At 41.4% G+C, this 115343-nt stretch carries 95 protein-coding genes and 5 tRNA genes (1 of these 100 running past the window's edge); 54 read left to right on the forward strand and 46 right to left on the reverse strand.

Annotated elements, in window-relative coordinates; all coding sequences use genetic code 11:
* The 7 genes from WKU26_RS03915 to WKU26_RS03945 all read right to left on the reverse strand — a co-directional run.
* On the reverse strand, window positions 1–2833 hold a 2833-nt coding region (locus WKU26_RS03915), incomplete at its 3' end, for a SusC/RagA family TonB-linked outer membrane protein (protein ID WP_340320971.1).
* 577 nt (window positions 2834–3410) lie between these two features.
* The gene (locus tag WKU26_RS03920; protein ID WP_340320972.1) at window positions 3411–5252 is read right to left on the reverse strand and encodes a 4-hydroxy-3-methylbut-2-en-1-yl diphosphate synthase; all 1842 of its coding nucleotides are present in this window, start codon (window positions 5250–5252) and stop codon (window positions 3411–3413) included.
* The gene (gene purE / locus WKU26_RS03925; protein ID WP_178267049.1) at window positions 5252–5761 is read right to left on the reverse strand and encodes a 5-(carboxyamino)imidazole ribonucleotide mutase; all 510 of its coding nucleotides are present in this window, start codon (window positions 5759–5761) and stop codon (window positions 5252–5254) included. Before purE ends, WKU26_RS03920 begins: the two co-directional genes overlap by 1 nt.
* Window positions 5762–5771: 10 nt before the next feature.
* Window positions 5772–6152 carry a glycine cleavage system protein GcvH gene (gene gcvH / locus WKU26_RS03930; RefSeq protein WP_178267048.1) on the reverse strand — a complete coding sequence of 127 codons (381 nt, stop codon included), beginning with the start codon at window positions 6150–6152 and terminating at the stop codon, window positions 5772–5774.
* Window positions 6153–6284: 132 nt separating this feature from the next.
* Complete coding sequence (locus WKU26_RS03935; RefSeq protein WP_340321054.1) at window positions 6285–6965, reverse strand: hypothetical protein; 681 nt, start codon at window positions 6963–6965, stop codon at window positions 6285–6287.
* A gap of 10 nt (window positions 6966–6975) precedes the next feature.
* Complete coding sequence (gene rpoN / locus WKU26_RS03940) at window positions 6976–8448, reverse strand: RNA polymerase factor sigma-54 (RefSeq protein ID WP_340320973.1); 1473 nt, start codon at window positions 8446–8448, stop codon at window positions 6976–6978.
* 65 nt (window positions 8449–8513) lie between these two features.
* Window positions 8514–10187 carry a nucleoside kinase gene (locus WKU26_RS03945; protein WP_340321055.1) on the reverse strand — a complete coding sequence of 558 codons (1674 nt, stop codon included), beginning with the start codon at window positions 10185–10187 and terminating at the stop codon, window positions 8514–8516.
* Window positions 10188–10268: 81 nt separating this feature from the next.
* On the opposite strand from WKU26_RS03945, the gene WKU26_RS03950 reads away from it, so the two are divergent.
* Window positions 10269–11963: a Na/Pi cotransporter family protein gene (locus tag WKU26_RS03950; protein WP_340320974.1), complete on the forward strand. Its 1695-nt coding sequence runs from the start codon at window positions 10269–10271 to the stop codon at window positions 11961–11963.
* A gap of 210 nt (window positions 11964–12173) precedes the next feature.
* Here WKU26_RS03950 and WKU26_RS03955 read toward each other — a convergent pair whose 3' ends face one another.
* Window positions 12174–13847, reverse strand: a complete 1674-nt coding sequence (locus WKU26_RS03955; RefSeq protein ID WP_445323212.1) for a S41 family peptidase — start codon at window positions 13845–13847, stop codon at window positions 12174–12176.
* A 74-nt stretch (window positions 13848–13921) separates the two neighbouring features.
* Complete coding sequence (locus WKU26_RS03960; RefSeq protein WP_340320976.1) at window positions 13922–14908, reverse strand: adenosine kinase; 987 nt, start codon at window positions 14906–14908, stop codon at window positions 13922–13924.
* Window positions 14909–14986: 78 nt separating this feature from the next.
* On the opposite strand from WKU26_RS03960, the gene WKU26_RS03965 reads away from it, so the two are divergent.
* The 5 genes from WKU26_RS03965 (at window position 14987) to WKU26_RS03985 (ending at window position 16891) form a co-directional block, all read left to right on the forward strand.
* Window positions 14987–15060 (forward strand) — tRNA-Asn (locus WKU26_RS03965).
* Between the two features lie 23 nt (window positions 15061–15083).
* A tRNA-Asn gene (locus WKU26_RS03970) sits at window positions 15084–15157 on the forward strand.
* Window positions 15158–15181: 24 nt separating this feature from the next.
* Window positions 15182–15255 (forward strand) — tRNA-Asn (locus WKU26_RS03975).
* 185 nt (window positions 15256–15440) lie between these two features.
* Window positions 15441–16367 carry a magnesium transporter CorA family protein gene (locus WKU26_RS03980; protein WP_340320977.1) on the forward strand — a complete coding sequence of 309 codons (927 nt, stop codon included), beginning with the start codon at window positions 15441–15443 and terminating at the stop codon, window positions 16365–16367.
* 83 nt (window positions 16368–16450) lie between these two features.
* Window positions 16451–16891, forward strand: a complete 441-nt coding sequence (locus WKU26_RS03985) for a hypothetical protein (protein ID WP_340320978.1) — start codon at window positions 16451–16453, stop codon at window positions 16889–16891.
* 121 nt (window positions 16892–17012) lie between these two features.
* Here WKU26_RS03985 and WKU26_RS03990 read toward each other — a convergent pair whose 3' ends face one another.
* From WKU26_RS03990 to prmC, 9 genes are all read right to left on the reverse strand, one after another.
* Window positions 17013–18005: a metallophosphoesterase family protein gene (locus tag WKU26_RS03990; RefSeq protein ID WP_340320979.1), complete on the reverse strand. Its 993-nt coding sequence runs from the start codon at window positions 18003–18005 to the stop codon at window positions 17013–17015.
* A gap of 84 nt (window positions 18006–18089) precedes the next feature.
* Window positions 18090–18174 (reverse strand) — tRNA-Leu (locus WKU26_RS03995).
* Between the two features lie 10 nt (window positions 18175–18184).
* A tRNA-Gly gene (locus tag WKU26_RS04000) sits at window positions 18185–18257 on the reverse strand.
* Window positions 18258–18332: 75 nt separating this feature from the next.
* The gene (gene argH / locus WKU26_RS04005) at window positions 18333–19673 is read right to left on the reverse strand and encodes an argininosuccinate lyase (protein ID WP_178267040.1); all 1341 of its coding nucleotides are present in this window, start codon (window positions 19671–19673) and stop codon (window positions 18333–18335) included.
* Between the two features lie 10 nt (window positions 19674–19683).
* The gene (locus tag WKU26_RS04010; protein WP_178267039.1) at window positions 19684–20109 is read right to left on the reverse strand and encodes an SRPBCC family protein; all 426 of its coding nucleotides are present in this window, start codon (window positions 20107–20109) and stop codon (window positions 19684–19686) included.
* Between the two features lie 107 nt (window positions 20110–20216).
* Window positions 20217–20852, reverse strand: a complete 636-nt coding sequence (pyrE, locus tag WKU26_RS04015) for an orotate phosphoribosyltransferase (protein ID WP_178267038.1) — start codon at window positions 20850–20852, stop codon at window positions 20217–20219.
* A gap of 101 nt (window positions 20853–20953) precedes the next feature.
* Entirely contained in the window at window positions 20954–21643 is a 690-nt protein-coding gene (locus WKU26_RS04020; RefSeq protein WP_340320980.1) for a ComF family protein, read from the reverse strand.
* On the reverse strand, window positions 21627–22100 hold the full coding sequence (locus WKU26_RS04025; RefSeq protein ID WP_338157986.1) for a regulatory protein RecX: 474 nt from the start codon (window positions 22098–22100) through the stop codon (window positions 21627–21629). The genes WKU26_RS04020 and WKU26_RS04025 overlap by 17 nt, the downstream gene beginning before the upstream one ends.
* A complete protein-coding gene (prmC, locus tag WKU26_RS04030; protein WP_340320981.1) occupies window positions 22097–22942 on the reverse strand; it encodes a peptide chain release factor N(5)-glutamine methyltransferase in 846 nt (281 codons plus the stop codon). The genes WKU26_RS04025 and prmC overlap by 4 nt, the downstream gene beginning before the upstream one ends.
* Before the next feature lie 32 nt (window positions 22943–22974).
* Between prmC and ribD the strand changes: the two genes are divergently transcribed.
* The 9 genes from ribD (at window position 22975) to ahpF (ending at window position 33745) form a co-directional block, all read left to right on the forward strand.
* The gene (gene ribD, locus WKU26_RS04035) at window positions 22975–24024 is read left to right on the forward strand and encodes a bifunctional diaminohydroxyphosphoribosylaminopyrimidine deaminase/5-amino-6-(5-phosphoribosylamino)uracil reductase RibD (protein WP_340321056.1); all 1050 of its coding nucleotides are present in this window, start codon (window positions 22975–22977) and stop codon (window positions 24022–24024) included.
* Between the two features lie 332 nt (window positions 24025–24356).
* A complete protein-coding gene (locus WKU26_RS04040; protein WP_340320982.1) occupies window positions 24357–25826 on the forward strand; it encodes a DUF6242 domain-containing protein in 1470 nt (489 codons plus the stop codon).
* 25 nt (window positions 25827–25851) lie between these two features.
* Window positions 25852–26589: an isoprenyl transferase gene (locus WKU26_RS04045; RefSeq protein WP_269878641.1), complete on the forward strand. Its 738-nt coding sequence runs from the start codon at window positions 25852–25854 to the stop codon at window positions 26587–26589.
* Between the two features lie 2 nt (window positions 26590–26591).
* Entirely contained in the window at window positions 26592–29240 is a 2649-nt protein-coding gene (bamA, locus tag WKU26_RS04050) for an outer membrane protein assembly factor BamA (RefSeq protein WP_340320983.1), read from the forward strand.
* 108 nt (window positions 29241–29348) lie between these two features.
* Window positions 29349–29864, forward strand: coding sequence for an OmpH family outer membrane protein (locus tag WKU26_RS04055; protein ID WP_340320984.1), 516 nt, complete (start codon window positions 29349–29351; stop codon window positions 29862–29864).
* A gap of 62 nt (window positions 29865–29926) precedes the next feature.
* Complete coding sequence (locus WKU26_RS04060; protein ID WP_178267030.1) at window positions 29927–30472, forward strand: OmpH family outer membrane protein; 546 nt, start codon at window positions 29927–29929, stop codon at window positions 30470–30472.
* A 119-nt stretch (window positions 30473–30591) separates the two neighbouring features.
* The gene (gene murI, locus WKU26_RS04065) at window positions 30592–31422 is read left to right on the forward strand and encodes a glutamate racemase (RefSeq protein WP_338157991.1); all 831 of its coding nucleotides are present in this window, start codon (window positions 30592–30594) and stop codon (window positions 31420–31422) included.
* A 191-nt stretch (window positions 31423–31613) separates the two neighbouring features.
* Window positions 31614–32180, forward strand: a complete 567-nt coding sequence (ahpC, locus tag WKU26_RS04070; protein ID WP_178267028.1) for an alkyl hydroperoxide reductase subunit C — start codon at window positions 31614–31616, stop codon at window positions 32178–32180.
* Between the two features lie 17 nt (window positions 32181–32197).
* Window positions 32198–33745: an alkyl hydroperoxide reductase subunit F gene (gene ahpF, locus WKU26_RS04075; protein WP_340320985.1), complete on the forward strand. Its 1548-nt coding sequence runs from the start codon at window positions 32198–32200 to the stop codon at window positions 33743–33745.
* Between the two features lie 141 nt (window positions 33746–33886).
* Here ahpF and WKU26_RS04080 read toward each other — a convergent pair whose 3' ends face one another.
* The 5 genes from WKU26_RS04080 to aroQ all read right to left on the reverse strand — a co-directional run bounded on the left by WKU26_RS04080 (window position 33887) and on the right by aroQ (window position 38153).
* Window positions 33887–35113, reverse strand: a complete 1227-nt coding sequence (locus tag WKU26_RS04080) for an FtsX-like permease family protein (RefSeq protein WP_340320986.1) — start codon at window positions 35111–35113, stop codon at window positions 33887–33889.
* 139 nt (window positions 35114–35252) lie between these two features.
* Entirely contained in the window at window positions 35253–35588 is a 336-nt protein-coding gene (gene rbfA / locus WKU26_RS04085) for a 30S ribosome-binding factor RbfA (protein ID WP_178267025.1), read from the reverse strand.
* 5 nt (window positions 35589–35593) lie between these two features.
* Entirely contained in the window at window positions 35594–36232 is a 639-nt protein-coding gene (locus WKU26_RS04090) for an O-methyltransferase (RefSeq protein WP_269878645.1), read from the reverse strand.
* An 11-nt stretch (window positions 36233–36243) separates the two neighbouring features.
* Window positions 36244–37704, reverse strand: coding sequence for a pyruvate kinase (pyk, locus tag WKU26_RS04095; RefSeq protein ID WP_340320987.1), 1461 nt, complete (start codon window positions 37702–37704; stop codon window positions 36244–36246).
* A gap of 20 nt (window positions 37705–37724) precedes the next feature.
* Window positions 37725–38153, reverse strand: a complete 429-nt coding sequence (gene aroQ, locus WKU26_RS04100; protein ID WP_340320988.1) for a type II 3-dehydroquinate dehydratase — start codon at window positions 38151–38153, stop codon at window positions 37725–37727.
* A 66-nt stretch (window positions 38154–38219) separates the two neighbouring features.
* Between aroQ and xerD the strand changes: the two genes are divergently transcribed.
* From xerD to WKU26_RS04150, 10 genes are all read left to right on the forward strand, one after another.
* The gene (xerD, locus tag WKU26_RS04105) at window positions 38220–39131 is read left to right on the forward strand and encodes a site-specific tyrosine recombinase XerD (RefSeq protein ID WP_340320989.1); all 912 of its coding nucleotides are present in this window, start codon (window positions 38220–38222) and stop codon (window positions 39129–39131) included.
* Between the two features lie 165 nt (window positions 39132–39296).
* The gene (locus WKU26_RS04110) at window positions 39297–40973 is read left to right on the forward strand and encodes a tetratricopeptide repeat protein (protein WP_340320990.1); all 1677 of its coding nucleotides are present in this window, start codon (window positions 39297–39299) and stop codon (window positions 40971–40973) included.
* Between the two features lie 137 nt (window positions 40974–41110).
* Window positions 41111–42148: a thioredoxin-like domain-containing protein gene (locus WKU26_RS04115; protein WP_340320991.1), complete on the forward strand. Its 1038-nt coding sequence runs from the start codon at window positions 41111–41113 to the stop codon at window positions 42146–42148.
* A 9-nt stretch (window positions 42149–42157) separates the two neighbouring features.
* Window positions 42158–43696 carry a YifB family Mg chelatase-like AAA ATPase gene (locus tag WKU26_RS04120; protein ID WP_340320992.1) on the forward strand — a complete coding sequence of 513 codons (1539 nt, stop codon included), beginning with the start codon at window positions 42158–42160 and terminating at the stop codon, window positions 43694–43696.
* 311 nt (window positions 43697–44007) lie between these two features.
* Complete coding sequence (metG, locus tag WKU26_RS04125) at window positions 44008–46050, forward strand: methionine--tRNA ligase (protein ID WP_340320993.1); 2043 nt, start codon at window positions 44008–44010, stop codon at window positions 46048–46050.
* Between the two features lie 55 nt (window positions 46051–46105).
* Window positions 46106–47557, forward strand: a complete 1452-nt coding sequence (locus WKU26_RS04130; protein WP_340320994.1) for a lipopolysaccharide biosynthesis protein — start codon at window positions 46106–46108, stop codon at window positions 47555–47557.
* Window positions 47554–48486: a glycosyltransferase family 2 protein gene (locus WKU26_RS04135; protein WP_340320995.1), complete on the forward strand. Its 933-nt coding sequence runs from the start codon at window positions 47554–47556 to the stop codon at window positions 48484–48486. The genes WKU26_RS04130 and WKU26_RS04135 overlap by 4 nt, the downstream gene beginning before the upstream one ends.
* A gap of 8 nt (window positions 48487–48494) precedes the next feature.
* Window positions 48495–49517 carry a hypothetical protein gene (locus WKU26_RS04140; protein ID WP_340320996.1) on the forward strand — a complete coding sequence of 341 codons (1023 nt, stop codon included), beginning with the start codon at window positions 48495–48497 and terminating at the stop codon, window positions 49515–49517.
* Window positions 49518–49861: 344 nt separating this feature from the next.
* The gene (locus WKU26_RS04145) at window positions 49862–50530 is read left to right on the forward strand and encodes a hypothetical protein (RefSeq protein WP_340320997.1); all 669 of its coding nucleotides are present in this window, start codon (window positions 49862–49864) and stop codon (window positions 50528–50530) included.
* A gap of 10 nt (window positions 50531–50540) precedes the next feature.
* Window positions 50541–51452: a glycosyltransferase gene (locus WKU26_RS04150; RefSeq protein WP_178267013.1), complete on the forward strand. Its 912-nt coding sequence runs from the start codon at window positions 50541–50543 to the stop codon at window positions 51450–51452.
* A 54-nt stretch (window positions 51453–51506) separates the two neighbouring features.
* Here the strand turns inward: WKU26_RS04150 and WKU26_RS04155 are convergent, their stop codons facing one another.
* Window positions 51507–52013, reverse strand: coding sequence for a hypothetical protein (locus tag WKU26_RS04155; RefSeq protein WP_340320998.1), 507 nt, complete (start codon window positions 52011–52013; stop codon window positions 51507–51509).
* A 215-nt stretch (window positions 52014–52228) separates the two neighbouring features.
* On the opposite strand from WKU26_RS04155, the gene WKU26_RS04160 reads away from it, so the two are divergent.
* Both WKU26_RS04160 and WKU26_RS04165 read left to right on the forward strand, forming a co-directional pair.
* The gene (locus tag WKU26_RS04160) at window positions 52229–53491 is read left to right on the forward strand and encodes a glycosyltransferase family 4 protein (RefSeq protein ID WP_178266978.1); all 1263 of its coding nucleotides are present in this window, start codon (window positions 52229–52231) and stop codon (window positions 53489–53491) included.
* Complete coding sequence (locus tag WKU26_RS04165) at window positions 53484–54233, forward strand: glycosyltransferase family 2 protein (RefSeq protein ID WP_269878662.1); 750 nt, start codon at window positions 53484–53486, stop codon at window positions 54231–54233. Before WKU26_RS04160 ends, WKU26_RS04165 begins: the two co-directional genes overlap by 8 nt.
* Window positions 54234–54353: 120 nt before the next feature.
* On the opposite strand, the gene WKU26_RS04170 is transcribed toward WKU26_RS04165, so the two are convergent.
* The gene (locus WKU26_RS04170) at window positions 54354–56858 is read right to left on the reverse strand and encodes a YfhO family protein (RefSeq protein WP_340320999.1); all 2505 of its coding nucleotides are present in this window, start codon (window positions 56856–56858) and stop codon (window positions 54354–54356) included.
* Between the two features lie 96 nt (window positions 56859–56954).
* Here WKU26_RS04170 and WKU26_RS04175 point away from each other — a divergent pair, with 96 nt between their 5' ends.
* Together WKU26_RS04175 and WKU26_RS04180 are read left to right on the forward strand one after the other, a co-directional pair.
* The gene (locus tag WKU26_RS04175; protein WP_340321000.1) at window positions 56955–57650 is read left to right on the forward strand and encodes a 5'-methylthioadenosine/adenosylhomocysteine nucleosidase; all 696 of its coding nucleotides are present in this window, start codon (window positions 56955–56957) and stop codon (window positions 57648–57650) included.
* Between the two features lie 192 nt (window positions 57651–57842).
* The gene (locus WKU26_RS04180; RefSeq protein WP_178267092.1) at window positions 57843–58322 is read left to right on the forward strand and encodes an S-ribosylhomocysteine lyase; all 480 of its coding nucleotides are present in this window, start codon (window positions 57843–57845) and stop codon (window positions 58320–58322) included.
* 350 nt (window positions 58323–58672) lie between these two features.
* On the opposite strand, the gene rpsO is transcribed toward WKU26_RS04180, so the two are convergent.
* Window positions 58673–58942, reverse strand: coding sequence for a 30S ribosomal protein S15 (rpsO, locus tag WKU26_RS04185; RefSeq protein WP_007560687.1), 270 nt, complete (start codon window positions 58940–58942; stop codon window positions 58673–58675).
* Between the two features lie 239 nt (window positions 58943–59181).
* On the opposite strand from rpsO, the gene typA reads away from it, so the two are divergent.
* Window positions 59182–60987 (forward strand): translational GTPase TypA, encoded by a 1806-nt coding sequence (gene typA / locus WKU26_RS04190; protein ID WP_340321001.1) that lies wholly within the window; start codon window positions 59182–59184, stop codon window positions 60985–60987.
* Between the two features lie 87 nt (window positions 60988–61074).
* Here the strand turns inward: typA and WKU26_RS04195 are convergent, their stop codons facing one another.
* On the reverse strand, window positions 61075–63039 hold the full coding sequence (locus WKU26_RS04195) for an LTA synthase family protein (protein WP_340321002.1): 1965 nt from the start codon (window positions 63037–63039) through the stop codon (window positions 61075–61077).
* 110 nt (window positions 63040–63149) lie between these two features.
* On the opposite strand from WKU26_RS04195, the gene WKU26_RS04200 reads away from it, so the two are divergent.
* Complete coding sequence (locus WKU26_RS04200; protein ID WP_340321003.1) at window positions 63150–64511, forward strand: metallophosphoesterase family protein; 1362 nt, start codon at window positions 63150–63152, stop codon at window positions 64509–64511.
* A gap of 62 nt (window positions 64512–64573) precedes the next feature.
* On the opposite strand, the gene WKU26_RS04205 is transcribed toward WKU26_RS04200, so the two are convergent.
* Window positions 64574–65488 carry a lysophospholipid acyltransferase family protein gene (locus WKU26_RS04205; protein ID WP_340321004.1) on the reverse strand — a complete coding sequence of 305 codons (915 nt, stop codon included), beginning with the start codon at window positions 65486–65488 and terminating at the stop codon, window positions 64574–64576.
* A gap of 385 nt (window positions 65489–65873) precedes the next feature.
* On the opposite strand from WKU26_RS04205, the gene rfbA reads away from it, so the two are divergent.
* The 7 genes from rfbA to WKU26_RS04240 all read left to right on the forward strand — a co-directional run bounded on the left by rfbA (window position 65874) and on the right by WKU26_RS04240 (window position 73924).
* Window positions 65874–66779 carry a glucose-1-phosphate thymidylyltransferase RfbA gene (gene rfbA, locus WKU26_RS04210; protein ID WP_340321005.1) on the forward strand — a complete coding sequence of 302 codons (906 nt, stop codon included), beginning with the start codon at window positions 65874–65876 and terminating at the stop codon, window positions 66777–66779.
* Between the two features lies 1 nt (window position 66780).
* Window positions 66781–67353, forward strand: coding sequence for a dTDP-4-dehydrorhamnose 3,5-epimerase (gene rfbC, locus WKU26_RS04215; RefSeq protein WP_269876500.1), 573 nt, complete (start codon window positions 66781–66783; stop codon window positions 67351–67353).
* Window positions 67354–67373: 20 nt separating this feature from the next.
* Window positions 67374–68327, forward strand: a complete 954-nt coding sequence (rfbD, locus tag WKU26_RS04220) for a dTDP-4-dehydrorhamnose reductase (RefSeq protein WP_340321006.1) — start codon at window positions 67374–67376, stop codon at window positions 68325–68327.
* Complete coding sequence (locus WKU26_RS04225) at window positions 68314–69459, forward strand: dTDP-glucose 4,6-dehydratase (protein ID WP_340321007.1); 1146 nt, start codon at window positions 68314–68316, stop codon at window positions 69457–69459. Before rfbD ends, WKU26_RS04225 begins: the two co-directional genes overlap by 14 nt.
* A 206-nt stretch (window positions 69460–69665) precedes the next feature.
* A complete protein-coding gene (locus tag WKU26_RS04230; RefSeq protein WP_340321008.1) occupies window positions 69666–71498 on the forward strand; it encodes an ABC transporter ATP-binding protein in 1833 nt (610 codons plus the stop codon).
* Window positions 71499–71960: 462 nt separating this feature from the next.
* The gene (locus WKU26_RS04235; protein WP_340321009.1) at window positions 71961–72932 is read left to right on the forward strand and encodes a glycosyltransferase family 8 protein; all 972 of its coding nucleotides are present in this window, start codon (window positions 71961–71963) and stop codon (window positions 72930–72932) included.
* A 17-nt stretch (window positions 72933–72949) separates the two neighbouring features.
* A complete protein-coding gene (locus WKU26_RS04240; protein WP_340321010.1) occupies window positions 72950–73924 on the forward strand; it encodes a glycosyltransferase family 2 protein in 975 nt (324 codons plus the stop codon).
* A gap of 3 nt (window positions 73925–73927) precedes the next feature.
* On the opposite strand, the gene WKU26_RS04245 is transcribed toward WKU26_RS04240, so the two are convergent.
* From WKU26_RS04245 to WKU26_RS04275, 7 genes are read right to left on the reverse strand one after another with little or no spacing between them, the layout of a single operon-like run.
* A complete protein-coding gene (locus tag WKU26_RS04245; protein WP_340321011.1) occupies window positions 73928–75880 on the reverse strand; it encodes a hypothetical protein in 1953 nt (650 codons plus the stop codon).
* Window positions 75881–75910: 30 nt separating this feature from the next.
* Window positions 75911–76891 carry a glycosyltransferase family 2 protein gene (locus tag WKU26_RS04250; protein ID WP_340321012.1) on the reverse strand — a complete coding sequence of 327 codons (981 nt, stop codon included), beginning with the start codon at window positions 76889–76891 and terminating at the stop codon, window positions 75911–75913.
* Between the two features lie 24 nt (window positions 76892–76915).
* Entirely contained in the window at window positions 76916–77830 is a 915-nt protein-coding gene (locus WKU26_RS04255) for a glycosyltransferase family 8 protein (protein ID WP_340321013.1), read from the reverse strand.
* Window positions 77831–77839: 9 nt separating this feature from the next.
* Window positions 77840–78748: a glycosyltransferase family 2 protein gene (locus WKU26_RS04260; RefSeq protein WP_340321014.1), complete on the reverse strand. Its 909-nt coding sequence runs from the start codon at window positions 78746–78748 to the stop codon at window positions 77840–77842.
* Window positions 78749–78755: 7 nt separating this feature from the next.
* Window positions 78756–79595 (reverse strand): alpha-1,2-fucosyltransferase, encoded by an 840-nt coding sequence (locus WKU26_RS04265; RefSeq protein ID WP_340321015.1) that lies wholly within the window; start codon window positions 79593–79595, stop codon window positions 78756–78758.
* Window positions 79592–81058 carry a glycosyltransferase gene (locus tag WKU26_RS04270; protein WP_340321016.1) on the reverse strand — a complete coding sequence of 489 codons (1467 nt, stop codon included), beginning with the start codon at window positions 81056–81058 and terminating at the stop codon, window positions 79592–79594. The genes WKU26_RS04265 and WKU26_RS04270 overlap by 4 nt, the downstream gene beginning before the upstream one ends.
* A gap of 12 nt (window positions 81059–81070) precedes the next feature.
* Window positions 81071–81787, reverse strand: coding sequence for a glycosyltransferase family 2 protein (locus tag WKU26_RS04275; protein WP_269878684.1), 717 nt, complete (start codon window positions 81785–81787; stop codon window positions 81071–81073).
* Between the two features lie 177 nt (window positions 81788–81964).
* Here WKU26_RS04275 and pdxB point away from each other — a divergent pair, with 177 nt between their 5' ends.
* Window positions 81965–82975, forward strand: a complete 1011-nt coding sequence (gene pdxB, locus WKU26_RS04280) for a 4-phosphoerythronate dehydrogenase PdxB (RefSeq protein WP_340321017.1) — start codon at window positions 81965–81967, stop codon at window positions 82973–82975.
* Between the two features lie 659 nt (window positions 82976–83634).
* Here the strand turns inward: pdxB and WKU26_RS04285 are convergent.
* A complete protein-coding gene (locus WKU26_RS04285; RefSeq protein WP_340321018.1) occupies window positions 83635–84645 on the reverse strand; it encodes an ATP-dependent 6-phosphofructokinase in 1011 nt (336 codons plus the stop codon).
* 138 nt (window positions 84646–84783) lie between these two features.
* On the opposite strand from WKU26_RS04285, the gene WKU26_RS04290 reads away from it, so the two are divergent.
* Genes WKU26_RS04290 through WKU26_RS04300 form a run of 3 tightly spaced genes read left to right on the forward strand, consistent with a single transcriptional unit; the run spans window position 84784 to window position 89014 of the window.
* Window positions 84784–86289, forward strand: a complete 1506-nt coding sequence (locus WKU26_RS04290; protein ID WP_340321019.1) for a GH3 auxin-responsive promoter family protein — start codon at window positions 84784–84786, stop codon at window positions 86287–86289.
* Complete coding sequence (locus WKU26_RS04295) at window positions 86286–88211, forward strand: Ig-like domain-containing protein (protein WP_340321020.1); 1926 nt, start codon at window positions 86286–86288, stop codon at window positions 88209–88211. The genes WKU26_RS04290 and WKU26_RS04295 overlap by 4 nt, the downstream gene beginning before the upstream one ends.
* Window positions 88211–89014, forward strand: coding sequence for a DUF3108 domain-containing protein (locus WKU26_RS04300; RefSeq protein WP_445323213.1), 804 nt, complete (start codon window positions 88211–88213; stop codon window positions 89012–89014). The genes WKU26_RS04295 and WKU26_RS04300 overlap by 1 nt, the downstream gene beginning before the upstream one ends.
* Window positions 89015–89091: 77 nt before the next feature.
* On the opposite strand, the gene WKU26_RS04305 is transcribed toward WKU26_RS04300, so the two are convergent.
* The 3 genes from WKU26_RS04305 to WKU26_RS04315 form a co-directional block, all read right to left on the reverse strand.
* Complete coding sequence (locus WKU26_RS04305) at window positions 89092–90018, reverse strand: GIN domain-containing protein (protein ID WP_340321022.1); 927 nt, start codon at window positions 90016–90018, stop codon at window positions 89092–89094.
* Window positions 90019–90116: 98 nt separating this feature from the next.
* A complete protein-coding gene (locus WKU26_RS04310; RefSeq protein WP_340321023.1) occupies window positions 90117–91097 on the reverse strand; it encodes a phosphatase PAP2 family protein in 981 nt (326 codons plus the stop codon).
* The gene (locus WKU26_RS04315) at window positions 91088–92098 is read right to left on the reverse strand and encodes an NAD-dependent epimerase/dehydratase family protein (protein ID WP_340321024.1); all 1011 of its coding nucleotides are present in this window, start codon (window positions 92096–92098) and stop codon (window positions 91088–91090) included. The genes WKU26_RS04310 and WKU26_RS04315 overlap by 10 nt, the downstream gene beginning before the upstream one ends.
* A 175-nt stretch (window positions 92099–92273) precedes the next feature.
* On the opposite strand from WKU26_RS04315, the gene rnr reads away from it, so the two are divergent.
* Complete coding sequence (gene rnr / locus WKU26_RS04320) at window positions 92274–94424, forward strand: ribonuclease R (RefSeq protein WP_340321025.1); 2151 nt, start codon at window positions 92274–92276, stop codon at window positions 94422–94424.
* Window positions 94425–94576: 152 nt separating this feature from the next.
* Here the strand turns inward: rnr and WKU26_RS04325 are convergent, their stop codons facing one another.
* Window positions 94577–94708 (reverse strand): hypothetical protein, encoded by a 132-nt coding sequence (locus WKU26_RS04325; RefSeq protein WP_340321026.1) that lies wholly within the window; start codon window positions 94706–94708, stop codon window positions 94577–94579.
* Window positions 94709–94775: 67 nt separating this feature from the next.
* Between WKU26_RS04325 and WKU26_RS04330 the strand changes: the two genes are divergently transcribed.
* Both WKU26_RS04330 and WKU26_RS04335 read left to right on the forward strand, forming a co-directional pair.
* On the forward strand, window positions 94776–95681 hold the full coding sequence (locus tag WKU26_RS04330) for a serine O-acetyltransferase (RefSeq protein ID WP_340321027.1): 906 nt from the start codon (window positions 94776–94778) through the stop codon (window positions 95679–95681).
* A gap of 44 nt (window positions 95682–95725) precedes the next feature.
* The gene (locus tag WKU26_RS04335; RefSeq protein WP_340321028.1) at window positions 95726–96952 is read left to right on the forward strand and encodes an anaerobic sulfatase-maturation protein; all 1227 of its coding nucleotides are present in this window, start codon (window positions 95726–95728) and stop codon (window positions 96950–96952) included.
* Window positions 96953–97070: 118 nt separating this feature from the next.
* On the opposite strand, the gene WKU26_RS04340 is transcribed toward WKU26_RS04335, so the two are convergent.
* The 5 genes from WKU26_RS04340 to WKU26_RS04360 all read right to left on the reverse strand — a co-directional run bounded on the left by WKU26_RS04340 (window position 97071) and on the right by WKU26_RS04360 (window position 104836).
* Window positions 97071–98258: a BT_3987 domain-containing protein gene (locus WKU26_RS04340; protein ID WP_340321029.1), complete on the reverse strand. Its 1188-nt coding sequence runs from the start codon at window positions 98256–98258 to the stop codon at window positions 97071–97073.
* Window positions 98259–98271: 13 nt separating this feature from the next.
* Window positions 98272–99408: an endo-beta-N-acetylglucosaminidase family protein gene (locus tag WKU26_RS04345; protein ID WP_340321030.1), complete on the reverse strand. Its 1137-nt coding sequence runs from the start codon at window positions 99406–99408 to the stop codon at window positions 98272–98274.
* A 28-nt stretch (window positions 99409–99436) separates the two neighbouring features.
* The gene (locus tag WKU26_RS04350; RefSeq protein ID WP_340321031.1) at window positions 99437–101074 is read right to left on the reverse strand and encodes a SusD/RagB family nutrient-binding outer membrane lipoprotein; all 1638 of its coding nucleotides are present in this window, start codon (window positions 101072–101074) and stop codon (window positions 99437–99439) included.
* 19 nt (window positions 101075–101093) lie between these two features.
* Window positions 101094–104180 carry a SusC/RagA family TonB-linked outer membrane protein gene (locus tag WKU26_RS04355; RefSeq protein WP_445323209.1) on the reverse strand — a complete coding sequence of 1029 codons (3087 nt, stop codon included), beginning with the start codon at window positions 104178–104180 and terminating at the stop codon, window positions 101094–101096.
* A gap of 425 nt (window positions 104181–104605) precedes the next feature.
* Window positions 104606–104836: a hypothetical protein gene (locus tag WKU26_RS04360; RefSeq protein WP_340321033.1), complete on the reverse strand. Its 231-nt coding sequence runs from the start codon at window positions 104834–104836 to the stop codon at window positions 104606–104608.
* A 121-nt stretch (window positions 104837–104957) separates the two neighbouring features.
* Between WKU26_RS04360 and WKU26_RS04365 the strand changes: the two genes are divergently transcribed.
* The 9 genes from WKU26_RS04365 to WKU26_RS04405 all read left to right on the forward strand — a co-directional run bounded on the left by WKU26_RS04365 (window position 104958) and on the right by WKU26_RS04405 (window position 114537).
* Entirely contained in the window at window positions 104958–106334 is a 1377-nt protein-coding gene (locus WKU26_RS04365) for a THUMP domain-containing class I SAM-dependent RNA methyltransferase (RefSeq protein ID WP_340321034.1), read from the forward strand.
* A gap of 57 nt (window positions 106335–106391) precedes the next feature.
* Window positions 106392–108617 carry a DPP IV N-terminal domain-containing protein gene (locus tag WKU26_RS04370; protein ID WP_445323210.1) on the forward strand — a complete coding sequence of 742 codons (2226 nt, stop codon included), beginning with the start codon at window positions 106392–106394 and terminating at the stop codon, window positions 108615–108617.
* 19 nt (window positions 108618–108636) lie between these two features.
* Window positions 108637–109911 carry a phosphoribosylamine--glycine ligase gene (purD, locus tag WKU26_RS04375; RefSeq protein WP_340321036.1) on the forward strand — a complete coding sequence of 425 codons (1275 nt, stop codon included), beginning with the start codon at window positions 108637–108639 and terminating at the stop codon, window positions 109909–109911.
* Window positions 109911–110849: a hypothetical protein gene (locus tag WKU26_RS04380; protein ID WP_340321037.1), complete on the forward strand. Its 939-nt coding sequence runs from the start codon at window positions 109911–109913 to the stop codon at window positions 110847–110849. The genes purD and WKU26_RS04380 overlap by 1 nt, the downstream gene beginning before the upstream one ends.
* Entirely contained in the window at window positions 110825–111292 is a 468-nt protein-coding gene (locus WKU26_RS04385) for a YqaA family protein (protein ID WP_340321038.1), read from the forward strand. Before WKU26_RS04380 ends, WKU26_RS04385 begins: the two co-directional genes overlap by 25 nt.
* A gap of 30 nt (window positions 111293–111322) precedes the next feature.
* Window positions 111323–111976 carry a tRNA (5-methylaminomethyl-2-thiouridine)(34)-methyltransferase MnmD gene (mnmD, locus tag WKU26_RS04390; protein ID WP_340321057.1) on the forward strand — a complete coding sequence of 218 codons (654 nt, stop codon included), beginning with the start codon at window positions 111323–111325 and terminating at the stop codon, window positions 111974–111976.
* A 96-nt stretch (window positions 111977–112072) separates the two neighbouring features.
* Window positions 112073–112933, forward strand: a complete 861-nt coding sequence (locus WKU26_RS04395) for a metal ABC transporter solute-binding protein, Zn/Mn family (protein ID WP_445323211.1) — start codon at window positions 112073–112075, stop codon at window positions 112931–112933.
* Window positions 112934–112949: 16 nt separating this feature from the next.
* The gene (locus WKU26_RS04400) at window positions 112950–113726 is read left to right on the forward strand and encodes a metal ABC transporter ATP-binding protein (protein WP_340321039.1); all 777 of its coding nucleotides are present in this window, start codon (window positions 112950–112952) and stop codon (window positions 113724–113726) included.
* Between the two features lie 91 nt (window positions 113727–113817).
* The gene (locus WKU26_RS04405) at window positions 113818–114537 is read left to right on the forward strand and encodes an OmpA family protein (protein ID WP_340321040.1); all 720 of its coding nucleotides are present in this window, start codon (window positions 113818–113820) and stop codon (window positions 114535–114537) included.
* A gap of 71 nt (window positions 114538–114608) precedes the next feature.
* On the opposite strand, the gene WKU26_RS04410 is transcribed toward WKU26_RS04405, so the two are convergent.
* Window positions 114609–115343: the 3' portion of a DUF5074 domain-containing protein gene (locus WKU26_RS04410; RefSeq protein WP_340321041.1), read on the reverse strand. Its footprint extends 525 nt past the window's final position; 735 of the gene's 1260 nt are visible here — the last part of the coding sequence; its start codon lies off the right edge, out of view — the gene reads right to left on this strand; it ends in the stop codon at window positions 114609–114611.

Below are 115343 nucleotides of genomic sequence, written 5' to 3' on the forward strand. Positions count from 1 at the left end.
AAGTAAATACGTTACCCAAACTACCTGTTATAGTAGGATCTGTAGGACCTTCGTAAACCAAATGGTCTTTAATATTTCTTTCCTGGAAATTGATATTACTTGTAGTAATCTGACCATATTCATTGACGAAGGTAGGCAAACCGTTTTCATTCAAGCCTTTGAAATCCATAGAGAACAAAGAGCGTACCGGATAACCTTCCAATGCGAAACCAACCCCAGAAATCATATCAATTACACGAGAATTGGCATCCAGTTCTGTTACCTCATTTTTTGCTTTAGAGAAAATGAAATCGGTATTCCATTTGAAATCTTTTGTTACAATATTACGGGTAGACAACGTAAACTCGAAACCATGCGATTTCATACTTGCCACATTGGCGAATTTGGCAGTCTGTCCACCTGCACCCATTGTATTGATAACACCAATCAAATCGTAGTTATTACGTTTATACCAGTCGGCAGCAAAGTTAATGCGGTTATCCAAGAAACCAATTTCCGCACCGATATTCAACTCATGCTTCTTTTCGTAAGTCAACTCACTGTTTTCAAGTTCATTAATCTGCAATCCCGATTCACCTACGCTGGCAAACGGACGATATGGATTATAACTCTTGATGATTACACGTGAGTTGGAAACCGATGCAGGTCCACGGTCTGCAGTCAACGAGTAAGATGCTTTCAATGTCAGGTTCGACAAAGTTGGACGTAAATTCTCGAACCAGCTTTCTTCGTGCGCATTCCATGCAGCAGAAACGTTCCATGTAGGCAACCAGCGTGCCGCACGACTTTTTCCCAATTTATTGGAACCTTCATAACGTACTGTTCCATTAAAAGTATATTTACCTGCATAAGAATAAGTAGCAGTTCCAAAGAAAGCCACATCGCGAGAACGTGTCATTTCTACCGTATAATAATCTGCATTTTCTTCTCTTCCCTGTTTAAAGTATAAATAGTCATACGACGCAAGCATACCCATGTCATACTGCAAGCCTACACCTTCAAACCATGTTCTGGTACGGTCTGTTGCATTCAATTCCATACCTCCGAAGAAGTTGAATATATGCTTTTCATTGAATACATCATTATAACTTGCTGTAGCACGGAAGTCATAACTTGTCATTCCATATTTCGTTTCACGATAGAAGCCACCGACAGGCAATACAGATACCGGCAATGAGTTTACCTTATCCGGATCGGTATACAACCATGGGTTTGCGTCACGCATAGTAGCATCGTCCATAGCACGATAAGCCCAAGCCTGATTAGAAAAATCAGTAATATTATGTGACTGGGTAGTGGTAGAATACTTATAAGCACCCAATGCAGACAATTCTACCTTACGGAATGGCTTCCATTTCAATTCACCCTGAAATTTCATATCAATCACATTCAAATCCATATAGTTGTTCTCCAACTCATGAAGAATGTTGAATGGCGCATAGTTACGTACATAGTATTCATTCGGATCCAATGTACGGGAAGTGTTCAACGCATACGAATACGGGTTGATGTCAAAGTCACGTCTTACCTCACCACTTACTGGGTCTAAAGAAGAACTCAGTGTACCCGGAGCACGCTGTTTACGGTAAGAAGCATTTCCAATCAAATTCAATGAGAGTTGTTTCGATATATTGTACAATGCATTGATATTGGCTGTATAACGCTGTACTTTACTTTGTTTTGTCCATCCCGGATCGTTCATCACACTCAAAGATGTATAATAAGAAGCCTTCTCTGTACCGCTGGTCATACTTACAGCATGGTTCTGAGAAATACTATTATTAAACAGAATATCGAACCAGTCTGTATTACGATACTCAGCCTGACGCAAATATGCGTTTCGGGCTTCCGGAGTGTTAGGCAATGCAAAACCACCGGTAGAATAATCATTCATCAAGTGATACATCTTACCATACACACCACTTTCCGATGCACGGTATACGTCAGCGAAATTCAGATAACCATTGTTTGCCAACGTTTTATAAACTCCCATCTGCTCCTGCGAGTTCATAATGTTGAAATTGCTATAACTGGGCTTCAAACGCATAGAAAACTCACCGGTATAGCTAATCTTATTTGTTCCCGCTTTACCTTTCTTGGTTGTGACTACAATGACACCGGCCATTGCACGTGCACCATAAATAGAGGTAGCAGAACCGTCTTTCAGAATCTGGAAACTTTCGATATCGTCTGCATTCAAACCTGCAATAGCCGAACTGATCAAAGTAACGGCATCACCTGAAGACAATTCATCTGCACCGACTTCGGTTACATCTTCCATGATTACTCCATCGACTACCCACAACGGTTTAGAACTACCGTAAATAGAAGTGGCTCCACGTACACGGATTTTAGGAGCAGTACCAAAAGTACCGGAAACGTTCTGTACAGACACACCTGCTGCACGTCCTTCCAAAGCACGGCTCACTTCTGGAACACCATCCAGTTTTGCATCTTCTGCAGAAATTTTTGTCGCAGCACCAGTAAACAAACGCTTATCCATACGCTGCATACCGGTTACCACCACTTCCTCGAGGACTTCGGTATCGGACTCGAGCTTTACAGTCATATTATTTTTGGCAGTCAACGTAACGGTCTTCATGCCCAAATAGCTAATCTGTAACTTTCCTCCCTTATTAACCTTTACACTAAACTTACCGTCGATATCGGTAATCGTACCGGTAGTTGTTCCTTGTACCAGGATTGATGCTCCAACGATAGGTTCTCCATCTTCTGCCGAGAGCACCACACCCGAAATCTGCGATGTTTGCGCAATCGCTAATCCTATGCCTATCAGCAGATAGGCATAGAATAACATTAACCTTCTTTTCATACTCTCTCTTTAAAATTATATATTAACGTTTTGCAAACGTATGTATAATTTTTCATAAAAACAACACCAAATATGCATTTTTTATTAAAATATTTGCAAATGATATAATTTTCTTGATACATAACAATTAATATCATTTTATCACAAAACAAAAACATATAAAATGCAATACTGAAACATTTAAGAGATTATCAATATCAAAAAGACACAAAAACACAAAACAGAATACTAAGACATGGAAATTATTTAACAAAAGATAAAAAATAATATCAAAAGATAGACAAAAAGACAAAAAAGCTTCTACCAAAGGGGAAAAGCATAAATAAAACAGCAATTCATAAGAATATAAACCAAAGAGCGTCTCACTTTAAGGAGACAACTGTCTCATTGTAATGAGACGAGTGTACCAGCCTAATGAGACGACCGTCCCACTGCAAGGAGACGACTATTCATCATAATCGAAGTATACATGTAATGCATTATTAATCAAACAAAAGCACACTTCGTATAAAAACAAAAAAGGTTGCCTGCCGGTGTGAAACGACAGACAACCCTCTTCTATAATCAAGTCCGGATTTTATTCGCAATAATCTCCGTTAGCTTTTATCAGTTCAATCAGCTTTTCTACAGCCTGTTCTTCCGGAATATTTTTTTCTATGCATTCCTTTTTCTTATACAGACTGATTTTACCTCGACCGGCACCTACATACCCATAGTCTGCATCGGCCATCTCACCAGGACCGTTCACAATACAGCCCATGATACCAATCTTCAGTCCTTTCAGATGAGAAGTAGCAGCCTTGATACGGGCAATGGTGGATTCCAGATTGTATAAAGTTCGTCCACATCCCGGGCACGAGATATATTCCGTCTTCGAAGTACGTACCCGTCCGGCCTGCAAGATGCCGAATGCAGTTTCATCGACTTTTACATCAGAAATTTTACCACCATGATTGTAAAGCAGGATACCATCACAGAAACCGTCGAAAATCAATGCACCCATATCGGCAGCCGACTTTATTTGCAGGTTTTCCAATTCTTCTTCCTGATAAAGCTGGAAGAAGACAACCGGATTTTCCAGACCGTATGTCATCAGCTGGTGTACAATTCCCCGGAATTCTCCCAATCGGTTGGGGTGATTGCTTTGTGCTACAATGACCACTTCCGGATGAAGACGCAAACAAGCCATTGCCTCTTCTGTCAGTCCCATATAAGGCACAAAAAGGAATTTCATCGAAGCCTCACAATGATGCAGACCAATCAACTGCTGATAATTGAATGCCGGATAAACACCTTCTTCTCCCTTCCAGACATTGGCATCGACAATATAGCCTACCCCCGAAGGTCTTGTTTCGGGCAATTGCTGGCCACAATAGATATAGTCGGGCCTGAACTGCTCACTCACTGCCATGTTACCATCCAAACGGGCAGAAATTACTACCGGAACATGTTCACCTCCAATGTTTCCAACCGCCTTTGTTGTACGACGAACCGGATTTACGTAATCGAATCCCGGCGCTTCTGCTCCTGGGATATAAGGGTGATTTTCACGGGAAACGATATAGTCGACCAATTTACGGGCCACAGGAATTTCTGCTTCGGGAGCTTCACTCAGTGAAACACGGATTGTATCACCCAATCCATCGGCCAGAAGGGCTCCAATACCTAATGCCGACTTAATACGTCCGTCTTCCCCATCACCTGCTTCGGTTACTCCTAAATGTAACGGAAAGTTCATTCCTTCCTTCTCCATCTGTTCGGCCAACAGACGAACGGTCTTCACCATAATTACAGTATTCGAAGCCTTGATGGAAATGACTACATTGGTAAAGTCTTCTTCTACACAGATACGAAGAAACTCCATACACGATTCCACCATACCAGCCGGTGTATCGCCATAGCGCGACATGATACGGTCTGACAAGGAACCGTGATTTACCCCGATACGGATAGCTGTATGGTTTTCCTTACAAATGTTCAGGAAAGGAACAAAACGGTTACGTATCTTCTGTATTTCCTGAGCATATTCCTCGTCGGTATACTCCAGTTTCTTAAAGGTACGGGCAGCATCTACATAGTTTCCCGGGTTGATACGTACCTTCTCAGCATAGAGGGCAGCTACATCGGCCACATTGGGATTAAAATGTACATCGGCTACCAAAGGAGTATCGTAACCCTGCGAGCGCAAACCTACATTTATGTATTTCAGATTTTCTGCTTCGCGTACTCCTTGTGTGGTAAGACGCACATACTCCCCTCCGGCATCAATAATACGTTTGGCCTGTTCCACACAAGCTTCCGTATCCATTGTCACCGTATTGGTCATACTCTGTATACGTATAGGATTAGCGCCACCCATAGGAGTGGCGCCAACATATACCTCATTCGCCTGTCGGCGAGAATAGTTGAAGTAATCCATTAGTTTGTTTTGTAAGCGTATTTAACTTCTTTCAGTTCTTCGTTGGCTTTTACTATCTTGTTCTTCAGGCCTTCTTTGTATGCTGCAAACTTCTGAGCCAATTCAGTATCTGCCAATGAAAGCATCTGAACAGCCAGAATAGCTGCATTCATAGCTCCATTAATCGCTACAGTAGCTACAGGAATACCGGGAGGCATCTGTATAATAGAATACAGTGCGTCTACGCCATCGAGTACAGAACCTTTTACCGGAACACCGATTACAGGCAATGTGGTATTGGCAGCAATAACACCTGGCAAAGCAGCAGCCATACCGGCAGCAGCGATAATCACTTTAATGCCTCTTTCGGCAGCTCCTTTAGCAAAAGCTTCTACTTCTGCCGGCGTACGATGAGCCGAAAGTGCATTCATCTCGAAAGGTACTTGCATCTCGTCGAGCAACTTCGCAGCCTTCTCCATCACAGGAAGGTCGGAAGTGCTACCCATAATAATACTTACAACTGGTTTCATCTTTTTATCTTTATTCATTAATAATCTGTTTGTATGCTTCTGCATCCATCAGATCATCCAGTTCCGAAAGGTCTGTCGGCTTTATCTTGACAATCCAGCCTTCTCCATAAGGAGACTGATTGACCATTTCAGGGTGTTCTTCCAACTCCGGATTTACTTCCAGAATTTCACCTCCTACCGGAAGGAAAAGATCGGATACAGTCTTTACTACTTCAATTGTACCAAATACTTCACCTTTTTCCAAAGTTTCACCTTCTGTAGTTACATCGACAAACACAATATCACCCAACTGGTCTTGTGCATAGTCTGTAATACCTACATAGGCTTCTTCGCCTTCTACACGAATCCATTCATGTTCGTTCGTGTACTTTACATTTGTCGGGAAATTCATAATCTTTTATTTTTAAGGTTAATATTTTGACAAGGGAACAAGGCAACGAGTTGACAAGGTTTCAGATACAAGGTGATAAAGCAAAAAGTCTTGCTTCCTTGCCAACTCGTTATCTCGTTCACTCATTTTTCTTCAAATAAACAAAATTCCAATGACTCCACAAAGCAATCCGACCAAAAAGCCTCCTCCTACTTCACCCAATGTGTGCTGACGGACAATGATTCTTGCAGAACCTAACATTCCTGCCAGCAAGACAAAGATACAAAGCCAGGATATAGGATTGAACTGAAATATAAAACTGTACGATAAAAGTCCGCCTACCATCATGCCGCTACTGGCCATATGGGTACTGATTTTCCATTTCATGTTGATAATTGCACAGATTACCATACAGAGAAGTACAGCCATTACAATACCGCACATATAGCGGGGCAAATGAATGCGAAACATGGTCAGCAGACAACCGATATAGCTGAGTATCGTCAAACCGTAAGGTATGAAACGGCGTTCTCTGTGCCCCAACTCACGAATTCCCCATCCATTGATTTTCTGAAACAGATAAATGGCCAGCATGGGTAACAGAATGGTAAAACAGTAAATCATGGCCAAGATGGTTACTTTATACTGCAACGGCATAATACGCAAGTAGGTAAAGCCAAACAGCAGCACGAAAGCAACAAAAGGAACCATAAAAGGTGTAAAGACAGCCGAAATGATACGGGACACCGTATAGAGCAAGTCTCTGTTTTCCGATTGAGAACGGGGAACAGGCTCGTGAAATGTCAATTGATCGGGGATATTTGTCTCTTCCATCATATTATAATTATCTTCTTAATCGAGCTACAGGTATATTAAGTTGTTGACGATACTTGGCTACTGTACGACGGGCTATGGGATACCCTTTTTCTTTCAGTATATCCGCCAGTTCGTCATCGGTATACGGTTTCTGTTTGTCTTCCTGGTCTACACATTCTTTCAATATGCGCTTGATTTCGCGTACCGAAAGCTCTTCTCCCGACTCTGTCGTATAGCCATCGCTAAAGAAGAACTTAAGCGAATAGATACCAAAGTTGGTCTGTACATACTTACTGTTGCTTACACGCGATACGGTGGAAATATCCAACTGTGCACGTTCTGCCACATCTTTCAAGATCATCGGACGTAGTAATGATTCATCACCCTCCTGAAAGAAAGGACGCTGCAAATCTATAATAGCTTGCATTGTGCTTAATAAAGTCTGCTGACGCTGCTTGACTGCATTAATAAATCCCTGGGCTGCATCTACTTTCTGTTTCAGAAACATCATCGCGTCTTTCGACTCTTTGCTCTGATTGGCTTTATTACGCGTATGTTCGTCGAGCATTTCGGAGAACTCACGGCTCAGCCTCAACTCGGGTACATTACGATTGTTCAAACTGAGAGAGATGGTGCCGTCTTCTTCTGTATCGACAATAAAGTCTGGAATAATCTGCTGCATATTCTTGCCTATCACTTCTCCCAATGAACTTCCAGGGCGTGGATTCAGTTTAGTCAACTCGGCTACAGCTGCCTGATAAGTTTCCTCGGATATGCCTAACTTCTGCATAATCCGTTCTTTATTTTTCTTGGTGAACTCATCACAGCATTTGCTAATTATATCCAGTTCCACCTGCTTTAGAGGTGTGTTTTCTTTTCTCTTTATTTGTAAAAGCAAACATTCCTGCAAATCGCGCGCACCGATACCTGCCGGATCAAAATCCTGAATAATCGACAATACATGCTCCAATTCTTCGGCCGTAGTGTATACTCCCTGATAGATAGCCAGCTCATCGAGCAATGCCTCTGTACTTTTACGCAACATACCATCATCATCGAGCGAACCGATGAGATACTCTCCCAACTGTTTTTCTTCAGGAGTCAAATGCTGCATATCAAGTTGTTCTTTCAGAGTTTCATAAAAGGAGATACTGTCGGAGAAAGGAATTTCTTCTGCTGTTTCTCCTTTGGAACGGTTGTTCTCCTGAAGCTTATAATCTGGAATATCATCTTCTGTACGATAATCTCCCAGTGAAAGGTCTTCCGAGGAATCAGAATCTCGCTCTGCTTCTCCATCCAGATAACCATCCTGTTCTTCTGCTTCTGCGGAAGATTCCTTTCCTTCCTCCAGAGCCGGATTATCGAGCAGTTCGGCATGAATCCGTTCTTCCAGCTCCACAGTTGGAAGTTCCAATAATTTGACAGCCAGTATCTGTTGAGGAGATAAGGTCTGAATTTGTTGTTGAGCCTGAGTCTGTTCCAGACGTGAATGTTGCACCATATTCTATTATTCCACTTACGTTCTACGATTAGCAGCTACAAATGTATGAAAAATCTTCATCAAAATCAGTATCTGAAACTACTTCCTCCTAAAAACTCACGCAACAGTGAAGTAGGAGGTAATTCCTTGTCGCGTACAGAAACGAAATAAGATAAAAACCTCAGCAAACGGTGTGCCTCCGAATATTCCGGAGTATTATTAGGCACTTTGCGCAAAATTGGCTCTACATAATCTTTTAGCACAGCCAATTCAAACAACAGTGCAGAGTTGAACATGGCATCCGCATACTCCTGATAAGGGAAAATCCATTTGTCTTCTCCTGCCCGTACACTTCCCCATCGGGCTATGGTCTCTTCTGCCGAATAGTTCCGGTATTTATAATCGCGTATAATACGGCGCAACAGCCGGTTATCGGTAGTAGGAATGTAATTGTGATAATCAAGTTGAATAGTAGTCAAAGCCGATACATAAATCTTAAACTTATTGGCCGCAGGAATATTGGGAGTAAGTGCAGGATTTAAGGCATGGATTCCTTCCAGTATCAGAATCATATGATCGTCTATACGCAATTTATTTCCGGTCATTTCCCGCTTTCCTGTGGTAAAATTGAAACGAGGAAGTTCTACTTCTTTTCCGGCAAGCAAATCACTTAACTGTGACTCAAAGAAAGGCAAGTCGAGTGCGTATAAAGACTCAAAGTCATGCTTTCCATTTGCGTCTAAAGGAGTTTTTTCCCTGTCTACAAAGTAATCATCCAATGAAATAGGGTAAGGCTTTAAGCCATTTGCCATAAGCTGAATGCTAAGACGCTTACTGAAAGTGGTCTTGCCGGAAGAAGAAGGACCGGAAATTAAAACCAGTTTTACCCGTTCTCCATTCTGATTCCGGTTGGTGATTTCATCGGCAATCCGTGAAATTTTCTTTTCCTGCAGAGCTTCGGATAAATTAATCAAATCCGTTGCATGTCCTTCATTGCAGGCCACATTAAAATCACCGACAGTGCTGATTCCCATAATCCTGTTCCAACGGTGATACTCCTGAAAGACTTCCAACATTTTTTCTTGCTTGATAACTTCTTCCAGTTTACCTGGATTTTCACGGCTGGGGATACGCAAAAGCAAGCCGTCATAATATTTGGCAATATCAAACAAATGGATGTATCCGGTACTGGGCACCAAGCTGCCATAGTAATAATCTACCGTATCGCCCAAACGATAATAACAGGTATACAACTGGCCGGAAGTTTTCAACAGTTTTACCTTATCTGTCATCCCCCGTTGCAAAAACAGATTAATCACCTCATCTGTATGGGCTTCGGTACGTAAGAAAGGAAGATTGGCTTCAATGATTTCATGCATTTTCTGCTTGATACGCTGTACATCATCCAATTCAACGGGACGGCCGATATGCAAATTACAGAAATATCCTTTCGAAACCGGATATTCAAGAGAAACCGTACCGTCCGGATACAATTCTTCGACTGCACGCACCAAAATAAAACACAAAGAACGGACATAGGTACGCATACCTGAAGTAGTGGTTATATCGAGGAATTCTACGTCTTTGTTATAATACACCCGGAAATCCAGACTTTCTACCTTATTATTAACTTTCGCACTCACAGGCCCATAGGGCATTTCCAGATTAAATCCTTCATAAATATCCAAAAGACTGCTTCCTTCGGGAAATTCTTTTGTTAAATTCTTATTTTTGCAATATATTTGTAGCATAATCGTAATAAATATTACTAACACAGTGAATTTGCAGTTAATTTACTCATTAAACCATTAACTGCCTATTTCCAACTTAATTAATTAGAAATGGAATATTCTTTTTATGATTTTTTAAAGCTGCTGGGTTCTTTAGCACTCTTCCTGTATGGAATGAAAATCATGAGTGAAGGACTTCAGAAGTTTGCGGGCGACAGACTCCGTAGTATCTTAACGGCTATGACCACCAACCGAGTCACCGGAGTCTTAACGGGCGTACTGATTACAGCACTTATCCAATCGTCCTCTGCCACCACAGTAATGGTAGTCAGTTTCGTAAATGCCGGACTACTTACCCTCTCGCAATCCATCGGTGTTATTATGGGAGCCAACATTGGTACTACTGTCACAGCCTGGATTATTTCTGCATTGGGCTTTAAGGTCGACATTTCTGCATTTTCACTTCCACTGCTGGCAATCGGTATTCCACTTCTTTTCTCTCAAAAAAGTACACGCAAATCTGTCGGTGAATTTATATTTGGTTTTGCATTCCTTTTTATGGGATTAAATCTTCTAAAAACCAATGCTCCCGATTTAAGTGCTAATCCTGATATGTTAGCCTTTGTACAGAACTATACCGACATGGGCTACTTCTCCATTTTACTTTTTGTCTTTATCGGTACCATACTTACGATGATTGTACAGGCATCTGCCGCCACAATGGCTATCACCCTTATTATGTGTGCCAATGGATGGATCAGCTTCGAACTGGGAGCCGCACTGGTATTAGGAGAGAATATCGGTACAACCATCACGGCAAATTTAGCAGCACTTACTGCCAATACACAAGCCCGAAGAGCTGCAGTGGCACATTTAATGTTCAATGTATTCGGTGTATTGTGGGTTCTGATTCTCTTTGAACCTTTTATACATATGGTAGACTGGCTGATTACTGACTTCATGAAAGTAAGCGAGGCTGACGGTGTAGCTGTTTCATTTAAATTATCTGCTTTCCATACCTGTTTCAACGTATGTAATGTATTAATATTGATATGGTTCGTTCATTTCATTGAGAAGACAGTCTGCAAACTGGTTCCTCAGAAAGAACAGGAAGAAGAATACCGTCTGCAATTCATCACCGGAGGTATGCTTTCTACAGCAGAACTTTCTATCCTTCAGGCACGTAAAGAAATCAATTTGTTCGCTGAACGTATTCAGCGTATGTTCCGTATGGTTAAAGATTTATTGCATACTGAAAACGAAAATGATTTCAATAAATTATTCAGCCGTATCGAAAAATACGAAAACATCAGTGATAGCATGGAGCTGGAAATAGCCAACTATCTGAATCAGGTATCAGAAGGACGTCTAAGTTCAGAAAGTAAATTACAGATTCGGGAAATGCTACGTGAGGTTACAGAAATAGAAAGTATAGGAGACAGTTGTTACAATCTGGCACGTACTATCAATAGAAAACGCAGGGGAGATTCTGATTTCACAGAGAAACAGTATGAGCATATTCATCAGATGTTCTCACTGACGGACAATGCACTGAGTCAGATGATTGCATTGGTAGAGGATACACATCACAGCGTAGATGTCAATCGTTCATTTAACACTGAAAACGAAATCAACAACTACCGAAACCAGCTTAAGACCCAAAACGTAATTGATGTAAATAATAAAGAATACAGTTATCAGATGGGAGTTCACTATATGGATATTATCGCAGAATGTGAGAAACTGGGGGATTATGTTGTAAATGTAGTAGAAGCTCACTCTGATGTAAAAGAGAAGAAAGCTTAACCCTTCATTCATATAAACCATACTAAAATGCCGGTCGTGTACCGGCATTTTTTTGTTTCATGAAAAAGCTTATACGATTATGTATCCGGTTTTCACCTAAATGTCAGAATACAAAAATGGCATGTGAAATGACAAACTTCTGTCGATTCACATGCCATTATATAAAAACTTTATCAGATATGCTTTTTGTAATTTCAGACCTCTTCCTTTTTACTTGGCAGCATCAGCAGAAGCCACTACAGGTGCTGATAATATTTCCTTATATTGCTGTTTGTCCTCCAACACTTCTATAGCCTTGTCCAATACCTCATCATCTTTCAGCAACTGCATCACCGCACCACGCTGATAAAAATAACGGGCAATAACTTCCTGTTCCAGTTCTTTGCGGATAGGTTTGGCAAAGTGATCTAAATCGCGGTCAAGATTGTGATTCAACTTTTGCTCTAATGCCTTAAACTCCTCGGAAGCTCCTTCCATATATCCTTCAAACTCAGCAATCTCCTTTAAAGTCTTCAACATTTTCTCGCTCTGACGGTCGTAAGTAAAATTACGAGATTTGACCAATGCTTTAAAATCAGCATAATCAGAGTCTGTCAAGGCAAACGAATCAACAGAAGCCGGGGCCTCATGAGTAAGACAGTACTGTGTAGCATAATCGAATATCAAATCCTCATTCATCAGATAAAAGAGAATATTAGGAAATTTCTCTCCTTTCACTTCAATATCCGGACGAATACCTCCTCCGTCGCGAACCTCACGCCCTGCCGCTGTATGGAACACATTGGTCAGACTATCAGGTGTACGGGCTACCGAACCATCTGCATTTTTCTTTGCATAGTCAATCGCCTGAATACAACGTCCGCTTGGTATGTAATATTTAGAAGTAGTCACTTTCAAAGTTCCATTATAAGGCAATGGACGAGTAGTCTGGACTAAACCCTTACCATAAGTACGTGCACCAACTACCACTGCTCTGTCTAAATCCTGTAACGATCCACTTAAAATCTCAGAAGCGGAAGCAGAATTTCCATTCACAAGTACAGCCAGTGGGATTTCAGTATCAATCGGCTCGTATTGCGTTTTAAACGAACCCATTGCCTGACGAATCTTTCCTTTTGTGGTGACAATTTCTGTTCCTTTAGGAACAAAGAAATTTACGATATCTACAGCTTCCTGCAAAGAACCTCCTCCATTATCACGTAAATCAATTATCATAGAAGTAGCTCCATGCTGTTTCAATTCAATAAAAGCCTTTTTTACATCCTTCGCACAATTGTCTGTAAACCCTGTAAGCGAAAGATAACCTACACTATCGCGTACAATACCATAATAAGGCACTGGATTTGTCCGGATATTCTTACGGGTAATCTTAAACTCAAGTATTGTACTGTCGTTTTTCAAAGGACGCTGCACTTTCAACACAAAAGAGGTTCCCGGTTCGCCACGCAACGCATCACTCACTCTGCTGGAAAAATCCTGTGGTTTCTGGTCACCACGTACCATTTCTTTTCCTCCGATAGCAAGAATGATATCACCTGCCTTTACACCTGCTTCAGCCGCCGGCATTCCTTCAATCGGCTCTACTATTGCAATCCGGTCTTTCGATTCGTAATAACGGATAGCAGCTCCAATGCCACCGTATTTACCTGTAATCAATTCTTTCAGACTGCTAACTTCCTCTTCGGGATAATATTCGGTATAAGGGTCTGTCAATGACAACATTCCGTTTATTCCATTCTGAATCATCTTTTCTACATTGATCGTATCCACATAAAACAGATCCAATTCCTTAAAAATTGAATTAAATACATCCAAGTTCTTTGAAATCTGGAAATTACGATCATCACCCTTAAAACTTGACAACCCCAGTGCCAATGATACCATCAACACTCCTGCCCATATTGCTCTTCTATTCATATCTATTCAAGTTGTTTATACAAATAAACACAATATTCTATTTACGCATGCAGAACCCTATCAATATTTAACTTTATTTCGTTCCATTTCTCTGGTTTCAACTCAGTTCCTACTATTTGAATAACTTGTCCTGCCAAAATTGAACTAATTTGCGCACATTTCTTCAGCGAACAACCACAAACCAGACCATACAAGAATCCAGCTGCATAAAAATCACCTGCCCCTGTTGTATCTACGACTTTCTCTACAGGAACAGGAGTCACTTGTACAAATTCCGTTCCTTTTTTAATCAACGAGCCTTCTTTTCCTGTTTTGACGATAGCAACGCTACATAAAGAAGATATTTCATCTAAAGCCTCCATAGGGTCCTTGCCTGTATAAGCCCTTGCTTCGCTTTCATTTGCAAATACAATATCCACATAGCGCTCTATCAACATAGCAAAGAATTCACGCTCTTCTTCTACAATATTGTAACTCGCCATATCGAGACAAATCTGTAGTCCTGCCTGTTTAGCCAACTGCATTGCACGTAAAATAAGGTCATGATCCTGCAATAAATATCCCTCTATATAAAAATAGGTATATCCTTCGAACATTTCAGGTGACAAATCCTCTGCTTTTAATGTCGCTGCAGCCCCCAGATAGGTACAAAATGTACGCTCTCCACCCGGAGATATAAAAGTAGAGGCTATCCCTGTAGGCAAACTACCCGACAATAAATTGGTTGTTACCCCATAGTCCTGCAAGGTAGCTGTAAAAAACCGGCCGTTTTCATCCTCACCAACCTTTCCTATCAATCCGGGAGTAGCTCCCAGTTTAGCCAAAGCCGCTATTGTATTACACGCTGCCCCACCGGTTGCACGATGAGTAGGTAATGAGGCAAACTTCCCTCGCACTTTCTGCAATACCTCTTCATTTATCAACTGCATGCTTCCTTTTGGCAAATTCAGCTCTTCAAGTAACAAATCATTGTCTAAAACAGCCAAAATATCCACTAAAGCATTGCCCATTCCAAGAATTTTGTCCATTAGTAATATTTTTTTTGCAAAGATATTGCATATTTCAAAATATCCTACTACCTTTGCCTCGCAATTGAGAAAAAACCTTCTTCAGTAGCTCAGTCGGTTAGAGCATCTGACTGTTAATCAGAGGGTCGTTGGTTCAAGTCCAACCTGAAGAGCTTTCTAAACACAATTGCACCATTCTTCAGTAGCTCAGTCGGTTAGAGCATCTGACTGTTAATCAGAGGGTCGTTGGTTCAAGTCCAACCTGAAGAGCTTTTCTAAACATAATTACATCATTCTTCAGTAGCTCAGTCGGTTAGAGCATCTGACTGTTAATCAGAGGGTCGTTGGTTCAAGTCCAACCTGAAGAGCAAAAGTTCGTCTCCAACAAGACGAACTTTTTTTATAAATCCCCAAAAACTATCATTATGGACGATTCAAACCCGCGAACGTACACTTACAAGTATTTACCTTCTCCGTTGAAGAAGTAAAATAAGGTTTTGATGTCCTTGTGTTACCCTTTCAACGGATACAAAAACAAGAAAGGAATAGCACAATGAGAAAGTATCTTTATTGTGAAGCCGGATTTATTGAAAAACCCAATTGGCTTCCCCACTGCTGGGTAAACGTAGAATGCCCCACCCAAGAAGATTTCGATTTTCTACAAAACACGCTAAAAGTACCTGCTTCTTTCCTACATGATATAGCAGACACCGACGAACGTCCACGAACCGATACAGAAGGAAATTGGTTATTGACTATTCTGCGTATTCCCATACAAACCCCACAAGACAAAGTCGCATACACCACAGTACCCATCGGAATCATTACCAACAATGAAATTGTAGTATCCGTATGCTACCATTCCACCGAAATGATTCCCGACTTTATTGAACATACCCGCAGAAAAGGAATCAATGTTCCTAATAAGTACGAACTCATCTTACGGCTAATCTACTCCTCAGCCGTATGGTTTCTGAAATACTTAAAACAAATAAACAACGAAGTCAGCTGTGCGGAAAAAGAATTGGAAAAAAGCATCCGAAACGAAGACTTGCTCCGTTTGATGAACCTACAGAAAAGTCTGGTTTATTTCAACACCTCCATCCGTGGAAATGAAACCATGATTGGAAAACTCGGCAATATCTTCAATGAAAAGGATTACCAAAATTCAGAACTGACGGAGGATGTGCTTATCGAACTGAAGCAAGCACATAACATGGTCAACATTTACAGCGACATTCTGACAGGTACAATGGATGCGTTTGCCTCCATTATATCCAACAATGTCAACACCATCATGAAACGCATGACCAGCCTTTCCATTGTATTGATGGTTCCCACATTGATAGCCAGTTTTTATGGAATGAATGTAGACATTCATCTGGAACACATACCCCACGCTTTCAGTTTGATTGCACTCATTTCCGTCTGCCTGTCAGTTACAGCACTGATTATTTTCAGAAAAATCAAATGGTTCTAATCCAACCACAGTCTTGCCATTGTTCTCTCCAATTCAAGAACAATGGCAAGACTTCACAAAAAAAAAAGAAAACCATTCACACCATGCGATACGGAGTCTCCAAATACACATTACTCATCACAGCTGGAATAATCTGGCTGATAGCAGGCATTAATATCCTTCAGACTGGTATCACCTACTGGTTTCACACATCCCATTATTGGCTTTTCAAAATCTGTGAGGCCAGCCTCATCTTCCTCCTCTTTTTCGGACTCATCTTTCATAAGGTATATAAAAAGCACACACAACGTATCCTGCAAAAGCAACACAAAAACTGCCCCTTCTCCTTTTTCGATGTGAAAGGATGGATTATGATGGCTGTCATGATGGGAATAGGAGCCGGCATACGCCGCCTGCACCTGCTCCCCGAATCATTTATTGCAGTATTTTACACCGGACTGTCTCTTGCCCTTATAGGCACAGCCATTCGCTTTCTTCTATTTTGGAAGAAAGCCAGAACATCCTCCCCAATCGATCAGGCATAAAAGAATTCCCCACAGACCTTCAACATTCTGTAATAAAAGGCCGGCCTTCACAGATTTCTTCTCTGCAAAGGCCGGATATAAGTAGGGACATTCACTTCGGAACATTCCATCAGCAGCCCGATTATTTCACATAATCAGCAGGAAACGAGGTCCGTTGTTCTATCGAACCATTTGTCAAACGGATATAAGTATCAATTACCCGTTTCCCTTCCGTCAACTCAATCACACGCGCCCCATTAGGAATATGAATATACTCTGTAGGGCCTCCTGTGAAACGGCCATAAGCCAACAAAATATTATACCAGTTTACAGCATAGTCATTATCATGGTCATGACCTACAAATACTCCCATTATATCTCCCTGTTCTTTCATAGCCGCAAATAAACCAGAATTCAATTCAGGAGAACAAGCCTTTTCTCTTCGGATACCATACAATGTAGTATTCTCATTCTGTGCAGCCAGATTATATTCCGGCAGAGGAATATGGAAGAAAGCCAATGCCGGCAGAGGAGTGCCGCCGTTCTGCCTGGTATAAGTACGACTCGTCTTCACATACCAGTTTACCTGATCCAAATGAATATAATCATAACCTCCTACTCCCTGTTCCTCAAGTAAAGAACCACGGTTCGAGTCGATAAAATAAAGAATCATCTTATTTTTATCATCGTTTCCTCCTTTGACTTCCAACGTATAATTACCATCTCCGGTCACTCCTTCCACATCCGAAGCCACACAATAAGGAAACTCACGTGCAATCTTCAACAACTCCGCGTTACTCAACCCCTGTTCCCGGTCGTGATTGCCAAATGCAAGAGCAAAAGGAATCTTATATTGTGAAATAAATTCCATCACATGACGGAAGTTCTTATCAGCCGGAGCACTGTAAATAATATCACCTGTCAATACCACCAAATCCGGTTTTTCAGCCTCCAATGTATTTTTTATACAAGTAAATGCAATATCCGAACGGGTATCCTGCCATTTGATATGCAAATCCGTAAACTGTACAATCTTAAATTTACCGTCTTTATTAAATTTCAATGTATTGGTTTGTGCATTGCTCCCCATAGCCACACACAACAGCAGAATTGCTGTAAATAAAAAGTTCTTCATAAAAGATTTATTTTTAATTATAACCTATGCCATTAAAAAAGGCTTCTATAAATCCTTTTTAGAATTTACAGAAGCCATTTCAAGTACTCGAAGCGGGACTTGAACCCGCACAGCCGCAATGGCCAAGGGATTTTAAGTCCCTCGTGTCTACCGATTCCACCATTCGAGCAGCCTATAAGAGCGGAAAACGAGACTCGAACTCGCGACCCTAACCTTGGCAAGGTTATGCTCTACCAACTGAGCTATTTCCGCGTTACGGGTGCAAATGTAGAAACTTTTACAATACCTTCCAAACATTTCACCCGTTTTTCTTTTATAAATATTACATTATCGTCCTAATAAAGACTTCTCTGCACACATTACCGTATCGAAGCCAAATCCGGACACAACTTCATTCATCAAGGCTTCAATCTTGTCGTTACACAAATTGCCGATACTTCCGGCATGGGTATGATGCACCTGCTTGTTATGTGTAAACTTACCAGCCTCAATATCCAATCCTACCTTCTTATAAGCATCGCGGAAAGGCATTCCTTCGGCAGCCAGACGGTTGACCTCTTCTACACTGAAAATATACAGATACTTGTCATCGTCCAATATGTGTTCGTTCACCTTTATCTTATCCATGATGTAAGTAGCCATTCGCAAGCAGTCGTTCAACTCTTCGAAAGCCGGCAAGAACACTTCCTTGATAATCTGAAGGTCACGGAAGTATCCCGAAGGAAGATTATTCATAATCAGCATAATCTGCTGTGGCAATCCCTGGATTTTATTGCATTTGGCACGAGTCAACTCAAATACATCCGGGTTTTTCTTATGAGGCATGATACTGGAGCCGGTAGTACATTCGTCCGGTAACTTCACAAAACCGAAGTTCTGGCTGCTGAACATGCAGGCATCGAAAGCCAGCTTAGACAATGTGCCGGCAATAGAAGCCAGTGCAAAGGCTACATTTCTTTCCATCTTTCCACGTCCCATCTGCGCATACACTACATTATAGTTCATGGAATCGAATCCCAGCAGACGAGTTGTCATCTCACGGTCGAGCGGGAAAGAAGAACCATATCCGGCTGCCGAACCCAACGGGTTACGGTTACACATCTTATAAGCAGCCTGCAAGAACATCATATCATCTACCAGACTCTCTGCATACGCACCAAACCACAAGCCAAAAGAAGAAGGCATGGCAATCTGCAAATGTGTATATCCCGGCATCAATACATCTTTATAGCGGTTGCTCTGCGCAATCAGCACACGGAACAAATCCTCCACCGCTTCGGCTACCCCTCTCAACTGCTCACGGGTAAACAACTTCAAGTCGAGCAAAACCTGATCGTTGCGCGAACGTCCACTATGGATTTTCTTTCCTACATCTCCCAGTTTACGGGTCAGCATCAATTCCACCTGAGAATGAACATCTTCTATACCATCCTCTATCACAAACTCTCCTCTTTCTGCAGAAGCATAAATCGCTTTCAGTTCTTCCAGCAACACCTTCAGTTCTTCTGCTGTCAACAAGCCTATACTCTCAAGCATGGTAATATGAGCCATCGAGCCCAATACATCATGCTTAGCCAGATAAATATCCAGTTCACGGTCGCGCCCTACTGTAAAGCGGTCGATTTCGGCATTTACCTGCACATTTTTTTCCCAAAGTTTCTGAGCCATAATCAAACTATTAATAAGGTATCATAGCCAGCATGTCTGCCAGTTTATCCACTCCTTCTTTCAGCGGTTTGGATACCATTGCTTTCATAAACATATTCACTTCTGCCCCAATTGTCACTCTCATTTTCGCTTCCACATCGGTAACCGGCAGAATCTGTATCCACAAGTTCAAAGGAATGGGTGTCTTGTCTCCTTCAAATTTAATACACTTCATTGGTTCACGCTCCACGATACGCAACGTCAGACTAATGCCCTGCACCTTCAGTGTAAGCGAATCCTGGTCGAACGACATATCTTCCAGTTTTCCTTCCAACTTGTCTTTCAGCAAATCCAAACGTTCACGTACAGAAGCCAGATTATTCAAATCGGCCAATTTTGTATATACTCGTTCCTGGCTATAAGGAACATGCTTTACTTCACTTTCAAACTTTACCATAACAATTAAAAAAAAGAACACGGATTGCAAGGACAAACACGGTTCATTCTCCAAACCGTGAGCTCCGTGTAATCCGTGCCTCTATTATTTAATAAGAAAAACTTTACTTATTTTCCTGTCCAGTGAGAAGGATCTTCTCTCCAAGCCTGTAATACCGGAATATCTTCTTCGTTGATATAATCAGTTTTCAATGCTGCATCCAATACTGCATTGTAGTTAGTCAGTGTAACCAATTCTACTTTTGCATGTTTAAATGCTTCTACAGAAACATCGAAACCATAAGTAAATGAAGCAACCATACCAATCACTTCGCAACCGTCGCGACGGATAGCTTCAACAGCCTTCAAGCTGCTTCCACCTGTAGAAATCAAGTCTTCTACTACTACAACTTTCATACCCGGACGCAATTCGCCTTCGATTAAGTTTTCCAATCCATGATCCTTTGGACTTGAACGAACGTAAACGAACGGAAGGTTTAATTCTTCGGCAACCAATGCTCCCTGTGCGATAGCTCCTGTAGCTACACCCGCAATGGCATCCACCTCTCCGAATTTTTCAAGAATCACACGACAAATCTCCAACTTAACAAAGTTACGTAGAGCAGGATAAGACAAAGTCTTACGGTTGTCACAGTAAATAGGAGACTTCCAACCTGATGCCCAAGTAAACGGATTTGCTGGCTGAATCTTAACAGCTTTTACCTTCAGTAACTTTTCTGCGAATAATCTTTCCAAAGCTTTCATAATTAGCAATTATCTAATAAACATTTCTGCAAAATTATGGAAATACATTGGTATAAGAAAATAATGAATCATTATTTTTATGAAAAAATTATCAGACGATTCTATTTAGCCCAGGCAAGCGTAACGACACTAATCCGTATCCCCTCTACCTGCGCCAAAGCATCGGCACAGGAAATCAGAGTGGCTCCTGTAGTGAGTACGTCATCAACAATCATTACATGAGTATGACTTAACGATTGTGCAGCACCGGTAGCCCGAAAAAGTTGTGATACATTCTGCCATCGTTCGAACCCGCTCTTGTGTGTCTGGCTTTCATTGTTATGAATACGGCATACCGCTTCTGTACAAAGTGGAATATGAGTATACATGGAAATGCCTTGAGCCAGCAGTTCGCTCTGATTATATCCTCTTCTTTTCTTACGCGACGGATGCAAAGGAACGGGAAGCAGATAATCTACACCGTCGAAGAATCCTGACGGTTTCAGTTCTTCCGCCATCAGCCTCCCCATTTGCAAGCAAAGCTTTTTGCGGCCCTTATATTTCATCCCATACAGAATCTGTGCTACATGACCGTCTTTCTTATAAAAGAACAAAGAGGTAGCCCGTTCTACCGGGAAGCGTCCCCAAAAGCAACGTTCCATTTCATTGCCGGATGTATTCCCCAGTCCTGTATAAGGAAGGCCGGATATACAAGATACACACAAGGCCTTCTCTCCTGCCAGCAACGGTCTGCCGCAAGTTACACAAAAACGAGGAAAGAAAAAGTCTTTCCAGTCAGTCCAGAAACTCATCCGTTTGTCTGATATAACGTAACACTTCGTCCATCGCAAATCCGCGGCTCACCGCAAAACGAATCAGTTTTGAATTCCGTTCATAGTCGCTTCCGGCTTTCAAGCCTCTGGCTTTCTGCGCCAGCAACGATTTCAGCACATTGTTGTACTCTTCTTCGTCAATTTCTTCCAGCCCGGCCTCTATATCCTCAGAAGGAAGTTGCTTCATGCGCAAGGCCTGTACAATCTTCATCCTTCCCCACTGATTGAAGCGATACTTATCGCGCACAAAAGCCCGACAAAAACGGGAGGTATCCAGAAAGCGGTCTTTTGCCAAACCGGAAAGAATCCGTTCCGCCACTTCCGGCTCTGCGCCCCACTGACGCAACTTTTCCCTTACCTCTGCCGGACAATGCTCTGATTTTGAGCAATAGGCTTCGGCCTTATATTTCAGTTCTGCTTCCGTATATTCTTTCATAAAATGGTTTTAACAGCCTTAATCATACGGTCGTTGCCAGACAAATCTTTTCTCAGTTCAATTTGCCCATACCCCATCTTCTGCAGCAATGCCACAGTTTCCGGGCCGTATGCACGGTTTATTTCATAATATAAAGTTCCTCCTTCGCACAATATCTGCTGTCCGATTTCCGCTATCCGCCGGTAAAACAGCAAAGGATCGGTATCGGGCACAAAAAGAGCAAGTTCCGGTTCCCAGTCGAGCACATTACGCTCCATCTCCGCCCGCTCACTCTCCGTAATGTAAGGAGGATTACTGACCAATACATCCACCTGCACCGAAGGAATATCAGCAGACAACACATCGACTCTTTCCAGCAAAACACGGGCTTTATTCTTGTCTGCATTCCGTGCAGCTACCTGCAAAGCCTTTTCCGAAACATCCCACGAAGTAACCTGTACCTCCAGCAGACGGTTTGCCAAAGCAATCGGAATGCATCCGCTTCCTGTTCCGATATCCAAGATACGGACTCCCCCACGGGGATAGTCCGCAGCAATCCAGTCTATCAGTTCCGCAGTTTCAGGACGCGGAATCAGTACATCGGGCGTTACTTCCAGACACAGACCGGCAAACGAAACCTCACCGATGATATACTGCAACGGTTCATAACGTTTCAAGCGCTCCAGAATCTCCTCCAGTTTTCTCCGGTTATCCTCCGGAAAATTCATATCTTTGCCTGTATAAAGTTCTGTCACCGAGAATTGGAATAACTCAGTCAATATCCATTTCGCCAAAGCAGAAGTCTCTGTGTCGGGATAAATTCCAGACAATGTATTTTTTATATATGTGTAAATAGGATGCATAATATGCAAATTTAAAAATAAAATACAAGATGATGACAAAAGACGAAAAATATATCAGCCGCTGTATACAGCTTGCACGAAACGGATTGTGCAATGCAGCTCCTAATCCCATGGTAGGAGCCGTCATCGTGTACAAAGACCGTATCATTGGAGAAGGATACCATATCTGCTGTGGAGAAGGTCACGCCGAAGTCAATGCCATCCGCTCGGTAAAAGACGAAGCGTTACTCAAAGAATCGACCATCTATGTCAGTCTGGAACCTTGTTCACACTACGGCAAGACACCACCATGTGCCGACCTGATTATCAGTAAAGGTATCCCTCGGGTAGTGATTGGCTGCGTAGACCCTTTCTCGCTGGTAGCAGGCAGAGGAATACGTAAATTACAGGATGCAGGAATTCAGGTTACAGTAGGGGTCTTAGAAAAAGAATGCCAGGAACTCATCAGACGTTTCATCACTTTCAATACTCGAAAACGTCCTTATATCACATTAAAATGGGCACAGTCGAGCGATGGGTTTATCGACATTCTTCGTGAAGGAGGCAGCCCGGTAGTTTTATCTACTCCACTCACGTCCATGTACGTACATAAACAGCGTGCAGAGCATAAGGCTATTCTTGTAGGAAGGAAAACGGCTTTACTCGACAATCCGTCACTGACAACACGCCATTGGTACGGAAAAAATCCGCTTCGTCTTGTAATCGACAAAGAATTAACCCTTCCTTCTTCGCTGAAACTGTTCGACGGTTCGGTTCCCACCTGTGTCTTTACCAATCGTGAAAAAGAGTCTACAGACGCTATCCGCTACATCCGGCTGGATTTTAACCGGTCCATTATTCCCCAGATAGCCGATTATCTGTACGGACAGAAAATCCAGTCGCTGCTGGTCGAAGGAGGAAGTCGGCTCTTACAAAGTTTTATCGACAGTGGATATTGGGACGAAATCTATGTGGAACATTCCCGTACTTCTCTGCAACAAGGTGTAAAGGCCCCTCTTATTCCAGCTGGAATACAGGCTACTTACTTCGAACGGGGCGGAGTTACCACCGCACATTATATCCCAAAAGAAAACAGTTTATAATCAGATAAATATATTTAAAATACAAATTCTTTTCTTCATCCGGCGTCGTCGGCCGAACAGCCGGCGGTGCCGGATATAAAAACGACATCGCCGAATGACCGTCCGACGACGTCGGTTAAAAGTCCTTACTTATCCCATCTACCTGTGTATCCAGTCTCATTCCATCATACATCCATAAGTTTCCATTACATTCTATTGCGGATAAAATCTTCTGAATGGCAGATAAAAAAGGCACGTTTATCCATAATTTTATATAAAACTTGACACAAAAGTGGTGATTCGAAAAAAAACTTTCTACTTTTGCAACTTGTAATAATAGAAATCATTTGCAAATGAAAATAAAGTTTTTACCAGCCCTCGTCGGCTTGTTTTTAACAACTTCTACATTTACCTCGTGTCTGGATACTGAGGTAACAGAAATAACATACAGTTCCGATTCCAGTATCAAATCGTTTTCACTGGGCACACTGAAAGTAAAAGTAACAGGAAAAGATAAAGAAGGGAACGATTCTATTTACTATGATGCAGTAGATATGTCGGACTATCCTTTTACTATTGACCAGATAAACAGAACTATTGAAAATAAGGATTCACTACCTGTCGGTACAGACATCTCAAAAGTAATTACCAATATTACAGCAGACAGCAACTATATTTTATACGGAAAGAAAAAATCGGCTGATAGTGAACCGACTGATACTTTATGGACCAGCACCGACTCTATTGACTTCTCATTCGGTCCGCTTCAATTCCAGGTGACTGCATACGATATGTCTAAAGGACGTCCATATACAGTTAAAGTGAACTTACATACCCAGGATCCGGATTCATTGATTTGGCACTCTGTATACGATACACATACATTCACTACCGACCTGACAGAACAGAAAGCCATCTACAAAGACAATAAGATTTATGTATTTGGTACAGCCAACGGAGCTCCAACACTTCAGTACACTACAATCAGCTACAACAGCGATTTCTCGGGTGCTGTTCCGGGCGCATGGCAGGAAATGGAAACTCCGCTTCCTCAAAATACAGATCCTTATTCTGCCACTTTATGGAATAATGAAATCTATTTCCTTGCACAAAGCAAATTGTACAAATTGACAACAAATGGCTATGAAGAAATTCAGGTTGCAAATGCCACTGAAGGTTTTTCACAACTGATTTCCGGTTATAATACCACTTTATATGCCCGCAAAGCCAACACCGAAAAGACCTTTACCAGCCTGACTGTAAGCAATGAAGCTTATTCTTGCACAGACGACGGCGATGGCTCTGCACCGATTATATTCCCTGCAACTGCACAACCGTTTTCTGCTGTCACAGTACCCGCATCACACAATAATACACTCTATCGTACGATAGTAATGAGTAGCGGAGAAACGGCAAGCGAAAAAACCGGTATTGTATGCAGCCGTCTGTCGAGTGATAACTCATGGATAACCTATACACAGCCAGATACATTGAGTTGTCCTAATATCACTAACCCAACTATGATTTATTACAATAAAAAACTATATGCATTTGGTGGTGCATCAAAGGCATCCGACGGTGCTCATGAAGCATTTGCATTACTCTACAGCTCAACAGACAACGGATTAAGCTGGGATAACATTGCTATCCATGAAACATTCGCCAAACCGACAGAGGATGACAAGACCTTCACTGAAAGATATGCAGAAACTCAAAGCTACTCTTGTACTGTAGATGAGCATAATTTCATCTGGATTATCTGGGGCGACGGCTCAATGAGCAGAGGACGAATCAATCATTTGGGCTTTGCACCAAAATGGTAAACTATCAACCTTGAACTTATACGCTATGTCATATAAAGAACAAATAGACAGGACACGGATTCCGGCACACATTGCCATCATCATGGATGGAAACGGACGCTGGGCTAAACAACGGGGAGAAATACGTACCGTTGGACACCAGGCAGGAGCGGAAACCGTACACGTCATTACCGAAGAAGCAGCGAAACTGGGTGTGAAATATCTCACTCTGTACACTTTTTCTACCGAGAACTGGAATCGTCCGGCAGAGGAAGTGTCTGCATTGATGAATCTGCTTATGGACTCTCTTGAAGAGGAAACGTTCATGAAAAACAACATCCGCTTCCGTATCATAGGCGACACAGATAAACTCCCGGCCAACGTGTTGGAACGTCTTAACCATTGCATACAGCGAACATCCGGTAATACGGGGATGTGTCTCACATTGGCCTTAAGCTATTCTTCAAAATGGGAACTGACTGAAGCTGTAAAAAACATAGCCCGGAAAGTAGCAAATAAAGAACTGGATATCAACAGCATTACCGACCGAACTATAGACGAGCATTTGGCAACAAACTATATGCCGGATCCGGAACTGCTGATACGTACAGGTGGAGAAATCCGACTCAGCAACTATCTGCTTTGGCAATGTGCCTACTCGGAATTGTATTTCTGTGATACATTCTGGCCGGATTTCAAAGCTGAAGAGTTATATAAAGCTATTTGTGATTATCAAAGAAGAGAACGCCGATTTGGCAAAACAAGTGAACAAATATTAAAGTAAAGATGCGATACTGTTTTTCCCTCATCCTATTGACTCTGACAAGTGTATTCTGTTTTACCACAAACGGATATGCACAGGAGAATAATACAACGACTAACAGCGATACTCCGGTTATTCTGTATAACGGAACTCCGAAAAAATACGAAATAGCCGATATCAAAGTGGATGGTATTAAGAATTACGAAGACTATGTCCTGATTGGCATATCTGGTTTAGCTGTAGGACAAACGATTACTGTGCCCGGAGACGACATTACCAGTGCCGTAAAACGATACTGGCGTCACGGCTTGTTCTCCGACGTGAAAATTGTAGCAGACAAGATTGAAGGAAATAAGATTTATTTGCGCATTCAGCTGACTCAACGTCCGCGAATCACCGATATCGCTTTTCATGGAGTGAAAAAGAGCGAACGTGAAGATTTACAGCAGAAACTGGGAAACATGGTTAAGGGTATGCAGATTACTCCGAACATGATAGACCGTGCCAAAATCATTATCAAGAAACATTTCGACGAAAAGGGATTTAAAAATGCAGAAGTCAACATTATAGAACGTGAGGATACTGCAAATAAAGAACAAGTTTACGTAGATGTAAATATCGACAAGAAAGCCAAAGTAAAGGTACATAAGATTACCATCGAGGGAAACTCTGTGCTGAGCGATAAAAAGCTGAAACGTGTGATGAAGAAAACCAACGAAAAAGGTAAACTCATCAACTTGTTCCGCACCAAGAAATTCATTGAAGAAAAATACGAAGAAGATAAACAGAAAATTATCGAAAAATATAACGAGTTGGGATATCGTGACGCCCAAATCGTAGAAGACAGTGTATCTGTTTATGATGAAAAGACGGTTGATGTATACATGAAAATCGAAGAAGGTACAAAATACTACCTGAGAAACATTACCTGGGTAGGTAATACGGTGTATCCTTCGGACTTGCTGAGCCAACAGCTCCGCATGAAACATGGTGATGTATATAACCAGAAATTACTGAATGAACGTATCAACAGTGATGAAGATGCTATCGGCAACAACTACTACAACCGCGGATATGTCTTCTTCCACCTTGATCCGGTAGAAGTAAATATCAACAACGACTCTATCGACTTGGAAATGCGTATTGTAGAAGGTCCGCAGGCTACAATCAAACATGTGCGTATCAATGGTAACGACCGTTTGTACGAAAATATTGTACGCCGTGAGCTGCGTGTGCGTCCGGGAGACCTCTTCAGTAAAGAGGCTATCGAACGTTCTTACCGTGAAATTGCTCAGATGGGACACTTTAACCCTGAAAATATAGACCCGGGAATCAAGCCTAATCCGGAAGACGGAACAGTAGACCTCAACTGGAAACTGGAATCGAAAGCCAATGACCAGGTAGAGTTCTCGGCAGGTTGGGGACAGACTGGTGTTATCGGTAAACTGAGTTTGAAATTTACCAACTTCTCATTTGCCAACTTATTCCGCAAGAATGATAACTACCGCGGATTCCTGCCACAGGGTGACGGACAGACTTTAACCATCAGCGGGCAGACCAACGGTCAGTACTATCAGTCGTATAGTGTATCGTTCTTCGACCCTTGGTTTGGAGGAAAACGCCCGACGTCATTCTCTGTATCGGCATTCTACTCTATACAGACCGACGTCAGCAGCCAGTATTATAACTCGGCTTATATGAACAACTATTATAACTATCTGTACGGCTACGGCAATATGTACGGTGGATATTACAATAACTACGAATCTTACTACGACCCGGACAAGTCTATCAAGATGTTTGGTGTTTCCGTAGGATGGGGTAAGCGTCTGAGATGGCCGGATGACTACTTTACACTGTCTGCCGAGCTGTCTTACCAACGCTTTATGCTGAAAGACTGGAGCTATCTGTACATTATGTTGAACAACGGTCAGTACATGAATACCGGTAACTGTAATAGCTTAAGCCTGAACCTGACCTTGGCACGTAACTCTACCGACAATCCTATTTTCCCACGTTATGGTTCCGAGTTCAGTGCTTCACTGCAAATTACTCCTCCGTATTCTTTATTTAGCAATAAAGATTATTCCACATACGGAAAGGACAATTACGAAGACGCAGCCAGCATGTATAAATGGATTGAATATCACAAATGGAAATTTAAAGCCAAGACCTATACAGCGCTGATGGATATCCAGAAATGTCCGGTAATCATGACACGTACCGAATTTGGTATTTTGGGTCACTTCAACAAATACAAACGTTCTCCGTTTGAAACATTCTATGTAGGTGGTGACGGTATGACAGGATACAGCTACAACTACGCTTCGGAAACGATTGCATTGCGTGGTTACGAAAATGGAGCCCTGACTCCTTACGGAAGTGAAGGTTACGCTTATATTCGTTTGGGTGCAGAATTGCGCTACCCGCTGATGCTTGAAAACTCAACCAGTATCTATGCACTGGGCTTCGTAGAAGCAGGTAATGCATGGACAGAAGTTGGAAAATTCAATCCATTCAGTTTGAAACGCTCTGCCGGTGTCGGTGTACGTATCTTCCTCCCGATGATTGGTATGATGGGTATTGACTGGGCATACGGATTTGATAAGATTAACGGTTCGACACAGTATGGTGGAAGCCAGTTCCACTTCATTATCGGACAAGAATTCTAAAATATTCAGAGAATGAAGAATCAAGAATGGGGAATAGATTGAACAGACTGTTTCTTTCATTTTTAATTCTTCATTCTTTTTTTCTTAACCCTTAATTATATTTGGCCTATGAAAAGATTTATTCTATCTACCGTGTTATTTATAGCTTGTATGATGACAGCAAATGCACAACGCTTTGCCTTGATTGATATGGAGTATATCTTGAAACAGATTCCGGCTTACGAACAGGCTAACCAACAATTGGAAGTTCTTTCCAAACAGTATCAAAGCGAAATAGAAGCCAAGACAGCAGAAGCAAAGAAACTTTATGAAAGCTACCAGAAAGATGCAGAATCGCTGACTGCGGCACAAAAAACTGCCAGAGAAGAAGCAATTGTAGGAAAAGAAAAAGAAGCGGCCGAATTGCGTAAGAATTATTTTGGACCGGAAGGTACCATCATGAAAAAACGTCAGGAACTGATTACTCCTATTCAGGATGCTATCTACAATGCCGTAAAAGAAGTAGCCACTCAGGTTGGATACGATGTTGTATTGGACCGGGCATCGGCACAAAGCATGATATTTGCTTCTCCGCGCATTGATATCAGTAATGAAATTCTTTCGAAATTAGGATATTCAAATTAATTTTATACATTTGCACAATCGTAAACAAGAATAATTATAAACAAATATAGAAACTAAGAATTATGTTGAAGAAAATTGCTTTTTTACTTTTACTCATCGCTCCGATGAGTGTCTTCGCACAGAAGTTTGCACACTTCAAGTCAATGGACATTATCCCAGTTATGCCAGAATATGCAAAAGCACAGACTGACATTCAGACTATGCAGAAACAGTACGAAGACGAAATAAAACGTGCTTCTGACGAGTTTAACAAAAAGTATGCAGAATATCAGCAGGAACAGAAATCACTGCCACAGAATATTCAGGAACGTCGTCAAAAAGAATTGCAGGAAATGTCTGAAAAAGGAATGCAGTTCCAGCAGGAAGCACAGCAGCAATTGCAAAAGGCTTATGGTGAAATGATGGAGCCTATCTACAAAAAAATGGAAGATGCTGTGAAAGCTGTAGGTGCTGCCGGCGGATATACTTATGTATTCGACTTGAACAGAACTGATATTCCTTATATCGATGAAACTGTATCAAAAGATGTAACTAATGACATCAAAACTAAATTGGGTATCAGCCTGACTGCTGTTCCGGCTACTCCGGCTGCTGCTCCGGTTCAGTAATATTAAGAAGACTATATTGTCATTCTGAACAATAGCGAAGAATCTCGTTGCACATAATACGTGCTCTCTGTTCGAGATTCTTCGCTATTCTTTATAACCTATCCAAAAAACTTCTCACCATGCATGTACAGACAGGACCTATCGGCGTATTCGACTCCGGCTATGGAGGACTGACTATTCTCAACAAGTTCAGAGAACTGCTTCCGGAATATAATTATATTTATTTGGGAGATAATGCACGTACGCCATACGGTACACGTTCTTTTGAGGTGGTATACGAATTTACCCTGCAAGCTGTCAGAAAACTCTTCGAGCTGGGATGTCCGCTTGTCATTCTCGCATGCAATACAGCTTCGGCAAAAGCGTTGAGAAGCATACAGCAAAATGATCTTCCACATCTGGATGCAAGCCGAAGAGTACTGGGGGTTATACGACCTACAGCCGAGTGTATCGGTCAGCTGACCGAAAGCCGTCACGTAGGATTGCTGGCTACCGCCGGTACAGTCAAGTCAGAATCTTATCCCCTTGAAATCCGCAAACTGTTTCCCGACATTCATGTTACGGGAGTTCCTTGTCCTATGTGGGTACCTTTGGTAGAAAATAATGAATTTGACCAGGAAGGAGCAGATTATTTTGTTCAAAAATATATCAATCAACTACTTGAAAAAGATCCGGATATTGACACTATTATCTTAGGATGTACGCATTATCCGCTACTTATGGACAAGATCAGAACCTTTACTCCTGCACATATCCGCCTTGTTGCACAAGGAGAATACGTCAGCCGAAGCCTGAAAGATTATCTGCATCGTCACCCGGAAATGAAAGAACGTTGCGCTACTGGAGGAAAATGTGAGTTTCTTACTACTGAATCTGTCGATAAATTTCAGGAATCAGCCTCGGTATTTCTACACGAACAGATTCATGTGCGCAGCATTTCTTTAGAGTAACAATATTCTTCTCTATCCTCTTTTATTGGTATATCTTTTTAGTCTATCTAGCCTCCTGTATTGCTCTATCTTTATTTGATTGTAACTATTACAAATATAAAATACCTATAATTAGGTATTGCTATCCCTTGGCAGTTACTTTACCTTTGCATTGTAATAATTACAAATTTATAATATAAAACATAGAGCTTATGACAACAATCATCAATTCAAGAATTCCAGAGTTTAAAGTACAGGCATATCATAACGGAAAGTTTGTTACAGTATCAAACGAAGATTTGAAAGGTAAATGGGCTATTTTCTTTTTCTACCCTGCTGACTTTACTTTCGTGTGTCCTACCGAACTGGTAGATATGGCAGAGAAATACGAGCAATTCAAAGCAATGGGAGTGGAAGTTTATTCTGTAAGCACTGATTCGCATTTTGTGCACAAAGCATGGCATGATGCATCTGAAAGCATCCGTAAAATTCAATATCCGATGCTAGCCGATCCTACCGGAGCCTTATCGCGCGCATTTGGCGTAATGATTGAAGAAGACGGTATGGCTTATCGCGGTACTTTCGTGGTAAATCCGGAAGGTTTGATTAAGTTAGTAGAAATACAAGATAACAGCATTGGCCGTAACGCGGACGAATTGTTGCGTAAAGTAGAAGCAGCTCAGTTTGTAGCAGCACACGACGGTGAAGTCTGCCCTGCTAAATGGAAGAAAGGAGCAGAAACTCTGAAGCCAAGTATCGACCTTGTTGGTAAAATCTAAACAGGAAAGGAGGAGTTATGTTGGATGCATCATTGAAAGAACAACTGAAAACTCTCTTCAGAGCACTGGAAGCCGACTATGTATTCGACATAAAAGTACGTGCGGGGCATGAGTCCCGCACGGATTTACTAGAATTATTAGAGGACACAGCTTCCTGCTCGGACAAACTCTCTTGCCGCATAGCAGAGGGAGAAAGTCTGGAATTTCACATTCTGAAAAATGGAGAGGACACCGGAGTCTGCTTCAAAGCAGTACCAGGCGGACACGAATTCAGTTCGCTGATTCTTGCGATACTTAATGCTGATGGGAAAGGCAAGAACCTTCCGGATATAGTAACACTTAATCGCTTAAAGCGATTGCAGGGAAATATCCAGCTGACTACATACATGTCGCTCAGCTGCACAAACTGTCCCGATGTAGTACAGGCACTCAATCTGATGGCACTGTTGAATCCTCAAATTAAACATACAGCTATTGACGGAGCTTTGTTTCCGGAAGAAAGCGATCATCTTAAAATACAAGCAGTTCCCACCGTATTCCTCGGTAAAGAAAGACTGCATATTGGAAGAAGCTCTTTCGGCGAGCTGTTAGATAAACTGGAAGCCAACACAGAAACTACCGATATAAAAGATAGCACTCCTATTACCCGTCACTTCGATATATTGATAGCTGGTGGAGGTCCGGCCGGAGCATCAGCCGCTATCTATTCGGCACGAAAAGGATTGAAAGTTGCACTCATAGCGGGACAGATAGGAGGACAAGTTAATGAGACCGTAGGTATAGAAAACCTCATTTCAGTAGCATATACTACAGGAAAAGACTTAGCTGGTAATCTACGCAAACATTTGGAGGAATATCATATCGACATTTATGATAACCGTAAAATTGAAGAATGTATAGTAGAAGGAAACGAAAAAATACTTCGTACTAAAGGTGGTGAAGAGTTTCGTGCACCGTCTCTGATTATTGCAACCGGAGCATCGTGGAGAAAACTGAACGTACCGGGAGAGACTGAATATATCGGACGGGGAGTTGCATTCTGTCCGCATTGTGACGGACCATTTTATAAAGGCAAGAAAGTAGCAGTAATCGGAGGAGGAAACTCGGGAGTAGAAGCAGCTATCGATTTGGCAGGAATCTGTTCGGAAGTAACAGTTATTGAATTTATGGATAACCTGAAGGCAGATACCGTCCTTCAACATAAACTGCGTACACTTTCCAATGTAAAAGTATTGACAAGTACACAAACCCTTGAAATGATAGGCGACGGAAATTCAATGAATGCATTAAGGCTGAAGAACCGGGAAAACGGTGAAGAAATGCAAATGCCATTCGATGGTGTCTTCATACAAATAGGGCTCTCTGCCAATAGCGAGTTGTTTAAAGAGATAGTGGAAGTAAACCGTGTCGGGGAGATTCTAACCGATCGTAACTGCCGCACGTCCGTGCCTGGTATTTATGCTGCCGGCGATGTCTCGGATGTGGCTTATAAACAGATTATCATCTCTATGGGAGAAGGTGCCAAAGCTGCTCTTTCGGCTTTTGAAGATAAAATAAGAAGTTAGTCTATGTATATATAAAGAATATAAAATTGTCATTCGGAATATAATAAGGAAGAGATTACTCGACTGCATTTCATTCCGAATGACACTCTTGTTTCTATGCAGCCTGTAATGCAGTGTTCATCACATATATCGATACAAGTTTTACTTCAACAATCGCTTGCTCAAGAAACGTACCGGATACCATACAGAAAGAAAACCTACGGCCAATACTGTAATGAAAATCACTATTACATCTGTCAGATGTACACTTACAGGATAGGCGTCTACCACAAAAGTTCCCGAACTTCCTAAGGCTATCAGGCCATATTTCTGCTGTAGCCAACATAAGAACAAACCTAATACTACACCAAGTGAAGCTCCGATAAAGGAAATCATACGACCTTCGAACAGGAAAATACGGACAATCTGATTATCATTGGCTCCTAAATTTCGTAATGTATTCACATCGTCCCGCTTGTCTATAATAAGCATCGATAATGAACCAATAACATTAAAACTAGCAATGACTAAAATAAAGGTAAGGAAGAGGTAAGAGATAAGTTTTTCTATTTCCATGATACGGAAAGTATCTGCCTGCTGCTCGTATCGGTCGGATACACAAAAGTCTTCTCCCAAAATCTGTTCTATTTTTTCTTTCACAGCATCTGTATCAGCCTCTGGCTTTAATTTCAAATTAATGGCACTGACTTCTGAAGTATACTGAAACAGGTCACGGGCAAATCTTAAGGAAGTAAGGATGTAAGAACCGTCATATTTTTCCTGATTGACAGCAAAGACCAGACCTGAAGAAAATAACTGTCCCGTAGAAAAAGCTGTAGACGGATTAGCTAAATTGACTTTAGCTCCTCGTTTAGGAGCATAGATTTCGAGAGGATCAAGAAAACGGATACTTGCCCCCAGAGTAGAAAGTAGTTGAATGCCGGGAATGGCATAGTCTGCCACTTCATCGTGAAGAATTAACTCTCCCCTTCCAAATAAAATACTGTCTATGGGGGTAAGACGATCAAAATTATCTTCTACACCCTTTAATACAGCCATTGTCTGCTTATCCTGATACTGCACCATAATATTATCTTCCAGAGATTCTGAGCACAATTCAACTTCCGGAAACTCTCGTATCTGCAATATTCTAGGATCTTGTCCATCGAAAACCTTTCCTTTTACAGCAGTTACTTTCAACTGCGGATCGAATGCCGTAAAGAAAGTAGCAACCAAATCTTGAAAGCCATTGAATACAGAAAGTGTACACACCAAAGCCAATGTAGCCAATGCGACTCCACACACCGAAATGGCAGAAATAACATTGATCGCATTATGCGATTTCTTTGAAAAAAGATATCTCTTGGCTATATAAAAAGGGAAGTTCATATTCTATTGAGGACAAATGATTAACAATCAAAAACAAACAATTGACCATTGATGTACAAAGTTCGCGTCTACTATTTGTCTGCTTCCTTTGTCTACATTCAGTGGCCAATTGTCAATTGTTTATTGTTTATTTCAATTATTACTTTTTCAGTAACTCATCAATATGTGCAGCATAATCCAACGAGTCATCCACAAAGAACTTCAACTCCGGAATGATACGTAATTGATGACGAACACGATTGCCCAACTCAAAACGAATGGACTTCATATTGTCATTGATATTCTTTACAATTTCCTCGCTACGCTCCGAAGGAAATATACTTAAATATACACGCGCATAACTCATATCCGGACTGATACGAACTACACTGACCGATACCAGTACTCCCGACATTGCCTTAGTCTGCAACAAGAATATTTCGCTCAATTCTTTCTGAATAAGACGAGCAATCTTATTTTGTCTGGTTGTTTCCATATCTATTACTTTTTACGTATGATAGTCAGCCCGTCACGCAAAGGGAGAATAACCTTCTCCACACGCGTATCAGCTGCTACTAAATCATTGAATTTCTTTATTCCGATGGTTTGCGTATCTGTATGATGCGGTTCTTCGAGCACATGTCCATCCCACAACGTATTGTCGGCGATAATGTAACCCCCCGAATGCATCTTCTGCAGAATCATTTCATAATATTCTACATAAAAACGCTTGTTCCCATCTACAAATGCCATATCGAAGGTTATATCCATCCCTGGCACAATCTCCAGAGCATCGCCAATATAGAACTTTATCTTATCAGCATACGGAGAACCTTCCAGCCACGGACGAGTAAAATCCTCCTGTTCATCATTGATCTCGAAGGTATGGAGCATTGCTCCTTCCTCCAATCCTTCTGCCAGACAGAGAGCGGAATATCCGCTATAAGTACCTATCTCAAGTACTTGTTTCGGACGTATCATGCGCACAAACATTTTCAACATACGTCCCTGCAGATGCCCTGAAGCCATACGGGGACGCAATAATTTTACATGCGTCGCCCGATATAATGCTTTCAGATAATCTCCTTCTTCATCTATATGTTGAAGTATATACTCATCCAGAGCGTCCGTTTCTTTCATACAATTATTACTTAGAGGTAACGGTTACGGTTTGGCAACACGTATTCATCAGCGTTTTTCAACACATCACCTACCTGGTTAATTTCAAGGAATGATGTTTTTGTTCCAGCCTTACCACCACTCAAGTATGCTACCATGTCTGTTTCCGACAGCACACCATCGTTCAACAATTTACGGAGAGCTGTAAAGTAATACTCCTGACCATTTGCTTTTTCTGGCATATAAATAGCTTCCACACCGTAAGAAAGAGCCAAATGGCGCATAGTCTTTTCATTATAGCAAACAGCTAATACTGGATATTTTCCACGATAAGCAGCCAAACTACGTGCTGTCAAGCCACTGAAACTATCTGTAATAATTGCACGAATCGGCAATAAATTAGTAGCACGTACGGCTTGTTTTGCCAAGAATCCAGTTACATCTGCATTTTCCGGAGTCAGACGGATAGGAATATCATTTTCTTCCATCTTGTCTTTTTCTGCCTGTGCAGCAATCTTAGCCATTGTTTTAACAGCCTCTACCGGATATTTTCCATATGCAGTTTCACCACTCAACATCAAAGCATCGGTACGATAATAAATTGCATTGGCAATATCAGTAACTTCTGCACGAGTCGGACGAGGATTATTAATCATAGTGTGCAACATCTGAGTTGCTACAATAACCGGTTTTCTTGCCAAAATACATTTCTTAATCAACATACGCTGAATGCCCGGAATACGTTCTTGAGGAACTTCAATACCCAAGTCGCCACGAGCAACCATTACTCCGTCTGCTACTTCCAAAATTTCATCGATGTTGTCTACACCTTCTTGGTTTTCAATTTTGGCAATAATGCGAATGCCACTGTTGTGTTCATCCAAAATTTGGCGGATATCCAATACATCTTGTTTATTGCGGACAAAAGAGTGTGCAATATAATCAATATCCTTTTCTATTGCATACAATATGTTATTGCGGTCTTTTTCTGTTAAAGAAGGCAAGTTGATACGTACTCCCGGTACATTTACACTCTTACGGCTTCCCAATGTAGCATCATTGGTTACTTCACAGTACAAAGTATCTGCATCCTTTTCCTTCACTTCCAGTGCTAACTCTCCATCATCAATCAATACAGATGCACCCACTGAAAGATCCTGTACAAATTCTGGATAAGTTACAGCAATACACTCACGAGTTGTTTCCTGATCAGGCTTGCCTACAATTTTTACTTTATCTCCGATTTTATAATCTATCGGCCCTTCTGCACTTGCAGTTGTACGCACTTCAGGACCTTTGGTATCCATCAAAATAGCGATACGGTTAGACACTTCACGAACGTTTGCTATTAGCTTCTCAAAGCCTTCACGATTCGCATGAGCTGTATTCATACGAACTACATTCATACCGGCATTGTAAAGGTCTCTGATAAAATCCACTTCACAACGCAAATCCGAAATGGACGCAACGATTTTAGTCTGTTTAAGCATCATATTATTTCTATATAAAATAGTTATTTATTTCTTTCTGTTAACAGGGCCTCTACCCCAAGTCGATAAGATTCCAAACCAAACCCACAAATAACTCCCTTGCACGCACAAGATATCATAGACTTATGCCTGAATTCTTCTCTAGCATGGACATTGGAAATATGTACCTCAATTACAGGAGCAGTAATAGCGCGAATAGCATCCTGCAAAGCGATGGAAGTATGCGTATAAGCACCTGCATTCAATATTATCCCATCACAGGAAAAACCGACCTCATGAAGCCGGTTAATCATCTCTCCCTCCACATTCGACTGATAATACCCTATCTCTATTTCCGGATACTTCACTTTAAGCTGCTGCAGATAATCTTCGAAAGAAACTGCACCGTAAATGGAAGGTTCTCTTTTGCCCAACAAGTTGATATTAGGGCCATTGATGATTTGTATGTTCATATCTGTTTTTCTCCTGAAGTTTTCATACATTTGTCGAGAAATTTGCGACAAATATACGAAAAAAGAATGAAATCTCACGAGAAAAATGAAAAGATAATAATAAAGTATAGACAATACTTAACCTTGGAAAAGTCGTTATCTGATAATACGATACAAGCTTACCTTACCGATCTAGATAAACTTTTTGCCTATTTGACACTGGAAAACATCCATTACGCAGATATTAAATTACACGATCTGGAGCAATTCGTAGCTGGATTACACGACATTGGTATACACCCTCGCTCGCAAGCACGTATTATTTCTGGCATTCGTTCCTTTTACCACTATTTACTTCTAGAAGACTACATTGCACAAGACCCTACCGAATTGTTGGATGCGCCACAAATAGGGAAACATTTGCCTGATGTACTGACTGTAGAAGAAATAGATCGTCTGATTGGCTCTATAGACCGAAGTACCCGGGAAGGACAACGTAACTGCGCCATTTTAGAAACTTTATATAGTTGTGGACTACGAGTCTCAGAATTATGCAACCTGAAACTATCTGATCTATATCTTAACGAAGGATTTATAAAAGTAGAAGGAAAAGGAAACAAGCAGCGATTAGTTCCAATTTCCCCCCGAGCTATCACCGAACTAAAAAACTACTTTATCAGCAGAGGAGAAGGTTTGATTAAACCAGAGTTTGAAGACTTCGTTTTCATAAGCCGGTTTGGGAAAAACATCTCTCGTATCATGGTTTTTCACATCATCAAAGAACTATCTAGTAGAATCGGTTTAACAAAAGAAATCAGCCCCCACACCTTCCGACATTCTTTTGCAACACATTTACTTGAAGGAGGAGCTAATCTTCGTGCCATACAGTGTATGCTGGGACATGAAAGTATTGGAACGACCGAAATTTACACACATATTGACCGAAGCAGACTCCGCCAAGAAATTATAGAACATCATCCCCGGAATAAGAAAAAATGACAAATAGAAGATTTTTCCAGCTTTTTTGACAGTTTTTCTTCACATTTGCTAAAAAAAACAGATATAAAAGTCAACAGATAAGGGAGTTTTTCTTATCTTTGCCCCAAATAAATTTGAGTAAACAAAGATATTATACAATATTTATAAACCTAATATTAAAAAATCATGATTAAGAAGTTGTATTTGCCTTTAGTGGCATTGTTAGTCTTTGCCCTTTCTTCATGTGGTAAGATGGGCGAATTGTCTGCTGACTACTTCACTACTAACCCAGAAGTTCTGGAAGCTGTGGGTGGTAAAGTTCCTGTTACTATTACAGGTAAATTCCCTGAAAAGTACTTCAAGAAAAACGCTACTGTTGAAGTTACTCCAGTTTTGAGATGGAATGGTGGCGAAGCAAAAGGACAGGCTGCTGTATTCCAGGGAGAAAAAGTTCAAGGTAATGACCAAACTATTGCTTACAAAGCTGGTGGTACTTACACAATGAAAGCTTCTTTCGACTATGTTCCAGAAATGGCGAAATCTGAATTGTTCTTGGATTTCAAGATCAAACAGGGAAAGAAAGAATACACTATTCCTTCTGTAAAAATTGCAGATGGTGTAATTGCTACATCTGAATTGCCTACAGTAGGTTCTGCTAACGCTGCTTTGGCTCCAGACGCATTCCAGCGTATCATCAAACAGGCTAAAGAAGCACAGATCATGTTCTTGATCCAGCAGGCTAACTTGCGTGCAAGCGAATTGAAATCTGAAGGTTTGAAAGACTTCCACAAACAGGTAGTAGCTGTAGCTGGTGACACTAAGAACTACAAACTGAATGATATCACAATCTCTGCTTACGCTTCTCCTGATGGTGGTGTGAAACTGAATACAGGTTTGGCTGAAGACCGTCAGAACAACACTGAAAAATACATGAAACAGCAGTTGAAGAAAGGTAAGATTGAAACTACTGTAGAAGCTAATTACACTGCTCAGGACTGGGAAGGTTTCCAGGAATTGGTTTCTAAATCAAGCATTCAGGACAAAGATTTGATCTTGCGTGTTCTTTCTATGTATCAGGATCCAGAACAGCGTGAAACTGAAATCAAAAACATCTCTTCTGTTTACAAAACTTTGGCTGACGAAATTCTGCCTCAGTTGCGTCGCGCTCGTTTGACTGCTAACTACGACGTTATCGGACGCAGCGATGAAGAAATCAACGAAGCATTTGATACTGATGCTAAAGTATTGAGCGTAGACGAATTATTGTACGCTGCAACTTTGACTCAGGACAAAGCTCGTCAGGAAGCTATTTACAAGAAAACTACAGAATTGTATCCTAGCGATTTTCGTGCATACAACAACTTGGGTATGATGGCTTACGCTGCAAACGACAAAGCAGCTGCTGAAAACTACTTCAAACAGGCTGCTAGCAAAAACGCTAATGCTCCTGAAGTAAACACTAACCTCGGTTTGTGCGAATTAGTAAAAGGTAATGTTGCTAACGCTGAAACTTACTTGAGCAAATCAACTGGTGCAAATACTGCAAACGAAGCTTTAGGTAACTTGTACATCAAACAAGGCCAGTATGACAAAGCTGTAGCTGCATTTGGTGACACTAAGACTAACTCAGCAGCTTTGGCTCAGATCTTGGCTAAAGATTACAACAAAGCTAAGAATACTTTGAACGCAGTGAAGAATGCAGATGCTTACACAGACTACTTGATGGCTGTTGTTGGTGCAAGAACAAACAATGCTGACTTGGTTAAATCAAGTATGGCAAAAGTAGCTCAGAAAGATGCTGCTTTGGCTGCAAAAGCTGCAGATGACCGTGAATTTGCTAAATATGCAAACGAAATCAAATAATCATTGATTCTCTCATAACACGGAAAGCCGGAATACTTCTGTATTCCGGCTTTTTTATTATATTCTTCAAAAATAAGAGCAATTTATCATGCTTGATATCTGTTATTTATGTATTTTCGCAAGAAAGAACAAGAAATATGAAAATTCATACTCCTTCACAATTGATCTTATTACTTGCATTATTTGGCATGATATCGTGCAAGAAAGCCTCAAACTTCGAACTTCAAGGCGAAATGGAAGGCCTAAAAGAAGAGCAAATTGTTGTAATCTACGATGACCCTGTATCCAAAACCGATACAATCTTCCCTGAAAACGGAAGATTCACTTATACATTTACCCCCGACACCACCACTCTATTCCGCCTGGTTTCTTCCCAAGGAGAGATAATCCCTTTTTTTGCAGATAAATCTATCCGTGTGCAACTAAAAGGCAGTTTTTCACATCCTATTATTCAGGGGGATGGAGATAACAAAGTATACGGAGAATTCCTCACCGGTATCCAAAAGTTGAACAACGACAGCATTGAAGAGGTAAAAATGGCAGAAGAGTTTATTCGCAACCATTTAAACTCGTATGCATCAGCTTATATTCTCAATCAGTATTTCGTGCAAATACCTAATCCAGACTTGGAGAAAATAGCGACTTTGGCCGAACCACTTCACGGCTCAGTAAAGGACTGCCGAATTATCAATAGTATATTCCATGTTCTTCCTAATAACAAAAATAAATCATCCTCATCCAATTACTTAAATTACTTCTCATGCAAAGACCGAAAAAACAAATACATTACATGGGCTAGCAGTAATGGCAAGACATTTACACTTATCAATTTTTGGGCGAGTTGGCATCCTGGTAGCATAGCAAGACGCGATTCTTTATTTAAAATCCCTTCCGATTTAAAAGACAAGAACTATCGTGTATTGAATATTTCTTTAGACTATGATAAAAAAGCATGGCTCAAGGCATGCAAAGAAGATTCAAAGCAATGGATTGAAGTTTGCGATTATAAAGGCTGGAATACACAGGTAGTCAAACAAAACAAAATTTACCAGCTGCCTGCCAACATTCTGGTAGACCAAAACCGAAAGGTAATGGGAACCAATCTCTATGGAGAAGAACTACACCAGAAAGTTCTTCAGCTTATTAAAGAAGACAAAGAAAAGAAAAACAACTAATATTACCTCATGTTAACCAAACTGTTCGGTGCTGCCGTACAAGGAATCAACGCCACCATCGTGACCATAGAAGTCAACAGTTCGAGAGGAATCCGTTTTTTCCTGGTCGGACTACCCGATTCCGCTGTGAAAGAAAGTCACGAACGTATTGTTTCCGCTTTACAAGTAAACGGCTACAAATTTCCGTCATGTCAAATTGTAGTCAACATGGCTCCTGCCGATATACGAAAGGAAGGTTCGTCCTATGACCTTCCCCTTGCCATCGGTATACTAGCTTCTACCGGTACCATCCAAACCGATAAACTTCAACGTTACCTCATAATTGGTGAACTTAGTCTGGACGGTAGCCTTCAACCTATAAAAGGGGCTCTTCCTATAGCTATTGCAGCACGCGAACAGGGTTTCGAAGGATTTATTCTTCCCTACCAAAATGCACGCGAAGCTGCTGTAGTGAACAATTTGAACGTATACGGAGTCCATAACATCACAGAAGTTATCAACTTTTTCAATGGTACACAAACCCTGGAACCTACCATTGTCAACACTCGAGAAGAATTCTACCGCAATCAAACCGAATTTCCTTTTGACTTTGCAGATGTAAAAGGACAGGAAAATGTAAAACGTGCCCTCGAAGTAGCAGCTGCTGGCGGCCACAATCTACTGATGATTGGCGCTCCAGGCAGTGGGAAATCGATGATGGCCAAACGGTTACCCAGTATTCTTCCTCCTTTATCACTAGCAGAAAGTCTGGAAACTACCAAGATTCACTCTGTTGCGGGCAAACTTAGCAAAGACTCTTCGCTTATAGCCATTCGCCCTTTCCGAAGCCCACATAATACCGTATCGCAAGTGGCAATGGTAGGAGGAGGAAGCACTCCCCAACCTGGTGAAATCAGTCTGGCACACAATGGTGTCCTCTTTCTTGACGAACTACCAGAATACAGTCGGAGTGTACTCGAGATTCTCCGACAACCACTTGAAGACCGATGCATCACCATCTCCCGTGCCAAATATACCCTGGAATTTCCAGCCAGTTTTACTCTGATTGCTTCCATGAACCCATGTCCGTGCGGATACTATAATCACCCCACACGCCATTGTGTATGTTCACCCGGACAAGTACAAAAATACCTAAATCGTATATCAGGTCCCCTACTCGACCGTATTGATATCCAAGTGGAAATCGTACCAGTTCCTTTTGAAAAACTGGCAGAAGCTCGCCCTGGAGAATCCAGTGCAATGATACGCGAACGTGTGATACGAGCCCGACAAATCCAATCTGCCCGATTTGCTGATACTCCAAACACCCATTGCAATGCACAAATGACTTCTTCCCAGCTCTCACGCTATGCACAGCCCGATGCTAAAGGGCTCACCCTATTGCGCGATGCCATGAGCCGGTTGAATCTGTCTGCCCGTGCCTACGACAGGATTCTAAAAGTAGCACGTACAGTAGCCGACCTGGAAGGAAGTGAAGCCATTCAGCCTCATCATTTGGCAGAAGCCATCAGTTACCGAAATTTAGACCGAGAAAACTGGGCTGGATAGCTATTCTTTTTTAACACCTTAACTTGTACTTACGTCTATACTACCGGTGATTGCTGCATCTAAAATAAACTGTCATTATACAGCAACAAAAAACATTCAAACTTTATAGTCCACAACACAAAGAATATTACATGGAGTAAATCCGAAAAAAACACAAGATAAGCGTAAAAATCACTATCTTTGCGTGATGCAAGATTGGATACAGCCATATAGTAGAACAACAAGTCCTATTTCCTGCTGATTCTACATCCGCTTTTCAGCACCCTTGACTACTATAAGATACTGAAAATAAACAAATACAATATACGTATATGGAAAAGAAATTCAAACGAACAACCGTTACCTCGGCATTGCCTTATGCCAATGGTCCAGTACATATCGGCCACTTGGCAGGAGTGTACGTACCAGCAGACATCTACGTACGCTATCTGCGTCTGAAAAAAGAAGAAGTCCTCTTCATTGGAGGTTCAGACGAACACGGAGTACCCATCACTATCCGTGCAAAAAAAGAAGGTATTACTCCGCAAGATGTAGTAGACCGTTATCATACTCTAATCAAAGACTCATTTAAAGAGTTTGGTATTTCATTCGACACATACGGACGTACTTCCTCTCAGATTCATCACGAAACAGCCTCTGCTTTTTTCCGCAAGCTGTACGATAAAGGTGAATTCATAGAAAAAACATCCGAGCAATATTACGATGAGGAAGCAAAAACCTTCCTTGCCGACCGTTATATTACAGGTGAGTGTCCACGTTGCCACGCAGAAGGAGCCTACGGCGACCAATGTGAAAAGTGTGGAAGCACCTTGTCACCTACAGAACTTATTAATCCAAAGAGTGCCATCAGTGGAAGCAAGCCAGTTATGAAAGAAACCAAACATTGGTATCTGCCACTCGACAAACACGAAAGTTGGTTACGCCAATGGATTCTGGAAGACCACAAAGAATGGCGTCCTAACGTATACGGACAGTGCAAAAGCTGGCTGGATATGGGTTTGCAACCCCGTGCCGTAAGCCGTGACCTCGATTGGGGTATCCCTGTACCTGTAGAAGGAGCAGAAGGAAAAGTACTGTATGTATGGTTTGATGCTCCTATCGGCTACATCTCCAATACCAAAGAACTGCTTCCCGATTCATGGGAAAAATGGTGGAAAGATCCTGAAACCCGTTTGATTCACTTTATCGGGAAAGACAACATCGTATTCCACTGCATCGTATTCCCAGCTATGCTGAAAGCAGAAGGCAGCTACATTTTACCTGACAACGTTCCAAGCAACGAATTCCTGAATCTGGAAGGCGATAAAATCTCTACTTCACGTAACTGGGCTGTATGGTTGCATGAATACTTACGTGACTTCCCAGGCAAACAGGATGTACTGCGCTACGTATTAACAGCCAATGCCCCGGAAACCAAAGACAATGACTTTACATGGAAAGATTTCCAGGCACGCAACAATAACGAACTGGTAGCTGTGTACGGAAACTTTGTCAACCGCGCTTTGGTACTTACTCATAAATACTTCGAAGGAAAAGTTCCAGCTTGTGGAGAGCTGAATGAATATGATCAAAATACACTGAAAGAATTTGCCGATGTAAAAGCCGAGGTAGAAAAACTGCTCAATGTATTCAAATTCCGCGATGCACAAAAAGAAGCCATGAATCTGGCACGTATCGGAAACAAATATTTAGCAGATACAGAACCCTGGAAATTGGCTAAGACAGATATGAATCGTGTAGCAACCATCTTGAACATTTCCTTGCAGTTGGTTGCCAATTTGGCTATTGCTTTCGAACCGTTCTTGCCGTTCAGTAGTGAAAAACTTCGTAAGATGCTGAATATGGAATCATTCGAATGGGAACAGTTAGGACGTACTGATCTGTTAGAAGCTGGTCATCCGCTGAATAAAGCAGAACTGTTATTCGAAAAGATTGAAGATGCTGTTATCGATGCACAGGTACAGAAGCTGCTCGAAACAAAGAAAGCAAACGAAGCAGCCAACTACAAAGCTAATCCTATCAAGCCGGTTATTGCTTTCGAAGACTTCGAAAAGCTGGACATCCGTGTAGGTACTGTATTAGAATGTGAAGTAGTACCTAAGATGAAAAAGCTGCTGAAATTCAAAATTGCAGACGGACTAGAGAACCGCACTATTGTAAGCGGTATTGCCCAGCATTATACTCCGGAAGAATTAGTAGGCAAACAAGTACTGTTTATTGCCAATCTTGCTCCACGTCAGTTCAAAAACGGACTGGTTAGCGAAGGCATGATTCTCAGCGCAGAAAACTTCGACGGTTCACTTGCCGTTACTTCAGTATTGAAAGAAGTAAAACCGGGAAGTGAAGTGAAATAATTATCAAGCCGATAAGCATCTCACCAATGCTTATCGGCTCTCTTACTTCAATTATATGGCAGAGCATTCACTCAAAGAAAAAACAGCAAAAGGATTATTCTGGGGAGGTATCAGCAATGGAATACAACAAATGCTCAACTTATTGTTTGGCATTTTTCTGGCTCGTTTGCTTACTCCAGCAGACTATGGTATGGTAGGTATGCTCACTATCTTTACTACCATAGCAGGAACTTTACAAGAGAGTGGATTTACTGTCGCTCTGGCAAATAAGAAAAACATCTCACATCAAGACTACAATGCAGTATTCTGGTTCAGTGTGCTCACCGGATTATCTTTGTACCTGATTTTATTCTTATCAGCTCCCTTAATTGCACAATATTACCGCCAGCCCGACTTGATACCTTTAGCTCGCTTTGTTTTTTTAGGCTTTCTTATCTCCAGTACTGCCACTGCCCACAGTGCTTATCTGTTTCGCAATCTGATGGTAAAACAAAAAGCCATCGCCCAGCTTCCGGCATTACTTTTATCAGGAACAACCGGCATAATCATGGCTCTACACAACATGTCGTATTGGGGAATTGCTACCCAAAGCCTAGTCTACATCGCTACAATCAATCTCAGTTTCTGGTATTTTTCTCCCTGGCGTCCCACTTTTCAGTTGAATTTCCGCCCACTCAAAGAGATGTTCAGCTTTAGCAGTAAGATATTAATTACCAATATCTTTTTACAGATAAACAATAATATATTTTCTGCCATTATCGGACGGTTATTTGCACCCAAGGAAGTAGGATTTTATACTCAAGCTAATAAATGGAACACCATGGGGTCTTCTTTTATCAGTGGTATGATAAACAGTGTAGCCCAACCGGTACTGTCACAAATATCCGAAGACAAAGACCGACAGCAGAAAGTATTCCGTAAGATGCTTCGTTTTACATCCTATCTATCATTTCCTGCCATGTTTGGCCTGGCATTAATTGCCCCAGAGTTCATCCAGCTTACTATTCAAGATAAATGGATGTCTTGTGTACCTATTCTACAGATACTCTGCCTTTGGGGAGCTTTTATGCCAATCACCACACTTTGCTCCAATTTAATCATCAGCAAGGGAAAATCGGATATTTACATGTGGAACACCATTATCATCGGTGCCATACAGATTATTGTAATTCTGATAGCTTACCCATGGGGTATCTATATGATGATTAGCGTATATAGTGTTCTGAATATCTTATGGTTGTTTGTCTGGTATTATTTTATCCGAAGAGAAATCGGGCTTAGTCTTTATCACGCATTTAAAGATATACTTCCTTTTGCGGGTATAGCCGGTTTGGTTATGATAGCCACTTATTTCCTTACTGCTTCTATCACCTCTTCCGTGCTGACATTATGCAGCAAGCTTATACTCGCATCTGTAGGGTACTTAGGTATAATGAAAGTTGCAAAATCGGAAATACAAAAGGAAATACTCCGTTATTTATTCAATAAAAAAGTATCTGCAAAATGATTAGTGTAGTCATTCCGCTGTATAATAGCGAGAAATATATATCACGCAGCATCTGTTCCGTCATTCAACAGACTTGCCAGGATTTTGAAATCATTGTCGTAGACGATGGTTCAACCGACCATGGAGCAAATATAGTCAGACAATTCAACCATCCCAAAATCAAGATTATACAACAAAAGAACGGTGGGGTTTCTACAGCACGTAATACAGGTATACATGCTTCACAAGGAGAACTCATCGCTTTCCTAGATGCAGATGACGAATGGCTTCCCAATCATCTGGAAATTATCCATGGTTTATCGATAAGATATCCACAGTGTGGAGTCTTTGGAACATCTTATTTTTTCAAGAAAGAGAATGGAGATTCTACCCTTCCCGTATTACCCGACAAATTCTCTTTCAAAGAAAAAGAAGGAATAATGGATAATTACTACGAAATGGCTTCGGGTACAGACTTTCCTATGCAAACCAGTGCTTATGCGGTAAGAAAAGAGATGATAGAAAAAATAGGGGGCTTCCCTGTAGGAATTCCCTCAGGAGAAGATATCCTTACCTTGGCACGGTTGCAAGCGATATGCGAATTTGCTTACTCCAAAGAGCCAACCTCTTATTACTACCTTACCAGTGGAGAATCCAAAAGCATAAGAACTATCAAGGACAAAGATCCTTTGGATGCAATGTTTCATCAAGTATATCGTCAGGCATCCCATAAAAAAGGAAGCCGGCTCTTCCTTTCTTCATGGCATAAAAGAAGAATGTCTGGTGCTCTGATAAACCGGAAATACAAGATCGGAATTCGCGAATTCTTCAAAGCATTCTTCTTGTATCCTTTTCAGCGCAAACTATATACATCACTGCTCATCACCCTATATGCAGGAATCACTGGCGCTGATTTATATAAACTAAACCAAAAACTACGAGGGAAATAATAAAATCTATGAAACAACCAATCAACTATATAGCCACCTGGTTCTACAAAGAATCAAAAGACGATGCCAGTTTCTATCCTCAGTTAGGACAGAAAGGTTGCTCGGCCTTGGTACACTCTGTGTATATGCAGATACAAGTACCTTTTTTTACAACCTTCCGCTATTATAACCCACAGGCTCACCTGCTTTTCTTTACCAATTTAAGAAAAGCAGATTTACCCAATTTCCTTACCGACCTGTTTCTACGCCTGCATGTAGAGGTTATTACATTACCTTATACTTGCCGTCCCCCAAAACACTGGTACGCAGCCTGGCAGAATCAATTTTATCTGTACGATATTCTTAAGGAAATGGGAAAACGGATGACAGAACAGGATACCTTGCTCATCAGCGACGCCGACTGCCTCTGCCGTACCTCACTCAATGGCCTGTTCAACCGCACACGCGAAGATGGAAGTGCACTGTATGAGTTTATCACAGACCGCGAATATTCCATCAACGGTATTACACTTCCACAGATGGAAGCGTTCTACAGAGCATGCTATAAAGAAGATATCAAACAACCACTGACATATTATGGGGGAGAGTTCATCGCACTCCGCGGAGATACCGTAAACCGTATCAATGAAGCTTATCCTTCGTTGTGGCAATTCAATCTGGAATATGGCAAAGAACATACCTATAAGTTAAACGAAGAAGCACATGTACTGAGTATCCTTGCGGCACATCTGCAACTGCGCAATACGACAGCAAACCAATACGTAAAACGAATGTGGACTTCCCCTCAGTTTAATAATGTAGCACCTGGTGACGAAAACTACCCGGTATGGCATTTGCCTTACGAAAAGAAGCGAGGTCTATACCGGTTATATAAGCTCCTTTCCAAAGAACAGAAAATAAAAGATGAATCGAAGTTTTGGGAAAAAGCAAGTCTATATAATGGAATTCCAACCATAGGCTTCCCCAAAAAGATCAATGATTTCATCCTAAGCCTCATACAGAAAAAACGACAACTCTTTAATCAATCATGAAAAAATTTGTCATATTTCCTAATCTTATTGTAAAGCCAGAGCAAAAGAGCAATCCATATATACAGGATTTTATTCGGGCACTAAACGAAGAAAAAGATGCTTGCGTAGTTAATCCTTCACACAAAAACCCATTACTCAGTATATTATTCCCCAAAAATTGGGGAGATATATTTGTCTTTAACTGGTTCGAGAGTATTCCTGATTTCAAATATGGAATATTACAAAGTATTGTTGCTCTTTTCTTCCTCCCTCTGCTAGTAATATGCAGAAAGAAAATAGTATGGATATTTCACAACAAACGTCCTCATGCCGATGGAAGAGAAATACTCAAAAAAATGCTCGGCATGCTTATAGCACGACTCAGTACACTAATTCTTACTCACGCTACTGAAGGTGTAGAAGTAATAGAAAAAAAATATCCTTATGCAGCCCACAAGGTTCATTTTGTACATCACCCCACCAAGAACCGTTTGCCGATAGAATACAAGCAGCAGATTGATTACGACTTACTTATTTGGGGACAGATTAGTAAATACAAAGGAATATTCGATTTTGTACGCTTCTTGCAAGAAGAACAGGTAAATGAATGGAAAGTTTGCATCATAGGTAGCGCTTCCAACCAAATCTTTCAGGAGCTGAAGGAAATAGCTCCTGCTTGTGTAACATTGGTGAATCATAGTCCATCATTCGAAGAGTTGGGAGAATATATCGCACGGTCCCGTTTCGTTTTAAGCCCTTATGCCCCAGAATCGGTATTAAGTTCAGGTATGCTGATGGATTCACTGTCGTTTGGAGCCAAAGTAATCGGCCCTAATGTAGGCTCCTTCCGTGACTATGCTCATGAACCACATCTAAAGGTCTACACCTTCAATAGTTTTCATGACATCAAATCTATTGTTTCCCAAAATAAAGATGAAGAAATCTCACTTTCCGATTATCGTAGCTTTCTAGAGCAGCATAATTGGACACACTTTATTCACACTTTAATGGAGTTATTAACAACCGGTAAATAAGAATAACTTTATGACATACGCCCCTATCCTACTTTTCGTATACAACCGCCCCGAACATACCCGCCGGCTGATTTCCTCTTTACTACAGAATCAGGAAGCAGCAGAGAGCGAATTGTTTATCTATGCAGACCAATGCAAAGACATAGCCTCAGCACAAAGTGTGCAAGAGGTAAGAGAATACATACATACTATTACCGGATTCAAACGAGTCAATTTAATAGAACGTACAGAAAACTGGGGACTCGCCCGAAACATCATCGACGGAGTTACTACACAGGTCAATGCCTATGGAAGAGTAATTGTACTGGAAGATGACTTGATTGTAGCCCCATATTTTCTCCGTTTTATGAACGATGCACTGGAAATCTACAAAGACGAATCCCGTGTAGGACATATACAAGCTTGTGATTTTACACATGCTCCTACATTACCCGATACTTTCCTTATAAAATGGACAGGAAGCTGGGGATGGGCTACCTGGGCACGAGCATGGAAGCATTTCAATCCCGATGGTACTGCTTTACTTCAAGAACTGGAACGTAAACAGTTGACACGTACATTCGATTTCAATGGAACATATGGCTTTACACGTATGCTCCGCCGGCAAACAGAAGGTAAAAACAATTCATGGGCTATCCGTTGGAATGCCAGTCTGTTCTTAGCCGATATTCTTTCACTGAATGTAGGTAAATCACTGGTCCAAAATACCGGATTCGATGGAAGTGGCACCAATTGTGGAGGTGGTGGCCTTTATAACTCTACACTATGGATGCAACCACTTCCGGTATCTCTTCTCAGTCCCATTGAAGAAAATCTGGAAGCCCGCAAAGAATTCCAGAAATATTATTACCGTACCAATAACTTTTGGGCAAAGGCGTTCCGACGTATTCGTCGTACATTAAAAGGAGATTTTGGAGCATAAAAAAACAGGAAACATCGAAATGTTTCCTGTTGACACATTTTACAATGATATTCATTATTTAGGAAGCTGACAACATTCTTTTCTACATGGTCTTTCACACTTCTGTCCAGGTTTCTTCGGACCTGCCTGATGTGAACGGCATTCTTGCTTTGCCATCTTTCCTTGACGAGGAGCAAACAGTTTTTCCAACTGACGTGCATTCAGAATCTTCTGGAACTTATCAAAATACTTGGTTTTCGTATCAAGCATCTTCTGCTGAGCAGCAAAACGATCTTTCATATCCTGAATAATCTGTTCATCGGTACGGTCTGCCTTCTTTTGTTTCGCTTCCGGCTTTGCACAACATGAACCTAACTCCTGCATATATTCCTTATAAAGAGGAGCAAACTTGGCAGTAGTCTTGTCATCCAAAGAAAGTGCCTGCTGCAAATGCTTTATCTTCATCTCCATGCGTTGTTCCGGAGTACATTTTGCGCATTTCTTCACTTGTTTTTCCTGAGCAAATACAGTGCCGCCTACAACCAGCAGCAACATTGTTACAAATACATTTAATTTTTTCATACGTCTACATTTTATTTAATAACCAATTAGCATTATTGCTTTTATTACATAAGAGTGCGATTTTGAGAATTCGTTTAATATCAAATTCCAATATTACATTTCTTTAACAGGCATAAACCTTATGTCTAATAATAGCAACTTCTCATGCTCTACAATTTTTCACACATAATTACAATATGCCATAAAATAATTACCTTTGCAAAAAATAAAATGGAATGAGGGTACTTATCATCAATACATCGGAAAGAACCGGAGGAGCAGCTATTGCCGCCAACCGTTTGATGACAGCGTTAAAAAACAGTGGAATCAAGGCTAAAATGCTGGTACGGGACAAGCAAACTGACCAAGTTACCGTTGTTGCACTGAAAAAATCATGGCGTAAGGTAGCACAGTTTGTGTGGGAACGTATTGTCATTTGGAAAGCCAACCATTTTCACAAGCACAACCTCTTTGCCGTTGATATAGCCAATACAGGTACTGATATTACTTCTTTACCCGAATTCCAGCAAGCAGATGTTATCCATTTACATTGGATTAATCAAGGAATGCTTTCACTGAAAAGTATCCGCAAAATTTTAGAATCCGGCAAGCCTGTCGTATGGACATTACACGACATGTGGCCTGTCACCGGAATCTGTCACCATGCCCGCACATGCGAGAAATATACCAAGCAATGCCATAGTTGCCCACTACTGTACAAAGGCCATAAGCACGACCTTTCTTATCGGATATTCCGCCAGAAGCAAAAACTATACAGCAACGGAAACATTACTTTTGTAACATGTAGCCAATGGTTGGAAGGACTGGCTAAGAAAAGTGTCCTGACACAAGGACACACTGTAACCAACATCCCCAATCCAATTAATACGAATTTGTTCCGTCCGCTGGACAAAAAAGCGATTCGGGAAAAACTTCACCTGCCTGCAGACAAAAAGCTACTACTCTTCAGTTCCATGAAGATTACCGATAAAAACAAAGGTATTGATTTCTTGGTTGACGCATGTAAGCTGATAACTACACAGTATCCGGAGTTTTCACGTTCGTTAGGAGTGGTGGTGGTTGGAAAAGAATCACAGCAATATGCAGAGCTTTTCCCTTTCCCAATCTATTGTCTTGATTTCGTTCAGGACGAAAAAGAAATTGCCCACATCTACAATGCGGCCGATTTATTTGTCAATCCTTCTCTGCATGAAAATCTTCCCAATACAATCATGGAAGCTATGGCTTGTGGAATACCTTGTGTAGGTTTTAATACCGGAGGAATTCCCCAAATGATTGACCATCTGCACAACGGCTATATCGCACAATATAAATCGGCAGAAGATTTAGCCAATGGCATTCATTGGTCACTCACAGAAGGAGATTATGAAAGCCTAAGTGAAGAAGCACGCCGTAAAGTAATGAATTCGTATTCCGAACATACTGTGGCAATGAAATATATTCAAATCTATAACCAGATTACAGGAAACAATGCATAATACCCACTTACATCCCAAGTTCTCCATCATCACTGTGACCTATAATGCAGCCCAAGTTCTGGAGGATACGATTCAAAGTGTCATCACCCAGACCTATAAGGGAGTGGAATATATCATTATAGACGGAGGGTCAAAGGATGGGACACTGGATATCATCAACCGCTACAAAACGCATATACACACAGTGATAAGTGAACCAGACAAAGGGTTATACGATGCCATGAATAAAGGTATACGTGTGGCTACGGGCGATTACATCTGTTTTCTTAATGCCGGCGATGCCTTACACGAAGACGATACACTGTTACTAATGGTACATTCCATTACCGGAGAGGTATTACCGGATGTCTTGTATGGAGAGACCCAGCTTGTAGATGAAGAAGGACATTTTGTACGTATGCGACGCCTTTCTGCCCCTGAACAGCTGACATGGAAAAGTTTCCGAAAGGGAATGCTGGTATGCCATCAGGCATTTTTTGCACGACGCGAACTGGTCGAACCGTATGACTTACATTACCGTTTCTCTGCCGATTTCGACTGGTGTATCCGTATCATGAAGAAAAGCCACAATCTTCATAATACCCACCTTACTTTGATTGACTACCTCAACGAAGGAATGACAACCCGCAATCATAAAGCCTCGCTCAAAGAACGTTTCCACATCATGTGCAAGCACTACGGATATGTATCTACCGTACTCCACCACATTGGCTTTGTGTTCCGTCTGCTTTACCGGAAATAAGAAAGACAACAGAAGATGACACGGTTTGCTTTGTCACTCACTCAATAAAAAATTCCTCATTATACATTGAAAAGACAATGTATAATGAGGAATTCTTATTTTATCGTTCTACACGATATATTATGCCTGTGTCTGCTTTTGTCTGCGTATAGACAACAACAATATCACCAAGGCCCCGGCAATTAACAGCCCCATTGCTATAAATGCAATTGTTTCTGTAATATGCAGCGATTTCGGGTCGAAAGTAAAGGTAATAGTGTGTGTTCCTGCCGGTACATCCATTGCACGCAGAATATAATTAGCTCTGCCGTGTGCCACTTCCTCTCCATCGATGAACGACTGCCATCCCGGATAATAGATTTCGGAGAATACTACCGTTCCACCTTTAGACGATTTCACTTCGTAAGTCAGTGCATTAGGCTGATATTCTTTCAGCACAATGCTTCTTGTACTGTCTGATACCGACTCTTTTACCGCCTTCACTTCTTCTGCAAACTTCTTATCTACCACAGCAGTAGTAGCCGGATTCAGATGATGGATTGCTTCTATCTCTTCATTCGCATTATTAGCATACTGAACTTCATCCACAAACCACGCATTACCCAATGCATACGGATTATAAATTGGCAATGTCTTTCCTCCTTGTAGCGGGAAAATGAAATAGCGCGTATTCAACATATTCAGCACAGGGAAATGAGAACCGTCCACTTTCTCCATATCTGCCTGAACTTCCGGTATCTGTTTAAATAAGTCGGTCATCTCACCCTGTATATGCTCCTCTATCATCTCCTGATAGCGACGCAATTTGGCAGCATGATAACCACCGATGCTCTTATGCCAGTACGAAGTATTGTTTTCATTAAACGTATTGGAAGACAGATTCAACACGCGATAATCCAAAGATTTATCCTTCAGTATCTCAGCGTCAGTCTCAGTCGGTTTTAGGAAAGGCTGCATTTCTGTTCCTTTGGCCACAAACTGCTCATCGTACAGATAGCGTTTGTTTACGTTCCACATATCTGCCAGACATAATACCGTCAGAGCCGCTATCAGCCACGAGGCCTTCATCTTTCCGGCAGCATATGCCCATAGCAAAGCCACTCCAATTACTACAATAAAGAAACTGCGCCATGCATCGGCAGTGAAGATAGCGACACGCATTTCTTCCAGATTCATCAGAATAGGAGCCAATTGGTCCGCCGGAATAGCATTCTGCAAAGCAGCCATTTCCATAGTCGACACATAAGACGGGAAAAAGAATCGTGGAGCAATTGCAAACAGCAAGGCAAGTCCTCCGGTAAGTCCCAAACTGATATAAAAGGCTTTTGCTTTCTCCTTAATCAGGGAAGGACGTTCGATCACTTCTTTCAATGCCATAATAGCCAGCAGGGGAATCGTAAACTCGGCTATGACAAGAATAGACGATACGGCACGGAATTTATTATACATAGGTATATAATCGATGAAGAAATCGGTCAGCCCCATGAAATTCTTTCCCCATGACAGCAAAATGGAGAAAAGTGTACCGGCAACCAAAGCCCACTTCATCGGTCCTTGCACTACAAAACATCCTAAAATAAACAGAAAGACAATGAAAGCACCCACATACACCGGACCTGATGTTCCCGGCTGCTCACCCCAGTATTGTCCAATCTGACTATACAGCCCCATATACATAGGATCTGCTTTCTTCATTGCAGTCTTATTCTCTGCCAAAGGCACCGAAGCCCCACCTTTTACATTGGGAACAAGCAGAGAGAAGGTTTCCCCTATACCATAACTCCATTGAGTAATATAGTCACGTTCCAAACCACTACCCGTCTGATTAGCCGAATTTTCTTTTACCAGTTCACTCTTTCCGCGCATACTCTCTTTACTGTACTGGTAAGTATGATACAAATTGGAAAGATTGATACACACACCCACCAGTCCGGCCACAACCAATACCCCCGATGCTTTAAGGAAACGAGGTAATTGTTTTTCCTTCCAGGCAATCACTCCATATGCCACAGCCATAAACAGCATGACAAACAAGAAGTAGTAACTCATCTGAGCATGATTGGACGCAATCTGCAAGGCTACAAATAATGCCGTAAGCAAACTGCCCGACAAATATTTCCCTCTATACACCAACACCATTCCGGCAATTGTAGGCGGAATATAGGCCAATGTCACAAACTTCCAGATGTGTCCGGCAGCTATAATGATAAAGAAATAAGAAGAGAATGCCCATACAATAGCTCCCAAAGCCGACATCCATACCTTGAAATTAAATGCACGCAACAGGATATAAAATCCCAACAGCATGACAAATACATACCACACATAAGTAGGAAGAAAAAGGCTGTACACATTTTGTACATAGTTCAGCATACGGCTCGATTCATAACTGGGAGCAAGCTGGTAAGTAGGCATTCCTCCAAACAAAGAATTGGTCCAGCGAGTCGATTCTCCGGTACGACCATAATATTCCTTCGCTTCCTGACCGGCTCCAATACCGGCTACTGCATCGTGTTGCGCCAAAATACGTCCCTCGGTAACTGCCGGATAAAAATAGGCAAACGAAAGAACTGCAAACAATACAACTGCCACGATATCAGGTAGTAGTTTCTTCAGTAAATTCATAGCAAAATAGTCTATTAATAAATGTTTTCGGAGAGCAAAGATAACATAATACTCCTTGAAAAGTAGTAACTTTACCACCGAAAATAGAATTTTAATATGAAAATAGGAATCATTACTGCCATGTCTTCGGAACAGAAGCAACTGGCCAACCAACTGGAAAACAAAACCGAACGTACAGAAGGTCCTTTTACCTATACGGAAGGAACCATTAAAAACAATACTATTATCCTGATGCAATGTGGTATCGGGAAAGTAAACGCAGCAGCCGGCTCGGTTGAGCTGATCCGCAACTTTCACCCCGACTGTATCATCAGTACCGGTGTAGCCGGAGGTATTGATACTTGCCTGAAAGTGATGGATGTAGTAGCCAGCCGCCAGATTGTATACCACGATGTATGGTGCGGAGAAGGCAATGCATACGGACAGATTCAAGGCTTGCCTACTTTCTTCGAGGGTAATGAAACATTGTACAATTGTGCATTGTCGCTCGATACAGAAACTGCGATTCACGGAGGTCTGATTTGCAGTGGCGATAAATTCATCACCGACCAGAGTGAACTGGAAGCCATTAAGGGAAATTTCCCGGAAGGGCTGGCAGTTGACATGGAGTCGGCAGCCATCGCACAGGTTTGCTATTTATATAAGGTACCATTCATCAGCTTCCGTATCATCAGCGATACACCGGGAGCCGACAAGCATTTCGAGCAGTACCAGAATTTCTGGGGAGAAATGGCAGACCGCTCTTTCCATGTCACAGAGACTTTCTTGAGAGCATTACCTAATAAGATTTAGATTTTAAGTTTGTAAGTTTTTATATCTGAGCGGGCAGATTTTGTATGGGTTGAACTGGCAAGCCTATAGATTGTGAGCAGACAAGCTCAATAATCAGCAAGCCAAAATATTTTACAAGTAAAAATGAAACCCAAGAATTCAAAAGCTCAAACAAACTCAAAAACGAAAGAACTCAAAAACTCAAAAAAACATATGAAGAAGATTCCAAGCTTTACCATCGACCATATCCACCTGTTGCGTGGTATTTATGTGTCTCGTCGGGATGAGGTAGGCAATGAAATTGTAACTACTTTCGATATCCGTATGAAAGAGCCCAACCGTGAACCGGCTCTGAGTCCTTCTGCCATCCACACGATGGAGCACCTGGCAGCTACGTTCCTGCGCAACCATCCGGTATGGGCAGACAAGATTATCTACTGGGGACCTATGGGATGTCTTACCGGCAATTATCTGGTGATGAAAGGCGAACTCGAATCGAAAGATATTCTTCCACTGATGCAGGAAACCTTCCGCTTTATCGCTGAATTTGAAGGAGATGTACCCGGAGCAACAGCCAGAGATTGCGGAAATTATCTCATGATGAATCTGCCGATGGCCAAGTGGGAAGCAGCCAAATACCTGCACGAAGTACTGGAGCAGGCTACAGAGGCCAATCTGCAATACCCACAGTAAACCGTAAGTTATACACATATTGTTGAAAAATCCTTGTCCGTCATTTTTACACTATGACAGGCAAGGATTTTCAATTATATATCCGCTACTCGGGGTTATAGCAATTAAAACCATAAAGCAACTGTTATGTTCTTTATCCGACGACGTCGGCTGCACAAACAACGTCGTTGGCCGTACAACCGGCAACGTCGTTTATACAGCCGACGACGGCAATGCAACAACATATCCCGACACTTAAAACCACATGACTAATCATAAAAGATATTACTCCCCTTGGGGGATAAACAAAAAGTCCTGCCTTCCTTGTCTGGAAAGTAGGACTTTTGTGTTTGTTTGCAGCAAGTAACGGATTACTTACGCAGACCGAGTTCTTTTACAATAGCACGGTATCTTTCGATATCACGGCTTTTCAGGTAGTTCAGCAAAGAACGACGCTTACCTACCAAAGTTGTCAGAGCTCTTTCAGTGCTATAATCTTTTCTGTTGAGCTTCATGTGCTCAGTCAGGTGAGAAATACGGTATGAAAACAATGCTATCTGCGCTTCAGGTGAGCCAGTATCAGTGTTAGACTTTCCGTACTTTCCAAAGATTTCTTGTTTTTTAGCTGCGTCTAAATACATAATTTTGACTTTTTAAAATGTATAAATTTGATTTGCGGTGCAAAGGTAAAGATAATCTTCCAAATAACAATGAGTTAAGCAAAAAAATATTGAAAAGAAAGAAGGGTATCGCACAAACAATGCAAAATAATGGTTACAAAGGAAAAACATCGGCCAACTTTATTCAGCCAAAATCAAGATTTTCACTATAATTATTGAAGAAAAAATCGTAAATTTGCGACCAAATATATAGGTATAGTATGCAAGACATTAGAAACATTGCCATTATTGCCCACGTAGACCATGGAAAGACTACACTGGTGGACAAAATGATGCTGGCGGGACACTTGTTCCGCAATGACCAAACCAATGGTGAATTGGTGCTGGATAACAACGATCTGGAACGTGAAAGAGGAATTACAATCCTTTCTAAAAACGTATCCATCAATTACAAGGGTACAAAAATTAATATCATCGATACTCCGGGACACGCCGACTTCGGAGGTGAAGTAGAACGTGTATTGAATATGGCAGACGGATGTATTCTGTTGGTAGATGCATTCGAAGGTCCTATGCCACAGACCCGTTTTGTGCTGCAAAAAGCATTACAAATTGGCTTGAAACCAATTGTGGTTGTAAACAAGGTAGATAAACCGAACTGCCGTCCGGAAGAAGTATACGAAATGGTATTCGACCTGATGTTCAGTTTGAACGCCACAGAAGACCAGCTCGATTTCCCGGTAGTATACGGTTCTGCAAAGAATAACTGGATGGGCGAAGACTGGAAGACTCCAACCGGTACCATTACCCCTCTGCTGGATGCTATCATCAAATATATTCCGGCTCCGAAACAGCTGGAAGGTACTCCACAAATGTTGATTACATCATTGGATTATTCTTCGTATACCGGACGTATTGCCGTAGGACGTGTGCATAGAGGTACTTTGAAAGAAGGTATGAACATCACACTGGTAAAACGTGACGGTTCGATGACAAAATCGAAAATCAAGGAAGTACATACTTTCGAAGGATTGGGACGCAAAAAAGTGGAATCGGTTTCTTCGGGCGACATCTGCGCTATCGTAGGTGTAGAAGGATTTGAAATTGGCGATACTATTTGCGATTTCGAAAACCCGGAAGCATTGCCACCTATTGCCATCGACGAGCCGACCATGAGCATGCTCTTTACAATCAACGACTCTCCGTTCTTTGGTAAAGAAGGTAAGTTTGTAACTTCACGCCATATTCATGACCGTCTGACGAAAGAATTGGACAAAAACCTGGCTTTGCGTGTACGCAAAACAGAAAACGAAGACGGAAAATGGATTGTATCGGGACGCGGTGTGCTTCACCTGTCTGTATTGATTGAAACCATGCGCCGTGAAGGATACGAACTTCAGGTAGGTCAGCCACAGGTTATCTTCAAGGAAATAGACGGTGTAAAATGCGAACCGATTGAAGAGCTGACTATCAGCGTACCCGAAGAGTTCGCCAGCAAGATGATTGATATGGTAACTCGCCGTAAAGGTGAAATGGTATCAATGGAAACTCAGGGCGACCGTGTAAACATTGAATTCGACATGCCTTCACGTGGTATCATTGGTCTGCGTACTAACGTCCTGACTGCTTCACAAGGAGAAGCTATCATGGCACACCGCTTTAAAGAATATCAGCCGTTCAAGGGAGATATCCCTCGCCGTACAAACGGTTCTATGATTGCCATGGAAGCAGGAACTGCCTTTGCATATGCAATTGACAAACTGCAAGACCGCGGTAAGTTCTTCATCTATCCGCAGGATGAAGTATATGCCGGTCAGGTAGTAGGTGAACACGTTCACGAAAACGACTTGGTAATCAACGTAACCAAATCGAAGAAACTTACCAACATGCGTGCTTCCGGTTCGGACGACAAGGCTCGTATCATTCCGCCGATTGTATTCTCTTTGGAAGAAGCATTGGAATATATCAAGGAAGACGAATATGTAGAAGTAACTCCGAAAAGCATGCGTATGCGTAAAGTAATCTTGGATGAAACAGAACGTAAACGTGCCAACAAAAACAACTAATTCATCAAAACATATTTGAGAAATATAAAAAAGCAGAAAGCCAACTAATCAAAAGATTAGTTGGCTTTCTGCTTTTTAAAACTATATTTATTCTTTGTATACCAAACCATTCGTATTCATCCGTTGCATATATTGCTGAATAATGGATTTTAACTGCTTTTCCATAGACTGGAGTATTTCTTGTGGCATACTATTTTTTACATCTTCTTTCAGCAGAGAGTCTGTACGGTACAGATAGGCTTTTGTAACCTGTTCACCATCGAACTGAATCAGATAGTCTCCCTTTACAAACTGATAGATATTGGTTCCCAGCAGATTGTTGACTGCAAACTTATCTTTAGCAGGGGTACGGATTGCATCCTGGCCAAAGCATATATACGGCCTGTCGTAACCCAGTATCCCCAGTACAGTAGGCATAATGTCTATCTGCTCCACAATCTTATCTTCCATACCACAAAGTTCGGGCATTCCGGGTGCATAAAATAAGATTGGTACACTATACATTCCCAAATCGGTCAGGTACTCGGGATAGGTTCCCAGACTGGTATGGTCTGCCGTAATCACAAACAACGTATTTTTAAACCAAGGCTGACGGGATGCCTTTTCAAAGAAAAGCCGTAAAGCATTGTCTGTATAACCTATACAACGCTGAAGCGGAGTTGGTCCTTCCGGAAACTTGCCTTCATAGCGCGCCGGTACGGCAAACGGATGGTGCGAACTTGCTGTAAAAACAGAGGTTACAAAAGGCTCTTTAAATTCGGTCATTTTATCACAATAATATTGCAAAAACTCTTCATCCCAAATAGCCCATGTTCCATCAAAATCCTTATCACCATGATAACGTGGGTCTTCATTATATTCTGTACGGCCGAAATAATCCTGAAAACCGGTAGAACGTGCAAATGCCTGGAATCCCATCGAACCATTCATGGCTCCATGAAAGAACGCAGAATAATATCCTTTATGTTTGGTCAGTTCACCTGCAACTCCCGACACATCATTCAATGAGGCAGGAGTAAGGAAAAACGGTTCTACAAAACTGGGAATAGACGACAGAACCGAAGGCATGCCTTCAATGCTCTTACGACCATTGGCGTATGTACAGGTAAAAGTCAGACTTTTGGTCAGCAGAGAATCAATAAAAGGTGTATATCCTCTATACTTTCCGCCTTCAAGTCCGGGATTCAAGCTGCCGACAAATTCTTTGGTAAAGCTTTCCCAAATAATTACCACGACATTCATCGGTTTGAACTGTACCGAATCTCCTGGTACATGCACAGGCGAATACAGAGCTGTTGCTTCTTGCTCGGAAAGATAATCGGGGACTACAAATGCTCTCTTTCCCAATGTACGGAACACAGAGAACGGCGTATTCAGTACGATACCGGCATCCAACGGACGGTTTACATACTGATTGGCATTACTGATGGTTATCGGACGAGTAGCAGTAGTCATTCCACCTCTCATACCAAATACAGTAAAAGGTATAGCTACCAACAATGCAGCTAATTGTACTACATAATATTGCCATTTACTATATACAGGAATATTCTGAGGAGCACGATACAGTTTATACAGGCTGTAAAAAAGAAGAACAGCTAACAAAACCAGATACCAGTGTGAAAGAAACTCAGTGGCAAATATAGAGGTCAGATTGCCTCCTCCCTCATTGCCGAATTCCTGAAATACACTCATTGTGGTACGCCGGCCGGCGAAACGGAAGTATACGCAGTCGATGAGATTTATGGCTAAAAAAAGACCGTTGACTGTTACATATATTCCACGTACGATACGATAAAATGATTTTGTTTCTTTCCAGTGTAAAGGCAGCAGAAAAAGAAGAATGAACAAGGCATTGGTATATAAAATAGCCGAAGTATCGAATATCAAACCGGCTCCAAACAAACTCAAGGCATAGCCCCAGTCTAAATGATCGGCGAACAGACGAAAATTCTCAAGCAAAAAAGCAAGACGGCACAGAGAATAACATATATACACCAGAAGCAGGTTCCAGACTAAAGAAAAAACATTGGAAAACAGAATCTTTTTCATGATTGACATTTTGTTGTGAGAAGACAAAGTTAGCTATAATTTTCCAAAAGAAGCTAAGCTCTTATTTTAAATTAGCTATCTTTGTATCATACTCCCAAATCAATTATAAGATGAAAAAGAAAACGCTCATTAAACTAAGCATTACATTTATTATTTTATTAGGACTTGGATTTTGGATAAATTCGCGCTGGAGTGCTTGGTTTCATAATGAAGAAGAGGCACCTTATTCTCCCCTTAGTCAACCGGGAAGAGTATTACTCACATTCGGTGATAATAACGAACTTTCACGCAACATCAGTTGGCAATACGACTCAATCGTTGTTCCTTCACACGTTGATTTGGTTGATACACTCAGCAAAGATACCATTCGTATTCCAGCACAAGGAGAAATATTCCGTTCTCGAAGTGGACAAGCTGCTTATTATGTGGCAAGACTTCGCTCTTTACAGCCAGGTCACTATTATACTTATCGGGTTTGTAATGAAGATAATGTATCTCCGTGGTATCATTTCCGTACATACAATTCTTCTACCCGTAACGACTATTCTTTCCTTTACGTAGGGGACGTACAGGATAGTATTAACGGAAAAGCTAATACTTTTTTCAAAGAAGCTTTCGAACAGCATCCGGAAACTGAATTTCTTGTTTTTGGAGGTGACCTTACGGAGCGCCCTACCGAACAGCGCTGGGAAGAAACGTATCGCGGACTGGAGGCTATCGGCCAATACTACCCTGTCCTTACTGTTACAGGAAATCACGACTATCTGAAATACGTCATTCGTAAACTGGAACGCCGTTTTTCACTGATATTTTCTTATTTCCTCGACTCTATGGTAGGAGAAAATCAGGTATATACATTAAAATATAATGACATGCAACTGTTCTGCCTGGATAGTAACCGTGAGTTTTTCTATTTGTGGACACAGAAACGATGGTTGGAAGAAGAGTTGAAAAAGAGTACGGCACGTTGGAAAATCGTTGTTTTGCATCATCCGCTATACTCTATCAAAGGAGAGATGAATAATCTCTCTCAACGACTAATGTTTAACTCTTTAATAGAACAATATGGAGTAGATCTGGTTCTGCAAGGTCATGAGCATGCTTACGCCCGCATGACGAATCATACAGAAAATGGAAATGCAGTTCCTCCTGTTTATACTGTAAGCCACTGTTCGCCGAAGAATTATCTTATCCAGTTTGACGAACGATTCGATAAATTTGGTACTGGTAGCCGCTACTATCAGCAAATACATATACATGGAGATACTTTGACTATGAACGCATACGATGCAACTGATAATAGTTTATATGACTCTATGGATATTATAAAATCGGATAAAGGAAATATTAAACTCAACGATAGAGGACAAAACATTCCGGAAAAACTGATATTCCAATCCAATGGAAGCAAAAAAGAGGAAGCTTTCCGTATGCGTATTGAAGAATATAAGCATAGAAAAGGTATTGAATAAAGGTTATGCAGCTCTTTGGAAACTGCATACTGCTGACTCAAAAGCCATAAGAATAGTTTTTCTTATGGCTTTTGAGTATTCCACGACATTTTCAACCAAGCTTCTTTTGTCCGTTTCCAACGGTTATGACTCCATAACCAGTAGGCAGGATTTTCTTTTATTTGTTGTTCAAGATGTTCGGAATACATATCAGTCAAACGGTACTGAGGTAACTCTTCAGGATGTAATGTCAACAATTCAAAAGTGGCATGATAATATCCTCTCTTTACCGGTACCACTTTCAAATAATAAACCGCTGCATCCAATTTGCGTCCGATACGTTCCGTACCCTGAAAAAAAGCAGTATCACGATGCAAGAAGGTAGTCCAATGATCCATTCCCTCCCATCCTGGAGCCTGATCGGAGATAAAACCAATCATAATCTTCTTTTCTCCTTTACTAAGTGTAATTAACCGGCGTAAAGTCTCTTTCATTGGAATTGACTCTCCTCCAAATTTTCCTCTTAAACGAAGAAATAATTTATCGAACGCCTTATTATACAAAGGATGATAAATCTGTCCACAATGTATTTCCGGTAACCAATATTGTAAAGAGGCCACATACTCCCAATTACAATAATGCCCTAAATAAAGAAAACAACACTTTTTGTTTTCTTTATCCAAAGTTTGTTTTACTTCATCTAATCCACTAAACGTCATTCGCTTCATCATTTGCTTTTTCGACATAGAGAACAGTTTAATGGTTTCTAATATGTAATCGCAGAAAAAATGATAAAATCGTTTTTCGATTTGTAAAATTTCTTTTTCACTTTTTTCTGGAAAAGAATCCGCTATATTCCGATGTACAATATCCCGTCGATATTTTACCCCATAATAAAGAGGAAAAAACAATAGATCTGAAAAGACATATAAGACTTTTAATGGCAATAAAGACAACAAATACCAAAAAGTAAAAATTATATAGTATACTATTTTCATTAGGGGAATTTTTATTGATATGCAAAAATAAAAAATATTATGTAAATACTATACTAATCAAGGGGACTATAGCGAAAAAACAGCCACTCTTTCCTTCTTTCAATATTCATTTTTTATCTCCGAATAATTTAAACGATAAGAGTAAAAGAAATCTGTAAAGATATTTAATGCTATTAAAGCATAAGATTAAGAAATCTGATTCACTCTAACAAAAAACAAACTACAATAATTAAAGCCGTATAAAAACGAAAAGTGATTCATTTGCATGAATATATTCAAAATCATATCTTTGTAGAATAGAAATAATATTATCCTTATCAAATATGAAAATACTATATATTTTAAAGGGATCATTTGAATCTTTTCTTTCTTATCCTAATATATTATGAAAGGTATCGTTTTAGCCGGCGGTAGCGGTACACGTTTATACCCTATCACCAAGGGAGTGAGCAAACAGATGCTCCCTATTTTCGACAAACCGATGATTTACTATCCAATCTCTGTATTGATGCTGGCCGGCATCCGCGAGATTCTGATTATCTCTACACCACAAGATCTTCCGGGATTCCAGCGTCTGCTGGGTGACGGCAGCAACTTCGGTGTACGCTTTGAGTATGCAGAGCAGCCTTCTCCCGATGGTCTGGCACAGGCTTTCATTATCGGGGAGAAATTCATTGGAAACGACTCGGCCTGTCTGGTGCTGGGTGACAATATCTTCCACGGAAACGGATTCGGTGCCATGCTGCACGAAGCGGTACGCACTGCAGAAGAGGAACAGAAGGCTACCGTATTCGGCTACTGGGTAAGCGATCCGGAACGATACGGGGTGGCTGACTTCGACAAGGACGGAAACTGTCTGTCGATAGAGGAAAAACCGCTGCACCCGAAATCGAACTATGCGGTAGTGGGGCTGTATTTCTATCCGAACAAGGTGGTGGAAGTGGCGAAAGGTATCAAACCGTCGGCTCGCGGAGAACTGGAGATTACGACTGTGAACCAGCGGTTTCTGGAAGACGGGGAATTGAAGGTACAGACGCTGGGACGTGGTTTTGCATGGCTGGATACGGGAACACACGACTCGCTGGCGGAGGCTTCTACTTACATTGAAGTGATAGAGAAGCGTCAGGGACTGAAAGTGGCGTGTCTGGAAGGTATTGCTTTCCGTAAGGGATGGATTACTGCAGACAAACTGCGTGAGGAAGCCCAGCCGATGCTGAAGAATCAGTACGGACAGTATCTGCTGAAAGTGATTGAAGAAGTGGAACGCACTGGTAAAGAAAACTTGGATTGATATGAATGTAATTAAAACAGATATAGAAGGTGTGGTGATTATCGAACCGCGCCTGTTTAAAGACGACAGAGGGTATTTCTTCGAATCGTTCTCGGAACGGAACTTCAACGAACAGGTACGTACCGTGAAGTTTGTACAGGACAACGAAAGCAAATCGGGTTACGGTGTGCTGCGCGGACTGCACTTTCAGAAACCGCCTTACGCACAGAGTAAGCTGGTGCGTGTCATCAAAGGGGCTGTGCTGGACGTGGCTGTGGACATCCGCAAGGGTTCGCCGACTTTCGGAAAGCATGTGGCTGTGGAACTGACTGAGGAGAATCACCGCCAGTTCTTCATCCCGCGCGGATTTGCACACGGTTTCAGTGTGCTGACTCCGGAGGTTATCTTCCAGTATAAGTGCGATAACTTCTATGCGCCGCAGAGCGAAGGGGCACTGGCTTGGGATGATCCGGACCTGGGTATCGACTGGGGTGTACCGGCGGATAAGGTGATTCTGTCTGAAAAGGACAAGCATCATCCCCGACTGAAGGATGCCGACTGGCTGTTTGATTACAATGAAGATTTATATAAATAATAAGGGGAAGGAAACAAACCATGAATATTTTAGTGACAGGCGCAAACGGTCAGCTGGGCCACGAAATGCGTATCATAAGCAAGAATACAGGATATCGCTTTCTGTTTACCGATGTGGTGGAAGCGGAAGGTGTGGAAACAACTTTGCTGGACATGACAGATGCCGATGCGGTATACGGGATGGTGAAGAAGGAAAAGATTGACTGTATTGTGAACTGTGCGGCTTATACCAATGTAGATAAGGCAGAGAGTGATGTAGAGCTGTGCCGGAAACTGAATGCTACGGCTCCCAGGATTCTGGCGGAAGCCATGAAGGAGGCAGGCGGACTGCTGGTACAGGTATCTACCGACTATGTATTCGGAGGGGATCCGTACAATACGCCTTGCCGCGAAGAACAGAAGGGTACGCCGACCGGTGTATACGGACAGACCAAGCTGGAAGGAGAACAGTTTATCGAAGCGACCGGATGCGACCATGTGATTCTGCGTACGGCATGGCTGTACTCGGAATTCGGAAGAAACTTCGTGAAGACCATGCTGAACCTGACTGCTACCAAGCCGACGCTGAATGTGGTGTTCGACCAGGCGGGTACTCCGACCTATGCACTGGATCTGGCTGTAGCCATCAAGGCGGTACTGGATGATTATGCTGCCGAACAGCCGAAGCAGGGATACAGCAAAACGGGAATTTACCACTTCAGCAACGAAGGGGTATGTTCGTGGTACGACTTTACCAAACGGATTGCAGAACTGGCAGGAAATACGGAATGTGATATCCAGCCGTGTCACAGCAATGAATTCCCAAGCCCGGTGACAAGACCGGCATATTCGGTGCTCGACAAGGCAAAAATCAAACAGACTTTCGGTCTGAAGATTCCATACTGGACAGACTCGCTGAAAGTGTGTATGGCCAATATGGATGCACTGAAAAAAATAACGACTCAACAAACAACAAGTAATTATGGAACAATTTAAACGCAATATTATCGTAACCGGCGGTGCCGGATTTATCGGAAGTCATGTGGTACGCCTGTTTGTAAACAAGTATCCGGAGTATCGCATCATCAATCTGGACAAGCTGACTTATGCAGGTAATCTGGCTAACTTGAAGGATATCGAGAACCGGCCGAACTATGTGTTCGTAAAGGCAGATATCTGTGATTTCGACAAGATGATGGAACTGATGCAGCAGTATCATGTGGACGGTATCATCCATCTGGCTGCAGAAAGTCATGTAGACCGCAGCATCAAGGATCCGTTTACCTTTGCACGTACCAATGTAATGGGTACACTGGCTCTGCTGCAGGCTGCCAAACTGTACTGGGAAGGATTGCCTGAAAAATATGAGGGAAAACGTTTCTATCACATCTCTACCGACGAGGTGTACGGTGCACTGGAGATGACACATCCGGAAGGTATCGAGCCTCCGTTCACTACCACGGCTTCTTCTTCGGAGCATCACCTGGCATACGGTAAGGATTTCTTCTACGAAGATACCAAGTATAATCCGCACAGCCCCTACTCGGCTTCGAAAGCAAGTTCGGACCATTTTGTCCGTGCATTCCACGATACATACGGTATGCCGACTATCGTAACCAACTGCTCGAACAACTACGGACCGTATCAGTTCCCGGAAAAGCTAATTCCGCTGTTCATCAACAACATCCGTCACCGCAAGCCGTTGCCGGTATACGGTAAGGGAGAAAACGTGCGCGACTGGCTGTTTGTAGAAGATCATGCACGTGCGATTGATGTGATTTTCCACAACGGAAAGATTGCGGAAACATACAACATCGGCGGTTTTAATGAATGGAAAAACATCGACATCATCAAGGTGGTAATCAATACAGTAGACCGTCTGCTGGGCAGAAAAGAGGGTGAGGATATGGACCTGATTACCTACGTGACCGACCGTCTGGGACACGACATGCGTTATGCCATCGACTCCACCAAGCTTCAGAAAGAACTGGGATGGGAACCGAGCCTGCAGTTTGAAGAGGGTATCGAAAAGACTGTCCGCTGGTATCTGGATAACCAGGAATGGATGGATAACGTGACTTCGGGTGACTATCAGAAGTATTATGAGGATATGTATAAAGGAAAATAAACTATATACACATCACAAACAAAAAGAAGCCAGTACAAGAAAAAAACTAAAATACTGGCTTCTTTAACTAATCCAAGCACTAGAAAATAGTGTTTTAAGAAGTGAATGATTCTTATACAATGCCCTACAAAACCATAAGTAACTATATACATCAAAAGAATTTACTATCTTTGTAACCTTATATCACGAATAAATAAAATTCCTACATGAAAGAATTTTTCCAAATGATGCGGCGATTTATCTCGCCTTACAAAAAATATGTATTCGGTGCTATCATACTGAATATATTATCAGCTATATTCAATGTATTCTCCTTCTCACTTCTCATTCCTATTTTAAATATCTTATTTAAAACAAGTGATGCACAAGTGGTCTATCAATATATGGAATGGGGAAGCGGCGAACTAAAAGATGTAGCCATCAATAACTTCTATTATTACGTATCTCAACTAATTGAGATATTTGGACCAGCTACTACACTATTATGGTTAGGACTCTTTCTGGCAGGAATGACTCTTCTTAAGACAGCCTGTTATTTTGGTTCTACCGCCATTATGGTTCCTCTGCGTACCGGAGTAGTACGTGATATCCGCATTATGGTCTATTCAAAAGTCATGTATTTGCCACTCAGTTTCCTGTCCGAGGAACGCAAAGGTGATATCATTGCCCGTATGAGTGGAGACGTGGGAGAAATCGAAAACTCCATCACTAGCTCACTCGATATGTTGCTAAAAAATCCTATCTTAATTATTTCCTATTTCACTACCTTAATTATAACCAGTTGGCAACTTACTTTATTTACCATTATTGTACTTCCTGCTATGGGATGGGTAATGGGGCGTGTAGGTAGAAAACTAAAGCGCCAATCCTTAGAAGCACAAAACAAATGGAGTGAAACCATGTCGCAATTAGAGGAAACATTAGGAGGAATGCGTATCATCAAGGCCTTTATTGCGGAAGAAAAAATGATACAGCGTTTCGTAAAATGCAGCAATGAATATCGTGATGCCGTCAATAGAGTTGCTATGCGTCAGAGTCTTGCACATCCAGTCAGTGAATTTTTAGGAACCGTACTGATAGTTCTTGTACTTTGGTTTGGAGGTTCTCTTATCTTAAATGAAAGCTCTACCATCAATGCCTCCACCTTCATTTTCTACATGGTAATTCTTTACAGTGTTATTAACCCTCTGAAAGATTTATCAAAAGCAAGCTACAATATACCAAGAGGCCTGGCCTCCATGGAACGCGTGGACAAGATTCTGAAAGCCCCCAACAACATCGTAGAACGCCCGGATGCTGCTCATATTCATGAAATGAAAGAAGGCTTGGAATTTCATCATATCTCCTTCAGTTACGGTACCCATGAAGTATTACACGATGTCAGCTTACATGTCCGTAAAGGGGAAACCATTGCCTTAGTTGGACAAAGTGGTTCAGGAAAATCTACATTGGTTGACTTAGTTCCTCGCTTTCACGATGTACAACAGGGCGAAATCCTGATTGATGGCATCAATATCAAGGATGTGCAAGTTATGGATTTACGCGGACTGATAGGAAACGTAAATCAAGAAGCCATCCTGTTCAACGATAGCTTCTTCAATAATATTGCCTTCGGAGTAGAGAATGCTACCATGGAGCAGGTAATAGAAGCAGCCAAAATAGCCAATGCACACGACTTTATTATGGAAACAGAAAAGGGATACGATACCAACATTGGAGACCGCGGATGCCGCCTGTCGGGAGGTCAACGCCAGCGTATCTCTATTGCCCGTGCCATCTTGAAAAACCCGGCCATCCTGATATTGGATGAAGCCACTTCTGCCCTTGATACAGAAAGCGAACGTCTGGTACAAGAAGCATTGGAGCGTCTGATGAAAACACGTACCACTATTGCCATTGCACACCGTCTTTCTACCATCAAGAACGCCGACCGCATTTACGTATTATACGAAGGCCGTATTGTAGAAAGCGGAAAACATGATGAATTGGTTAAAAAGAACGGCTATTACAAACGTCTGCACGACATGCAGGCATTATAACAAGCCTACTCTTATTGAAAGTTTTACTTTTATCCTTCATGTACAACTTACAACTAGATTCTACATGAAGGATAAATTATATAAAGCCAATCGCAAAAACAGATTAACAACACTCAACTCTTAATTTTTATTGGATTAATAAAATAGATACATTTTCCATAAAAAGTCTTTTGCAACTCCCTCTATTGCATAAAATATTATAACAATCATATGTTTAATTAAAGATTCATACAATAATGATTTTTATATTTCACACTTATAAGGTCAAATATTATTGTAGCAAAACAAAAGAGGATTTATATTCTTTCTTAAATATTATTATTTCTCTATAGTTTACAACTCATCTCACGCAGTCTTAGCATATTTTTTGTATTTATAAAATAAAAGAATTACATTTGCAATGTTTTACACTATAGAAAAGAAGACATCTTAATTTATATATCTCTCCAAACAAATACAAACATGATTAATATCCCTATTATTTTCTGCTTTGATAAAAATATGGTTATTCCAGCTGGAGTTTGTATTACTTCACTTCTTCTGAATAAACATTCAGAAACGTTTTATGATTTTATTATTCTTTACAACGAACAAGATCTCACAACTGAATACAGAAATAAATTATTAATATTACAAGACAAATATCCTAATCAATGCAGAATTTCTTTCTTTAGTATTGGAAATGCATTTCAAGGGGCATATGAAATAAGAAACATTACCATCAGCACTTATTACAGATTATTAATACCCGAATTAATGCCCCAAATTAATAGCTTAAATCAAACCAATTATCAAACTGTATTTTATTTGGATGTAGATACAATAATAGAATGTGATTTATCTCAAGTTTTTCTTTCATGCCAAGCAAAAACAGAGATCTGTTTATTTGGAGTTTGCGAATCGCCAACATATCATCAGGGAATAGATTTTTCCTACTGGAGAGAAATAGGCTGTAATCCTGAATCTTACATCAATGCAGGGATACTTATCATGAACATTGAGGCATTACAAAAATACAACTTTACCTCTCTATGCTTGCAACATAAAAATAAAAAATATACATATCAGGATCAGGATATTATAAATATCGTATGTAAAGATAAGATTTCTTTCTTACCGCTTCAATACAATTATACATCTGTGTTATATACTCTCGCTCTACATAATAAAGAATTTCAAAAGTTAAAAGCTGAAGAGATTGACAATGCAGACAATGGCATCATACATTATACCGGAAATAAACCTTGGAATAGCTTTTGCCCAAGAAGTGAATATTGGTGGTATTATTATAAACATTCTATATTTAAAGACGAACAATTTTATATCAACTATCATCAATCTATTCCAAACCAGATTTTATCAGACAGTTCATATAAAAGAATAAGAAAAATATTCTTTAAGAAATTAATATCAAAATATTTCCATAAAAACTAACTAATACAGACTTTACAATGTCAAATTTCAATTGTACACTTAGTATTATAGTCCCAAACTATAATTATGCACATTATTTAGATGAGCGTCTACAATCAATTATAAATCAAACCTTTCAAGATTTCGAATTGATACTTTTAGATGACGCTTCTACAGATAACAGCGCAGAAGTTTTGAATAAATACAAGACTCACCCCAAAGTTTCACAGATAATTATAAATGAAAAAAATAGCGGAAGTCCTTTTAAGCAATGGATGAAAGGAATTTCTTTAGCTAAAGGGAAATGGATATGGATTGCAGAAGCAGATGATTCAGCCGAACTCAATTTCCTTGAAACTTGCATGCAACACGTAAATGAAGAAAATTTGTCTTTTGTATATACTGGGACTAAATGTATGAATGACAAAAGTGAGTATATAGAAGGTGATTTCAATTTATGGAATGGTAGAGAAAAAGATGGTTATGCCACATTCTCAGGAGAAGATTTCGCAAGTCATAATTTATACTGGAGAAATACCGTAATAAATGCCAGTGCAGCTATTTTTTCCAAAGAAAAAGCATTACATTTACAGCATGAAGACTTCTTAAAAATGAAAAACTGTGGCGACTGGCTATTTTGGTTTCGTATGGTTTTGCAAGGTAATGTCACAGAAATTTATCAAAACCTTAATATATATAGGTTTCACCAATCACAAACAAAAAAAGGAATGGAAAGTGGTCTAATATGGGAAGAATCATTCTCTGTCAGCCTATATATGGAAGCATATTTCCCTAATTTCAGTAATTATAAGAAAAAATTGCATCACGCATCTATCTACAGAATAGTGCGTAAAATGAAAAATCATACTATAAAAAAGAAATTAAAAGATTTATATAAGCAATCTTTTAATTCAAACCCTACACTTGACTACTATTTTTTAAAGTTTAACCTACATCTAAGCTTTATACCTTGGGTTATAACTGAAGATAAAGACCGTTTAAGGAAGAAATGAATATCATTTCTTCCTCCATTTTAATATACGAAATATTTTTGCCTTATATGGTCTCAGATAGTTTTTCACAAAATGTCTTTTCTTTTCCCGGAAACTATTTTCAGGCTTACATACTGTAATTTTATAAGTATAATAAATACTATGCCGGGGGAAATAAATATGTTTTATTTTCCCTTTATAAAAATAAGAAAAGAATTGAAAGATATTGACTTTCTGCAATACACGATAACACCTTAATCCATCTTCATAAATCCCTAGTTTATTAAAAGTTGACAGCTTGAGTTTACAACGCATATCTAAAAACGTCTGTAAAAACATGCTTCCCCATACAGACATTGCTTTCGAATAATCTGACAAACAATAAGAGTCTGCCAGCCACAAAAAGTGACGAAAGGTTTTTACATTACTCTCTACAACCTCTTGAGATGGCATAAACTTTCTCTCTTTAAAATCTACTGCCACCTTTCCATTGATATCATAATGATATCCTTTAGTAGAAGCATAAGGAGAAGCTGAATAATACTGTTCTAATAAAGCAACAATAGAAGGCTTATACAGATTATCTCCATAAAAACTATAATAACGACCATATCGAGCAGGAAGACAGTCGGAAGCACATCCCAAATAGAAAGTAAAACTTTGTTGTAATCTTTCCTTCTCCAATATGCGGTTGATCATCAGCCTTGAAGTACCGATCCAACCCACATCAACTAAGGCCTGCTTCTCGTTATCCAACATTCCTTCTTGCTCAAAATAATCCAGCAGAATCTTTCTTTCCTCACAAGCTTTTCTTAAAATTTTATCCTTTATTTCCGGAGATTGTAAAACTTGAAAAAATAAATCTTCTTCTTCTGGTGTTGATATCTGAGAAAATGTTATTTGCCGAGTAAAGGCCTCTCCAAAATCCTCCTTATTAATACGAAGATTTTTTAGAATATCAGCAACTTTCACATTATAACGATAAAAAGGAGAGATACCTTTGTTTTCATACAGCTCTTCACGGTTCAAAGTATAAATACTGGGCAAAAAGAGAGAATAGCGCGATACAAACAAATAATGTAACTCTACATCTAAATAATCTTTATGTAACGCTTCTGCCGCTTGTTGTAAAATATAGCTATCTCGAGACAAAAAATAAAGTTTCTTTATACCTGATTCTTTTGCTTTTTGCAAAATAAACATCACATAGGGCAAATACAATGAAACTATTAAGTCTGCTGCATTCTCAATATCATCACTCTTACCGGCTAAAGAAAGACGAGTCGCTCGCTGTAATCCAATTAGGACAGACAAATCCATATAAAAAGGCAACAGCACTGAAGAGGCCAATACAGATTTCTCCAAATCTGTATACTCTGTTTTTATTAAAGTGGCTTTTATCCTTTTTTTCAAAGCTTTTCTATAGTCACTCTGTAAATTATCACCATAATGCTCCCAAACGGTAATATCTTCATAATGATTACGTACAATATCGTATAAATTTCCATTGCTCTTTGTTCCATTCATTTCACATGAAACAAAAACCCGATCAGTAGGAAGAGCACATCCCTCAGCTATAAGTTTATCTTTTAAATATTTACTTGGAAGATACATATCAGAGATAAAACAAATAACATAACCCTCACTCCGCTTTTTTGCTATTAATTGTTTTATCTCATACACAGGTATTAAGTTAATCAATTCTGTTTTTATTTCCTCTTCCATCAAATTGTCAATATTCCACTCAGGAAAAGACAGTGAATCAAACTCCTGATAAATCTGAGCCAAATTCAAATTTGAATGACAGAAACGAAACATAGCTTTCTTTTCAGCCTCTCTTCTCCACAAGAAAAAAGAGTTTTGCAAAACAGGATTTTCCGGATATAAATGCTTAGATAAAAGATAGAAGATATTCTCCGGTACTCCACATTTACGAATCAATGTAGTATCAAATATATCAAATGAAGCAAGTTTCATAATCCATTCTATTTAATATTGTTTATAAACTCATTTTTTAAGTCTATCTCTCTTCAGAGTTATTATCCACGGGCATACCCATCTTAAATATTTATTTATATGGAAAAGTCTCAAATCTGAGGCTTTTCCTCCTAATTTCTCATAAAGATACTGGCTAAGTTCGGCCTGCTTCTCTACATTCTTCACTTTCTTTATTTTCCGATAAAGCTGTCCATGAGCCAATCTGCGCTTATAGATACCAATATCAGGGAAAGTGTTCTCCATCAATACATAGGTATCAATATCCTCTTTTATCCGCTTTCCCGAATTAATACCTTCCACACTTACCTTTGATGTATGTTGACGAAAATAATTCAATTCTCTATATACCTCAACCATATTTCCTTGTAGCAACATCTGGAACCAAAATACCCAATCTCCACTATAGCGCATATTCAGAAATACAGAATCATATAATTTCACTGCATAAGAACGACGGAATAATACACCACTGGCATTGATAATACAGTTATTCCAATACATATTATGCGCTGCATAGGCTTTTCCTGGAAAAAAACAAGCCGATACATTTGGTTTCTTACTAGCCCAATAATCTGCATGTCCCTGCAACATATCCCCATCTTCATCAATAAAACGGGAAGCAACCATACATACTGCTACATTAGAATATTGGTTAACTTGCTTTACACATGTTTCCAAAAAATCAGGCTCACACAAATCATCTGCTTCTGCAATCCATACCCACTCTCCTTTTGCCAACAATATTCCTTTCATCCATTGACGGAAAGGACTTCCAGTATTCTTTTCATTCACTACTATATGTGATACATGAAAATCATTCCTGTATTTATCCAAAACCTCTGCACTGTTGTCTGTAGAGGCATCATCCAAAAGTATCAACTCAAAATCCTGAAAAGATTGGTTGAGAATAGACTGAAGACGTGCCTCCAAATAACGTGCATAGTTATAATTAGGAACAATTACGCTGACGGTCGGATTTGCTTTATCCATAAAATCTTAATGTAAAGACCAAATTTACAAACTTAAATATTTACTTCGCTTAAAGCCCAAAGTATAGGGAAGCAGATGCATAAACCGATGAAAGCGAGGACCAAAATCGTTCAATACATGCTCGCCTTTCCACGGAGTTAAATCTTGATATTCAAAATATAAATGTCTCAATGGATGCATACAATGGTACTGCCAAGGCTTACGTGAGGAATAATGTAAGATAGCGGGGTGAAGAATGGTTTCCTTATAAGGGGGTTGCCAGTCAGCACTCTTTCCTTTCGGTACACGATAAGCTCCTTCTTGTACATTCCATTTCATACCAACCAGTACTTTATGCTCATGAAGAAGTCCGTTTAGTAAATCCTGATCATTATATAATACACGATCGGGATTTTCACGGTAGTAGACCTTACATTGCTGCTCAATATTATGCATACGCCAATACTTCAAATTTAAGAGCAAAACTCCTCCATTAAAATAATTGTACGATAAATCATAACCTAAACGATTGCAATGAACCGGATTTACTTGAAAATCATCCGGAACTCCGGCCAATGCCTTACCTTCCAAATCTGTATTCCAAAATTCATCCAAAGGCTGTAATACCAATACATCACTATCCAAATACAATACTTTATCTACATCTTCAGGAAGTAATGAAGCTAACAAGCAGCGATAGAATACGACCATAGGCAAGCGTTGGCCTTCCCAGCGGATGGTATAACCCTCCAATTTTTCCAAAGAAACTTCATAAAATGCAATTTTTGCACCATAAGAAGTTGCCAATTCAACCAGAATGTTACGGTCTTCCTCCAATAAATCATTTGCTATAACATGTATAGTTACCTCCGTAGGAGTATCATTTTTCAGAATAGAAACCATTGTTACAGCACAAAAACGTACAAACTTATGGTCGATAGTAAATGCAATATGTTTCATAGCCTTACCCTATTGATTTAACTTTTTGAAATAATCTGCCATCGTAGAGTCTTCGTGTATATAGCCGTCTGCCTGCAGCCGGTCGAACACATTTGTACCTATCACTCTGTCATACTCTTCATTCAGCTTGCCTTCCTTATACAGCGCATAAAAGTAACGCCAGTGTCGTCCACCGTGCTTACTGGGGTTCTGTTCCAACTGTTTTCCCCCGTTAATCATCTTTTCAAGGAATTGGCTGCGTCCGCGAATATTATAATGGTAAATATGTACATCACTTGTTCCCGTACGCTTAGGAAACATCGTCACTTTATGGTTACCCATTGAAATCTGGATATACCCTTTTGTACGATGCATCACTTTCGGAATCTGACGGGCAAACAGAGAATAGCGAGACAAATCGTAGGCAGCAATATCTTCTACGGGATCTACGGTATATTTCCACTCTTCCAACCTTTTATTCTCTTCCGGATAGACACACTTCATACTGCATTTTATCACATTGGCCGATGTTTTCTGTAGCGCCTCTTTCAGCGAACCGGAAGCCGGATACCAGAATTCATCTGCGTCGGCATTAATCACCCAGTTGGCTTTATAAACAGTCTTGGCACGCCACACCATCCGGTCTACCCATATTTTCTGACGGTAATCGGTAGCTTTTTCTTCGATAATCTCCTTTATCCAGCCTTTCTCTTTATACTTACGCAAGATTTCCGGAGTACGGTCTGTAGAGTTATTGTCAGTCACAATAAAGAAATCCACTCCCTTCTCTTTATGGAAGATAAGGTTCTGTTCCAGTATATCCTCTTCGTTCTTTACCAGCAAAGTCATGCAGACCAGCGGGCGACTCACCTTTCCAAAAAAGAAAGGCAACTCTACTATCGCATAGACAATCTTCTTCAAAAGCAACAACACGTCCATAAGCTTATCAGTTAATTGATACTTTAATCCATCCTTCGGGATAAATATAAGGAGTCTCTACATGACGGAACCAGCGCTCGGGCACAATGACCGTTTTGTCTTTATGAGCATCGAGCCATGCTCCCCACCAGCTGAATGTACTGTTGCAGATGATATGATGACGGCAATGGCTCATAAGCATCATATCCTGCCAACTGTCATTTCCCTTATTCCAGTCAATATACACAGCATTATCCAAAGGCAGGTTTTCCTTTACCCATTCCAAATCATCGGAAAACACATAAAACACCGGATTCTTCAACCGGCTCTTTATTTCGGCAATTGCATTCCGGTAATACGGAAGCTGGCAAACACTCCCCGTATTCTCCCAGTGCTTCGGCTCCAGATAATCTCCACGGCGCACATGAAGCGATACAGAATTTACATCACCGTCCATACGCGCAGCCATCTGTACAGAACGCTCACTCGCTTTCGACATATCGAATGCAAAAGCCTTACGTACCTCTTGCTCTATATCAGAGAAAAATCGTTCGGACTGATAGAATCCTTTAAAATAGATAAACGGCCAGGCATAAGGCTTCCAAAATGCATCCAGGCTTTTTTGCTTCCTCTCCAATATCGTCTTGAAAAACAGAAATTCCAGTACTTTTTTCCAAGTACGGTTCATACAAAACTCTACCTGAGGCAAAGCAAACACCCGGTTCATCTCGTATCCATGATGCACGTGATAGTGCATCATATCCGACAAGTCAATCCGTGTATTGGCAAAGCGCTGCTTCATTTTCAAATAAAAAGCATATATAAACATCTGGTTGCCTAAGCCACCTGTCATCTTTATCAGTCTCATATCTGGGCATTATTATACTTCAAAATCAGTTTCAAACACTCTTGGGCATCAAATCCCCTTGCTTTGGCATATTCGTCGGCAAGAATTTCAAACATTTCGGGAGTACCGGGCAATCGTTCGAAGTTACGACAACCTTCCTCCATTCCCACCTCACGGAAACGGATACGGTTCAAGTCGATAATTTCCACCTCTACTCCTTTTTCCGTTTTACGGAACAGAATATTCCCACGTGAATAGTCTTTATGCAAATATCCTCTTTCGTGCAAAGCTGCTGTAGTACGGGCAATGGCACGCAGAATTTCTTCTTGTCCCGGATAGTCACCACGCATCAGATGCACATACGAGTACGGACATTCAGACTTCAGGCTAACGTAATAGCTTCGTGTAAAAAGCAAACCATTCCGCTCTGTATAATAGGCTACAGGGGCCGGACTTCCAATACCTTCTTTCCGCAGCATATCGGCATACTCGAACGAACGCTGAGCTTTGGAAGACCGGAATAGTCCGTATGCAATCCGGTTAATCAGATTGGGCACACGAAATGATTTAATAACTACCGATGTACCGTCCCAGTTCATTTCGCGCAGTTCATTTCTTCCCTTATAAATCACAGTCCCTTTATCCTGACGGAACAATACCGGCAAAGCCTTTACATAATCTGTCAGTCCGGAATATTCCTTGCTCACCACCACTTTACGGGGATGAAACAGACGATAGATGCGATTAAGCAATACCGACCACGAACGGTAATACCGCAACGGACCTCCCAGTTCGCGCTCGAAGAACTCCGGATGACGCCGGTTGAGCGTAGCTATTACATGGCGCTTCAACTTACGGTCTGTAACCCGCTTCGACACATTCCGGATACGATAATGCAGACCTATATCAGGAAGCTTTACCACTTTACCGCCGTTTTTCAAGACGCCAATCCAAAACTCCCAGTCTTCACGAGCTATAATGTCTTCACAATATCCTCCCGTACGTTCCCAGTCTGTCCTGCGATACAATGCACAAGTATCCATGATATTTTTCCGGGCCAGCAAATGCAGGGAAAAACAAGGCAGTTTCCATTCTCCGGTACGTTCTCCAAAAAAATCAGCACGAGGAGCGACTACCTTTACCGAAGAGTCGGCCAGAATAGCAGCTACCGCTTCCGATATCAGATTCGGTTCAATCAGATTATCAGCATCGACCGGAAGAATAAATTCTCCGTGTGACAGACGAACAGCATGATTACGGGCTGCACAGGCGCCTCCATTGGGCTGGGTATAAGCCTTCACACGTGCATCTTTGGCAGCATATTCACAAGCCACCCGATAGGATGCATCTTTCGACCCGTCGTCTACTACCACCACCTCAAAATTGGGATAATCGGAAGCCAATATGGAGTCGAGTGTTTCAGGAAGAAAAAGCTCCATGTTGTATACAGGTACCACAACAGATACCAAAGGGGTTTTATCCATACGCCCGTCTAATTAAATTTTATCCAATCCTTTTGTGTATTTCAGCCAATAATATTTCAGCGGATTCTTATATTTCAACTGCTTCCACGGACGACTTCCATGCGGACGGTGCCATACGGGAAGAGTAGTAAACAAATAATTCCGGAATCCCTGTTTCAATGCTTCATGCGAAATGGTTACATCGTACCAGTTCTTGGAAGGATCCAGCTGACGGAAATCGAAAGCACGCAAAAACTCCGGAGTCAGCAGTGAGCAGCAGAAGCTGCAATGTTTCTTTTCTGCATATACCTTTCCTTCATTGCCTTTTGCATGAAGATAAGGATAATTAATGACCCCATTCTCATCCACAGTAACAGCAGCTGCAATGGCACAACCTTCACGTTCGGCAGCTCCATCGTACAAATCCTGAAGCGTATTCGGTTTGACTACTACATCCGATTCTACGATAAGCAATCCGGCATCGGCCGCAATAGCCTCCTGCTGAGAACGCTGCAAAACCAACAAATAATTGGGAGAAGGATGTGTAGTAATATCCGACAAGTTGACCAGACGGAAATTCAATTCTTTCGATGCTTCTTCCAGGCGTCTGGTATTTTCTTCGGTACTGAAATCATTGTACACTGTATAAGTGAAAGGCACTCGGATATCTGAGTTGACAATTGCACGGATAGTTTCGAGCGTAAAGTCAATCGAATCTTTTACGGGGGTTATAATATGCAGACATTTCATATCGAAATAATTAAACAGATACGTGTTAAAGAAGTGCTACTTAAACACAATAACTTAGCACTTATTCTATGCAAAATTAATAAAAATTCAATGAATGTCAAATTTGAAGAAAGATTTCATTTTATCCGTTTATAATGTGAAAAAGGCTACCTTTGCAACACTAAACAAATACAACTCATGAAAGTAATCATCGACAATAAAATCCCTTACATAAAGGGGGTGATTGAACAGATGGCCGACGAGGTCATTTACTTGCCGGGACAAGCATTTACTCCCGACATTGTACGAGATGCAGATGCGCTGATTACACGCACCCGTACCCGCTGCAACCGTGAACTGCTGGAGGGCAGTAAGGTACGATTTATCGGTACTGCCACCATCGGATTCGACCACATTGATACTGAATATTGCCGCGAGGCAGGAATTACCTGGAGCAATTGTCCGGGATGCAATGCCGGTGCGGTAGAACAGTACATTCACTCTGTGTTACTATTGCTTCAGAAGGAACGGAATGTGGATTTGCCGCACTCTTGTATAGGAATTGTGGGAGTAGGACATGTAGGCAGCAGAATCCAGCAACTGGCCGAACGGTTGGGTATGAGAGTACTGCTCAATGACCCCCCGCGTGCAGCACAGGGAGAAAAAGGTTTTGTGGACCTGCAGACAATAGCCCGAGAATGCGACATTATCACCCTGCATACTCCGCTGATAAGAGAGGGAAAATATCCTACCTTTCACCTGGCCGATGATAATTTTTTCCAAAGCTTACAGAAACGTCCCTACCTCATCAACACCTCACGAGGAGAAGTGGTCGAGACTACTTCCATTCTTCGGGCACTTGAAAGCAAACAAATTGCCGGAGCCGTCATTGATGTATGGGAGAATGAACCTCATATCAGCTTAGACTTGCTGCACCGTGTATTTATCGGTACTCCGCATATCGCCGGATATTCGGCCGACGGGAAAGCCAATGCCACTCGCATGGTATTGGATGCTTTCTGCCGCTTTTTCGGCATACAAAAGGAGTTCTGTATTTCTTTACCTCAACCGGAATATAATCTGCAAGATACCGATGAAGACATTCATCAGCTGCAGATGTACAATCCGCAACACGATTTCGAGACATTACTTGCACATCCGGAGAAGTTTGAACAGCTACGTGGTGATTATCCTTTACGGAGAGAATAACGACTGCTCCAAAAGTATTCTTCCGTCTGGTTTATCCGGCTTCGGGAATATCAGATTTTCCATTGATATTCCATTTATCATTTTGTCATTTTGATATTTCCGAAGCTTAAAAACAGGGCTTTTCAGAGCCGAAGGAAACAGGACTGGATTTCAAGGCTGTTTTTTAAGGGTATATCAAATCACAAAGACAGCATTTCCTGTAAAATAAAAGCAAAAGAAGATACACAAACTGAAAGCACGCTCATAAAGCTAAATAAAAGGCATAAGTTCTATCGGAAAGACAATTTATTTTTAACAGGATAAAAGGATAGTTTACCGATAAAAAAGCACAAATTTCTTCATCTTTTCACACTATTAGTCACAACAGCGTACGCTATCAGTCACGTAAGCTACCGTTACAAGTCGCACAAGCCACCGATACCTGTATCGCAAGGCTTCAATACAAGCCTTACTCCTTGGTCTCACAACCCTTATTTTCCTGCTATAAAGCATGTTTTGAGCTTTTTTTGAGGAGTTTTTAGCCCTTTTTGCATGTTAAAAAGAGCTAAATTTACAAAGTACCAGTTAGCAAAAAAGAAGAAAAGCGCACATTTTAACACCAAATATGCGCTTTTCCTATCAATTGTATTTTTCAGGACAAGCCGGAAGGCAGACTGTCTTTACCCGAAACAAATCCCCATACGACGGCCTTGCACCACCAAATCATTGTCTTCTGTAACCAGCTTCAATTTTCCGGCTACCTCTCCCAACGGCACGGAAGTAATCTCCGAACCACACAAAGACACCATACGTCCGAACTGCCCACCGGCTATCAGTTCTGTGGCGTGTCCTCCCATCCGGGTAGCCAGATTGCGGTCGAATGCAGTAGGACTTCCTCCACGCTGTATGTACCCCAAAACGGTTTCACGTGTTTCAAAACCAGTTTCATATTCTATTTCTTCAGCTATATACTGGGCCGCTTTTTTCCCATTTACAGTAGGAATTCCTTCTGCCACCACTACAATAGAATATGGCTTTCCTTTTTTCAGACGATTGATAATCGTATCGCCTATATTGTGAATATCAAAAGGAATTTCAGGCAACAAAATAATATCTCCTCCTCCGGCCATACCGGAATACAAGGCAATCCATCCTGCTTTATGCCCCATCACTTCAATGACCATCACCCGCTGATGTGCGCTGGCCGTAGAATGCAGACGGTCTATGGCATCGGTAGCAATCGATACGGCAGAATCGAAGCCAAAAGAGACATCCGTTCCCCATACGTCATTGTCGATGGTCTTGGGTATCGATACCACATTTACACCAGTATCGGCCAACTTTGCAGCGGTTTTCTGGGTACCATTTCCCCCAATACAAACAATACAATCCAACTGGTGCTTCTCGATTGTTTTCAACATCATGGCCGGCTTGTCTTCTGTCAGAGTATTGGTTTTCCGTTTAAAAGGCTTCTCCCGGGAAGTTCCTAAAATGGTACCTCCCATATTCAGCAAACCAGTTAAAGAACCTTCTGTCAAAGGAATCACATCATCGTCTACCAGCCCTCTGAATCCGCTGTGGATACCGAAGACTTCCATCCCGTAATGATTCATCGCCGTTTTACAAACGCCTCGGATTGTCGCATTTATTCCCGGACAATCGCCTCCAGATGTCAAAATACCTATTCGCATGGTCGTATATGTTTATCAGCGTAAAATTACAAGAAAAAAATATAGAATTGTAAATTCTCAAAAAAAAATAATGACACCATCTTTAATTAATAGAAATAACCTACCTTTGCGATTATGAATTTGTAAAACAGAAAAAAAATGGTTTCAACAAAGTTAATCGGAAAGCTGTTCACACCCAGACAGAAAGCCATCGATCTGTACGATACACAGGCAGAGGCTATCCAAGAACACGTATTCCAGAAACTCATACAAAATGCAGCTCATACAGAGTGGGGAACCACTTATCAATATAATGCCATACGCTCTTACAGTGATTTCCAAAAAGTACCTATTCAGACTTATGAAGACATAAAAGGGTATGTAGACCGGATGCGTCACGGAGAAGCAAATGTACTTTGGAGAGATAAGGTAGTATGGTATGCAAAATCTTCCGGTACCACCAACGATAAAAGTAAGTTTATTCCGGTAAGTAAAGACGGCCTGCAGAATATTCATTACAAAGGAGGACAGGATGCCGTAGCTCTGTATCTGAGAGAGAATCCCCAAAGCCGTTTTTTTTCTGGAAAAGGATTGATTTTAGGAGGAAGTCACAGTCCTAACTACAACGTAAAAGACAGCCTGGTAGGAGACCTGTCGGCCATTTTGATTCAAAATATCAATCCGCTGGTCAACTTTATCCGTGTGCCAAGTAAGGAAATCGCTCTTTTAAGCGAATTTGAAGAAAAGGTAGAACGAATTGCCGAGACTACGATTCACAAAAATGTGACCAACTTATCTGGTGTGCCTTCGTGGATGCTGGCAGTAATTAAGCGTATTCTCGAAAAGACGGGAGCACATACATTGGATGAGGTATGGCCCAACCTGGAGGTATTCTTCCATGGAGGAGTGTGCTTTACACCTTACCGCGAACAGTATAAGCAACTTATCCGAAGCAGCAAGATGCACTATATGGAAACGTATAATGCCAGCGAAGGCTTTTTCGGGCTGCAAAGCGACCTGTCCGACCCGGCCATGCTGCTGATGATTGACTATGATGTGTTCTATGAGTTTATCCCATTGGAAGAGATAGACAATCCGGCTCCTCATATCGTACCGCTCGCGGGAGTAGAAGTTGGAAAGAACTACGCCATTGTGATCAGTACCTCTTGCGGATTGTGGAGATACATTCTGGGAGATACCGTTAAGTTTACTCAGAAAGACCCGTATAAATTCATTATTACCGGACGTACCAAGCATTTTATCAATGCATTTGGAGAGGAACTGATGGTAGACAACGCCGAGAAAGGACTGGCACGTGCCTGTGCCGAAACAGGAGCACAGGTCTTGGAGTATTCGGCTGCACCTGTATTTATGGATGCAAATGCCAAATGTCGCCATCAGTGGCTGATTGAATTCAGCAAGATGCCGGACTCACTCGAAAAATTCAGACACGTACTGGATCAGGCATTGCAGGAAATCAACTCCGATTATGAGGCAAAACGACATAAGGATATCACCTTACAGGAACTGGAACTTATCGTAGCTCGTCCGAATCTGTTCCACGACTGGCTGAAACAGAAAGGCAAACTGGGCGGACAGCATAAAGTTCCTCGCTTGAGCAACAATAGAGACCATATAGAAGAAATGTTAAAACTGAACGAATGAAACCTATACCCAAATATATAGCCATCCTATTGGTTATCATCGGATTTTATGCCTGTGCAAGTACAGGATCGCCCGATGGAGGCCCCTACGACGAAGATCCTCCTAAGTTTGTGCGTGCTACTCCTGAACCTAACACAAAGAACAATACGCGTAAGAAAATTGCGATTGAATTTGATGAGTTTATCAAATTGGAAAAGGCTTCCGAAAAGGTGATTATCTCTCCTCCTCAGAACGAGGCACCGGAAGTAAAAACCAGCGGTAAAAGAGTGTTGGTCAACTTCTACGACTCATTGCGCCCCAATACGACTTATACTATCGACTTTGGTGATGCAATCGTTGACAACAACGAAGGAAATCCGATGGGAAACTTCTCGTATGCCTTTTCTACCGGTGATACCATTGATACTATGCAGGTATCTGGCATAGTACTGAACGCTGCAGATTTAGAACCGATTAAAGGTATTCAGGTTGGGCTGCACAAAAACCTGAACGACAGCGCATTTACAACTCTGCCTTTCGACCGTATTTCACGTACCGACAGTAGAGGACAGTTTATCATACGTGGTATTGCACCGGGCACGTATCGTATTTATGCCTTAATGGATGGTAATCAGAACTATCTGTTCGACTCAAAAACAGAAGCGATCGCTTTCCTGGATTCTCTTATTGTTCCGTCTATGGAAGGAGCAGTAAGACAGGATACCGTATGGAATCAGAAAGATACCACCAAAATCGATACGGTCATTCAGGTCAACTACACTCGTTTCCTGCCGGATAATATCATGTTGCGCGCTTTCAAGGAAGAGAACAATTTACAGTACCTGATGAAGAGTGAACGCCCTAAAACCAATCAGTTTATGCTGTACTTCAGTGCAAAGGCAGATACACTCCCCACATTGACAGGACTGAACTTTGATGCAGAGAAATCTTTACTGGTAGAGCCTAATCAAAAAAACGACAGTATTCTTTATTGGATTAAAGATACAGTGCTATGCGAGCAGGATACACTCATCATGCAACTGGACTATCTGGCTACAGATACACTGGGGCAGCTTGTTCCGCAAACAGATACGTTACGGATGGTGAACAAGATTCCAAAGGAACGTCGTCTGGCTCTGAAAGAAGAAGAAAATAAGAAGAAGGAAAAAGAGCGTAAACGACGCATGAGAAAAGGAGATACGCTGAGCGTTGAAACTCAATTTCTGAAGATGCAGGTAGATGCACCTGCAGCACTTGACTTGAACAGAAACATCATCCTGAAATTCGATGAACCGGTAGAAAGTATAGATACGAATGCCATTCATATGACTGCAATGGTGGATTCTGTATGGCAGGATACTCCATTCATTTTACAGAAAGACTCTATTGCTCCACGCCAATACCAGATTCTGGCAGCCTGGCAACCCGGACAGGAATATCAGCTTACAATCGACTCGCTGTGCTTTAAGGGTATATATGGACTTTATACAGATAAGGTGCAGAATAAGGTAAAAGTAAAAACGCTGGAAGACTATGGAACGCTGTTCCTGAATATTGTAGGGGCAGAAGCTCCTGCCATCGTACAATTACTGAACAGCAGTGATGAAGTAGTAAGACAACAGCCTGTAAACGCCAAGAATACTTGTGATTTCTATTTCTTACAGCCTGGTACTAAATATTATATCCGTTTGTTCTACGACAAGAACAACAACGGAAAATGGGATACGGGTAATTATGAAGAGAAAAAACAAGCAGAGGAAGTATTCTACTTCCCTAAAGTATGGGAAATGAAGGCCAACTTTGAGTTTGAAGAGACATGGGACTTGAAAGCGGTTCCTTTGGACAAACAGAAGTTGGATGACATAAAGAAACAAAAACCCGACGAAACTAAAAAAATTAAAGACCGTAACAAGGAGCGTGCCAAAAATTTAGGAAGAGTATGATGAAGAAATTAGTTTTATGCTTATGCTTCCTGATGGGAGGTATAGCAACAATTCAGGCACAGTGCGGAGCAGAAAATAATGCAATTAAGGCAGGAGAAACACTGAGCTATGAGCTGAAGTTCAATTGGAAGTTTGTCTGGATTAATGCCGGATGGGCAAAGATGACAGTAAACAATACAAACTACATGGGACGCCCGTGTTTGAGAACAGACTTGCAATCGTACACCAACAAGAAAATTGACTTCTTTTTCAAAATGCGTGATACCTTGACTTGTATTACCACTCAGCAGCTGGAACCGCTTTATTTCCGTAAAGGAGCAGAAGAAGGAAAACGATATACGGTAGACGAAGTAAAGTTCAGCTATGCCAGCGGGAAATGCATCGTAGACCAGCAGCGTACACTCTATGGCAATACCGAAAAGCATTACGACGAATCTCCGGTATGTGTATACGATATGTTGAGCATCTTGCTACAAGCCCGATCTTACGATCCGACTAACTACAAGCCTGGGTTGAAAATACGTTTTTCTATGGCTACCGGTAAAGACATAGAGAAACAGACACTTATATATCGTGGAAAAGAGAACTATAAGGCAGAAAATGGAGTAACCTACCGCTGTCTGGTATTCTCACTGGTAGAATATGTAAATAACAAGGAAAAAGAAGTTATTACTTTCTACATTACAGATGACTTGAACCATCTTCCTGTACGTTTGGATATGTACTTGAATTTTGGCTCAGCAAAAGCTTTCCTTACAGATATCAAAGGAAACAGACATCCATTGACTTCTATTGTAAAATAAACCGATTCATGATAAAGAACAAGAGCCATGCCGCGTAACTGCGACATGGCTCTTGTTCTTTATCTGCAAACTTTGCATTATAAGCGAGATACGCCATTTATTTTGCCTTCGATAGAAGTAGGGTTGCCTGTATAGCCTACACTACCTGCACTGGAAGAACCGGCAGACAACTTACCTGTCACATAGCAACGTACATCACCGGCAGAAGAGGCTTGTGCTTTCACATCAACTGCCTTCATTTTTTCGGCATATACTTTACCGGCAGAAGAAGCTTCATACGAAGCATTACGACAAACACCCGACAGATTAATATCACTGGCAGAACTGGAAGATGCTGCTACATCACCCTGGCAAACAATGTCTCGTATTTCACAGTCGCCCGATGAACTGGTTTCTATTGCCATATCACCCTTACACTGTAATCCTACGATTTCCATATCAGCGCTACTTTCTACATTCATCACAGTTTTATGACAGGATATATTTTTCAGAACCAGTTCGGCACTGCTGCTTGCTGTAGCCGTAAGATTGGCACACTGTACTTTCTCTGCATGGATATCCGCACTGCTTGATACGTCAAAAGTAACATCTTTGCTTGTATTCAGTCCGTTAGCTAAAGTGATATCTGATGAGGAAGAAGCATGAAAACCGGTCACTTCAGGGGCAAATACTCTTACTTCGCAAGTACATTTTCCTCTGAAACTCAACGAATGTCCCTGAGGAATATCATAAGTTACATTCAGTTTTTTCCCATTCTGTTCTACCTTCACATACTTTACTACGTTATCGGGTGCATAAATTTCTGCATAAGGTTCACCTTTATACTGAGTATAAACTACATCTATCGAACGTGAAGACGAAATAGCAGCTACTTCTCCGATATTCACTTTTTGAGTTACATAATTTTTACTGGGATTTATTACAGTTTTCCCTCCGGCATAGCATCCGGAAAAGCTCATCAACAGGGGGGTCAATGCAGCCAGAACAGTTACATACAATTTCATAGTCTATATCTTTTTTAGTATTACTACCCATTAGACGCAGAAATCCTCTAAAAGTAACAGATTCTATACAAAAATTTTATTTATGAAAGAAAAACTGTTCAGCCCATCAATTTGAATACTGGAGAAATAAACCAGCGCTTGTACATCAGAGTAGCCAAATGATACACAAAGAAAGCCGAAATAAAACCGACAATTGCATCAATCAGATAATGAGCCTGTATGTATACCGTAGCTCCACACAGCAACAAATAAAAAGGAGTCAACAGGTAAGTCAATTTACGGTTTACACGCCAGGACATAATCATCACAATAGTAGAAATTCCGACATGAGAACTGGGGAAAGCTGCCGTAGGGCGTTCACCGACTTCCTGAGAAGCCTCAACCAGATTGAAGAAGAAGCCATGATCGAATCCCGGACCCGGTATCAGATAATCATTAAAATTGAAATAATCACCGATAGGAGGAAATATACAAGCATTCACCTTGTCCATACCGATAGCAGGGAAATAGAATTGTGGTCCTGCCACAGGAAGCAGAATATAAATAAGATAATAAATGAAAAAAGAGGTAACCAGCACAAAGCAGATTTTCTCAAACCATTCAAAGCGTTTCAGAAAATAGTAAACTACCACTATAAACATCATGGGATAATAGAAAAAGTATCCCATATTAAATGGTTCACTGAACCAGATAGACGGCAAATGCTTACTAAACTCTACTGCCGGCTGACAACCGAACAAGAACTGTTCGGCATGTGCAAACAAATAATCCAGATTAGGAAACAAACGATTGAACTCGAATGTATCGGGATACCAATAAGCCAGCAAAGACATTTGTACCAGCATGCGTATAAATGCTGTCAGACGGCACGGAACAGCCTGATACAAGAATATTAGTACAAAAGTCAACACAACGATGCCTGCACGTTCCAGCAGCATCATCCCCGGATGATCCATACGGGGATAAAGAATCAATATCAGAATAGTGGTCAAGGCATTATAAATCAAACTGATTGTCTCTACAGCAAACAGTCCTTTTCCACTATCTACACGCTCAAACAAGTTTATCTTTACAGCCATCCTTCTTTTTTATACCAAGCTATTATTTCCTTTACGCCTCTCTCCAACGGATACTCCGCCTTATATCCCAACTCTTTTTCCAGTGGAGTAATGTCACAACGCCAGTTCCGTTGCTTCATTATCTTATATTTATCAGGATTTAATGTACTGACCTTACCAAACAGTTTGGCTCCCTGGTCGGCAAGAAATGACAAAGCTTTCAACAAGAACAATGGACATACAAATCGTAGCACAAAGGGATTTCCCATTTCTTTCCGTATTAAATCGGAAAAAGTACGGCTACTGTACACTTGTCCGTCGCTTACAAAATAAGCACGTCGGGTAACCTTCTTTTCAATAGCCAGGTACACAGCCTTTACAAGGTCTTGTACATACACAAATGTAATATCCTGCCGTTTGAATCCTGCTGCAAAGTCGATGTGTTGAGCAATAGATTTCGCCATCAGGAAGTAATCTCGCTCACGTGGTCCATATACACCGGTAGGACGAAATATCACATAAGGGAAATCTTTCAGCGAATGCAAATATTCTTCCGAGTGCAGTTTGCTTTGACCATATGCCGTATTAGGCTGCGGCACATCCTGTTCCTGTATAGAAGAGTAATCTTTCTCACGGATTGGCCCGAAAACACTCAGTGAACTGATGTAAACAAATTGCTCCGGCAACATATCCAGTTTACTCAATATCTCGATAAAATAACGGGTTGCCCAGTAATTACCTATTTCAAAGTCGGCTTTACTACGACATTTCGTTACTCCGGCACAGTGAATGATATAGTCCCATCCGCCATGCTCTCTCTTATGTTGGGCCAATTGTCCTTCCAACTTATCGGAATCTGTAAAATCGAGTTCAGCAAACTGAATACGTGTATCCTGCAAGTACTTTCGGCTACTGCTCTTGCGTACTCCAGCCCATACCTGCATTTCCCGTTCCAATCCGCCTTCCACTAGAAAACTTCCGATAAATCCACTAGCTCCGGTTACTAATATTTTCTTTTTCATTCACGTTACCTGTTTGTAATAGAAGTTACAAAGATAATGGTTTCTCACTGAAAATAAAGGAAGTTATTCGTGCTTTATTCCATTAAATTTGTTTACTTTGTAATAACGATTCATTTTTACGCCTGTCTGATACAGCAGACCGCGTAATTCATGACAACATCAAAATATCAACATTATGGCTAAAAAGAAAAAAGAAAAAAAAGGCGGAAAACGCATGAAGAAGAAAGAATTGGCAGAGCTTCTGATTAATTATTTCCGCATGAAGCCAACCGACAGTTTTACTCTGAAACAGCTTTTCACAGGGTTAAACCTAACAACTCATCCGCTTAAAATGCTTTGTACTGATACCGTTCAAGAAATGTTAGAAGACAGTTTCCTTATAGAAACAGAAAAAGGACATTACAAACTGAACGATAAGGGACAAATACTGATTGGTACTTTCCAAAGAAAAAGTAATGGCAAGAACAGTTTCATCCCCGAAGATGGAGGAGAACCCATCTTCATTGCCGAACGAAACTCAGCGCATGCCATGAACAACGACAAGGTAAAAATTTCTCTCTGCGCCAAGCGTAAACGACATGAACTGGAAGGACAGGTTATCGAAATTCTGGAACATGCCGACAGCACTTTTGTAGGTACACTGAAGGTCAGCAAGAATTATGCATTCTTACTGACAGAAACCAGTACTCTGGCCAACGACATCTTTATCCCTAAAGATAAGTTGAAGGGAGGAAAAGATGGTGACAAGGCTGTAGTAAAAATCACCGAATGGCCGGATTATGCAAAAAATCCGTTCGGACAGGTTATTGACATTTTAGGTAAGGCCGGCGACAATACCACAGAAATGCATGCCATACTTGCTGAATACGGATTGCCTTATACTTATCCGCAAGCAGTTGAAGAGGCTGCAGAGCGCATCCCAGCAGAAATTACACCGGAAGACTATGCCGAACGGGAAGATTTCAGAGAGGTAACGACCTTTACCATCGACCCGAAAGATGCCAAGGACTTCGACGATGCTCTGTCTATCCGTCAGTTAAAACCAGGATTATGGGAGGTGGGAGTTCACATTGCCGATGTATCACATTATGTAAAAGAAGGAAGCATCATCGATAAGGAAGCGGTGAAGCGTGCGACTTCTGTCTATCTGGTAGACCGCACCATTCCAATGCTGCCCGAACGTCTGTGTAACTTCATCTGTTCATTACGCCCTAACGAAGAAAAGCTGGCTTACTCTGTCATCTTCGAAATGAACGAAAAAGCAGAGGTAAAGGATTATCGCATACGACATACCGTCATCAAATCCGACCGTCGCTTTACCTACGAAGAAGCACAGCAGATTATTGAAACTGGAGAAGGAGACTATAAAGAAAAGGTACTGCAACTGAACAAGTTGGCACAGATACTACGTGAAAAGCGTTTGTCGGCCGGAGCCATCAACTTCGACCGTTGTGAGGTGAAATTCGAAATAGACGAAACAGGAAAGCCACTCAGCGTATATTTCAAAGTTTCCAAGGAAGCCAACAAACTCATCGAGGAATTTATGTTATTGGCCAACCGTACCGTAGCCGAACATATCGGCAAGGTTCCCAAAAACAAAAAAGCAAAGGTATTCCCGTATCGTATCCACGATTTGCCGGATCCCGACAAACTGGATAACCTGAGCCAGTTTATCGCCCGCTTTGGGTACAAGATACGTACCGGGGGAAGCAAAGTGGAAGTATCGAAGTCTATTAACCGATTGCTAAGCGACATTGATGGCAAGAAGGAGCAGAACCTTATTGAAACGGTTTCACTCCGTGCCATGCAGAAAGCTCGCTACTCCATTTACAACATCGGACACTACGGACTGGCTTTCGATTATTATACACACTTTACTTCGCCTATCCGCCGTTATCCGGACTTAATGGTACATCGCTTATTGACCCGCTATCTGGCTGGAGGACGTACAGCTCAGGCCGATAAGTACGAAAATTTGTGCGAACACAGTTCTGCCATGGAGCAAACAGCAGCAAGTGCTGAACGTGCTTCTATCAAGTACAAACAGGTAGAATTCATGAGCGAACGCATCGGCAACGTGTACGATGGAGTAATATCCGGAGTAACCGAATGGGGATTGTATGTAGAAATCAATGAAAACAAATGCGAAGGTATGGTGGCTATGCGCGACTTAGGCAACGATTATTACGAATTTGATGAAAAGAATTATTGCCTCATCGGACGTCGTCATCATCGTAAATTCAGTTTAGGAGACCCTGTCAAGATTAAGGTGGCACGTGCCAATCTGGAGAAAAAACAACTCGACTTTATCCTGGCAGACGAATAATAGGATTTAAGTATATTCTACCAATAATGTCATTCCAGACAAAAAATTATCTGGAATGACATTTTTATTTTCTTAATATCGGATGAATTTCTGAACGGAAAAAACAAAAGCCTCCAAGCATCAGCCCAATACTCTTTGAAAATCAAAGTAACTTACTTCACTCTCCGGTTCAACTGATTATTGGCCTTGGCAGGCTTCGATTTTCCTATTCGTTTTCCTGTCAGTTTTTTCTTTCCTTGCTGTTTAGCCTTAAATGCAAAAGGATTCTTTTTATTTACTACCATAATCTATATTTTTCGACAAAAATAAAATATTTCTTTCTATTTTTGCTTTTTACTAAACAGAAGCATTATGAACACACCCGACTATACACACGTTCTGACGCAAGTAGTTGATAAACTATCCGACAGCAATTCTTTTGGAGGATTGTTTCATCAACACAAGGATGGAGACCCTCTGCCTTCCGGAAAGTCGCTTTACCGCATCGTCGAATTATCACGTGCCATTCTGTTTCCAGGATACTTCGGAACCCCTAATCTGCACACCCATACTATTCACTTCCATATTGGTGTGGACGTCGAAGAGCTTTTTACTCTGCTTACCGAACAGATTCAAGCAGGATTGTGCTTTGGTGTAGAAAGCAGTGGCATGGCTACCTCTGATACCCCTTGTAGGGAAACGGCTGCCAAACTGGCCATTCAGTTTATCAGTCGGTTGCCCGAACTGAGACAAATACTGGCTACTGACGTAGAGGCCGCTTATTACGGTGATCCGGCAGCCAACAGCTTCGGTGAAATCATTTGCTGTTATCCCATCATTCGTGCCATTACCAATTACCGTATTGCTCACGAACTTTATTTGCTGAATATTCCACTGATTCCACGTATCATCACCGAAATGGCTCACTCGGAAACAGGGATAGACATTCATCCGGGAGCCTGCATCGGACACCATTTTACCATCGACCATGGTACCGGTGTGGTTATTGGAGCCACTTGTATCATCGGCAATCACGTCAAGCTGTATCAGGGTGTAACACTGGGAGCCAAAAGTTTTCCCCTCGATGAGAATGGAAATCCTATTAAAGGAATCCCCCGCCATCCGATATTGGAAGACGATGTAATTGTATATTCCAATGCAACCATACTGGGACGTATTACTATCGGTAAAGGAGCTACAATTGGTGGTAATATCTGGGTCACCGAAGACGTCCCTGCCGGTGCACGAATTGTACAACGGAAAAACTCGCAAACGTAAGATAAAGAACCTAAATACCCACAAACGTAAGAACTGAAAAAACAATGAGCACATTTGCACCTTTTGCCCGACCTCTTTATATCATGACCAAACCTGTCGGAGCCATTTGCAATCTGGCTTGCGACTATTGCTATTACCTGGAAAAGTCGAAACTTTATCAGGAAAACCCTAAACATATCATGAGCGACGAGCTGCTGGAGAAGTTTATCAAAGAATATATTGAATCGCAAACCATGCCTCAGGTACTGTTTACATGGCATGGAGGAGAAACATTGATGCGCCCGCTTTCTTTCTATCAGAAAGTTATGGAACTGCAGCGCAAATATGCACGCGGACGTACGATAGACAACTGTATTCAGACAAATGGTACTTTGCTTAACGACGAGTGGTGCCGCTTCTTCCACGACAACAACTGGCTGGTAGGTGTTTCGATAGACGGTCCTCAGGAATTTCACGACGAATACCGTAAAAACAAGCAAGGAAAACCTTCGTTTATGAAAGTAATGCAAGGCATTAATCTGCTGAACAAACATCGGGTAGAATGGAATGCTCTGGCCGTAGTCAACGATTTTAATGCCGACTATCCACTCGACTTCTACCACTTTTTCAAGGAAATAGGTTGCCGGTACATCCAGTTTACTCCCATCGTAGAACGAATTTTCCGTCATGATGACGGACGCCATCTGGCCGCTGTAGAAGAAGGGGACAATGAAAAGTTGGCCGACTTCTCTGTAACTCCAGAACAATGGGGAAATTTCCTTTGCACCATTTTCGACGAATGGGTAAAAAACGATGTAGGGGAATATTTCATTCAGTTATTTGATGCCACTCTTGCCAACTGGGTAGGCGAACAGCCCGGAGTATGCTCGTTAGCCAAAACTTGTGGACATGCAGGAGTCATGGAATTCAATGGCGATGTATACTCTTGCGACCATTTTGTCTTCCCTCAATACAAACTGGGAAATATCTACTCAAAAACACTGGTAGAAATGATGTACAGCGACAAGCAGCAGCAGTTCGGACGCAATAAGTTCGACAGTCTGCCTTCTCAATGTAAAGAATGCCAGTATCTGTTTGCCTGCAACGGTGAATGCCCTAAGAATCGTTTTTGTAAAACCGCTACCGGAGAACCGGGGCTTAACTACCTTTGTAAGGGCTATTATCAGTACTTCGATCATGTAGCACCTTATATGGACTTTATGAAAAAAGAGTTGTTGGCAGAGCGGGCACCAGCTAATATTATGGAAGCAATAAGAAAAGGAGAATTATAATTTCCACAAAAGCAAAAGATATCCGTATACCTTCATGGTATTACATCATAAAAAAATCGCTATGCTGTTCTTTATAGAAGCAACCATAGCGATTTTTATTTAGAATAACTTAATCTGTTTATTTACCTAACACATCCTGTGGCGGGAACTGATAACCTTCTCCTCCATTATTATCCATTACAGCTCCACTGGGTACTTTCAAGTGTTTCTGACTCTTACTCCAGTCCCATATTTTAGTAGTGTTTTCTGTAATCTCTCCAGTTTCCGAATCGCGTTTTTTACCATTCATCGGATAATACAAGAGCAAACCTTCGTCATCCGGATTTACAGATTTCCATAAAGACTGTTTAATCTGTTTTTGCGAGCGCGCCACTTTCCAGAAACGTATTTCACGCAACCATTCATTACGTCCGCCCAACCAGAATCCGGTAAGACCATAAGGACCAGTACGCATTTCACGATCAGCCACCAGTTCTCCGTTTACATAGATATAATTTTTCTTTCCATCGTATACCATCGAAATCATATACCACTCATTGGGTTGAGCTGAAAATTTCTCCAATGGCACGTCTATCTGAGAACCTGCAGTCTTCAATTGGAACTGATTATATTTAATCGTCACATCACCAAAACGAGGATAGATTTCATCCAATGTACTAGAACCCGAAACCACTTTTGTACCTCCAAGAGCTACGTTATTACTATTATAAACCGAATGCATGACCATCATTTCAAAAGTCCATACATCCACCTTAAAGTCATCCGGGAACATACCTGCATCTTCTGCACCAGAGCCGGCAAACTTCATAACCGGTATCGATACAATAGGTTCAAAAACAAGCAATGCACTTGTTTCACCAGGAATTAAATTCGTACTTCCTCCCTGAATCTTTACAGGAAGTGCATATGTTCCTTGAGGAGAAAACTCAAGATTCTTCAATACAACTGGAACAGTCTGAGATACAGCATTGGGAGCCAATACAATATTCTTTTCCATTTCGTACATATTCTCCGGCAGCACAATATAATCTGTCCCGTTCTGCTTATTATATTTGTCTAATACCTCTTGTCCTTCTATAACCAAAGAAACACGTACCTCTTCTGTTGTTTTCTTTGTCAAGCTAACTTGCAAATCCTTAATCAATACATCATTATGTTCTTTTACAAAAGACTGTATTACTCCTGTGTTAGGCATATACACACCCAACTCTACCTCAAATTCTTTTGTAGCATCTTTATATAGTTCGTCCTGGCAGCTAAAGAACGTAAGCATGCCGACAATTCCTATCATCCAAAATTTCTTCATAATTCAATTCTTTTTACTGATAATTACCCGGATAAACCTGATTTCCTAAATATAGCGCCTGTCTTAACCATCTATAAGGAGGATTATTGGCATAGTCATACTCCATATGATATGTACCGATACCTCCAATACGCTTACCACTTGGTAAATCGAGCGTTGCATAATCGAAAATCTGTGCTCCATACAACCCATTAAATTCTCCTCTTATCGAAGTATAGGTTCTTTGTCCAGACCAGCTTGCAGCACCGCTCTCCGGATGGATACCTCCGGTTCTCCAGCATTGTTCAAATTCAACCGTAATGATTGTCTTTCTTTCCCAATTCTCCAGATTAGGCTTATTGATCTTATTTATTACAGACTGAGTAGATGTTTCCCAATATGCCTGATAAATATAATGGTCAATCATTTTGGAAGTTTCTGTACTCAACAAATCAGGTTGTCCGTCCATAACCAAAAGTCTTCCGGCAGGACGTAAGCGGTCGCTCATTGTTTTGATGAATACATACATATTCTTGTTCTGATTTGTATTCGGACCTATTTCTGTACGCCTTGCCAATGTACCACTATGACCATAACCCGGTTCATAGTCGATATCAAAACCATCCAGATTATATTTCTCAATAGTATCACAGATTGCATTGGCATAAGCTTTTACACCTTCTTCAAAACTTCCTCCACCTTTCTCGGTCACCCAATATTCATAAGCATCTTTACCCGGAGGCGTCATCTGGTCTCCCAAATCCTGTACAATCCAACAAAGCATAGCTTTACCGCCCTTTACTTCCTGGAAAAACTTTAAATCAGCTTTCTGGTGTTCAGACAGATTACCTCTACAACCCCATAAAGATACCAAGTCTACACTGTCTGGCAACATCTTCAGATAGTTCTGTGCATTAGAACCTCTTCCTGTCCAGTTACCAAACCATCCGAAGCCCTTTACATGAGGAGTATTACGATATTCACGTATCTTACGATAATACTCACGCATAGTAGGAGTCAAATCGGCCTCACTCTGAGCATCTATCAATTCTATATATTTCTCCAATCCTTCTTGGTTAGCATACACTTCTCTTTCCACGTCTGTCCAGTCTGAGCAGCCTGTAAAAGCAACGACAGACAAGCAGATTGCAATATATTTTAATAGCTTCATAATTTTTTCTGTTAAAGATTACACTCTATTACTTTTGTAACGGTCTGTCCGAACGAACCCACCATAACTTGGTTGAACCTTGATCCTCACCGCCCAATAAAGTCGGTACATCTTTCATATTTGGATTTGTACTGTATTCGGTTGCGCCAAAGCGGAAACGTTCAGGTGCAAAACAATCGCCAGAAGCTCCGATACGAGCAGGTGCACTGGTGTCTTCGGGCTTTCCAATAAACGGATAACCTGTACGACGATATTCGGTCCATGCTTCCACTGCATTCGGATAAAGTGCCAGATATTTCTGGGTAATAATCTTCTGTAACTGCTCCTCTTTCTGATTGGAAGTACTGTAATGATCCCACTTTGGAGATGTATTTCCAGTAATAAGTGGAGAAGTATAAGCCGGATGATGACTCAAGCTGGCAAACCCTAATGGAGATGGCAGCGTTTCTTTTGACAAATACTCACCTGCACCCGTCAAACCATTTTCTGTAAACGACATTTCCACCCCAGCCTCATAATAAGTTTTAGGATCACCGGCCATCAGATTATACAAACAAGCTTCAGCCTTCAGGAACTGCACCTCGGAAGCACGCATCCAATAAAGCGGTGAATTTGAATTCACATTTGGCTTAGAAGCGAAATATGGAGAAGCCGCATTATCATTCCATTGCTTTCCAAAGGAACTTGCCTGTGGTAATCCGTAATAATTTTCTTCTCCATAAAAAGTTCCTTTTTTAAAGTAAACAGCTATACGCGGATCATTATATCCAGTCAAATAAGCCCAGATAGTAGCTCCCATTCTCGTTTCACCATATTCATCTACAGAAGCCAACATAGAGTTTAATAAAGGCATCTTATCAGAGTTCTGGATTTTTGCTTCCTGACTTGCATCTTCAATTACCCCTCCATTCTTTACATCCAATGCTTTGGTAATGTATTCTTGAGCCAATGCATTATCTACAAAATGTACTCGCACAGCCATACGCAACATCAACGAGTTTGCGAACCGTACCCAATTGGCCGGATTACCATTATAAATCACATCATAATCTCCCAGTACCTTTGATGTGGATTTATTAAGAACAGCTACAGCATCTGCCAAATCGGCCATCATTGTTTTATATACCACTTGCTGAGAATCCAATTTAGGAGCAATGTCTCCATTTCCGGCATTGGTATATACAATAGGACCAAACACATCAGTAGCACGGAGCCATCCGGCAATCTTCACAATGTTTGCCAATGCAAGAATTTCTTGGTCGGCAGGCTCTTCTGATCCTTTCAGCTTGCTATAAATTGTATTCCAGGATTGATACATCTTAGAATAAAAATTCTCATAAGCATAATTCATTCGGTTATCCTGAAAATTCCAGTTTGCTTCAAGATAACCCGCACCAGCCCAGTTGTTGTTATTTCCAAAATAGCCAATATACGTACCAGAAGAGATAAGATCGGTATTTTGCAAATCATTACCCGGGCCTGTAGTCAATGTAGGAGAACCGATAGGAATTACTTTCTGCTGCATATCCATAAATGAGGTTCCATAAAGCAATGCTCCCAACTCTTCATCACTCACCCCATATATATTGGTATTGATATCTTCATAATCACAAGAAGTTATCAATGCAAGTGAAGCTAATGACAATATATATTTCTTCAATTTCATAATTAATCAGATTTAATTTTTAGAATCCAAACTTCAAACTCATACCATAAGTACGTTGGCTGGGCAACATAAAGTAATCATATCCTTGTCCAAATGTTCCGGTTGATGCTGTCAGTTCCGGATCATAAGGTGCCTTACTATAAATCATCCACAGGTTTGTTCCATATACAGATAAGCTTACATTATTAAATGGTGTGCCCTTAAACCATTTATTCGGGAATGTATATCCTAAGTTTACTTCCTGCAAACGGACATTTGTGGCAGAGTATGTATGATATGCATCCATATCGGCTACTGTCTGATAAAAGTCTCTTGGATTTACGGGAACATTACCCACCATTACATAACCCAAATCACGCGCCATTGCCGATTCTTGAGAAACTCCAAACAGATTCAGTGTAGCCTGTGTTTTGGAAATAACAATACCTCCCAAACGAGCATTAACCAAGAATCCTAAATTAAATCCTTTATAACTGAATGAATTTCTCCATCCTAAATTCCATTTAGAGTTTACACTTCCCAGCTTGTAAGGCTCGGTAGCTTCTGTAGTAAGCGGACTTCCTGGTACATATACTATATATCCATCCTGGTCACGCTTAATTTGCTGATCGGCATAAACATCTCCGATTTCACCACCTTCGCGCAAGCGGAAACGTCCCATTTTAATATCACTCAAGTCGATATTTTCTCCTGTAACAGGGTTCTTTACATTATGAGGCAATTCAATAATCTTATTTCTATTTGCAGTAGCAGTCACAGAAGTACTATAAGAAAAGTTTCCGAAAGTCTGGTCGTATCCCAATGTCATTTCAATACCTCTGTTTCTTACATTACCGGCCTGTACATACATATAATCGTAACCAGAACCTTTTGAAAGTTCAGCTCTCAACAGCTGGTCATAAGTATTCGACTGATATAAAGTGACTCCCAAAGAAACCGTATTGTTGAACCAGCGTGAGTCAATTCCAAGTTCCCAAGAACGGGTACGTTCCGGATGTAAGTCTGATACCGGATAGAATTTAAATGGTTTTACAACTCCTCCTTCTACTTCGTGTGTCAACGTTCCGGGAGTTAACCCTGTTTCCGAAATAGGAGAACCAACCTCTGTATAAGAAGCTCTTACTTTAAAAAATCCCAAAACAGGACGAATGGCATCGCGTGTAGATTCGGGCAGCAACTCTGTAACCAAAGCCGAAACACCTACCGACGGATAAAATATCCATTCTTCAGCAGCGTTAATCAACTGCGATGGATGGTCTGCACGTCCTGTAAGAGTCAAATACAAAGCCGATTTCCAGGACAACTCAGCCGAAGCAAATACAGCTGCATTTCGTGTTCTCAAATTACCTCCAGTCTGACTGGGTACCCCTGTAGTTGGATCTACATTACCGTAAGTAAACAGATTAGGAACAGTCATCAACTGGCCACCCCAACCACGGCCTTTCGTATCATATTCTTCAAATGAAGAACCTACGTTGACAGTAGCATGATAAATATCAGCAAATTGTTTATCAAAATTCACCATAATATCAGCGTATTTCTGACGATAGGTTTCGTTTGAATAATTGTAGCGTCCTTTAGGTTTTGCAAAAGTACCATTAGTCGACGCATAACGTTTATCTTCCTTTTCTGTATAGGTGTTATCCATACGCAAACGCCCTGTTACATTCAGGTAGTCTGTAATATCGTACTTCAGCAACACCGAGAACATATAACGGTCTCTGGTCTCCGGACGAAGATTACGATATGCAATCCAATATGGATTCTGGATACTCATACCCATATCTCCCGGACTCCAATACTGTTCATTATATCCTAATTCCGAGTTATAACGTTCAAAATATTCTTCCTGCTTGAAATCGCTACCGCGAGGATAAAGATAAGTACCTACAATAGGATTGAAGTAAGTACCATACGATACCATGTTGTTATAATACTCGCGTACATAGCTTGCTGAAAAATCTAAAGTCAATTTATCATTAAAGAGCTTCGATGTGTTACGCACCATAAAATTATAACGGTGGTATTTATTATTAGGAACCAAACCTTTTGAATTGACTGCTGCTCCAGAAACGTACGTCTGGTTCTTTTCTGTTCCTGTAGAAAGATTGAAAGACTCAGTAAAAGTTGTTCCCGTATTGAAGAAATCGGCAGGATCATAAGAGGTAGGCTGTTCCAGACGTGCGCCCCAAGACATATAGTCTCCTGCTACATTTCCATATACATTCTGGAATTTAGGCATTACGAAAGGATTTGCAAACTCTGCCGATAAAGAAACATTGACACGTGCTTTTCCTTCAGCACCTTTTTTTGTGTTAATGATAATCACACCATTAGCTGCACTGGCACCATACAAAGCCGCAGCAGAAGGACCTGTCAGCACAGAAATGCTTTCAATGTCTTCCGGATTAAAGCTGGAAATACCTTCACCAGAAGTCGAGCCGCCAAAGCCGGTACCGTCTGTCGAATTATCCGAAGCTTTTTTATTTCCAATAGGTACACCGTCTACTACGTATAAAACATTATTGTCGCCATTGATTGATTTGTTACCGCGCATTACAACACGAGTTGCACCTCCTACACCCGAAGAGCTCCGCTGGATATTTACACCGGCAACCTTACCATTCAAACTATTGATAAAGTTTGCATCTTTTACAGTAGTAAGAGAAGCATTGTCAACCTTCTGTACATTATAGCTCAATGCTTTCTCAGAACGTTTGATACCCAATGCAGTAACTACAACTTCATCGAGTACCTCCGTATCTTCTCTCATGACAATTTTTCCTAAATTTTCCTTTGCAGCCACAGACTGTGTCTTATAACCCACATAAGACAGTTCCAGAACAGCATTCTCTTTTACCTGCAAGGTAAAGTTCCCGTCAAAGTCTGTAATCGTACCGTTAGATGTTCCTTTTTCAAGGATAGTTACTCCTATTAAAGGGTTGTTTTGTGAATCGACTATAACCCCTTTAACCAATACAACTCCTTTTTCTTCATTCACAGAAATTTGGTTCAAGTCTGATAGTTTTTCTAAAGAAGCCCAGATAATATTTCCTCTCGAAAATATTAATAGAAATGATAATAGTAAAATCTTGCTTAGTCTCATAGATAAGGTATTAAAATATTAGTTAGACGACTTTTTACTAAAAGTCTAAACGATGAGATAGAGGGATAAGTTTTTTAATTAATCCATAGGCGTAAAAGATTTTAAGGTTAGTTTTTTTTATACATTTAACACAAACAAAAGAGAAAACATCTTTTCAACGGTAATAAATAAACATTTTTCACTATTTATCAATAAACATACCGTTTTCTTGCATTCAAGAAATCAGAAAAGATTACAGTTCTTCATAAATTCATAAAAACAAACAAAATATTTCCTAAAAAGTTTAGCCCAAAATGCATTTTAACATATTTTATATCACAATTTCAAACACAACTATCTATTTGATTCACAACACAAATTATTACTTTTCACCTATATAATATAAATATAGGCTACAAATCTAAAGTATAACTTCTCAATGAGAACTATACATTTCTGTAATTGACGGCGTTGGCTATACATCCGACGTCGTCGGCTATACAACCAACACCGCCGGATGGGCAATCAGCGTCGCCGATTACACCCCGTGACTTTTCGCAACAGATAATGATACCACTACCTCTCTCTGCTTCCAATCTATATTCCAATGCAAAGAAAGCCTCTATCCAATCCGGTGAAAAGTAACCGTCCCTCAAACAGGGGTACTTCAAATTCACACTCTTATGATTTTACCGAATAGCAATAAATCAAAATGAAAAACACTAATAAACAGTTGACTAACTGAGGGGAAATTCGTATTTTTGCATTATCAAATTGAAATTACGTAATTTAATCAAGATGAATCAAGAATTCGAGCTGATCGCTAAAACCTTCCAAGGATTAGAAGAGGTTCTGGCACAAGAACTCACAGAGTTAGGAGCAAGTAACATTGAAATCGGACGTCGTATGGTCTCTTTTACAGGAGACAAGGCTATGATGTACAAGGCAAATTTCCATCTTCGTACAGCCATTCGCATCCTGAAACCTATCAAACATTTTACAGCAAAAACCGCCGACGAGGTGTATGATGCAGTAAAAAGCATTGCGTGGGAAGAGTATCTGGACAACATGAGCAGCTTTGCTGTAGATGCTGTTGTTTTTTCCAACGAATTCCGCCACTCCAAATTTGTGGCATACAAGGTAAAAGATGCGATTGTTGACTACTTCCGCGAAAAAACAGGAAACCGTCCGTCTGTACGCATCAGCAATCCTGATTTATCAATTAATATTCATGTGGCAGAAGACCGCTGTACTCTGTCATTAGACAGTTCGGGCGAATCGTTGCACCGCCGCGGCTATCGTCAGGAACAGGTAGAAGCACCTCTGAATGAGGTATTGGCTGCCGGTATGATTCTGATGACCGGATGGAGAGGGAAATGCGACCTGATTGACCCGATGTGCGGTTCGGGAACTATTCCTGTCGAAGCTGCCTTGATTGCGCGCAATATCGCTCCGGGTGTATTCCGTAAGGAATTCGGCTTTGAAAAATGGAAAGACTACGACCAGGAGTTGTTCGACTCTATCTATAACGACGATTCACAGGAACGTGAATTTACTCACAAAATCTATGGATACGATAACAATCCAAAGGCTAACGAAATAGCAATTCACAACGTAAAGGCTGCTGGAGTAAGCAAGGATGTAGTACTGAGAATACAGCCTTTCCAGCAATTCGAACAACCAAAGGAAAAGAGTATCATCATCACCAACCCGCCTTATGGAGAACGTATTTCTTCGGAAGACTTGCTGGGATTGTACCGAATGATAGGCGAGCGTCTGAAACATGCATTCAGCGGCAACGACGCATGGATTTTGAGCTACCGCGACGAATGTTTCGACCAGATTGGCTTGAAGCCCTCTGTAAAAATACCTCTTTTCAACGGAGCACTGGAATGCCAATTCCGTAAGTATCAGTTGTTCGACGGTAAGTACAAAGCTTTCCGCAGCGAAAACAGCGACAAGGAGTTCAAGCCCAAGCGCGAAGAAAGAGAAGCACGTCCTCGCAGAAGAAGTGAAAAGGTGACTTATAAAGACAGCCGGAAACCTTCTTTCAAAGGAAGCAGAAGCAATGCCTCTTCACGTCCTTCGACTGATGACGGAAGACCTAAACAGGCTCCTGCACCACGCTATATGCATAGCCGTAAAAAAAACGATGACAATAGATCGGAACGATAACTCATTTATTCAAACAAAAGAATGAAACGTTTATTTCAATTCATATTCTTACTGTGTATGGCAGCAAGCACAATCACCGCTCAAGAAAAGAAAGCATATACACTGGAAGATGTTATTCCCGGAGGAAGTAATTATTTCAACCTGACTCCAAAGAACATGTCTGGTCTCCAATGGTGGGGAGATGTATGTGTACGCACAGAGGTAGAGGAAATTCTGTCTGTCAATACAAAAAACGGAAAAACAAGCACGCTGGTAACATTAAAGGAAATCAACGAGGCTCTTTTGCAAAACGAAAAAACAAAAGAGTTCAAGCCTTTGCGTACACTCACTTCGGCTTCTCTTCCTTATGCCGGCCGTAAAGAAGTGGTTTTCCGTCATAATCACCACATGATTGGCTATGACTTTGCAACTAAGCAGATTACTCTTTGCCTTAACTTGAATGAACGGGCAGCCAACTTTGACTTCTGCAAGGAAAATAGCAGCGTAGCTTATACTGTAGGAAACGATTTGTATGTTTCTGCTCCACAGAAAGGCAACAAGCCTATCAATCCGATATTGGCTGTCTGCCCCAACGAAAACGGCTACGCATCCGGACCCAGTATCGTATACGGACAAAGTGTACACCGCAACGAGTTCGGCATCATGAAAGGTACTTTCTGGAGCCCGAAAGGAAACTATCTGGCTTTCTACCGCATGGATCAGACCATGGTAACCGATTATCCGCAAGTCAACACTTCTACCCGTATTGCCACATTGGAGCCCGACAAATATCCAATGGCAGGGATGACAAGTCACAAAGTCACTGTAGGAGTATATGACATGCGTAGTGAAAAGACCGTTTATCTGCAGGCAGGCGATCCTACCGACCGTTATTTTACCAACATCAGTTGGGCGCCCGATGAAAAGACGGTTTATGTCATCGAATTGAACCGTGACCAGAATCATGCACAACTGGTAAGCTACGATGCTGCCAGTGGAAAGAAGCTGGAAGTATTGTACGAAGAAAAACATCCGAAGTACGTAGAACCTCAGCACCCTTTGATATTCCTGCCTTGGGATCAGTCTAAATTCATCTATCAGAGCCAGCGTGATGGTTTCAACCATCTGTATCTGATGGATACTCAGACTAAAATGTATGGAGATACCCAACAGGGCAAAGATGGAGAGAGTACTTACAATGAGTACAGAAAAACTACTCCTCTGACCGAAGGCAACTGGCTGGTACAGGATGTATTGGGCTTCAATACAGACAAGAAAGAAATTATCATCGGAAGCACGGAAATTTCTCCTTTGCAGACTAATATTTTCAGCCTGAACGTGAAGAACGGAAAACGTACACTCATTGGAGCGGAAGATGGTATGCACCGTGCACAGCTGTCTGCCAGCGGTACTTACGTTATCGATAACTTTACATCTGCTTCTGTACCCCGTATTGTAAGCATCCTGCCTACCAACGGCAAGAAAGGTGTTGAACTGTTTACTGCAACCGACCCGATGATTGAAGGCTATAAACTGCCTGAAATCACTATCGGAACCATCAAGGCTGCAGACGGGGAAACTGACTTGTACTATCGTCTGATTAAGCCGGTAGACTTTGACCCGAACAAGAAATATCCTGCCATCATCTATGTATATGGTGGCCCACATGCACAAATGATTCACAACACCCGTTTCTATGATGCACGCGGATGGGATCTTTATATGGCACAGCAAGGCTATGTAATGCTTACAGTAGATAGCAGAGGAAGCGATAATCGCGGTATCAAGTTCGAAAACTGTACTTTCCGTCAGTTGGGTACTGAAGAAATGAAAGACCAGGTAGAAGGTGCCAAGTTCCTGCAGTCACTGCCTTACGTAGATGGAAACAAAATAGGAGTACACGGCTGGAGCTTCGGAGGTTTCATGACCACCAATCTGATGCTGACTTATCCCGACCTGTTCAAGGTAGGAGTAGCCGGCGGACCGGTGATTGACTGGCAGTTCTACGAAGTAATGTACGGAGAACGTTATATGGATACTCCACAGGCAAATCCGGAAGGATATAAAGAAGCCAATCTTCGAAACAAGGCCGGCAATCTGAAAGGCCGTCTGCAAATCATTATCGGAGGTACAGACCCGGTATGTGTGCCTCAGCACAGTTATACATTCCTTCGTGCCTGCATCGAAGCCGGTACTCATCCCGATTTCTTTGTTTATCCGGAAGACGGACACAACATGATGGGAAGAGACCGTGTTCATCTGCACGAACACATTACACGCTACTTTAACGATTTTCTGAAATAACTCTAAAACAGATATACAAATGAAACTTTTACTCTTAGGTTCAGGTGGACGTGAGCATGCCTTGGCTTGGAAAATAGCTCAGAGTCCGAAGATTGACAAATTATATATTGCACCCGGAAATGCCGGTACACGCGAAGTAGGCGAAAACGTAGCTATCAAAGCCGACGATTTTGATGCCATCAAACAGTTTGTGGTAGAAAACCACATCGACATGGTAGTGGTAGGTCCGGAAGATCCATTGGTAAAAGGAGTATACGATTTCTTCAAAAACGATGAAGCTTTGGCACACATCCCAGTTATCGGCCCGTCGAAAGCAGGTGCTGTACTCGAAGGAAGTAAAGAATTTGCCAAAGGTTTCATGCAGCGTCATCATATCCCGACAGCAGGTTATAAAAGCATTACTGCCGACAACATAGAAGAAGGCCTTGCTTTCCTTGAAACTCTGGAAGCACCTTACGTACTGAAGGCAGACGGTTTGTGTGCAGGAAAAGGTGTACTGATACTTCCTACTTTGGAAGAAGCCAAGAAAGAGTTGAAAGAAATGTTGGGTGGAATGTTCGGCAATGCATCAGCTACAGTTGTTATCGAGGAGTTCTTGAGCGGTATTGAATGCTCAGTCTTTGTTCTGACCGACGGAAAGAACTACAAAATCTTGCCCGAAGCAAAAGACTACAAACGTATCGGCGAAGGCGACAAAGGTCTGAACACCGGTGGTATGGGTTCTGTATCTCCTGTTCCATTTGCAGATGCAGCATGGATGAAGAAAGTAGAAGACCGCATCATCCGTCCTACTGTAGAAGGACTGGCAGCCGAAGGAATCGACTACAAAGGCTTCATCTTCTTCGGATTGATTAATGTGAAAGGTGAACCGATGGTCATTGAATACAATGTACGTATGGGCGACCCGGAAACAGAAAGTGTAATGCTCCGAATCAAGAGCGACCTCGTTGACTTATTCGAAGGAGTAGCAACCAGTACATTGAATGAAAAGACTCTTGAAATCGATTCTCGCTCAGCAGTATGCGTAATGCTTGTATCAGGTGGTTATCCGGAAGCATACGAAAAAGGATTCCCTATTACAGGCATCGAAGAAGCAAAAGCTGGAGGAAGCATTGTATTCCATGCCGGTACAGCTGTAAAAGACGGTCAGATTGTAACATCAGGAGGACGTGTCATTGCAGTCAGCTCATACGGAGCAGACAAAGCCGAAGCATTGGCACAATCGTTTACCAATGCCGGAAAGATTTCATTCGAAAAGAAATATTTCCGCTCAGACATCGGATTTGACTTATAATGATATCTGCACGAAATACACTTCAATATCAAATAGCCACCGGAAGACTGACTCTTCCTGTGGCTATTCTTCTCTCTCTGCTCACAGGCGGAATACTGTGTCAGAGTTGGACTCATGTGCTCTCTTTAGTCATAGGAGTACTGATTACCGGCCTGATGATAGAGATGAACACCACATTTGCCTTGATACGCACCCGTTCTACTCTTCCTCCGGCTCTATTTCTGATTACTTTTTTTCTTTGTCCGTTTCTTTATTCATACTCTGCCGAAAGCTGGTTTCCCTTACTCTTTGCAGGGATGCTCAGTTCTCTGTTCCGCAGCTATGAATCAAGATACAATTCATCCTCCATTTTCCATGCCTTTCTGTTAATCGGTATCGGAAGCTGGATACTCCCTTCATGTCTGTTCTTTGTTCCCTTCCTTTACTTGCACATGATAGGACTACGATCTCTCAGTTCGCGGACTTTCTTTGCCGGTATTGTGGGCTTGAGCTTACCTTACTGGTTTATGCTTTGCTACGGCACTTACAATGGAGAACCGGATTTTATCCTGAATCCCTTTCGCCAACTCGGCTTGGATTGGATACCCGACTATTCCACACTCACACTCTCCCAATGTATTTCATGGGGAGTCTTTTTCTTGTTGGCAGTAATAAGCAGTATACAGAATTTTCAGGTATCACGACAGGATAAGGTACAGACACGCATTATGATACAATCTCTGCGGTTTACCGGAATAGAAGTCATGCTTCTCATGCTCTTGCAGCCTCAGCACTTCAATGCTCTGTTTCCTATTCTTATCATGATAGGAGCCATCATGCACGGACATTTGTTTGCCCTTCTGTTCAATAGGTTTACACGATATTATTTCCTCTGTATGCTTCTTCTCACCCTTTTTGCCGGAATATTCAATATATGGATGCATTTCTTCAATTCATGATAGACTGGGGCTATTGGGGCATGTTTATTTCAGCCTTTTTAGCCGGAACTATTCTTCCTTTCAGCTCGGAAGCCGTACTGCTGGCCTGCATCGGACTGGGACTGGACCCAATCTGGTCTACTTTAGCCACTACAGCCGGCAATGCATTGGGAGGTCTTACCTGCTATTGGATCGGACACCTCGGAAAAATGGAATGGATAGAGAAGTATTTCAGAGTAGACAAAAAGCAACTGGACAAAGCCACCCGATTTATTCATGGAAGGGGGTCGTGGATTGCCATTTTCTCTTTCCTCCCTGTCATCGGGGATGCCATTCTCATTGTTTTAGGACTGATGAAAGCCAATTTATACATCGTGGCTCTCTCAATGACTTTCGGTAAGCTGGCACGTTATGCTTTACTGGTAGCAGCCACCATCGGAGCATTCAAGTTCTTTCACTTTTAACAATCCAAACTTTAAAACATATCCCCCATGATACAACCCGAACAAACTGCAGACGGAAGCTATACACTATTCGTTCCGGAAATGGACGAACATTACCACTCCGTAAAAGGCGCACGCACCGAGTCGGAACATATCTTTATTCAGATGGGCTTACAACATGTCACAGTACCGGCTCCCCGTGTACTTGAGATAGGTTTTGGTACCGGTCTGAATGCCTTCCTTACCTTACTCGAAGCAGAACGTACCCATCGTCCGGTCTGTTTCACCACCATCGAACTCTATCCGGTACCGGAAGAAACCTTGCAGTTGCTCGGATATCCCGAACAGATTGCTCCTTCCCGTGCTGCAGAGTATGAAGCCTTGCATCGTGCCGAATGGAATAAACCGGTATCCATAACCCCATGGTTTACCCTCCACAAGATACAAGGCGATTTCACCCAGTTCCCATTTACAGGAGCATACGATGTCATTTATTTCGATGCTTTTGCTCCCGACAAACAGCCGGAGATGTGGCATCCTTCCCTCTTCGAAAGTTTATATCGCATCACAGCCTCGGGAGGTGTACTGACTACCTATTGTGCCAAAGGTTCCGTACGCCGCATGCTTCAAAGCGCAGGCTATACTATAGAGCGTCTGCCTGGTCCTCCGGGAGGAAAACGTGAAATACTTCGTGCTACCCGATAAGCTGTTCGGGAAGATTACGATAAATAAAGGAAATCACTTTCCGGTGATTTCCTTTATTTGTTGTATCTTTGTTCTTCACACAAAGATTTACTTTTTATGAAACAATATACCATTCTGTTCATCAGCATGCTCCTCCTGATGTCGTGTCACAGACAGCCACAAGCCGGAGAGCGCCCTATACTGACCGTCACATTGGAACCCCTTCGTTACTTCACCGAAGCAATAGCCGGTGAACACTTCAAGGTAGTAAGTATGGTTCCTGACGGCAGCAGCCCCGAGACCTACGATCCCACTCCCCAGCAGATGGTTGCACTCTCACAAAGTACCGCCTATCTCCGCATCGGCTACATCGGGTTCGAACAAAACTGGATAGATAAACTGCAAGGCAATTCTCCCGAACTGCCTTTCTTCGATATGTCTACAGGTATCGACCTGATACGTGAAGAACCCAAAGTACACGGCGACCACATTCACGAAGGAGGAATTGAACCTCATATCTGGAATTCTTGCCGCAATGCCCGCCTGATTGCACAAAACATCTGTCAAACCCTCTGTCAACTGGATTCTATTCATACAGACTACTACCGGAACCGACTGGATAGTCTGAATCTTATCATAGATAATACCGAACATGAAGTACGCAATTACCTGACCCAGGCAGACAGTACCTTCCTGATTTATCATCCGGCACTGTCGTACTTTGCCCGCGATTACGGACTGACTCAAATCAGTATTGAGGAAGGAGGGAAAGAACCCTCTCCGGCTCATCTGAAAGCACTCATCGAACAAAGCGGACATAAAAAAGCCCGTATCATCTTCGTACAGCAAGAATTCGATACCCGTAATGCCGAACTCATTGCCAAGGAAGCCCAATTGCAGATTGTCCCTATCAATCCACTGAGTTACCACTGGGATGAAGAAATGAAAAATGTGGCACGTGCCTTACAGCAACCCTAAACGCATTTGTACACGCATGGAAAAAACACCTTTGATACAACTAAGCGATATTTCGGCCGGCTACGACCGGAAAACCGTACTCGATCATATCGACCTCACCGTATACGAACAAGATTTCTTAGGCGTTATCGGCCCCAACGGAGGTGGAAAGACCACTCTGATAAAAGTAATATTAGGACTTCTCTCTCCCACTTCGGGACAAATCCGCTTCTTTCGAAACGGAACAGAAGTACCGGAAATCAGCATGGGATATCTCCCTCAATACAATGCCATCGACAAGAAATTCCCCATCTCGGTCTACGAAGTCGTTTTGTCCGGTCTGAACCGTCAGAAGTCACTCCTACACCCTTTCAGTCGTAAACAGCACGAACAAGTGCAGCACGTCATTGCCCAAATGGGACTGGAAGGACTGGAGAAACGTGCCATCGGACAATTAAGCGGCGGACAATTGCAACGTGCTCTATTAGGCCGGGCTTTGGTATCCGACCCGCAAGTCGTCATTTTAGACGAACCCAATACCTACATCGACAAACGTTTTGAAGCCAAGCTCTACTCTTTGCTCGAAGAAATAAACCGTGAGCGTGCCATCATTCTGGTCAGTCACGACATAGGAACCGTGCTGCAAAACGTAAAGAGTATTGCCTGTGTAAACGGTAACCTGCATTACCATCCCGACACCGAAGTACCGACAGAATGGCTGGAAGAACATTTCGGATGCCCCATCGAACTCGTAGGTCACGGCAATCTTCCCCATCGGGTATTGAAATCGCATAATCATACACACAACGGTTAAGCAACCCTTAAAACCGTATTTTACCCTCTTAAAATTAGGACGTTTACTTAAATTAGCTTATCTTGCAGTTTCAAACTAAACGAAACGACTTATGAAAGCAAGAAATTGTATGGCGCTGGCTTTAAGTGCGAGTTTAATATTAAGTGGATGTGCTTCTTTGAACAATACAGCCAAAGGAAGTATGATTGGTGGAGGTAGCGGAGCTGCCATGGGAGCCATCCTCGGAGGTGTAATCGGACACGGAAAAGGAGCAGCCATTGGAGCAGCAGTAGGTGCTGCAGTAGGTGCAGGCGCAGGAGCCTTAATCGGAAAGAAGATGGATAAGGCAGCCCAGCAGGCCGCAGAAATTCAAGGTGCAGAAGTAGAACAGGTAACCGACAACAACGGCTTACAGGCAGTAAAAGTTACATTCGACTCTGGTATTCTATTCAATACAAGCAGTGCCGACCTCAGTACCTCGGCAAAATCTTCATTAAGCAAGTTTGCCAATAATGTAATGAACCAGAACCCTGACATGGACGTAGCAATCTACGGATATACCGACAATACCGGATGGAAGAACTGTACAGCAGCCCAAAGTGCACAGAAGAACATGGAACTCTCCCAGACACGTGCCCAGAGCGTATCCAGCTATCTTTTAGGATGCGGTGCTTCTGCTTCACAGATTAAGAAAGTAGAAGGAATGGGCGAAAGCAATCCTGTAGGCGACAACAGCACCGAAGCCGGACGCCGTCAAAACCGCCGTGTAGAAGTATACATGTATGCCAGCCAGCAGATGATTCAGCAGGCAGAAGCCGGCACATTAAAATAAAAAAGAAATAGCAGCGGGAACTCCCGCTGCTATTTCTTTTTATACCGATAATTCCAGTTTACCCCGTATCTTTATTTATTGTAAAACTTATTCATCGGATATATTCCTATCGGATAACTTGTCTTATTCACAATCTTATTCACCAATACCGGTTTTGCTCCACTACAATCATAAATCAGCAAATAATTACAGGTAGGAATTTCCGATTCACTGTATTTATCCGATACAGCCACATACAAATACTGATTAGAAGGATCTGCAGTCACATTACAGTTCAGATGAATCCCTTCGGGCGCATCTTTCAGCACATCGATACAATCCTCCGCTTTCCAGGTTTCGAGCGACAAACGACGGATAGTCGTTCCTCCGGCTGCATAATAAATGTAATTTCCAGCCTTTGTAATTCCCGAATCATTAAAGAATTCAGCAGAAATATCCTCCGCAATCTTCACCTCTTTCACTACCTTCCAGCTGTCGAGGTCGACAAAAATAAGGTAAGACTTCTTTTCTCCCCCTCTTCCACAAGTAGCAAGCATCACCTCACGTTCGCCCGTCTGGCAGATTCCACTAATAAAATCACCATTCAAATCAGGCAAAACCCTATTCACCTCATTCTTATCTTTGGCAAACTCAAACAATCTTGTAGTTTGCCAGAAACCTCCACCCCCACAATACAGGCAGTCTCCCACTCTCAAGATACCCCTTGTTGAAGCTACTTCTTCAATAGTTCCTCCCTGGTTACCAAAATTATAAGCCCCTTCAATAAGATTCAGCTCTCCCGTAGTAGTATCAAAGCGGAACATTCC

The organism is Phocaeicola sp. HCN-40430 (assembly GCF_037890285.1).
In the GTDB taxonomy this organism is placed as follows: Bacteria; Bacteroidota; Bacteroidia; order Bacteroidales; family Bacteroidaceae; genus Phocaeicola; species Phocaeicola acetigenes.

Bases quoted from the DNA above. Each gene is read 5' to 3' on its own strand.
- WKU26_RS03920 (WP_340320972.1), bottom strand. From the start codon at position 5,252: ATGGATTACTTCAACTATTCTCGCCGACAGGCGAATGAGGTATATGTT.
- purE (WP_178267049.1), bottom strand. From the start codon at position 5,761: ATGAAACCAGTTGTAAGTATTATTATGGGTAGCACTTCCGACCTTCCT.
- gcvH (WP_178267048.1), bottom strand. From the start codon at position 6,152: ATGAATTTCCCGACAAATGTAAAGTACACGAACGAACATGAATGGATT.
- WKU26_RS03935 (WP_340321054.1), bottom strand. From the start codon at position 6,965: ATGGAAGAGACAAATATCCCCGATCAATTGACATTTCACGAGCCTGTT.
- rpoN (WP_340320973.1), bottom strand. From the start codon at position 8,448: ATGGTGCAACATTCACGTCTGGAACAGACTCAGGCTCAACAACAAATT.
- WKU26_RS03950 (WP_340320974.1), top strand. From the start codon at position 10,269: ATGGAATATTCTTTTTATGATTTTTTAAAGCTGCTGGGTTCTTTAGCA.
- WKU26_RS03955 (WP_445323212.1), bottom strand. From the start codon at position 13,847: ATGGTATCATTGGCACTGGGGTTGTCAAGTTTTAAGGGTGATGATCGT.
- WKU26_RS03960 (WP_340320976.1), bottom strand. From the start codon at position 14,908: ATGGACAAAATTCTTGGAATGGGCAATGCTTTAGTGGATATTTTGGCT.
- WKU26_RS03980 (WP_340320977.1), top strand. From the start codon at position 15,441: ATGAGAAAGTATCTTTATTGTGAAGCCGGATTTATTGAAAAACCCAAT.
- WKU26_RS03985 (WP_340320978.1), top strand. From the start codon at position 16,451: ATGCGATACGGAGTCTCCAAATACACATTACTCATCACAGCTGGAATA.
- WKU26_RS03990 (WP_340320979.1), bottom strand. From the start codon at position 18,005: ATGAAGAACTTTTTATTTACAGCAATTCTGCTGTTGTGTGTGGCTATG.
- argH (WP_178267040.1), bottom strand. From the start codon at position 19,673: ATGGCTCAGAAACTTTGGGAAAAAAATGTGCAGGTAAATGCCGAAATC.
- WKU26_RS04010 (WP_178267039.1), bottom strand. From the start codon at position 20,109: ATGGTAAAGTTTGAAAGTGAAGTAAAGCATGTTCCTTATAGCCAGGAA.
- pyrE (WP_178267038.1), bottom strand. From the start codon at position 20,852: ATGAAAGCTTTGGAAAGATTATTCGCAGAAAAGTTACTGAAGGTAAAA.
- WKU26_RS04020 (WP_340320980.1), bottom strand. From the start codon at position 21,643: ATGAGTTTCTGGACTGACTGGAAAGACTTTTTCTTTCCTCGTTTTTGT.
- WKU26_RS04025 (WP_338157986.1), bottom strand. From the start codon at position 22,100: ATGAAAGAATATACGGAAGCAGAACTGAAATATAAGGCCGAAGCCTAT.
- prmC (WP_340320981.1), bottom strand. From the start codon at position 22,942: ATGCATCCTATTTACACATATATAAAAAATACATTGTCTGGAATTTAT.
- ribD (WP_340321056.1), top strand. From the start codon at position 22,975: ATGACAAAAGACGAAAAATATATCAGCCGCTGTATACAGCTTGCACGA.
- WKU26_RS04040 (WP_340320982.1), top strand. From the start codon at position 24,357: ATGAAAATAAAGTTTTTACCAGCCCTCGTCGGCTTGTTTTTAACAACT.
- WKU26_RS04045 (WP_269878641.1), top strand. From the start codon at position 25,852: ATGTCATATAAAGAACAAATAGACAGGACACGGATTCCGGCACACATT.
- bamA (WP_340320983.1), top strand. From the start codon at position 26,592: ATGCGATACTGTTTTTCCCTCATCCTATTGACTCTGACAAGTGTATTC.
- WKU26_RS04055 (WP_340320984.1), top strand. From the start codon at position 29,349: ATGAAAAGATTTATTCTATCTACCGTGTTATTTATAGCTTGTATGATG.
- WKU26_RS04060 (WP_178267030.1), top strand. From the start codon at position 29,927: ATGTTGAAGAAAATTGCTTTTTTACTTTTACTCATCGCTCCGATGAGT.
- murI (WP_338157991.1), top strand. From the start codon at position 30,592: ATGCATGTACAGACAGGACCTATCGGCGTATTCGACTCCGGCTATGGA.
- ahpC (WP_178267028.1), top strand. From the start codon at position 31,614: ATGACAACAATCATCAATTCAAGAATTCCAGAGTTTAAAGTACAGGCA.
- ahpF (WP_340320985.1), top strand. From the start codon at position 32,198: ATGTTGGATGCATCATTGAAAGAACAACTGAAAACTCTCTTCAGAGCA.
- WKU26_RS04080 (WP_340320986.1), bottom strand. From the start codon at position 35,113: ATGAACTTCCCTTTTTATATAGCCAAGAGATATCTTTTTTCAAAGAAA.
- rbfA (WP_178267025.1), bottom strand. From the start codon at position 35,588: ATGGAAACAACCAGACAAAATAAGATTGCTCGTCTTATTCAGAAAGAA.
- WKU26_RS04090 (WP_269878645.1), bottom strand. From the start codon at position 36,232: ATGAAAGAAACGGACGCTCTGGATGAGTATATACTTCAACATATAGAT.
- pyk (WP_340320987.1), bottom strand. From the start codon at position 37,704: ATGATGCTTAAACAGACTAAAATCGTTGCGTCCATTTCGGATTTGCGT.
- aroQ (WP_340320988.1), bottom strand. From the start codon at position 38,153: ATGAACATACAAATCATCAATGGCCCTAATATCAACTTGTTGGGCAAA.
- xerD (WP_340320989.1), top strand. From the start codon at position 38,220: ATGAAATCTCACGAGAAAAATGAAAAGATAATAATAAAGTATAGACAA.
- WKU26_RS04110 (WP_340320990.1), top strand. From the start codon at position 39,297: ATGATTAAGAAGTTGTATTTGCCTTTAGTGGCATTGTTAGTCTTTGCC.
- WKU26_RS04115 (WP_340320991.1), top strand. From the start codon at position 41,111: ATGAAAATTCATACTCCTTCACAATTGATCTTATTACTTGCATTATTT.
- WKU26_RS04120 (WP_340320992.1), top strand. From the start codon at position 42,158: ATGTTAACCAAACTGTTCGGTGCTGCCGTACAAGGAATCAACGCCACC.
- metG (WP_340320993.1), top strand. From the start codon at position 44,008: ATGGAAAAGAAATTCAAACGAACAACCGTTACCTCGGCATTGCCTTAT.
- WKU26_RS04130 (WP_340320994.1), top strand. From the start codon at position 46,106: ATGGCAGAGCATTCACTCAAAGAAAAAACAGCAAAAGGATTATTCTGG.
- WKU26_RS04135 (WP_340320995.1), top strand. From the start codon at position 47,554: ATGATTAGTGTAGTCATTCCGCTGTATAATAGCGAGAAATATATATCA.
- WKU26_RS04140 (WP_340320996.1), top strand. From the start codon at position 48,495: ATGAAACAACCAATCAACTATATAGCCACCTGGTTCTACAAAGAATCA.
- WKU26_RS04145 (WP_340320997.1), top strand. From the start codon at position 49,862: ATGCTTATAGCACGACTCAGTACACTAATTCTTACTCACGCTACTGAA.
- WKU26_RS04150 (WP_178267013.1), top strand. From the start codon at position 50,541: ATGACATACGCCCCTATCCTACTTTTCGTATACAACCGCCCCGAACAT.
- WKU26_RS04155 (WP_340320998.1), bottom strand. From the start codon at position 52,013: ATGAAAAAATTAAATGTATTTGTAACAATGTTGCTGCTGGTTGTAGGC.
- WKU26_RS04160 (WP_178266978.1), top strand. From the start codon at position 52,229: ATGAGGGTACTTATCATCAATACATCGGAAAGAACCGGAGGAGCAGCT.
- WKU26_RS04165 (WP_269878662.1), top strand. From the start codon at position 53,484: ATGCATAATACCCACTTACATCCCAAGTTCTCCATCATCACTGTGACC.
- WKU26_RS04170 (WP_340320999.1), bottom strand. From the start codon at position 56,858: ATGAATTTACTGAAGAAACTACTACCTGATATCGTGGCAGTTGTATTG.
- WKU26_RS04175 (WP_340321000.1), top strand. From the start codon at position 56,955: ATGAAAATAGGAATCATTACTGCCATGTCTTCGGAACAGAAGCAACTG.
- WKU26_RS04180 (WP_178267092.1), top strand. From the start codon at position 57,843: ATGAAGAAGATTCCAAGCTTTACCATCGACCATATCCACCTGTTGCGT.
- rpsO (WP_007560687.1), bottom strand. From the start codon at position 58,942: ATGTATTTAGACGCAGCTAAAAAACAAGAAATCTTTGGAAAGTACGGA.
- typA (WP_340321001.1), top strand. From the start codon at position 59,182: ATGCAAGACATTAGAAACATTGCCATTATTGCCCACGTAGACCATGGA.
- WKU26_RS04195 (WP_340321002.1), bottom strand. From the start codon at position 63,039: ATGAAAAAGATTCTGTTTTCCAATGTTTTTTCTTTAGTCTGGAACCTG.
- WKU26_RS04200 (WP_340321003.1), top strand. From the start codon at position 63,150: ATGAAAAAGAAAACGCTCATTAAACTAAGCATTACATTTATTATTTTA.
- WKU26_RS04205 (WP_340321004.1), bottom strand. From the start codon at position 65,488: ATGAAAATAGTATACTATATAATTTTTACTTTTTGGTATTTGTTGTCT.
- rfbA (WP_340321005.1), top strand. From the start codon at position 65,874: ATGAAAGGTATCGTTTTAGCCGGCGGTAGCGGTACACGTTTATACCCT.
- rfbC (WP_269876500.1), top strand. From the start codon at position 66,781: ATGAATGTAATTAAAACAGATATAGAAGGTGTGGTGATTATCGAACCG.
- rfbD (WP_340321006.1), top strand. From the start codon at position 67,374: ATGAATATTTTAGTGACAGGCGCAAACGGTCAGCTGGGCCACGAAATG.
- WKU26_RS04225 (WP_340321007.1), top strand. From the start codon at position 68,314: ATGGAACAATTTAAACGCAATATTATCGTAACCGGCGGTGCCGGATTT.
- WKU26_RS04230 (WP_340321008.1), top strand. From the start codon at position 69,666: ATGAAAGAATTTTTCCAAATGATGCGGCGATTTATCTCGCCTTACAAA.
- WKU26_RS04235 (WP_340321009.1), top strand. From the start codon at position 71,961: ATGATTAATATCCCTATTATTTTCTGCTTTGATAAAAATATGGTTATT.
- WKU26_RS04240 (WP_340321010.1), top strand. From the start codon at position 72,950: ATGTCAAATTTCAATTGTACACTTAGTATTATAGTCCCAAACTATAAT.
- WKU26_RS04245 (WP_340321011.1), bottom strand. From the start codon at position 75,880: ATGAAACTTGCTTCATTTGATATATTTGATACTACATTGATTCGTAAA.
- WKU26_RS04250 (WP_340321012.1), bottom strand. From the start codon at position 76,891: ATGGATAAAGCAAATCCGACCGTCAGCGTAATTGTTCCTAATTATAAC.
- WKU26_RS04255 (WP_340321013.1), bottom strand. From the start codon at position 77,830: ATGAAACATATTGCATTTACTATCGACCATAAGTTTGTACGTTTTTGT.
- WKU26_RS04260 (WP_340321014.1), bottom strand. From the start codon at position 78,748: ATGGACGTGTTGTTGCTTTTGAAGAAGATTGTCTATGCGATAGTAGAG.
- WKU26_RS04265 (WP_340321015.1), bottom strand. From the start codon at position 79,595: ATGAGACTGATAAAGATGACAGGTGGCTTAGGCAACCAGATGTTTATA.
- WKU26_RS04270 (WP_340321016.1), bottom strand. From the start codon at position 81,058: ATGGATAAAACCCCTTTGGTATCTGTTGTGGTACCTGTATACAACATG.
- WKU26_RS04275 (WP_269878684.1), bottom strand. From the start codon at position 81,787: ATGAAATGTCTGCATATTATAACCCCCGTAAAAGATTCGATTGACTTT.
- pdxB (WP_340321017.1), top strand. From the start codon at position 81,965: ATGAAAGTAATCATCGACAATAAAATCCCTTACATAAAGGGGGTGATT.
- WKU26_RS04285 (WP_340321018.1), bottom strand. From the start codon at position 84,645: ATGCGAATAGGTATTTTGACATCTGGAGGCGATTGTCCGGGAATAAAT.
- WKU26_RS04290 (WP_340321019.1), top strand. From the start codon at position 84,784: ATGGTTTCAACAAAGTTAATCGGAAAGCTGTTCACACCCAGACAGAAA.
- WKU26_RS04295 (WP_340321020.1), top strand. From the start codon at position 86,286: ATGAAACCTATACCCAAATATATAGCCATCCTATTGGTTATCATCGGA.
- WKU26_RS04300 (WP_445323213.1), top strand. From the start codon at position 88,211: ATGAAGAAATTAGTTTTATGCTTATGCTTCCTGATGGGAGGTATAGCA.
- WKU26_RS04305 (WP_340321022.1), bottom strand. From the start codon at position 90,018: ATGAAATTGTATGTAACTGTTCTGGCTGCATTGACCCCCCTGTTGATG.
- WKU26_RS04310 (WP_340321023.1), bottom strand. From the start codon at position 91,097: ATGGCTGTAAAGATAAACTTGTTTGAGCGTGTAGATAGTGGAAAAGGA.
- WKU26_RS04315 (WP_340321024.1), bottom strand. From the start codon at position 92,098: ATGAAAAAGAAAATATTAGTAACCGGAGCTAGTGGATTTATCGGAAGT.
- rnr (WP_340321025.1), top strand. From the start codon at position 92,274: ATGGCTAAAAAGAAAAAAGAAAAAAAAGGCGGAAAACGCATGAAGAAG.
- WKU26_RS04325 (WP_340321026.1), bottom strand. From the start codon at position 94,708: ATGGTAGTAAATAAAAAGAATCCTTTTGCATTTAAGGCTAAACAGCAA.
- WKU26_RS04330 (WP_340321027.1), top strand. From the start codon at position 94,776: ATGAACACACCCGACTATACACACGTTCTGACGCAAGTAGTTGATAAA.
- WKU26_RS04335 (WP_340321028.1), top strand. From the start codon at position 95,726: ATGAGCACATTTGCACCTTTTGCCCGACCTCTTTATATCATGACCAAA.
- WKU26_RS04340 (WP_340321029.1), bottom strand. From the start codon at position 98,258: ATGAAGAAATTTTGGATGATAGGAATTGTCGGCATGCTTACGTTCTTT.
- WKU26_RS04345 (WP_340321030.1), bottom strand. From the start codon at position 99,408: ATGAAGCTATTAAAATATATTGCAATCTGCTTGTCTGTCGTTGCTTTT.
- WKU26_RS04350 (WP_340321031.1), bottom strand. From the start codon at position 101,074: ATGAAATTGAAGAAATATATATTGTCATTAGCTTCACTTGCATTGATA.
- WKU26_RS04355 (WP_445323209.1), bottom strand. From the start codon at position 104,180: ATGAGACTAAGCAAGATTTTACTATTATCATTTCTATTAATATTTTCG.
- WKU26_RS04365 (WP_340321034.1), top strand. From the start codon at position 104,958: ATGAATCAAGAATTCGAGCTGATCGCTAAAACCTTCCAAGGATTAGAA.
- WKU26_RS04370 (WP_445323210.1), top strand. From the start codon at position 106,392: ATGGCAGCAAGCACAATCACCGCTCAAGAAAAGAAAGCATATACACTG.
- purD (WP_340321036.1), top strand. From the start codon at position 108,637: ATGAAACTTTTACTCTTAGGTTCAGGTGGACGTGAGCATGCCTTGGCT.
- WKU26_RS04380 (WP_340321037.1), top strand. From the start codon at position 109,911: ATGATATCTGCACGAAATACACTTCAATATCAAATAGCCACCGGAAGA.
- WKU26_RS04385 (WP_340321038.1), top strand. From the start codon at position 110,825: ATGGATGCATTTCTTCAATTCATGATAGACTGGGGCTATTGGGGCATG.
- WKU26_RS04395 (WP_445323211.1), top strand. From the start codon at position 112,073: ATGAAACAATATACCATTCTGTTCATCAGCATGCTCCTCCTGATGTCG.
- WKU26_RS04400 (WP_340321039.1), top strand. From the start codon at position 112,950: ATGGAAAAAACACCTTTGATACAACTAAGCGATATTTCGGCCGGCTAC.
- WKU26_RS04405 (WP_340321040.1), top strand. From the start codon at position 113,818: ATGAAAGCAAGAAATTGTATGGCGCTGGCTTTAAGTGCGAGTTTAATA.